The sequence below is a fragment of the Pseudomonas sp. genome, assembly GCF_051660785.1.
Taxonomy (GTDB): Bacteria; Pseudomonadota; Gammaproteobacteria; order Pseudomonadales; family Pseudomonadaceae; genus Aquipseudomonas.
Map to the genome: position 1 here is coordinate 1 of NZ_JBOFQE010000014.1, position 84,485 is coordinate 84,485.

General features: G+C 58.1%; 81 protein-coding genes. 48 read left to right on the forward strand and 33 right to left on the reverse strand.

Translation table 11 applies throughout. The features are described from left to right. Positions 1-138: integrase core domain-containing protein (locus tag ACRC4F_RS03750; protein ID WP_438658206.1), on the forward strand; the 138-nt coding region annotated here is incomplete at its 5' end. Between the two features lie 38 nt (positions 139-176). On the opposite strand, the gene ACRC4F_RS03755 is transcribed toward ACRC4F_RS03750, so the two are convergent. The 5 genes from ACRC4F_RS03755 to ACRC4F_RS03775 form a co-directional block, all read right to left on the reverse strand. Continuing rightward, positions 177-1,103, reverse strand: coding sequence for a GGDEF domain-containing protein (locus tag ACRC4F_RS03755; protein WP_438658147.1), 927 nt, complete (start codon positions 1,101-1,103; stop codon positions 177-179). Between the two features lie 373 nt (positions 1,104-1,476). Then, complete coding sequence (locus ACRC4F_RS03760) at positions 1,477-2,217, reverse strand: YciK family oxidoreductase (RefSeq protein ID WP_008031809.1); 741 nt, start codon at positions 2,215-2,217, stop codon at positions 1,477-1,479. A 170-nt stretch (positions 2,218-2,387) separates the two neighbouring features. After that, positions 2,388-3,059: an N-acetylmuramic acid 6-phosphate phosphatase MupP gene (gene mupP, locus ACRC4F_RS03765; RefSeq protein WP_438658148.1), complete on the reverse strand. Its 672-nt coding sequence runs from the start codon at positions 3,057-3,059 to the stop codon at positions 2,388-2,390. Positions 3,060-3,063: 4 nt separating this feature from the next. Continuing rightward, the gene (ubiG, locus tag ACRC4F_RS03770) at positions 3,064-3,762 is read right to left on the reverse strand and encodes a bifunctional 2-polyprenyl-6-hydroxyphenol methylase/3-demethylubiquinol 3-O-methyltransferase UbiG (protein WP_007899720.1); all 699 of its coding nucleotides are present in this window, start codon (positions 3,760-3,762) and stop codon (positions 3,064-3,066) included. Between the two features lie 61 nt (positions 3,763-3,823). Next, positions 3,824-5,155 carry a TRZ/ATZ family hydrolase gene (locus tag ACRC4F_RS03775; protein ID WP_438658149.1) on the reverse strand — a complete coding sequence of 444 codons (1,332 nt, stop codon included), beginning with the start codon at positions 5,153-5,155 and terminating at the stop codon, positions 3,824-3,826. A 108-nt stretch (positions 5,156-5,263) separates the two neighbouring features. Here ACRC4F_RS03775 and mtnA point away from each other — a divergent pair, with 108 nt between their 5' ends. From mtnA to ACRC4F_RS03860, 17 genes are all read left to right on the forward strand, one after another. Continuing rightward, positions 5,264-6,340, forward strand: coding sequence for an S-methyl-5-thioribose-1-phosphate isomerase (gene mtnA, locus ACRC4F_RS03780; protein ID WP_438658150.1), 1,077 nt, complete (start codon positions 5,264-5,266; stop codon positions 6,338-6,340). Positions 6,341-6,764: 424 nt separating this feature from the next. Then, entirely contained in the window at positions 6,765-9,419 is a 2,655-nt protein-coding gene (gyrA, locus tag ACRC4F_RS03785) for a DNA gyrase subunit A (RefSeq protein WP_438658151.1), read from the forward strand. Between the two features lie 252 nt (positions 9,420-9,671). Beyond that, positions 9,672-10,757: a 3-phosphoserine/phosphohydroxythreonine transaminase gene (gene serC / locus ACRC4F_RS03790; protein ID WP_438658152.1), complete on the forward strand. Its 1,086-nt coding sequence runs from the start codon at positions 9,672-9,674 to the stop codon at positions 10,755-10,757. Beyond that, positions 10,757-11,851, forward strand: a complete 1,095-nt coding sequence (gene pheA, locus ACRC4F_RS03795) for a prephenate dehydratase (RefSeq protein ID WP_016770924.1) — start codon at positions 10,757-10,759, stop codon at positions 11,849-11,851. Before serC ends, pheA begins: the two co-directional genes overlap by 1 nt. 10 nt (positions 11,852-11,861) lie before the next feature. Continuing rightward, positions 11,862-12,974, forward strand: a complete 1,113-nt coding sequence (gene hisC / locus ACRC4F_RS03800; RefSeq protein WP_438658153.1) for a histidinol-phosphate transaminase — start codon at positions 11,862-11,864, stop codon at positions 12,972-12,974. Between the two features lie 28 nt (positions 12,975-13,002). After that, positions 13,003-15,210, forward strand: a complete 2,208-nt coding sequence (locus ACRC4F_RS03805; RefSeq protein ID WP_438658154.1) for a bifunctional prephenate dehydrogenase/3-phosphoshikimate 1-carboxyvinyltransferase — start codon at positions 13,003-13,005, stop codon at positions 15,208-15,210. Beyond that, positions 15,207-15,896, forward strand: coding sequence for a (d)CMP kinase (gene cmk / locus ACRC4F_RS03810; RefSeq protein WP_218440141.1), 690 nt, complete (start codon positions 15,207-15,209; stop codon positions 15,894-15,896). The genes ACRC4F_RS03805 and cmk overlap by 4 nt, the downstream gene beginning before the upstream one ends. Before the next feature lie 119 nt (positions 15,897-16,015). Next, complete coding sequence (gene rpsA, locus ACRC4F_RS03815) at positions 16,016-17,710, forward strand: 30S ribosomal protein S1 (protein WP_007939922.1); 1,695 nt, start codon at positions 16,016-16,018, stop codon at positions 17,708-17,710. 218 nt (positions 17,711-17,928) lie between these two features. Next, a complete protein-coding gene (locus tag ACRC4F_RS03820; RefSeq protein ID WP_438658155.1) occupies positions 17,929-18,207 on the forward strand; it encodes a hypothetical protein in 279 nt (92 codons plus the stop codon). A gap of 152 nt (positions 18,208-18,359) precedes the next feature. Then, the gene (gene ihfB / locus ACRC4F_RS03825; protein ID WP_003369729.1) at positions 18,360-18,656 is read left to right on the forward strand and encodes an integration host factor subunit beta; all 297 of its coding nucleotides are present in this window, start codon (positions 18,360-18,362) and stop codon (positions 18,654-18,656) included. Positions 18,657-18,683: 27 nt separating this feature from the next. Beyond that, positions 18,684-18,923 (forward strand): LapA family protein, encoded by a 240-nt coding sequence (locus ACRC4F_RS03830; protein ID WP_438658156.1) that lies wholly within the window; start codon positions 18,684-18,686, stop codon positions 18,921-18,923. A 229-nt stretch (positions 18,924-19,152) separates the two neighbouring features. Further along, positions 19,153-20,229: a dTDP-glucose 4,6-dehydratase gene (gene rfbB / locus ACRC4F_RS03835; protein ID WP_438658157.1), complete on the forward strand. Its 1,077-nt coding sequence runs from the start codon at positions 19,153-19,155 to the stop codon at positions 20,227-20,229. Next, on the forward strand, positions 20,226-21,119 hold the full coding sequence (gene rfbD, locus ACRC4F_RS03840; RefSeq protein ID WP_438658158.1) for a dTDP-4-dehydrorhamnose reductase: 894 nt from the start codon (positions 20,226-20,228) through the stop codon (positions 21,117-21,119). The genes rfbB and rfbD overlap by 4 nt, the downstream gene beginning before the upstream one ends. Continuing rightward, entirely contained in the window at positions 21,116-22,006 is an 891-nt protein-coding gene (rfbA, locus tag ACRC4F_RS03845; protein ID WP_438658159.1) for a glucose-1-phosphate thymidylyltransferase RfbA, read from the forward strand. Before rfbD ends, rfbA begins: the two co-directional genes overlap by 4 nt. Positions 22,007-22,062: 56 nt before the next feature. Further along, entirely contained in the window at positions 22,063-22,986 is a 924-nt protein-coding gene (locus ACRC4F_RS03850; RefSeq protein WP_438658160.1) for a glycosyltransferase, read from the forward strand. Then, positions 22,983-23,945 carry a UDP-glucose 4-epimerase family protein gene (locus ACRC4F_RS03855; RefSeq protein WP_438658161.1) on the forward strand — a complete coding sequence of 321 codons (963 nt, stop codon included), beginning with the start codon at positions 22,983-22,985 and terminating at the stop codon, positions 23,943-23,945. Before ACRC4F_RS03850 ends, ACRC4F_RS03855 begins: the two co-directional genes overlap by 4 nt. Next, positions 23,942-24,961 carry an MraY family glycosyltransferase gene (locus tag ACRC4F_RS03860; RefSeq protein ID WP_438658162.1) on the forward strand — a complete coding sequence of 340 codons (1,020 nt, stop codon included), beginning with the start codon at positions 23,942-23,944 and terminating at the stop codon, positions 24,959-24,961. Before ACRC4F_RS03855 ends, ACRC4F_RS03860 begins: the two co-directional genes overlap by 4 nt. 75 nt (positions 24,962-25,036) lie before the next feature. Here ACRC4F_RS03860 and ACRC4F_RS03865 read toward each other — a convergent pair whose 3' ends face one another. The 12 genes from ACRC4F_RS03865 to ACRC4F_RS03920 form a co-directional block, all read right to left on the reverse strand. Further along, on the reverse strand, positions 25,037-26,482 hold the full coding sequence (locus ACRC4F_RS03865) for a hypothetical protein (protein ID WP_438658163.1): 1,446 nt from the start codon (positions 26,480-26,482) through the stop codon (positions 25,037-25,039). Between the two features lie 161 nt (positions 26,483-26,643). Continuing rightward, positions 26,644-27,747 carry a glycosyl transferase gene (locus tag ACRC4F_RS03870; protein ID WP_438658164.1) on the reverse strand — a complete coding sequence of 368 codons (1,104 nt, stop codon included), beginning with the start codon at positions 27,745-27,747 and terminating at the stop codon, positions 26,644-26,646. Beyond that, a complete protein-coding gene (gene wecB, locus ACRC4F_RS03875; RefSeq protein WP_438658165.1) occupies positions 27,747-28,841 on the reverse strand; it encodes a non-hydrolyzing UDP-N-acetylglucosamine 2-epimerase in 1,095 nt (364 codons plus the stop codon). The genes ACRC4F_RS03870 and wecB overlap by 1 nt, the downstream gene beginning before the upstream one ends. Before the next feature lie 42 nt (positions 28,842-28,883). Beyond that, the gene (locus ACRC4F_RS03880) at positions 28,884-29,261 is read right to left on the reverse strand and encodes a GtrA family protein (protein WP_438658166.1); all 378 of its coding nucleotides are present in this window, start codon (positions 29,259-29,261) and stop codon (positions 28,884-28,886) included. 4 nt (positions 29,262-29,265) lie between these two features. Then, positions 29,266-30,225: a WxcM-like domain-containing protein gene (locus ACRC4F_RS03885; protein ID WP_438658167.1), complete on the reverse strand. Its 960-nt coding sequence runs from the start codon at positions 30,223-30,225 to the stop codon at positions 29,266-29,268. Beyond that, positions 30,215-31,150 carry a glycosyltransferase family 2 protein gene (locus ACRC4F_RS03890; RefSeq protein WP_438658168.1) on the reverse strand — a complete coding sequence of 312 codons (936 nt, stop codon included), beginning with the start codon at positions 31,148-31,150 and terminating at the stop codon, positions 30,215-30,217. Before ACRC4F_RS03890 ends, ACRC4F_RS03885 begins: the two co-directional genes overlap by 11 nt. A gap of 13 nt (positions 31,151-31,163) precedes the next feature. Continuing rightward, the gene (locus ACRC4F_RS03895; RefSeq protein ID WP_438658169.1) at positions 31,164-32,255 is read right to left on the reverse strand and encodes a DegT/DnrJ/EryC1/StrS family aminotransferase; all 1,092 of its coding nucleotides are present in this window, start codon (positions 32,253-32,255) and stop codon (positions 31,164-31,166) included. Further along, positions 32,252-33,331, reverse strand: coding sequence for an acyltransferase family protein (locus tag ACRC4F_RS03900; protein ID WP_438658170.1), 1,080 nt, complete (start codon positions 33,329-33,331; stop codon positions 32,252-32,254). Before ACRC4F_RS03900 ends, ACRC4F_RS03895 begins: the two co-directional genes overlap by 4 nt. Continuing rightward, positions 33,331-34,776, reverse strand: a complete 1,446-nt coding sequence (locus tag ACRC4F_RS03905; protein ID WP_438658171.1) for a hypothetical protein — start codon at positions 34,774-34,776, stop codon at positions 33,331-33,333. The genes ACRC4F_RS03900 and ACRC4F_RS03905 overlap by 1 nt, the downstream gene beginning before the upstream one ends. A gap of 8 nt (positions 34,777-34,784) precedes the next feature. Beyond that, positions 34,785-37,871: a glycosyltransferase gene (locus tag ACRC4F_RS03910; protein WP_438658172.1), complete on the reverse strand. Its 3,087-nt coding sequence runs from the start codon at positions 37,869-37,871 to the stop codon at positions 34,785-34,787. Continuing rightward, positions 37,868-39,148, reverse strand: coding sequence for an ABC transporter ATP-binding protein (locus ACRC4F_RS03915; protein ID WP_438658173.1), 1,281 nt, complete (start codon positions 39,146-39,148; stop codon positions 37,868-37,870). Before ACRC4F_RS03915 ends, ACRC4F_RS03910 begins: the two co-directional genes overlap by 4 nt. Beyond that, positions 39,138-39,959, reverse strand: a complete 822-nt coding sequence (locus ACRC4F_RS03920) for an ABC transporter permease (RefSeq protein ID WP_438658174.1) — start codon at positions 39,957-39,959, stop codon at positions 39,138-39,140. Before ACRC4F_RS03920 ends, ACRC4F_RS03915 begins: the two co-directional genes overlap by 11 nt. A gap of 704 nt (positions 39,960-40,663) precedes the next feature. Between ACRC4F_RS03920 and ACRC4F_RS03925 the strand changes: the two genes are divergently transcribed. The 4 genes from ACRC4F_RS03925 (at position 40,664) to fabF (ending at position 45,406) form a co-directional block, all read left to right on the forward strand. Then, positions 40,664-42,658, forward strand: a complete 1,995-nt coding sequence (locus tag ACRC4F_RS03925) for a polysaccharide biosynthesis protein (protein ID WP_438658175.1) — start codon at positions 40,664-40,666, stop codon at positions 42,656-42,658. A gap of 112 nt (positions 42,659-42,770) precedes the next feature. After that, positions 42,771-43,106: a ComEA family DNA-binding protein gene (locus ACRC4F_RS03930; RefSeq protein ID WP_438658176.1), complete on the forward strand. Its 336-nt coding sequence runs from the start codon at positions 42,771-42,773 to the stop codon at positions 43,104-43,106. Positions 43,107-43,304: 198 nt separating this feature from the next. Then, complete coding sequence (locus ACRC4F_RS03935; protein ID WP_438658177.1) at positions 43,305-44,099, forward strand: SDR family NAD(P)-dependent oxidoreductase; 795 nt, start codon at positions 43,305-43,307, stop codon at positions 44,097-44,099. A 32-nt stretch (positions 44,100-44,131) separates the two neighbouring features. Beyond that, positions 44,132-45,406 (forward strand): beta-ketoacyl-ACP synthase II, encoded by a 1,275-nt coding sequence (gene fabF / locus ACRC4F_RS03940; RefSeq protein ID WP_438658178.1) that lies wholly within the window; start codon positions 44,132-44,134, stop codon positions 45,404-45,406. Here fabF and ACRC4F_RS03945 read toward each other — a convergent pair. After that, on the reverse strand, positions 45,403-45,960 hold the full coding sequence (locus ACRC4F_RS03945) for a TetR/AcrR family transcriptional regulator (protein ID WP_438658179.1): 558 nt from the start codon (positions 45,958-45,960) through the stop codon (positions 45,403-45,405). The two genes, fabF and ACRC4F_RS03945, sit on opposite strands and share 4 nt — an antisense overlap. A gap of 176 nt (positions 45,961-46,136) precedes the next feature. Here ACRC4F_RS03945 and ACRC4F_RS03950 point away from each other — a divergent pair, with 176 nt between their 5' ends. Beyond that, positions 46,137-46,790, forward strand: a complete 654-nt coding sequence (locus tag ACRC4F_RS03950; RefSeq protein WP_438658180.1) for a GntR family transcriptional regulator — start codon at positions 46,137-46,139, stop codon at positions 46,788-46,790. Positions 46,791-46,805: 15 nt separating this feature from the next. Further along, complete coding sequence (locus ACRC4F_RS03955) at positions 46,806-47,657, forward strand: urea carboxylase-associated family protein (protein WP_438658181.1); 852 nt, start codon at positions 46,806-46,808, stop codon at positions 47,655-47,657. Between the two features lie 45 nt (positions 47,658-47,702). Here the strand turns inward: ACRC4F_RS03955 and ACRC4F_RS03960 are convergent, their stop codons facing one another. The 3 genes from ACRC4F_RS03960 to rfbC form a co-directional block, all read right to left on the reverse strand. After that, a complete protein-coding gene (locus ACRC4F_RS03960) occupies positions 47,703-47,870 on the reverse strand; it encodes a DUF2897 family protein (RefSeq protein WP_010461642.1) in 168 nt (55 codons plus the stop codon). A 123-nt stretch (positions 47,871-47,993) separates the two neighbouring features. Beyond that, entirely contained in the window at positions 47,994-49,358 is a 1,365-nt protein-coding gene (gene eat / locus ACRC4F_RS03965) for an ethanolamine permease (RefSeq protein WP_438658182.1), read from the reverse strand. 252 nt (positions 49,359-49,610) lie between these two features. After that, complete coding sequence (rfbC, locus tag ACRC4F_RS03970) at positions 49,611-50,156, reverse strand: dTDP-4-dehydrorhamnose 3,5-epimerase (protein ID WP_438658207.1); 546 nt, start codon at positions 50,154-50,156, stop codon at positions 49,611-49,613. A gap of 349 nt (positions 50,157-50,505) precedes the next feature. Between rfbC and kdpF the strand changes: the two genes are divergently transcribed. From kdpF to ACRC4F_RS04005, 7 genes are all read left to right on the forward strand, one after another. Continuing rightward, the gene (gene kdpF / locus ACRC4F_RS03975; RefSeq protein ID WP_007899818.1) at positions 50,506-50,595 is read left to right on the forward strand and encodes a K(+)-transporting ATPase subunit F; all 90 of its coding nucleotides are present in this window, start codon (positions 50,506-50,508) and stop codon (positions 50,593-50,595) included. 8 nt (positions 50,596-50,603) lie between these two features. Continuing rightward, positions 50,604-52,298: a potassium-transporting ATPase subunit KdpA gene (kdpA, locus tag ACRC4F_RS03980; RefSeq protein WP_438658183.1), complete on the forward strand. Its 1,695-nt coding sequence runs from the start codon at positions 50,604-50,606 to the stop codon at positions 52,296-52,298. Positions 52,299-52,308: 10 nt separating this feature from the next. Beyond that, positions 52,309-54,366, forward strand: coding sequence for a potassium-transporting ATPase subunit KdpB (kdpB, locus tag ACRC4F_RS03985; RefSeq protein WP_438658184.1), 2,058 nt, complete (start codon positions 52,309-52,311; stop codon positions 54,364-54,366). A 221-nt stretch (positions 54,367-54,587) separates the two neighbouring features. Further along, on the forward strand, positions 54,588-55,133 hold the full coding sequence (kdpC, locus tag ACRC4F_RS03990; RefSeq protein WP_438658185.1) for a potassium-transporting ATPase subunit KdpC: 546 nt from the start codon (positions 54,588-54,590) through the stop codon (positions 55,131-55,133). Positions 55,134-55,274: 141 nt separating this feature from the next. Next, a complete protein-coding gene (locus ACRC4F_RS03995; protein ID WP_438658186.1) occupies positions 55,275-57,926 on the forward strand; it encodes a DUF4118 domain-containing protein in 2,652 nt (883 codons plus the stop codon). Between the two features lie 36 nt (positions 57,927-57,962). Beyond that, positions 57,963-58,700 carry a response regulator gene (locus ACRC4F_RS04000; RefSeq protein ID WP_438658208.1) on the forward strand — a complete coding sequence of 246 codons (738 nt, stop codon included), beginning with the start codon at positions 57,963-57,965 and terminating at the stop codon, positions 58,698-58,700. A 144-nt stretch (positions 58,701-58,844) separates the two neighbouring features. Continuing rightward, positions 58,845-59,435: an Ig-like domain-containing protein gene (locus ACRC4F_RS04005; RefSeq protein WP_438658187.1), complete on the forward strand. Its 591-nt coding sequence runs from the start codon at positions 58,845-58,847 to the stop codon at positions 59,433-59,435. Positions 59,436-59,542: 107 nt separating this feature from the next. Here ACRC4F_RS04005 and ACRC4F_RS04010 read toward each other — a convergent pair whose 3' ends face one another. Then, a complete protein-coding gene (locus tag ACRC4F_RS04010) occupies positions 59,543-60,580 on the reverse strand; it encodes a patatin-like phospholipase family protein (protein ID WP_438658188.1) in 1,038 nt (345 codons plus the stop codon). Positions 60,581-60,802: 222 nt separating this feature from the next. Here ACRC4F_RS04010 and ACRC4F_RS04015 point away from each other — a divergent pair, with 222 nt between their 5' ends. The 3 genes from ACRC4F_RS04015 (at position 60,803) to ACRC4F_RS04025 (ending at position 62,916) form a co-directional block, all read left to right on the forward strand. Beyond that, on the forward strand, positions 60,803-61,081 hold the full coding sequence (locus ACRC4F_RS04015) for a hypothetical protein (RefSeq protein ID WP_338585426.1): 279 nt from the start codon (positions 60,803-60,805) through the stop codon (positions 61,079-61,081). A 43-nt stretch (positions 61,082-61,124) separates the two neighbouring features. After that, positions 61,125-61,892: a CHAD domain-containing protein gene (locus ACRC4F_RS04020; RefSeq protein WP_438658189.1), complete on the forward strand. Its 768-nt coding sequence runs from the start codon at positions 61,125-61,127 to the stop codon at positions 61,890-61,892. 226 nt (positions 61,893-62,118) lie between these two features. Continuing rightward, the gene (locus ACRC4F_RS04025) at positions 62,119-62,916 is read left to right on the forward strand and encodes an acyl-CoA thioesterase (RefSeq protein ID WP_438658190.1); all 798 of its coding nucleotides are present in this window, start codon (positions 62,119-62,121) and stop codon (positions 62,914-62,916) included. Here the strand turns inward: ACRC4F_RS04025 and ACRC4F_RS04030 are convergent, their stop codons facing one another. The 3 genes from ACRC4F_RS04030 to ACRC4F_RS04040 form a co-directional block, all read right to left on the reverse strand. Further along, the gene (locus ACRC4F_RS04030; RefSeq protein ID WP_109633668.1) at positions 62,917-63,282 is read right to left on the reverse strand and encodes a terminase; all 366 of its coding nucleotides are present in this window, start codon (positions 63,280-63,282) and stop codon (positions 62,917-62,919) included. 244 nt (positions 63,283-63,526) lie between these two features. Then, positions 63,527-65,008, reverse strand: a complete 1,482-nt coding sequence (locus ACRC4F_RS04035; protein WP_438658191.1) for a methyl-accepting chemotaxis protein — start codon at positions 65,006-65,008, stop codon at positions 63,527-63,529. Positions 65,009-65,214: 206 nt separating this feature from the next. Further along, positions 65,215-66,024 carry a TatD family hydrolase gene (locus tag ACRC4F_RS04040; RefSeq protein ID WP_438658192.1) on the reverse strand — a complete coding sequence of 270 codons (810 nt, stop codon included), beginning with the start codon at positions 66,022-66,024 and terminating at the stop codon, positions 65,215-65,217. 235 nt (positions 66,025-66,259) lie between these two features. On the opposite strand from ACRC4F_RS04040, the gene ACRC4F_RS04045 reads away from it, so the two are divergent. The 3 genes from ACRC4F_RS04045 to ACRC4F_RS04055 all read left to right on the forward strand — a co-directional run bounded on the left by ACRC4F_RS04045 (position 66,260) and on the right by ACRC4F_RS04055 (position 68,776). Beyond that, positions 66,260-67,681, forward strand: coding sequence for a transglycosylase SLT domain-containing protein (locus tag ACRC4F_RS04045; protein ID WP_438658193.1), 1,422 nt, complete (start codon positions 66,260-66,262; stop codon positions 67,679-67,681). A gap of 103 nt (positions 67,682-67,784) precedes the next feature. Then, entirely contained in the window at positions 67,785-68,219 is a 435-nt protein-coding gene (locus ACRC4F_RS04050) for a DoxX family protein (protein ID WP_438658194.1), read from the forward strand. A 248-nt stretch (positions 68,220-68,467) separates the two neighbouring features. After that, entirely contained in the window at positions 68,468-68,776 is a 309-nt protein-coding gene (locus tag ACRC4F_RS04055; protein ID WP_438658195.1) for a class I SAM-dependent methyltransferase, read from the forward strand. Positions 68,777-68,779: 3 nt separating this feature from the next. Here the strand turns inward: ACRC4F_RS04055 and greB are convergent, their stop codons facing one another. Genes greB through ACRC4F_RS04070 form a run of 3 tightly spaced genes read right to left on the reverse strand, consistent with a single transcriptional unit; the run spans position 68,780 to position 72,499 of the window. Then, on the reverse strand, positions 68,780-69,277 hold the full coding sequence (gene greB / locus ACRC4F_RS04060) for a transcription elongation factor GreB (RefSeq protein ID WP_033057207.1): 498 nt from the start codon (positions 69,275-69,277) through the stop codon (positions 68,780-68,782). Positions 69,278-69,311: 34 nt separating this feature from the next. Further along, positions 69,312-71,816 (reverse strand): ABC transporter permease, encoded by a 2,505-nt coding sequence (locus tag ACRC4F_RS04065; RefSeq protein ID WP_438658196.1) that lies wholly within the window; start codon positions 71,814-71,816, stop codon positions 69,312-69,314. Next, positions 71,816-72,499 (reverse strand): ABC transporter ATP-binding protein, encoded by a 684-nt coding sequence (locus tag ACRC4F_RS04070; protein ID WP_438658197.1) that lies wholly within the window; start codon positions 72,497-72,499, stop codon positions 71,816-71,818. The genes ACRC4F_RS04065 and ACRC4F_RS04070 overlap by 1 nt, the downstream gene beginning before the upstream one ends. Positions 72,500-72,509: 10 nt before the next feature. On the opposite strand from ACRC4F_RS04070, the gene ACRC4F_RS04075 reads away from it, so the two are divergent. From ACRC4F_RS04075 to ACRC4F_RS04085, 3 genes are all read left to right on the forward strand, one after another. Beyond that, a complete protein-coding gene (locus tag ACRC4F_RS04075) occupies positions 72,510-73,115 on the forward strand; it encodes an arylesterase (protein ID WP_219095325.1) in 606 nt (201 codons plus the stop codon). A 56-nt stretch (positions 73,116-73,171) separates the two neighbouring features. Next, a complete protein-coding gene (locus ACRC4F_RS04080) occupies positions 73,172-73,465 on the forward strand; it encodes a hypothetical protein (RefSeq protein ID WP_003226812.1) in 294 nt (97 codons plus the stop codon). Between the two features lie 103 nt (positions 73,466-73,568). Next, positions 73,569-74,540, forward strand: coding sequence for a L,D-transpeptidase family protein (locus ACRC4F_RS04085; RefSeq protein WP_438658198.1), 972 nt, complete (start codon positions 73,569-73,571; stop codon positions 74,538-74,540). Positions 74,541-74,663: 123 nt separating this feature from the next. Here ACRC4F_RS04085 and oprI read toward each other — a convergent pair whose 3' ends face one another. Then, entirely contained in the window at positions 74,664-74,915 is a 252-nt protein-coding gene (gene oprI, locus ACRC4F_RS04090; RefSeq protein WP_003172710.1) for an outer membrane lipoprotei OprI, read from the reverse strand. A 642-nt stretch (positions 74,916-75,557) separates the two neighbouring features. Between oprI and ACRC4F_RS04095 the strand changes: the two genes are divergently transcribed. Next, the gene (locus ACRC4F_RS04095; protein ID WP_008057026.1) at positions 75,558-75,845 is read left to right on the forward strand and encodes a GNAT family N-acetyltransferase; all 288 of its coding nucleotides are present in this window, start codon (positions 75,558-75,560) and stop codon (positions 75,843-75,845) included. A 66-nt stretch (positions 75,846-75,911) separates the two neighbouring features. Here the strand turns inward: ACRC4F_RS04095 and ACRC4F_RS04100 are convergent, their stop codons facing one another. Next, on the reverse strand, positions 75,912-76,988 hold the full coding sequence (locus ACRC4F_RS04100; RefSeq protein ID WP_017339811.1) for a 3-deoxy-7-phosphoheptulonate synthase: 1,077 nt from the start codon (positions 76,986-76,988) through the stop codon (positions 75,912-75,914). Between the two features lie 162 nt (positions 76,989-77,150). Then, positions 77,151-77,594 (reverse strand): PilZ domain-containing protein, encoded by a 444-nt coding sequence (locus tag ACRC4F_RS04105; RefSeq protein WP_438658199.1) that lies wholly within the window; start codon positions 77,592-77,594, stop codon positions 77,151-77,153. Here ACRC4F_RS04105 and ACRC4F_RS04110 point away from each other — a divergent pair. From ACRC4F_RS04110 to cysB, 5 genes are all read left to right on the forward strand, one after another. Next, positions 77,593-77,979, forward strand: coding sequence for a thioredoxin family protein (locus tag ACRC4F_RS04110; RefSeq protein ID WP_438658200.1), 387 nt, complete (start codon positions 77,593-77,595; stop codon positions 77,977-77,979). The genes ACRC4F_RS04105 and ACRC4F_RS04110 overlap by 2 nt on opposite strands. Continuing rightward, a complete protein-coding gene (locus tag ACRC4F_RS04115) occupies positions 77,976-78,932 on the forward strand; it encodes a putative 2-dehydropantoate 2-reductase (protein ID WP_438658201.1) in 957 nt (318 codons plus the stop codon). The genes ACRC4F_RS04110 and ACRC4F_RS04115 overlap by 4 nt, the downstream gene beginning before the upstream one ends. Positions 78,933-78,957: 25 nt before the next feature. Beyond that, the gene (locus tag ACRC4F_RS04120) at positions 78,958-79,863 is read left to right on the forward strand and encodes a 5'-nucleotidase (RefSeq protein WP_109633637.1); all 906 of its coding nucleotides are present in this window, start codon (positions 78,958-78,960) and stop codon (positions 79,861-79,863) included. A 95-nt stretch (positions 79,864-79,958) separates the two neighbouring features. Then, a complete protein-coding gene (locus ACRC4F_RS04125; protein WP_438658202.1) occupies positions 79,959-80,462 on the forward strand; it encodes a universal stress protein in 504 nt (167 codons plus the stop codon). Positions 80,463-80,575: 113 nt separating this feature from the next. Next, entirely contained in the window at positions 80,576-81,550 is a 975-nt protein-coding gene (gene cysB / locus ACRC4F_RS04130) for an HTH-type transcriptional regulator CysB (RefSeq protein ID WP_008148549.1), read from the forward strand. A gap of 6 nt (positions 81,551-81,556) precedes the next feature. Here the strand turns inward: cysB and ACRC4F_RS04135 are convergent, their stop codons facing one another. Then, a complete protein-coding gene (locus ACRC4F_RS04135; protein WP_438658203.1) occupies positions 81,557-82,039 on the reverse strand; it encodes a GreA/GreB family elongation factor in 483 nt (160 codons plus the stop codon). Between the two features lie 2 nt (positions 82,040-82,041). Then, positions 82,042-82,452: a hypothetical protein gene (locus ACRC4F_RS04140; RefSeq protein WP_438658204.1), complete on the reverse strand. Its 411-nt coding sequence runs from the start codon at positions 82,450-82,452 to the stop codon at positions 82,042-82,044. Between the two features lie 124 nt (positions 82,453-82,576). Here ACRC4F_RS04140 and earP point away from each other — a divergent pair, with 124 nt between their 5' ends. Further along, positions 82,577-83,719 (forward strand): elongation factor P maturation arginine rhamnosyltransferase EarP, encoded by a 1,143-nt coding sequence (gene earP, locus ACRC4F_RS04145; RefSeq protein WP_438658205.1) that lies wholly within the window; start codon positions 82,577-82,579, stop codon positions 83,717-83,719. A gap of 48 nt (positions 83,720-83,767) precedes the next feature. Beyond that, positions 83,768-84,337 carry an elongation factor P gene (locus tag ACRC4F_RS04150; RefSeq protein ID WP_007943632.1) on the forward strand — a complete coding sequence of 190 codons (570 nt, stop codon included), beginning with the start codon at positions 83,768-83,770 and terminating at the stop codon, positions 84,335-84,337. The last annotated feature ends 148 nt before the right edge of the window (positions 84,338-84,485 follow it).

Here is an 84,485-nt window from a genome sequence, read left to right on the forward strand (position 1 = left end):
AGCTCAGACCAACGCGCGACCTACCTGACGTCGTGGTTGCACGAGTACAACTGGCATCGCCCGCATGCCAGCCTGAGTTATTTGCCACCGATTAGCCGAATAGCATCCGTGAACAACGTGGTGGGTTTACACAGCTAGCTAGCTCCCACATGTGTTTTACGGTGATGTTGCGGGTTTTACCCCGCCATGGCCAACCGGTTACGCCCTTCGCGTTTGGCGACATACAGCGCACTGTCGGCCCGGCGCAACAAGCTTTCGGCAGACTCGCCCGGTAGCAGAGTCGAGCAACCCAGGCTGACGGTCAGCTCGACCATATTGCCATCGGCCTTGTAGTTCTGCGCCTGCGCCGCAATCCGCAGCCGTTCACCGACCATGGCGGCCGCTTCCCGGCTGGTGTTGGACAGCAGGATCAGGAACTCTTCGCCACCAAATCTGAACACCATGTCCACATTGCGCAATTGGTTTTTGATCGAGGCTGCGACAGCCTTGAGCACGTCATCGCCTGCACTGTGGCCGTAATTATCGTTAACGTTTTTGAAGTGATCGATGTCGAGCATCAGCAGCGACAACGGCATCAAGTGGCGTCGCGACATCTCTATTTCACGTTCCAGAGTCTGATCCATGGCGATGCGGTTGCCAGTGCCGGTCAATGGATCGCGCAATGCACTTTGAGTCGCTGCCCGGTAGAGCAGGGCGTTACGCATCGGGAACAGGAGCGTGGACAGCAGCGACTCCAGATTGCCCTGTTCAGAATCACTGAATCGCTGATTGCGTCGGAATACCAGTTCCCCCAGGTTCTCGCCCTCATGGCTGAGGTTGTAGGTGACTGAGTGATGGCCGCGCTGACCGAGCTCCAGGCGCAGGTCGCTGGCCGGGTGCTGATAAGTCAGCGCATCCAGTGGCACAACCCGCTGAATCTCGCGAAAGAAAAGTCCCAGGATGCGCTGTGGCTCAAGGCTGGTTTGCAGCTGTTGGCCGAGTTGCTGGCGAGTTTGGGCGAGGCTGAATGGCCGCTCCAGGATGGGAGGTTGCCGACCAAAGCCCAGGCGCTGCAATTTGGCATTGTCAAAGACAATTGCGTTGGTCTGGGATGGTGATTTCATATGGCGTGAGCCCCTAAGCAGTAAGGCTGTCTTACAGGCTGGGTGAGAGCGGCTTTGGGCTGCGCGTCATACTGGTCCATCAGTCCCGTAGGACATTTGGCGCAAGTTTAGTCCGCTTTGCCGAATATTAGTAACCTATCGACTGAGGCGTCTGCCCGATTGCTTTCACACGGCGTGTCTGAGCAAATTTAGAGCGAAAGTCATGCCAATGAGTTCCTTCTAATAAAAATCCATAAAAATCAATGATCTGAAAGGTTTTTACGAATTTTTGAGCGGAGAGGCGACGGTCATTTGACTGTATCGGACATAGTTACAGGGCACTTTGAGTGCCGCGCCGGATATTGGACGCGACACAAAAAGCGACGTGCGGTTGTTACTGAGCGTTAAAAGCCTGGCCGTTGATGCCCGTGCTGTCCGGACCCATCAAGTACAGGTAGACCGGCATGATCTCCTCGGGCGTCGGGTTGTTCAGCGGATTTTCACCCGGATAAGCCTGGGCGCGCATGCTGGTGCGGGTAGCGCCCGGATTGATGCTGTTGGAACGCACCGGCGCCACGGTGTCGACTTCATCGGCCAGGGTCTGCATCAAGCCTTCTGTGGCGAACTTGGACACGCCATATGCGCCCCAATACGCCCGACCCTTGCGCCCGACGCTGCTGGAGGTGAACACCACCGAAGCGTCCTGGGACAGCTTGAGCAGCGGCAGCAAGGTGCTGGTCAGCATGAACATGGCGTTGACGTTGACTTGCATGACGCGCATGAAGTTTTCGCCCGACAGCTGTTCGATCGGCGTGCGCGGACCAATGATCGACGCGTTATGCAGCAAGCCATCGAGGTGGCCGAACTCGGTTTCGATCATCGCGGCCAGCTCATCGTATTGATGGGGCAGTGCGGTTTCCAGGTTGAACGGGATCACCGCAGGTTGTGGATGGCCAGCCGCTTCGATCTCGTCATAGACCTGGGTCAGATTGGCTTCGGTCTTGCCCAGCAACAGTACGGTTGCGCCATGGGCGGCGTAGGTTTTCGCAGCCGCAGCGCCAATGCCACGACCTGCGCCGGTGACCAGGATGACCCGGTCCTTGAGCAATTCAGGGCGGGCGGAATAATCAAACATAAAAAACCTCACAACAATTCAATAGGCAGGCATCGCACTTGTGGCGAGAGGGCTTTTGTGGCGAGGGGATTTATCCCCGTTGGGTTGCGGAGCGACCCCAAAAAAGGGACTGCTGCGCAGCCCAACGGGGATAAATCCCCTCGCCACAAAGCATTCAGCAGCCAATCAGGTCAGCAGCTACAAAGGGCGCTATCCAGAACCTTGCGCAACTCCAGCGGATGATCCACCACCGCATCCGCCCCCCAATGCCGAGGGTTGTCATCCGGATGAATGTACCCGTAGGTCACCGCCGCCGTTTTGGTGCCGGCATCGCGGCCGGACTCGATATCGCGCAGGTCATCACCCACAAACAGCACGCTGGCCGGGTCCAGGTCGAGCATCTTGCACGCCAGGATCAAAGGCTCCGGGTCCGGTTTGCTGTTCTTCACATGGTCCGGGCAGATCAGCAGCGCCGAGCGTTCAGCCAACCCCAGGCGTTGCATGATCGGCTCGGCGAAGCGCACAGGCTTGTTGGTCACCACACCCCAGATCAGATTGGCTTTCTCGATATCGGCCAGCAGTTCGCCCATGCCATCGAACAGCTTGCTGTGCACTGCACAGTCCTTTAGATAACGCTCGAGGAACTCCAGGCGCAGCTCTTCGAAACCCGGGGATTCGGGGTCCATGGAAAAGGTCACGGCGACCATCGCCTTGGCGCCGCCGGAAATCTCGTCGCGGATATGCTTGTCGTTCACCGGCGGCAAGCCGCGATCGGCACGCATCGCCTGGCAGATGGCAATGAAGTCCGGCGCGGTGTCGAGTAGCGTGCCGTCCATGTCGAAAAGGACTGCTCTGATACGCATCGGCTTATTCCTCGCGCAGGGTCTGGATCATGTAGTTGACGTCCACATCGGCCGCCAGTTTGTAGTGCTTGGTCAGCGGGTTGTACGTCAGCCCGATGATGTCCTTGACGGTCAGGCCGGCCATGCGGCTCCAGGCACCCAGCTCGGAAGGGCGGATGAATTTCTTGAAGTCGTGAGTGCCGCGTGGCAGCAGCTTCATGATGTATTCGGCGCCGACGATGGCAAACAGGTAAGCCTTCGGGTTGCGGTTGATGGTGGAGAAGAACACCTGGCCGCCCGGTTTGACCATTTTGAAGCAGGCGCGAATCACTGACGACGGATCCGGCACGTGCTCGAGCATCTCCAGGCAGGTAACCACGTCGAACTGCTCGGGCATTTCTTCTGCCAGCGCTTCGGCGGTGATCTGCCGGTATTCGACACTCACGCCGGATTCCAGCTGATGCAATTGCGCGACCGCCAGCGGCGCTTCGCCCATGTCGATGCCCATGACGGTAGCGCCGCGCTGGGCCATGGCTTCACTGAGGATGCCGCCGCCGCAGCCCACATCGAGGACTTTCTTGCCGGCCAGATGGACACGTTCGTCAATCCAGTTGACCCGCAGCGGGTTGATATCGTGCAGCGGTTTGAACTCACTTTCGCGGTCCCACCAGCGATGGGCCAGGGCTTCGAATTTAGCGATTTCGGCGTAGTCGACGTTGCTCATGGTTTAAGTCCTCTAAAACTTGAAAAATCCTGTTGCCCCGGCGTTCAGTCCGGGGTGCTTACTATTCGGTGTGGCCGCTGATGCGTTGGCCCCAGGCCTTGGCGGTGACGCAAAGCTGCTCCTCGTCCAGGCGGGTCAGCCGACGGTCGTCGAGCAGTTGTTTGCCGGCGACCCAAAGATGTTTTACGCAGTCCCGGCCGGTGGCATATATAAGCTGCGAAACCGGATCGTAGACCGGCTGCTGCGCCAGGCCCGACAGATCGAACGCCACGATGTCCGCGGCTTTGCCGACTTCCAGCGAACCGACTTGCGCCTCGATCCCCAGCGCACGGGCGCCGTTGAGCGTGGCCATGCGCAGCGCGCGATGGGCGTCCAGCGCGGTGGCCGAGCCGGCGACAGCCTTGGCCAGCAACGCGGCAGTGCGGGTTTCGCCGAGCAAGTCGAGGTCATTATTGCTGGCCGCGCCATCGGTGCCGATGGCGACATTGACGCCGGCCTGCCACAGGCGTTCGACCGGGCAGAAGCCGCTGGCCAGCTTGAGGTTGGATTCGGGGCAATGAATCACGGTGGTGTTGCTTTCTACCAGCAACACCAGGTCTTCATCGCTGATCTGGGTCATGTGCACGGCCTGGAAGCGTGGCCCGAGCAGGCCCAGGCGCCCGAGTCGAGCCAACGGGCGTTCGCCGCGCTGCTCGACCGATTGCTGTACTTCGAAAGCGGTTTCATGGACGTGCATGTGAATCGAGGCGTCCAGTTCTTCGGCGATCACCCGGATTTTTTCCAGGTTTTCGTCGCCCACCGTGTAAGGCGCATGGGGGCCGAATGTGACCTTGATGCGCTCGTGATGCTTGAGATCGCCGAACAATTCGACGCCCTGACGAATGGCCTCGTCCGCCGTGCTGGCCCCTGGAATCGGGAAGTCGAGGATCGGAATCGCGATTTGTGCACGAATGCCGCTGTTATGGACCCGTTCGCTGGCAACCTTCGGGAAGAAATACATGTCAGAGAAGCAGGTGATGCCACCTTTTATCTGCTCGGCGATCGCCAGGTCGGTGCCATCGCGTACAAAGTCTTCGTCGACCCACTTGGCCTCGGCGGGCCAGATGTGGTTTTCCAGCCAGGTCATCAGCGGTAGATCGTCCGCCAGGCCCCGGAACAGCGTCATCGCCGCATGCCCGTGGGCATTGATGAGGCCGGGGCTGAGCAACATGTCCGGCAACTCGCGCACTTCGGTTGCGTTAAGCTTCAGCGCAGCTGCCCGCGGGCCGATAAACACGATAAGCCCGTCGCGGATGCCGATGCCGTGCTCTTTGAGGACAACGCCAGCGGGTTCGACGGGTACCAGCCAGGTCGGCAGCAATAACAGGTCGAGCGCAGCGGCAGTGTTCGGCATCGAGGGTCGGTTCCAGTGCTTTTGTAAAGGATGGCGAAGTATACCCGAGCGTCTTCGCGGGGGGATCGCTATAATCGGCGGCTTTTGTTCATGAGTGCGGGGTGTGGGATGCGCGATCGACTGTTGGCTGCGGAGAAGGTGAAGGCCATCGATTGGCGTGATGGCGCCCTGTACCTGCTGGATCAGCGTATTTTGCCGTTCGAGGAAACGTGGATCGCCTACACCAGCGCCGCTGGCGTGGCCGAGGCCATTCGCTCGATGGTGGTGCGCGGCGCTCCGGCGATTGGCATCAGTGCCGCGTATGCCATGGTGCTGGCTGCCCGCGCCCGAATTCTCGAGGGCGGTGACTGGCAGGCCGCGTGGGAAGAGGATTACGCGTTGCTGGCCGATTCCCGTCCAACGGCGGTGAATCTGTTCTGGGCCTTGAGTCGCATGCGTGACCGCCTCGATCGTCTAAAGGGCGATGCCGACCCTTTGGCGGCGCTGGAAGCGGAGGCCATGGCCATTCACGAAAGTGATCGCGAAGCCAACCTGACCATGGCGCAGCTGGGAGTGGACCTGATCCGCAAGCACCAGGGCAATGCTCAGGCGATCCTGACTCATTGCAACACTGGCGCATTGGCCACTGGCGGCTTCGGCACCGCATTGGGGGTGATTCGCGGGGCGTTCATCGAAGGCATGGTCGAGCGCGTTTACGCCGACGAAACCCGCCCGTGGCTGCAAGGCTCGCGATTGACTGCGTGGGAGCTGGCCAACGAAGGCATCCCTGTGACGCTCAACGCCGACTCCGCCGCGGCCCACATCATGAAGACCAAAGGCATCACCTGGGTGATCGTCGGCGCGGACCGGATCACCGCCAATGGCGACGTGGCCAACAAGATCGGCACTTACCAATTGGCGGTCAACGCCATGCACCACGGCGTGCGCTTCATGGTGGTGGCGCCGAGTTCGACCATCGACATGAACCTGGCCAGTGGCGACGAGATTCCCATTGAAGAGCGTGACGGGCGTGAGTTGCTGGAAGTCGGCGGCAAGCGGGTCGGGGCGGATGTCGATGCGTTCAACCCGGTGTTCGACGTGACCCCGGCGGACCTGATCGATGCGATCGTCACCGAAAAAGGCATCGTCGAGCGTCCGGATACCGCGAAAATGGCGCAGTTGATGTGCCGTAAGCGTCTGCATTGATTGACCGTGGTGTTCGAAAGGACGCCATCGCCAGCAGGCTGGCTCCCACAGGTTTTGTGATCGACACCGATCCTGTGGGAGCCAGCCTGCTGGCGATGAGGCCTTAAAAGTCAATAAACATCCGTAATTCAGCTGCCAATTTTTCATTCGGAGGGGCTCTAAGCCTCTCTCGTCCCCGTTAAGCCTGCCACCAGTCAACTAACTACACTCCATGCGCATCTGGGGGATAGGTGCGTGGCGGCTCTTGTGATAACATCCGGCGTTTTCCGAGGCAGTCCCACGGGGTTGTCTTTACTGCGCAAATCCATGGTCAACTTGTTGATTTGTCGTAAGTCGGTGCATGGCACTCAGCCTGCAGCGGCGAGCTTCGTTCGTCCCATATGGATGTGACGAAGTTTCACCAGAAAAAGGAATCGAGCTTCTCATGGGCGAACTGGCCAAAGAAATCCTCCCGGTCAATATCGAAGACGAGCTGAAGCAGTCCTACCTCGACTACGCGATGAGCGTAATCGTCGGCCGGGCTCTGCCGGATGCGCGCGATGGCTTGAAGCCCGTGCACCGGCGTGTGCTGTTCGCGATGAGCGAGCTGGGCAACGACTTCAACAAGCCGTACAAGAAATCTGCCCGTGTTGTCGGTGACGTGATCGGTAAGTATCACCCGCACGGTGATACCGCGGTGTACGACACCATCGTCCGGATGGCGCAGCCATTCTCGCTGCGCTACCTGCTGGTAGACGGTCAGGGCAACTTCGGTTCCGTGGACGGCGACAACGCCGCCGCCATGCGATACACCGAAGTGCGCATGACCAAACTGGCGCACGAGCTGCTGGCCGACCTGCATAAAGAAACCGTGGACTGGGTGCCGAACTACGACGGCACCGAAATGATCCCGGCGGTCATGCCGACCCGTATTCCAAACCTGTTGGTCAACGGCTCCAGCGGTATCGCCGTGGGCATGGCGACCAACATTCCGCCGCACAACCTCGGTGAAGTCATCGACGGTTGCCTGGCCCTCATCGACAACCCTGAGTTGACCATCGATGAGCTGATGCAATACATCCCCGGTCCGGACTTCCCGACCGCCGCGATCATCAACGGTCGCGCCGGCATCATCGAAGCCTACCGTACCGGTCGCGGACGCATTTACATGCGTGCCCGCTCGATGATCGAAGACATCGACAAGGTCGGTGGCCGTCAGCAGATCGTCATCACCGAACTCCCTTACCAGCTGAACAAGGCCCGTCTGATCGAGAAGATCGCCGAGCTGGTAAAAGAGAAGAAACTCGAAGGCATCACCGAACTGCGCGACGAGTCCGACAAGGACGGTATGCGCGTCGTGATCGAACTGCGTCGCGGCGAAGTGCCCGAGGTGATCCTCAACAACCTCTACGCCCAGACCCAGCTGCAAGCCGTATTCGGTATCAACATTGTTGCGCTGATCGACGGCCGTCCGCGGATCCTGAACCTCAAGGACCTGCTGGAAGCCTTCGTTCGTCACCGCCGCGAAGTCGTAACCCGCCGTACCGTGTTCGAGCTGCGTAAAGCCCGCGAACGTGGCCACATCCTGGAAGGTCAAGCGGTTGCCCTGTCGAACATCGACCCGGTTATCGCCCTGATCAAGGCCTCGCCAACGCCGTCGGAAGCCAAGGAAGCGCTGATCAGCACTGCCTGGGAATCGTCTGCCGTGGTTGCGATGGTAGAGCGTGCCGGTGCCGACTCTTGCCGTCCAGAGACCCTGGACCCGCAATACGGTCTGCGCGAAGGCAAGTACTTCCTGTCGCCGGAACAGGCGCAAGCCATTCTGGAACTGCGTCTGCACCGTCTGACCGGCCTGGAGCACGAAAAGCTGCTGGCCGAGTATCAAGAGATCCTCAACCAGATCGGCGAACTGATCCGCATCCTCAGCAGTGCCACGCGCCTGATGGAAGTGATCCGCGAAGAACTGGAAGTGATCCGCGCCGAATACGGCGACGTGCGCCGCACCGAGATTCTCGATGCCCGTCTCGACCTGACCCTGGGTGACATGATCCCGGAAGAAGAGCGCGTCGTGACCATCTCCCACGGTGGCTATGCCAAGACCCAGCCTTTGGCTGCGTACCAGGCTCAGCGTCGTGGCGGTAAAGGCAAATCGGCGACCGGCGTCAAGGATGAGGACTACATCGCTCACCTGCTGGTCGCCAACAGCCACACCACGCTGCTGCTGTTCTCCAGCAAAGGCAAAGTGTACTGGCTGAAAACCTACGAAATTCCGGAAGCGTCCCGCGCGGCCCGTGGTCGTCCGTTGGTCAACCTGCTGCCGCTGGACAGTGATGAATACATCACCACCATGCTGCCGGTCGAGGAATACACCGAAGGTCACTTTATCTTCATGGCCACCGCCAAAGGCACCGTGAAGAAGACCCCGCTGGAATCCTTCAGCCGTCAACGCAGCGTCGGCCTGATCGCGCTGGAACTGGACGAAGGCGACGTGCTGATTTCAGCTTCCATTACAGATGGCAGCCGCGAAGTCATGCTGTTCTCCGACGGCGGCAAGGTCACCCGTTTCAAGGAAACCGACGTTCGCGCCATGGGCCGTACCGCTCGCGGCGTCCGCGGCATGCGTCTACCGGAAGGCCAGAAGCTGATTTCCATGCTGATCCCGGAAGAAGGCAGCCAGATCCTCACTGCTTCGGCCCGTGGTTTCGGCAAGCGCACGGCGATCACCGAGTTCCCTGAGTACAAACGTGGCGGCCAGGGCGTCATCGCCATGGTCAGCAACGACCGTAACGGCCGCCTGGTCGGCGCGGTCCAGGTGCTCGACGGCGAGGAGATCATGCTGATTTCCGACCAGGGCACCCTGGTTCGTACTCGTGTCGACGAAGTTTCCAGCCTGGGTCGTAACACCCAGGGCGTAACCCTGATCAAACTGGCCAGTGATGAAACGCTGGTCGGTCTGGAGCGGGTTCAGGAGCCGTCGGAAGTCGAAGGCGAAGAGATTGAAGGTGAAGAGGGTGCGGTGTTCGACGGCGAAGTCGTGATCGACGACGTGGTTGAAGACCAGCAACTCGACGCCGCTGCTGACGAAGAGCCACAAGAGTAAGTGGACAAACAGGGGGCGGATGAAAATTCGCCCCCTTGTTGTTTGTCCTGTATGAAAATATCGACACTCATGGAGAGCCCTTGTGGGAGCGAGCCTGCTCGCGATGCAGGCGCTGCGGTACCTCTGAAGCACCGCGGTGATGCATTCGCGAGCAGGCTCGCTCCCACAGGTTTTCTGCTTAGGCAGGGATCCTGTGTCGATTGATGTTGTGATTTATTGCGTGATTACCACCAAATCAGAGCGAGATTGGATGTGAGCAAGAGAGCCTATAACTTCTGTGCCGGTCCTGCGGCACTTCCCGAAGCTGTCCTGCAGCGCGCCCAGGGTGAACTCCTTGATTGGCACGGCAAGGGCCTGTCGGTCATGGAAATGAGCCATCGCAGTGATGAGTTCGTGTCCATCGCCACCAAGGCCGAGCAGGATCTGCGTGATCTGCTGAATATCCCCTCGAACTATAAAGTGCTGTTTCTGCAAGGTGGCGCGAGCCAGCAATTCGCCCAGATTCCTCTGAACCTGCTGCCGGAAAGCGGCACTGCCGACTACATCGACACCGGTATCTGGTCGCAGAAAGCTATCGAAGAAGCGTCGCGCTACGGCCACGTCAACGTTGCCGCTACCGCCAAGCCTTACGACTATTTCGCTATTCCCGGTCAGAACGAATGGAAGCTGTCTGCAGATGCGGCCTACGTTCACTACGCACCGAACGAAACCATCGGCGGCCTGGAATTCCAGTGGATTCCGCAAACCGGTGACGTTCCGCTGGTCGCTGACATGTCTTCGGACATCCTCTCGCGTCCAATCGATGTTTCGCGCTTCGGCATGATCTACGCCGGCGCCCAGAAAAACATCGGCCCGAGCGGCATCGTCGTCAACATCATTCGCGAAGACCTGTTGGGTCACGCCCGGTCCCTGTGCCCGACCATGCTCAACTACAAGGTCGCGGCCGATAACGGTTCGATGTACAACACCCCGCCAACGCTGGCCTGGTACCTGTCCGGTCTGGTATTCGAGTGGCTGAAAGAGCAGGGTGGTGTTGCCGCCATCGGCAAGCTCAACGAAGTGAAGCAGCGCACGCTGTATGACTTCATTGATGCCAGCGGCTTGTACAGCAACCCGATCAACAAGTCGGATCGCTCGTGGATGAACGTGCCGTTCCGTCTGGCTGACGATCGTCTCGACAAGCCATTCCTGGCCGGCGCCGACGAGCGTGGCCTGCTGAACCTCAAGGGTCACCGTTCCGTGGGCGGCATGCGTGCCTCCATCTATAACGCCGTCGACATCGTTGCGGTCAACGCACTGGTTTCGTACATGGCAGAGTTCGAGAAGGAACATGGCTAATGTCTGAGCAAGAACTCAAGGCACTGCGCGTTCGCATTGATGCTCTGGACACGAAAGTCCTGGAGCTGATCAGCGAGCGCGCACGCTGCGCCCAGGAAGTTGCGCGAGTAAAGATGGCCTCGCTGGCCGAAGGCGAAGTGCCGGTGTTCTATCGTCCTGAGCGTGAAGCTCAGGTGCTCAAGCGCGTGATGGAGCGCAACCAGGGGCCGCTGGGCAACGAAGAGATGGCGCGTTTGTTCCGCGAAATCATGTCCTCGTGCCTGGCCCTGGAACAGCCGCTGAAAGTGGCGTACCTCGGCCCTGAAGGCACCTTCACCCAGGCCGCAGCCATGAAGCACTTCGGTCACGCCGTGATCAGCAAGCCGATGGCGGCGATCGACGAAGTGTTCCGCGAAGTGGCGGCCGGTGCGGTGAACTTTGGCGTGGTTCCGGTGGAAAACTCCACCGAGGGCGCCGTCAACCACACTCTCGATAGCTTTCTCGAACACGACATGGTCATCTGTGGCGAAGTCGAGTTGCGGATTCACCACCACTTGCTGGTCGGTGAAAACACCAAGACCGACAGCATCAGCCGCATCTACTCCCACGCGCAGTCGCTGGCCCAGTGCCGTAAGTGGCTGGACGCACACTACCCGAATGTCGAGCGCGTGGCGGTTTCCAGCAACGCCGAAGCGGCCAAGCGGGTCAAGGGTGAGTGGAACTCGGCGGCGATTGCCGGCGACATGGCGGCAGGCTTGTACGGGCTGACCCGTCTGGCTGAAAAAATCGAGGATCGTCCGGACAACTCCACGCGCTTCCTGATGATCGGCAACCAGGAAGTGCCGCCGACCGGCGACGACAAGACCTCGATCATTGTCTCCATGAGCAACAAGCCCGGTGCGCTTCACGAGTTGCTGGTGCCGTTCCACGACAACGGCATCGACCTGACGCGAATCGAGACGCGTCCTTCGCGCAGCGGTAAATGGACCTACGTGTTCTTCATCGACTTCGTCGGCCACCACCGTGATCCGTTGATCAAAGGTGTATTGGAAAAGATCAGTCAGGAAGCAGTAGCACTCAAAGTGCTGGGTTCCTACCCGAAAGCAGTTCTCTAAGGGGTAGCAAATGAGTGGCAACTTCCTCGCTCTGGCACAGCCGGGCGTGCAACAACTTTCGCCTTACGTTCCGGGCAAACCCGTGGACGAACTGGCTCGCGAGCTGAACATCGATCCGGCCCGCATCGTCAAACTGGCGAGTAACGAAAACCCGTTGGGCGCCAGTCCTAAGGCGCTGGCCGCCATTCGCGATGAACTGGCCGAGCTGACCCGCTATCCGGACGGCAACGGTTTTGCGCTCAAGACCCTGCTGGCCGGGCAGTGCCGCGTCGAGTTGAATCAGGTGACGCTGGGCAACGGTTCCAACGACATTCTGGAGCTGGTTGCGCACGCTTATCTGGCCCCCGGCCTGAACGCGGTGTTCAGCGAGCATGCGTTCGCGGTCTATCCGATCGTCACGCAAGCCGTCGGTGCCGTTGCCAAAGTGATCCCGGCCAAAGACTGGGGTCATGATTTGTCGGCCATGCTGGCCGCGATCGATGCCGATACCCGTGTGGTGTTCATCGCCAACCCGAACAACCCGACCGGGACCTGGTTCGACGCCGAGGCGCTGGACGAATTCCTGCAGGATGTGCCTGAGCACGTGCTGGTGGTGCTGGACGAGGCGTACATCGAGTACGCCGAAGGCGGCGACCTGCCGGATGGCCTGGACTTCCTCGCGGCGTATCCGAACCTGCTGGTCTCGCGCACGTTTTCCAAGGCTTATGGCCTGGCGGCGTTGCGGGTCGGTTATGGCTTGTCCACTGCCGTGGTCGCTGATGTGCTGAACCGCGTGCGTCAGCCGTTCAACGTCAACAGCCTGGCCTTGGCCGCTGCGTGCGCTGCGCTGCAAGACACCGATTACCTGGCTGAAAGCCGTCGCCTGAACGAATCCGGCATGCAGCAACTGGAAGCGGGGTTCCGTGAACTGGGCTTGAGCTGGATTCCGTCGAAAGGCAACTTCATCTGCGTCGATATGGGGCAGGTGGCTGAACCGATCTTCCAGGGTTTGCTTCGCGAAGGCGTGATCGTGCGTCCGGTGGCCAACTACGGCATGCCGAACCACCTGCGCATCACCATTGGTTTGCCGGCTGAAAACAGCCGCTTCCTCGAGGCGCTGACCAAGGTCCTGGCTCGTGGTTGATGTCACTGCACGGCAATCTGCTGCCCCTATGATCGGTCGCCTGGTGGTGGTCGGTCTGGGGTTGATCGGCGGTTCGTTTGCCAAGGGTTTGCGTGAAAGTGGCCTGTGCCGCGAAGTGGTCGGGGTCGATCTCGACCCGCAATCGCGCAAGCTGGCGGTTGAGCTGGGCGTGGTGGATCGCTGCGAAGAAGACCTGGTGGCTGCTTGCCAGGGCGCGGACGTGATTCAGCTCGCCGTGCCGATCCTCGCCATGGAAAAAATGCTCGGCCGATTGGCCGGCATGGATCTGGGGCAAGCGATTCTGACCGACGTCGGCAGTGCCAAAGGCAATGTGGTGCGTGCCGCAACCGAAGCGTTTGGCGGCATGCCGTCGCGTTTCGTGCCGGGCCATCCGATTGCCGGTTCCGAGCAGAGCGGGGTGGAAGCCTCCAATGCCGAGCTGTTCCGTCGCCATAAAGTGATTTTGACGCCGCTGGATCAAACCGATCCGGCCGCGCTGGCCGTGGTCGACCGTTTGTGGCGCGAATTGGGTGCCGATGTCGAGCACATGCAGGTCGAGCGTCACGACGAAGTGTTGGCGGCGACCAGCCATTTGCCGCACTTGTTGGCGTTCGGTCTGGTCGATTCGCTGGCCAAGCGCAATGAAAACCTTGAGATCTTCCGTTACGCTGCCGGTGGCTTCCGCGATTTCACAAGAATTGCGGGTAGCGACCCGGTCATGTGGCATGACATCTTCCTCGCCAACCGCGAAGCTGTCCTGCGCACGCTCGATACATTTCGCAGCGACCTCGACGCCTTGCGCGACGCGGTCGATGCAGGGGATGGGCACCAATTGTTGGGCGTGTTCACTCGCGCCCGGGTTGCCCGCGAACATTTCAGTAAAATCCTGGCACGCCGGGCTTATGTGGACGCTATGAACTCCAACGACCTGATTTTCCTGGCACAACCTGGTGGCCGCCTGACTGGGCGGATTCGTGTACCGGGCGATAAATCGATTTCCCACCGCTCGATCATGCTCGGCTCCCTGGCCGAAGGCGTCACCGAAGTGGAAGGCTTCCTTGAGGGCGAAGACGCCCTGGCGACCTTGCAAGCCTTCCGCGACATGGGTGTAGTGATCGAAGGTCCGCACCACGGCCGCGTGACCATTCACGGCGTCGGCCTGCATGGCTTGAAGCCGGCACCGGGCCCGATCTATCTGGGCAACTCCGGCACCTCGATGCGTTTGCTGTCGGGCCTGCTGGCTGCGCAGAACTTCGACAGCACGCTGACGGGCGATGCTTCGCTGTCCAAGCGTCCGATGAATCGCGTGGCCAATCCGCTGCGTGAAATGGGCGCCGTGATCGAAACCGCCGCTGAAGGTCGTCCGCCGATGACCATTCGTGGTGGCAACACGCTCAAAGGCCTGACTTACACCATGCCGATGGCCAGTGCCCAGGTTAAATCCTGCCTGCTGCTGGCCGGCCTGTACGCCGAAGGCAAGACCACCGTCACCGAGCCGGCGCCGACTCGCGATCACACCGAGCGCATGCTGCGTGGCTTCGGCTACCCGGTCAGTGTCAATGGTGCAACCGCTTCGGTCGAGTCAGGGCACAAGCTGACTGCTACCCATATTGAAGTGCCGGGCGATATCTCCTCCTCGGCATTCTTCCTGGTCGCTGCGTCGATCGCCGAGGGTTCGGAGCTGGTGCTTGAGCATGTCGGCATCAACCCGACCCGTACCGGGGTCATCGATATCCTGCGTCTGATGGGGGCTGATATTACTCTGGAAAACCAGCGTGAAGTCGGCGGCGAGCCAGTGGCTGACCTGCGCGTGCGTGCAGCTAAACTCAAGGGTATCGAGATTCCGGAAGCGCTGGTGCCATTGGCCATCGACGAATTTCCTGTGCTGTTTGTCGCTGCAGCCTGCGCTGAAGGGCGTACCGTGTTGCGCGGCGCCGAAGAGCTGCGGGTCAAGGAATCGGACCGTATCCAGGTCATGGCTGATGGCTTGCTGGCGCTGGGCGTTAAATGTGAGCCGACGCCGGACGGGATCATCATTGATGGTGGTCTGATCGGTGGCGGTGAAGTGCACGGTCACGGCGATCACCGGATTGCCATGGCGTTCAGTGTTGCCTCGCTGCGTGCCACTGCGCCTATCCGTATCCATGATTGCGCCAACGTCGCGACGTCGTTCCCCAACTTCCTCGCGCTGTGCGCGCAGGTCGGTATCCGCGTTGCCCAAGAGGCTCAGTCGTGAACAGCATTGCACCGGTCATCACCATTGATGGGCCAAGCGGCTCCGGAAAAGGCACCGTCGCCGGGATACTGGCCAAGCGTCTTGGCTGGAATCTGCTGGATTCCGGTGCGCTTTACCGGTTGCTGGCGTTCGCCGCGCATAATCACGGCGTTGACCTGACCAATGAAGAGTTGCTGAAAAAACTGGCCGCTCATCTGGATGTTCAGTTCATTGCGGCGACCGACGGTCAGCTGCAACGCATCATTCTTGAGGGCGATGAAGTTAGCGACGTGATCCGTACGGAAAGCGTCGGTTCCGGCGCCTCCCAGGTGGCTGCATTGCCTGCGGTGCGTGAAGCGCTGCTTCAGCGCCAGCGCGCCTTTCAAGAGGCGCCGGGTCTGGTGGCTGATGGCCGCGACATGGGCACAGTGGTTTTTCCGGATGCGCCGCTGAAGATTTTCCTCACTGCCAGTGCCGAGGAGCGTGCGCGCCGTCGATACTTGCAGTTGAAGGGCAAAGTCGATGGTGTTAGTCTGTCGAGTCTGCTAGATGAGATCCGTGCACGCGATGAGCGTGACACCCAGCGAGCGGTAGCCCCGCTCAAGCCGGCGGCTGACGCCATACAGCTGGATTCCACGGAGTTGTCCATCGATCAGGTGCTGGAACGCATCATGAGCGAGATCGCCATTCGCGATATCGCCGGGTGACCAAGAAGGCCGCAGGGGACCAGTCATAGTCCTGTGGCGCTTCTTCTAAATGAAACTAACCCACACCGTCTGGGGTGTGGAGATGGGCGTATCCTTCGCCCTCATTCACAGGAATTAAAATGAGCGAAAGCTTTGCGGAACTCTTTGAAGAAAGCCTAAAAACCCTGAACCTTCAGGCAGGCTCCATCATCACCGGTGTTATCGTTGATATCGATTACCAAGCTCGCTGGGTAACCGTTCACGCTGGCCTGAAGTCTGAAGCACTCATCCCGCTTGAGCAGTTCTACAACGACGCTGGCGAACTGAACATCAACGTCGGTGACGAAGTTCACGTTGCTCTGGACTCGGTTGAAGACGGCTTTGGTGAAACCAAGCTGTCCCGTGAAAAAGCCAAGCGCGCTGAATGCTGGATTGTTCTGGAAGCAGCCTTCGCAGCCGAAGAAGTGGTCAAGGGCGTTATCAACGGTAAGGTTAAAGGCGGCTTCACTGTCGACGTTAACGGCATCCGTGCGTTCCTGCCAGGTTCTCTGGTTGACGTCCGTCCTGTGCGCGATACCACGCATCTGGAAGGCAAAGAGCTGGAATTCAAGGTCATCAAACTCGACCAGAAACGCAACAACGTTGTCGTTTCCCGTCGCAGCGTCCTCGAAGCCGAGAACTCCGCCGAGCGTGAAGCTCTGCTGGAATCCCTGCAGGAAGGCCAACAAGTCAAAGGTATCGTCAAGAACCTCACCGATTACGGCGCATTCGTCGATCTGGGTGGCGTCGATGGCCTGCTGCACATTACCGACATGGCTTGGAAGCGTATCAAGCATCCTTCCGAAATCGTCAACGTTGGCGACGAGATCGATGTCAAGGTTCTGAAATACGATCGCGAGCGCAATCGTGTTTCCCTGGGCCTCAAGCAACTGGGCGAAGATCCATGGGTTGCTATCAAAGCCCGTTACCCAGAAAGCACTCGCGTTACCGCTCGTGTAACCAACCTGACCGACTACGGCTGCTTCGCTGAGCTGGAAGAAGGCGTTGAAGGCCTGGTACACGTTTCCGAAATGGACTGGACCAACAAGAACATCCACCCTTCGAAAGTCGTACAAGTCGGCGACGAAGTGGAAGTTATGGTTCTGGACATCGACGAAGAGCGTCGTCGTATCTCCCTCGGCATCAAGCAGTGCAAATCTAACCCATGGGAAGATTTCTCTGGCCAGTTCAACAAGGGCGATAAAATCTCCGGCACCATCAAGTCGATCACCGATTTCGGTATCTTCATTGGTCTGGACGGCGGCATCGACGGTTTGGTTCACCTGTCCGACATCTCCTGGAACGAAGTGGGCGAAGAAGCCGTTCGCCGCTTCAAGAAGGGCGACGAGCTGGACACCGTTATCCTGTCGGTTGACCCAGAGCGCGAGCGCATCTCCCTGGGTATCAAGCAACTGGAAAGCGATCCGTTCTCCGAGTACGTTCAAGAGAACGACAAAGGCGCAATCGTTAAAGGCATCGTGAAAGAAGTTGACGCTAAAGGCGCCATCATCACTCTGGCCGACGATATCGAAGCGACTCTGAAAGCCTCCGAAATCAGCCGTGACCGCGTTGAAGACGCGCGCAACGTTCTGAAAGAAGGCGAAGAAGTAGAAGCCAAGATCATCAGCGTTGACCGCAAGAGCCGTGTAATCCAGCTCTCCATCAAGTCGAAAGACGTTGAAGAAGAGAAAGAAGCAATCCAGAGCCTGCGCGACAAGCCAGCTTCGGACACTGCTGCTCCTGGTCCTACCACTCTGGGCGACCTGTTGCGTGCACAAATGGAAAAACAGAACTAAGTTCTGTCAGACCATAGAAAAAGGGCGACTTCGGTCGCCCTTTTTTGTGCCTGGAATTTGGCAAGTCTGTTGATACGATTTCATTGCAATGACTGGCCATGAAACCAATCGCCCTGAAAGACTGTCTCTTTCTGTAATCGGATCAATCGTTTATTTGCAGCTAATCTTTAGCCTGAAACAAACGACAGTCGGGCAGGGCGCCCGGCATAAGGAAATGAATGAACAAGCTCATTGTCGCAATTGCCGTGCTGACATTGGCGGGCTGTACCACTAATGCCAAGACTCACGTCGTACGTGGCGTCAGTGGTATCGAGATTGACTGTTCGGGGTTGGGGTCGGGCTGGGAGAAATGTCGCAAGCGCGCGGACAGGGAATGCAAGGCGGCAGGATACAAGGTTGTGGCGAGGTCCGACGATGCCAAGGACGAAGACGAGTTCCCTTTTGGGTTCAACCCTGCCGGGTATCTGACGCGCACCATGCTCGTTATCTGTAGGTGAGTGGGCGTCGGGCAATCGGTGTTTCAAAGCCTGGGTGTCAGGCATCTCGTTACCTGCAAATATATGTGAAAACTCAGGCTGTTCAAATTCCTCCGGGCATGCTAAAACCTTTGAAGCGATTTTCCTAGCTGCTTGAAAAAGAAGGGAAAAATATGACGAAGTCGGAGTTGATCGAACGAATTGTCACCCATCAAGGGCTGCTCTCATCCAAGGATGTGGAGCTGGCCATCAAGACCATGCTCGAGCAAATGTCCCAATGTCTGGCCACCGGTGATCGTATCGAGATCCGTGGTTTTGGCAGCTTCTCTCTGCACTACCGCGCTCCGCGCGTAGGCCGCAATCCGAAAACCGGTCAGTCCGTCAGCCTCGATGGCAAGTTCGTCCCGCATTTCAAACCAGGTAAAGAACTGCGTGATCGTGTTAACGAGGATGAGGAGGAAGGGCTTTGACAGCCTCCGCAACTAAAGGAATAGCTCATGCGTAACCTCAAACGCGTACTTCTGGCAGTGTTTGTCCTGTTGCTGGTGTTGGCGATTCTGGCGTTTGTTCTCGAGAATCAGCAATCGGTATCCCTTCTGTTTCTTGGTTGGACGGGACCGCAGCTGCCGGTGTCGCTGATTACGGTCCTCGCATTGCTGATCGGTATGGTAATCGGCCCGATTCTTGGCTGGGTTCTGAGACGTACGTCCAGAGCCGCACGCAAGCGCTTGGTGTAATTGCGGCAAATGCATGACACACGTCGAATTTGCGCCACAGCTTGTCTATATCCATTAGTAAAACCTTCATTAAGCTGTAAAATGCTGCGCTTGTCCGATAGTGGCATATTCCCACATCGGTTCAGACTGACTCTGTCAGAAGCCTCAGCTAACTTGATGGCTTTTGCATTCATGGATTCGACAGTGCTCGGTTGGCGGCCCTGTCAGCAACTCAAGGGTATGGTTTCGCGTGAAAATTCTAGTTACCGGCGGTGCCGGGTTTATCGGCTCGGCAGTCATCCGTCATATCATTTCCAACACCACTGACGCTGTCGTTAACGTCGATAAGCTTACTTACGCCGGCAATCTTGAGTCGCTGGCCGAAGTCAGCCAAAACTCGCGTTATGTGTTCGAACGTGTCGATATCTGCGATCGCGATCAAATCGACCGCGTCCTGCGTGAACACCAACCGGATGCAATCATGCATTTGGCCGCAGAGTCTCATGTAGATCGTTCTATCTCCGGTCCGTCTGAGTTTATCCAGACCAACATCATTGGCACCTACACCCTGCTTGAAGCTGCACGCCACTATTGGGCGGCATTGGATGATGCGCGCAAAGCCAACTTTCGCTTCCATCACATTTCGACTGACGAAGTTTACGGAGACCTTGAAGGCCCGGAAGACCTCTTCACCGAAACAACGCCGTATCAGCCAAGCTCGCCGTACTCTGCGAGCAAAGCCAGTTCCGATCACCTGGTTCGTGCCTGGAGCCGCACCTACGGTCTGCCGACGCTGGTTACCAACTGCTCGAATAACTATGGCCCTTGCCACTTCCCCGAGAAGTTGATCCCGCTGATCATTCTCAATGCGCTGGAGGGCAAGCCGCTGCCGGTTTACGGCAAAGGTAATCAGGTTCGCGATTGGCTGTACGTAGAAGACCATGCCCGGGCGTTATACAAAGTCGTGACCGAAGGTGTAATCGGCGAGACGTATAACATTGGTGGTCACAACGAAAAGCAAAATATCGAAGTGGTAAATACCCTTTGTGCATTACTCGATGAACTGCGTCCGGACTCCGCTCATCGGCCGCATGCCAGCCTCATCACCTATGTTCAGGATCGCCCGGGCCATGACCAGCGTTATGCGATCGATGCCAGCAAAATCCACCGTGAGCTAGGCTGGACGCCGGAAGAAACGTTCGAGACCGGTATTCGCAAAACTGTCGAGTGGTACCTCAACAATACAGAGTGGGTGGCTCACGTGAAGAGCGGCAGCTATCAACAGTGGATTGACGAGAACTACAGCGATCGTCCAAGCAAGGCATGAAAATCCTACTGCTGGGTAAAAATGGCCAGGTGGGTTGGGAGCTGCAGCGTTCCCTTGCGCCGCTTGGCGAGTTGATTGCCCTTGATAGACATGCAGTTGATGGTTTGTGCGGTGACCTTTCCGATCTCGATGCCTTGCGTGCAACGATTCGCCAGGTCAAGCCCGACGTCATCGTCAACGCTGCTGCCTACACTGCTGTCGATAAAGCCGAGTCAGAGAACGAACTGGCAGACCGTGTGAACGGTCAGGCAACCCAGGTCATGGCTGACGAGGCCGTTTCCCTGGGCGCTTGGCTGGTCCACTATTCGACCGACTACGTCTTTTCAGGCCAAGGTTCGACGCCATGGCAAGAGACTGACGCCGTCGCTCCGGTCAATCACTATGGTGCAAGCAAATTGGCCGGCGAACAGGCAATTATCACGTCTGGCTGCAAGCATTTGATTTTCCGTACCAGCTGGGTCTACGGCGCTCGTGGCAATAACTTCGCCAAGACCATGTTGCGATTCGCCAGCGAGCGGGAAACGCTGAGTGTTATCGCCGACCAGATCGGTTCGCCAACAGGGGCCGATCTGATAGCCGACGTGACGGCGCTGGCCATTCAGCGGGTTCTGCAGCGTCCGGAGCTCTCGGGCTTGTATCACTTGGCTGCCCGCGGTGAAGTGTCCTGGCACGGTTACGCCAGCTTCGTGATTGAATTCGCCAAAGCCAATGGTGAGTTGCTCGCTGCAACGACAATCAACCCGATTGAAACGACCGCGTATCCAACGCCCGCGCGCCGCCCTTTGAATTCTCGTTTGAATACTCAAAAGCTGCGTGACAATTTTTCTCTACACTTGCCGGATTGGCAAAGTGGCGTAACTCGAATGCTTAGGGAAGTTCTGAACAAATGACCACGATAAATCGTAAAGGCATCATCCTCGCAGGCGGCTCCGGTACGCGTCTGCATCCGTTGACTCTCGGTGTGTCCAAACAGATGCTGCCGATCTACGACAAGCCGATGATTTTCTACCCGCTGTCTGTTCTTATGCTTGCGGGTATGCGTGAAATTCTGATTATCTCCACCCCGGAAGACTTGCCTTGTTTTCGCAAGTTGCTAGGCGACGGGAGCCTTTACGGTATCAAGTTGACCTATGCCGAACAGCCGAGTCCAGACGGCCTGGCACAAGCTTTCATTATCGGCGAAGAGTTTATTGGCAAGGACCCTTGCTGCCTCATCCTGGGCGACAATATCTTCTACGGTCAGCACTTCTCGGATAACTTGCGTTCCGCCAGTTCTCAACAGCACGGTGCTACCGTGTTCGGTTACCACGTTTCCGATCCGGAACGTTTCGGTGTGGTGGAATTCGATGAGACCGGACGTGCGCTAAGCATTGAAGAAAAACCGCTGAAGCCGAAGTCCAACTACGCGGTTACAGGCTTGTACTTCTACGACAACCAGGTTGTCGAGATTGCCAAGAACATCAAGCCGTCCGAGCGCGGTGAGCTGGAAATCACTGACGTCAACCGTGCGTACCTCGATCAGAAGACTCTTAATGTAGAAATGCTTGGTCGCGGCTTCGCCTGGCTGGACACAGGAACGCACGACTCGCTACTTGAGGCGAGCCACTTCGTACATACCATCGAGAAGCGCCAGGGTTTGAAAGTCGCCTGTCTTGAGGAGATCGCTTACAGCAATGGCTGGATCACGTCAGCGCAGCTGGGCGCTCAAGCCGATGCGTTGAAGAAAACCGGTTACGGCCAATACCTGCAAAAACTGCTGGACTCGCCTTCGGTCTGAGTCGGCAGATTTTTCCTTATGAACGGTCGCGTTCAATCGGTACAAGCAGGAATGGTATGCCAGTAAAACATCCCAATATTGCGGTTTTGCTGGCTGCCTACAATGGCATGCAGTGGATCGAGGAGCAGTTGGTTTCCATCCTCGACCAGGCAGGTGTCGATGTCACCATCTATATCAGTATTGATCCTTCAACTGATGGAACGGAAGCCTGGTGTGCGGCGTATTCGGCCGAACACCCCAACGTTGTCCTTCTTCCTGAGGCAGGCAAGTTTGGTGGCGCGTCGCGTAATTTCTTTCGACTGATCCGGGATGTCGATTTTAGTCATTATGACTTCATCGCTTTTGCTGATCAGGACGATAGTTGGCTGCCGGACAAGTTGCAGCGTGCGACTAGAGTAATACGCAGCAGACACTGCGATGCCTATTCCAGCAATGTCACGGCTTTTTGGTCTGATGGAAAAACCCGCTTGCTGGATAAGTCGCAGCGGCAGGTCGAATGGGATTTTCTGTTCGAAGCTGCGGGACCGGGTTGTACTTATGTATTGAGCAATCGCCTTGGACAATCGCTGAAAACCGCAGTGATCGCTCATTGGGAGGCTCTGCAGCAGGTCAGTCTGCACGACTGGTACTGTTACGCCTTTGCGCGCAGTCATGATTTTCACTGGTATATCGATCCAGTGCCTTCCATGGATTATCGGCAGCATGAACGGAATCAAGTAGGCGCCAACACTGGTTTTAGCCCCTTGATTGCACGTTATAAAACGATTCATGACGGCTGGTGGTTTGGTCAGGTCCAAATGATCGCGCGACTGGTAGGGTACAGTCAGGATCCGTTTGTTCAAAGTTGGTTACCGTTGCGACCTCGGCAACTCATGAAGTTGTCCTTCAGTGCATGGCAATGCAGACGCCGTCTACGCGACAAGATCTTCTTTTTCTTTATCTGTTGGGCGACCGCATTAGTAGGGAGTAAGGCTCAATGACAGCCCCACGGGTTTTGGTGACAGGGGCGAGTGGTTTGGTCGGAGAGGCACTGGTTCTCAGATTATTGCTGGACAGCAAGTTCCAACCTGTCGCCACTGCCAGGGGGGCAACGCGCCTACATGGCTTGTGCAAGGTCGTGCCCTTCGAGTTGACTGGCGATCAGAGGATGCCAGCGCTTGATAACATACAGGTTGTAGTTCACTCGGCCGCCCGGGTTCACGTCATGGATGAAGTCGCAACCGATGCTCTTGCCGAGTTTCGCAAGGTTAACGTAGAGGGCACGCTACGTTTGGCTCGACAGGCCGCCGAGGCGGGCGTCCAGCGATTCATTTTCATCAGTTCGATAAAGGTCAATGGCGAAAGCACGTCGCCGGGACAGCCTTTCACTGCGGATGATCGACCGGCCCCCGTCGACGCTTATGGCGTGTCGAAGTATGAAGCTGAAGAAGGACTTAAACAGATTGCCCTCAACAGCGGGATGGAAGTTGTCATCATTCGTCCACCGTTGGTTTATGGTCCAGGCGTCAAAGCCAACTTTCTTAGTCTGTTACGCTGGTTGAACAGGGGCGTGCCTCTGCCATTCGGTGCCATTCACAATCAACGCAGTCTGGTTTCTATCGCCAATCTTGTGGACTTGATTGTCACTTGCCTCAATCATCCGGCGGCAGCCAATCAGACATTTCTGGCCGGTGATGGCGAGGATCTGTCTACCACAGAGCTGTTGAAACGTCTTGGTGGAGCGCTGGGGAAAAAGCCACGCTTATTACCGATTCCCTCATGGTTGCTACACATGCTTGCGGCGTTGGTCGGCAAGCAGGCGGTTGCCAAGCGTATCTGTGGTTCGTTACAGGTCGACATCGGGAAAAATCGGGAACAGCTGGGATGGATTCCGCCCATCAGCATGGACAAGGCATTACGTCAGACGGCTGACGATTACCTGGAAAAGCAAACGAAATGAATTTCTGGTGGCTGTTACTGGCGATATTCGCCATTTCCTGGCTCTTGACGTCAGTGCTTCGACGGTACGCATTGGCCCGGAGTCTGATGGATGTGCCTAATGAGCGCAGTTCTCATTCGATACCTACGCCACGAGGGGGGGGTGTGGCGATTGTGCTTGCATTCGCACTGGCGTTGCCGCTGTTGTCCGGTCTGGACCTTATTGCGAACCAAGCGTTGTATGGCGTGTTGGGCGCGGGGTTGATTGTCGCCGTTATAGGCTTCGCCGATGATCATGGGCATATCGCAGCCAGGTGGCGTCTGCTGGGGCACTTTGTTGCGGCGGGTTGGGCACTGGTCTGGTTTCAGGGGATCGGTCCGATCAGGTTTTTTGATGCACCTGTTGATCTCGGTTTGTTTGGCAACATTCTGGCTGTCTTTTACCTCGTCTGGATGCTCAATCTTTATAACTTCATGGACGGTATCGACGGCTTGGCCAGTGTCGAAGCAATCAGCGTGTGCCTGGGCATTTGTTTGATTTACTGGCATTGCGGCACGTTGGAACTGGTTTGGCCTGCATTGTCTCTTGCCGCAGCGGTAGGAGGTTTTCTGTGCTGGAATTTCCCCCCGGCACGAATCTTCATGGGAGACGCTGGCAGCGGGTTCCTCGGGGTTGTGCTGGCGGCGTTGGCTATTCAAGCCTCGTGGACTTCAAGCCAGCTGCTATGGAGCTGGTTGATACTTCTGGGCGTCTTTATTGTTGATGCGACCTGGACATTGATGCGTCGATTGATACGCGGCGATAAGGTTTACCAGGCACATCGGTCCCACGCATACCAGTTTGCCTCCCGTCGGTTTGAAAGCCACCGGAAAGTTACATTGGCGGTACTTGCTATTAATGTCTGCTGGCTTTTGCCGCTGGCGTATGTGGCGGCGAGTGATCTGTTAAGTGGTCCGATTGCGCTGGTCATTGCCTATGCACCATTGGCCGTGTTGGCCTGCAAACTGCGAGCGGGAGCGCTGGAAGCTACCGTCTAAGCGGTAGCTTCAGATTCCCTGAGCCGTTTTACTGGCTCAGGAGTCAGGCCACTCGGAAGGCCGAACTGAAGTTGATTACCACATCCCTCTATAAAGATCCGAGTAGTCGTATTGCGGGCCGGACATGGTCGTCGTCGATATAGAGAAGAACAGCATTGCCGAGACAGCCAATGCCAGTCCGATCAGCAGCCAATGCCTGCGAAGCAATGTCTTGATTGAGCCAATATCGCTACTGAAAGCCAGCGCACAATAGATTGAAAGATGCAGGGCAAGGAAGAACCTTGTTTCAATGGCCCCTGGGATAATGGCCATGACCGGAAGCAAGGTCAGAAAGGTCCAAAATACGCCCTTGGTCGTTTGCGCGGCAGTTGCCCGCTGTGTTGCGATGGTCAGAACGATGACCAGCAAACCCGAGAATAGAATCAGAAAGTTAAAAGAGGCCAGTGCGTTTTTCTTCCACGGTTGGCCCATTGTATAAACTTCACCATCGCGCAGATCGAGCCCGTTGACGATGTGCCGTCCATAGATGCCAATGAAATCTACCGGGTTTTGAAGCGCCAGTTTCAAATAGGCGCGTAAGCCAAATGGTTCGCTACCGATTTTGTTGGCAGCAAAGAGGCGCTCACCCGCTTTGTCCAGATAGAACACCCCCGCACCGGGTGATGACTTGTCGATCGACGTCTCGTAGCGCTGCAGGGTGATACCCCAGAGCAACTGGCTTGCAAACAACGAACGATTATAAGGCGATGTCGTAATCACCATGGGAGACATTGAGTTCTGATTCTTCAGGTTGATGACAACCTGCGGGATGCTGGCGATAGCGGCACCCAGGAGAAACACCAGAGTGGCAAGCACCTTGGTCCGCGCACTGTGTTTGTTGTAAACAAAAAATGCCAGGGACAGCAGCAATACACCGGCGGGAAACAGGAAGATGGTTCGAGTGTTGTAGGCGCCGTAAGCGAGAATACCTGAGAGCGTCAGCATCGCGTAGCGTTTAACGTTCGAGTCAGCGTTAGTTGAATAAAGAGCAGAGGCTGATGCTCCAATCATCAGCGCCAGGGCGGGGAGGTCGCTCAAGGTGTGAATGATTACGCCAGGGAACAATATGGCAACCAACAGGGGGGTAATCATGCGACGTAGAAAAGTGACCGTGCCGCCGAAAACTTGCAGGTAAAAAGCAGGCACCAATATGGCAAAAAAGTAGCTATAAATCAGCGATGAAATAATGCGGTAGGGTAAGAGCCCCAGCACAGGAATCGAATCGGAAACAAACCGTGCCGGCGAAAGGAGTGCCGGATAAAAATAACCTCTGATTTCTTTCGGGAAATCAAAAAGCAGGTCGGCTGCACTGAGTTTCCAGTAACCACCCGCGTCCCAAGGGAACTCGGCCACACCTTTGATTTTGTGCAAAATCATGAAAACAAGCGCTGTCAGTAGAAACGCTGCCAATCGCTGGTGTTGATCCAGCAGGCGCATAAGGCCGTTTCGCTGGATCGTCAGGTTGTGTTCAATTGTTGTCATATAACACCGTGATGAAGTTAAACGGTGTCAAGAGCATCCTGCACACCGGGTTTACTACTTTGCCATGTTGGTTGGCATGCTGATGTTTCGCCAGAAAGCACCTGTAACCTCGTACCATCTGTGAACATTCTCGCATTAGCCTTTCTCGCTTGCGGCGCCAATCAACCAATCAATTCCGAGCTATTGAATCGGGCTTCCCAGCTGTTGGCTGATTTAAAGGTTTCGGAAAATTCAGCGGTAGTCTGGTAGTTCAATGCATTGTCGACCGCTTGAGCCATCTCTGCGTGGGTGTCGCATAGGTAAACCCCATCCTGTTCACCCCTGTAGAACATCTCACCGAAGCTGGTCGATATGACCGGCAAGCCTAATGCCCGGTATTCGTAATACTTGATGGGATCTACTGACGCGGTCAGTTCATTTTTTATAAAGGGAATGACCGCAACGTCGAAAGATAACATCCTCAGCAACGCATCTTTGTGACTGCAGGGCGGGAACAACTTTAAATTGGCCGGCAGTTTTGTGTTGTGTCGGTTAAAGATCGGACCGACAACATGAACCTGATCGTTGGGGCGAGTTTCGGCCAGATGAATCATCCAATTCCAATCGAACCACGCTCCCACAGTGCCAAGATAACCAAAGATCTTGGATGGCTCTGCTCCAGGCTGGGTCCTTGCGGGGGGGAGCAGCGTAGTATCGAGTCCGTTCGGTACGAACTTGATATTTGACTTGTGCTGTTCCCACTTCACCTTGAGCTTTGTCGAAGAGGTGAATATGAGACTCACCTTATTACCGATGGCGAGTTCCCGGCGAGCCATGGCGGCTCTGGACAGCCCGTTGTAGAACGTCGGAAAGTCATCCATGGCATCGTAGACGGACGTGCAACCTTCAAGCCGCTTGAGGACTTGCAACGCCAGCACGGTAGGTTTACCAATGACCAATAGCACTTCTTCATCATGCGAGAATTCCTCTACGGCGTTGAGGAGTTCGGACCAGTAAAGAAGGCCATTGATCAGGCCGGATGCCGGAAGTGGCTCGATGGGCAAGCCTTTCGGCTTCAAGACCGTCAGCCAGGACTCATGCTCGTCATTTTCGGTTTTGTCGCTGACACCGATTTTCTTGAAGTCATCGAGGCAAGGGAAGCGGCTGGGATAAGGCTCCAGCCACAACACATCACCGCCGGTTTTTTCATGGAACCAGCGAACGAACTTTTGTGGTCGTTGGGCAAAACTTGCCCACGGCACAGGTGACAAATAAACCAGACGCATTAAGCGCAGTACTCTTTTAGCACTGCCACGATGCGTTCTGCGCCCTTGCCATCGCCATAAGGAGAAACGCCTCTGGCCATTGCTTTATAAGCTGCAGGGCTGTCCAGCAGAGTCTGGGCTTCTGTGATGATCGGCTCGTAGTTCGGACCTACCAGTTTGACCACGCCCATGTCCACGGCTTCAGGCCGTTCGGTTTCATCACGCAGGACCAGGACAGGAATGCCCAAGGCTGGCGCTTCTTCCTGAACGCCGCCGGAATCACTGATGATCAGATAGGCTTTCTTCATCGCTGCAATGAACGGTGCGTAGTCGAGCGGCTCGCACAGAATGATGTTCGGGACATTGCCCAGAACTTCATAGGCGACGTCCTTGACGTTGGGGTTCGGGTGCACCGGATAAAGAATTTGCACGTCGCTGTTGCGCTCTGCCAGCGTCTTGAGCGCACGGCATATTTCCAGGAAAGGCGCACCGAAGTTTTCTCGGCGGTGCGAAGTGACCAGGATCAGGCGTTTGCTGTCGTCGAGTTCGATATCCAGGGTCAGGTCTTTGGCGGCTGTCATCAACAAAGCATCGATCACGGTGTTACCGGTCACGGTAATGTCTTGATCCGGGATGCCTTCGCGCAACAGATTGGCTTTCGAGCTTTCGGTCGGTGCGAAATGCCAGCGAGTCAGACGACCGGCCAGTACTCGGTTCGCTTCTTCCGGGAAAGGATTCTGCATGTCCCAGGTGCGTAGACCCGCTTCCACATGACCAAATGGAATGCGGCGGTAAAAGCAGGCGAGGGCCATTGCGAAAACCGTGGTGGTGTCACCTTGAGCCAGAACGACATCCGGTTTTTCGTCGAGCAGAACCTTGTCCAGTTCCAGCAAAAGGCGTGCGGTCAGCTCGGTCAGTGTCTGGTTGGGTTTCATGATGTTCAAATCGATATCGGGGACGATATCGAAGAAGGTCATGACCTGATCAAGCATGTGTCGATGCTGTGCGGTCGCCAGAACCCGGACATCTGCCCAGGGTTGTTCTTTGAGCGCCAGAATGACCGGAGCCATTTTGATGGCTTCTGGTCGTGTGCCAACAGTACACATGATTTTCATATTGAGTCTTTCCTTTGCAAATTTTAGCGTGGTGACGACGGTCTACGTTCGGCGCAGGAACCAGCGTGTCAGCACGAAAGTAACGGGGATGGTCACGACGATGACAACCAGCGGTGCGACGCTTTGGGGAATGCCTAACCGTTCGACGAAGACACTCAGCAGCACTGCCGACAGCAAGTACTGCACCAGATACACCAGGGGGAAGGCGAAGAAGCCTTTCCAGCTGATGGGCGTCTTGAATACGATCGTTGCATTGAACCAGTACGAAAACACGATGCCGGTGGCAAATGCCAGGGCGTAGGCCACCTGATAAGGCATGATGACTTGCAGGCCGAAATACAAGCCAAAGGTAAAGGCGGTGTTGATACCGCCGCCAATTACAAACTTGATCAGGTCGGCCAGTGACTTTCGCCTCGACATCCGGTTAAACCTGTTTTTGCGATTTGATCAGTTGTACAAACTCGCCATAGTCGCGGATGTAGTCATCTGAATCGTAGTAGTCGGATGCAAACACCAACAACATGGCGTCGGCAGAGTACTTGTACTGGATTCCCCAGGTCTTCGGCGGCAGGTACAGGCCCATGTTGGGACGATCCAGGGTGATCTCTTCGCGTGTTTCGCCGTCATCCACGACGACACGAATGCTGCCTCTGACGGCAATCAGGAACTGGTGGCACTTGTGGTGAGCATGTTCGCCACGCGTATCGGCAGTCGGTACGTCATAGACCAGAAAATAGCGTTTCGGGCTGAACGGGATCTCGCGCTCGAACTCGCCTACGGACAGGCTGCCACGCAGGTCGGGAACGGCCTTGAAGGTATGCAGCGTTACGCCGTTGACATTGGTACCGGTCACCGCAGGCTTGGACGAAGCAGAAACTTTCATGCTCTCGCTGGTGTTTCCAACCGCGTCGGCGTAGCCGATGATTTTTGCCGGGTTACCAACTACGATCGCAAAGGGCGGGACAGACCGAGTCACCACTGCGCCTGCGCCTACCATAGCGTTTTCACCGATGGTCAGGCCGGGCAGGATCGTCGCGTTAGCGCCGATCGTCGCTTTGGTTTTGACGATAGTGCGCAGGAATTCATCCGGGTATTGCTTGCTGCGCGGGAAGCGATCGTTGGTGAAGGTAGCGTTGGGGCCGATGAACACGTCGTCCATGATCTCGATGCCATCCCACACCTGAACCCCGCACTTGATCGTGACGCGGTCACCGATGACCACGTCGTTCTCAATAAAGACGTTGTCGCAGATATTGCATTCGGAACCGAGACGGGCTTCAGGCAAAACGTGCGCAAATGCCCAGATCTTGGTGTCTTTGCCGATATGAGGGGATTCGCAAAGCCCGTTAGGGTGAACGAAGTACTCCGCGTTTTCATTTTTCATGATTGAAACTCTCAGTCCTCATCGGGATGGCTAGTGGTCGGGCCTTGGTGTTCTCGTAGGTACGCCACGCGTATGAGCCCACGATTCCAAGGCCTAACAGATTTGCAGCCCCGAGAAAGACGATAACGTTGATGGTCATCGCGTAGCCCGAGACGGTGATCAGTCCCAGAAGACGCGCGATGGTAACGGCGATGCCGAAGCCGGCAGCCAGAACGGTGGTTACACCGCCCAGGCGCGTGAGCAGTCGGATGGGCAGGTCAGTAAAGGCAAAGATACTGTCCATCATGTAGTTCACCTTCTTGGAGAAGGTCCAGGCCGATGTGCCATGCTCACGTTTCAGGCGGGTATAGGAAATAGTCTTGCGACGATATCCGAGCCAGAAGATTTGTGCGATCAGCGAGCTGTGCCTTTCGTCGAGAGTCAGCAGTGTGTCGCGGAAGGCTTTGTTGCAACCGAAAACATCCACGCCGCCTTCCGGTATTTCGGACACCACGTATCGACGGTAAAGGTTCCAGAAGGTCTTGGAGGCAAGGCGCGACAGGAACGGGTCATCCCGCCCTTCGCGTACCCCGAGCACAACATCGTACTGATCGGTCAGCAGTTGCGTGTTCATCTCGAGCACGAGCTCCGGTGGCTCCTGCAAGTCCGCAGCCATGACCGCAAAACGATCGCCCCTGCCGGCCCCCAGCCCCACCCGGATTGCCGGGAACGAGCCGAAGTTACGCGAAAGCAACACGAGTTGTGATTCGAAGCGCTGTTTTGGCAGTTGCTCTCTCAAGATCTCGTAGCAACGATCCGGACTGCCGTCGATCACAAAAACCGCTTCGAAATCGCCTGCTAACTTGCTGTTCAGTCCATCGATGGCGATCAACAAATCTGGCAATGAGCCTTCGTTCTTGTAAACAGGAATGACTAACGTTAGCAAGCGATGTTGCTCCTTATTGTTCGAAGTATTTTTTGACAGCTGCGATGACAGTGTCGACCGCTTCATCGGTCATGCCAGGGAAACAAGGCAGGGTCACCAGGTTTTTGCACGAGCTGTCGGTGACTTCCATGGAGCCGGCTACGCGAGGCTGGGTGTAGGCTGCTTGCCGGTGATCCGGCACCGGGTAGTGAACGTCGGTGGCAACACCTTCGGTCTTCAGAAACTCGCGCAGTGCATCGCGGTTCTGAATGCGTGCGACGTACAGGTGCGCCGCGAATGAATCGTCTACCGAGGGCAGTGCATCAAAGCCCAGGCCGGCGAAGGCCTCATTGTAACGGGAAGCGATGTCGCGGCGAGCAGCATTCCAGGAATCGAGCAGCGGCAGTTTGATACGCAGAATGGCAGCCTGCATTTCATCCAGGCGGCTGTTTTTGCCACCGGCATGACCTACGTGATACTTGGACGACCAGCCGTATTGACGCAAGGTCTTGAGTCTGGCGGCCAGTTCGTCATTGTTGGTCACAACTGCTCCCCCGTCGCCCATGGCGCCAAGGTTCTTGGTTGGGTAAAAGCTGAAGCAGGCTGCATCGCCCCAACTGCCTGCCTGACGACCGTCGGTTTTTGCGCCGTGGGATTGCGCACAGTCTTCGATCAACATCACCCCGGCTGCATGGGCCAGGGCCAGCAACTCTTTGATGTCAGCCATCTGCCCGTAGAGGTGAGTGACGATCACGCACTTGGGTTTGAGTTTGAGGGCTTCAGCCAGGGCGTCTACCGACATGGTCATGCAGGAAGGGTTGATGTCGACGTAGAGCGGTGTAGCACCCACGGCGTGGATCGCGGTGCTGCTGTAGAAACCGGCGTTGGCCACGGTCACGACCAGGTCGCCGCGCTCGACGCCGACACTGCGCAAGGCGATTTCAATGGCATCGGTGCCATTGGCCATGGAGACGCAATGACCCACTCCGACATAGTCAGCGAATTCCGATTCGAAGCCGGTGACTTCTTCTCCCAGGACATACCAGTGGCGGTCGAGAACTTTCTTGACTGCACCAAGGAAGTCCAGGTTCTTGTTCATTGCCACGTCGGAAAAGAGGGGGATCATATCGATGCTCCTTGGGTGTTCAGTTCGGAGTTAAGTGCGGGTGTGCCGCTTTTCTTGAAAAAATGCTTTTTGAGGCGCAATGCTCGTTTCTCTATCAGATGCCATGAAGCAACACCACAGGCCAGCGCGATGGCCATGGATGTCACGCAGTTCTGCGCACCGGAAAAATGCGGGAATGCCCATGCAGTGAATTGTTGGGCTGGCCAGCCGTACAGGTAAACGCCGTAGGAGTAGTCGCCCCATTTGTCCATCCAGGCAAATTGCTTGAAGAAGCTCACCGAGCAGAAAAAAGTGACCATCAACAGGATGTAGCCAAATGGAAATCTGTCCGTGTTCAGCGTGATGCCCGCCAGAAACAGGGCGATCAACAAAAAGTACGGGCTGACAGGCACGCTTTCTCTGTTGAGGTACAAAAAAGAGCCTATGTAAAAGAACAGCGAAACATGCAGCAGCGTGGTCCCCTGAAGAGAGGTCGGAAGCCAGGTCTTGTCAGACCAGATAGCAACGATGACCACGAAAAAGAGGGTGTTGAAAAGCGCACGGCTGCGCATCAAGCCGATGAGATAGACGCCCAGGACCGCTATATAAAGCCAGACTTCGATGACCACTGACCAGATCGATCCATTGACTGCCTGGTTCGGATTCTGTGTGAACACCCCAGGCAAGAAAAAGCCGCCCTGATAGGTCAATGCCAATCCCTTGAAGTACTTCCAGGTATGGTCATCTACTAGGTACTCGGTCAACGGCAGGGTAGTCACGATGCCGCCAAGCACAAATGTGACCAGCACCAGATTCACCCAGAGCGCCGGGTAAATCCTCAGCACGCGCGATACAACGTAGTTCCTTACGCCGCTGTTCAGAATACTGGCAGTGACAAGGAAGCCGCTGATCAGGAAAAACAGGTCAACTGCCACGCCGCCAGCAAACGCGTACCCCGTCGTCACTACAATCCAGTCAGGCGTAGCGCCGGGCACGATAGCCGTGGTGTGACCGTAGATTACGGCCAGCGCTGCAAGCAGGCGAATAAAGGTCAGGTTGTTACTTTTACCAACAAAAACATCTGCAAGTGTACGCATCACTCGGTCCCTGCAATCGAAAGTTTCAGGCAGTTTGCAGTCGCTTCGGTGTCTATCAGCACGACTCGACCTTTGGAGGACACGGCGCCTTGTTGCAAACCTGGATAAAGCGGCGAGGTCTTGTCGATGACGATATTCCATACCGTATGCAGACCCATCACCGTGTCCAGATACTGTCCACTGTGCATATACCAGGGCGAGAACGCATTCGCCCCATACACACAAACAGAGGGTGCAGCATTGATGGCAGCCTTGTTTTCTTCAAGACGCTTGAAGACCTTGGCGTTGTCCGATCCCACTGCGTCATACCAATGAGCGACGCTGAGCCGTCCTGGTGTATCAACGACATACAGCGGAACGCAGAGTGCTGCCAGCAAGGCGCAAGCCAGATACGCGCGCAGAGCGGGTGTCGTGCTCGTTTTCATCACCTCTGCGAGCGCGACATACACCGAACCAATGATGAATGGCAGCCAAATCAGTTCGTAGTAAGCATTAACGTGGTTGGGCAGCACAGAATACGGGGCGATGAGCGTCAATGCCGCACCGATGACGTAAAGCGTTTTAGGCACTGTCCTGTCGCGCAGCATCACGATCAACGCCACGATGCTTGAAAAGATCATCGCCAACGCAATGATCTTGCCGTGAATCAGCATTGCCGGATGTCCGGCACCCGTCAGGTAACGCCAGACTGTTGTCGCGACGCCGGTCGGGGAGGTGTCGATGAAATAAGAGGATTGCGCGTCGCTGGCTCCCAGGAAGCTCGAAGCCGCCAGGAATTTCGCGCCCGCCACCATCAACAACGACACCGCCAGGCCGATCAGGCCCGTCAGGATCCGCTTTTTGATCGGTTTCCCGGACTTGAACAGGACGTAGGCAAAAGAAAATACGTAGAACAGGATGAAGTCTTCTTTCGCCAGTGTGGACAACAACAGAAACACCACGGACACGTAAAGCCAGGTGTCATTTTCTTCGCGATCGTCCTTGAACAGGAAGTAGACCGCAGCAAGCCCCAGGCAACCCGACATCATGTGGGTCACCATCCCTGTGTATCGGGCGTACTCGGCAACGATCGGGCTCGAGAGCGATGCGATCGCGAAAAGCAGAAGGGTTATCCAGTATTGGCGAGGCTGCATGACCTCAATCAGGATTTTCCAGCACAGGAACACGTACGTGGCGGTAAAAATCCTGACAGCCCAAATCAACCAATCCGGTCCCATCGAGGAAAACACGAAGATCAGCCAGGTCGACAATGGGCGGATCCACGACCACGCCAGTCCGCCGGCCGCGGATGAGTAATTAGTGTAATCGTCGTGGTGGACCGGAACGGAGCTCGGCAGGAAATCCGAAACGGAGTAATAAGCCATCAAATAGAAGACGGCTGAAATCAATGCAAATGAAAGGATATTCAGATGCCTTGAAAGCAAGGGGGTGGACATCGAGTTCATTGACTCACTCATTTCTTCTCTACGTTCTTGTAAGTGTGTGGAGTCCACGTGCCCCATTTGGCCTCATAGGTGGCTTTGTTTTGCTCGAACAGTGCCTGACGATCTGCGCTTCTGAGCTTGTTGAAAGAGGCGGACAAATGGTGGTGAATGAATACGTCTTCGGCACAGGCAATGCTCAGGCCAATCTGCTCGACCCGGCGGCAGTAATCGTCATCCTCAAAGAAACCACGGCCAAACGCTTCATCCAGCGGTCCGACGGTTTCATAGGTTTGACGGGAAAACATCACGCAGAAGAATGCCGCGGTCTGAATGTTCTGCAGTTTGCCGATATGGCTGTGTGTGTACTTCGCCGACTCCACCAGCATTTCATCCATGCTGTCGTAGCTGATCTGGATCTTGGCTTCGTTACCGATGTTGTTGGTGACAGGGCCGATGATGCCAATGGACTTGTTTCGCTCGAGATGGCGATAAAGGGTGCGGACCCAGCCGGGTGTAACAAAGGTGTCGTTATTGAGTAGAACCAGATACTCACCATCCGCGATGGCCAGACCCTGGTTGTTGCCGGCGGCGAAGCCCCGGTTATCCTCGTTAAGGATGATTTTGCGGTTGGTGCCCTGGCTGACCCACTCTTTGAGGAGCGCCGGAGAGCCATCGGCCGAGGCATTGTCGACGACAATGATCTCGAGGTTTTCGTGATTGGTGTGTTCGTCCAGGCTGGCCAGGCAAGCCTTGGTCAGCTCGATGTTGTTGTAGGTCACCACAATCACACTGACGCGAGGCACTGTTCGCTCGAGTTCGATGCGCTTGATCATTTGTTCGGCGCGATGACCCCAGGTCTGGTTTCTGGCGAACTGTTGGCGAGCGGGTACACGCTCCAGCGAGTCCACAGCGTTCAGCTCTTCTCTGATCGCGCTGATGAAGTCTTCGGTAGTGGGAGCGGCATGCACCAGGTTCTCGAACTGCTTGATTTCCGGCAGGTCGACGGAGACTACCGGTTTACCTGCGCTCAGGTACTCATAAACCTTGACCGGGTTCGTGGCCAGAGTCAGCGGGATGACCTGGAATGGCAGAAGGCAAACGTCGAATGCATGCAGGTACTTTGGCAACTCGCTGTACGGCATTTCACCGGTGAAGGTCACGTTGCTCAAGTGCGCCAGTTTCGCGCGAGCACCTACGGTGTCGGCACCAATCATCAGAATGCAGTGTTCCGGGAACGCCTTGGCGACATTTTCCAGAAGCGTCAGGTCGAACCATTCGGCGATGGCACCGTAGTAACCGATGATCTTGCGCTGCTGCGGATCGACGTAAACGTCGGCAGGACGAATCGCGAAGTGGTCGAACTCGCCAGCGTTGCGGATCAGTACCCGATTCTGCGTATGTTGCGAAACGATTTCATCCAGCCAGGTGGACGTCGTGATCGTGATGTCGGCATTGCGCATAAGCGCTCGCTCGATCGACAGCACTTCTTCGGAGACATTACCGAAACCTTCATGATGGTCCATGCAGTCGTACACCAGCTCGCTGTCTGGAAGCATGGCGGAGGTTTCATACCAGAATGGATGCTGGATAAGCGACACTATCTGGCGTGTATTGGCCCAGTCCAGTACTTGTCCGATCGAGCCTTTGAGTTGGTCGGCAATATCCACGCCCGGTGCCGTGGTATAGATCACCGGAGCACCTTTGGCGTACAGGTTTATCTGAAACAGACGGCCATGGGTGTCCAGTTGTTCAACGTTGAAGCCAGGGCGCGGGTCGTCCACCAGATTCACCGAAACATAAAACACCCGGCGACCCGCACCCGCCAGCGCCTGGGCCAGCTGCTGCGGCCGTTGGTGGCGGAAGTGCCAGTCAATGACGCCCCAGAAAATGTAATCGGCAAGACCCTTCTCCTGCGGTGCAGGGCGGAGCGCCGGTAGGTCGAACTGATTGCCGCTCAGTATTTGGCTCTTTACAGCGGAAATCGGCGCTTCAACGACGGTCGAATAGGACTGGCGCAAGGCTTTTTTCACGGCATCAGGCAGTGGCAACTTGTGATAGATGCTGCGGAGCCGGTTCTTCAGTGCGCGTTTGTCACCCGCCGTGAGGCCATGACGGGTCACGCGAACGGCCAGGCGCAGCGGTTTGGTGATCTTCCAGGAATGGCTGTCCACGACCTGCTTGTACTGTGCCTCGACGAACTTCAACTGGTCAAACGTCACCTTGTTGGCTTCCACGATCGCCTGATTCGCTTCCTGGCTTGCCGCCGTTGCGGCTTGGGCAGTGACCAGTGCCGCCTGGGCGGTAGCCAGTTCGGCCAGTTTACTGTCCATGTACGCGCGGACTTCCTTGAGTTCGCTGTTCTGTGTCTCGATGTGTTGGCGAAATGATGCCACTCGAGCCGTCATTTCTTCCGAGAGGGCGCCATCTTTCTCGATGTGGAAGTTCTTCAAAGACAACTGTGCACTTTGCTGGTTGGCCAGGTTTGCATAGACAAGGAGGATCTGCTCGCCGCGCCAGTAGTTCGGCTCGTCTTTCGAGGTGTCGACGATGCTGCTGTGCATCAGGGCCCAGTTGCCGAAGTGCGCGGGTACGTTGCCAAAGTCGAACGAGTAAAAGTGCTCGTCGATCAGGTCCTGCTCTCTGAATGGCAGAAGCAGCACGATGAATTTTTCAGCTTTGTGGGATATATGCTTCAGAACCTCCCAAGGTGACACGAAGTGCTCGAGCGTATTGGAGGAAAAAAGAATATCCCAGACCGCGCTGGAGCTTTCGGTGAAAAAGTCATCGCAGAGAAACCTGCATTCCGGATACGCAGCGCTGGCCTTGGCGATCGCTTCGGATGAAAAGTCCACGCCCACCAGATTCGGCAGGTTGAGGCGTTTTGCCAGGTTCTGGGTACCATCGCCCTGGGCGCAACCCCAATCACACATTGTCAGGTTCTGCTCACTGATCAACGAAGTGAGCCACGATGGAATGTTATTGGCCGCTACGTCGCTGAAAAAAATACTCTGCTCTCGGCCGAAATTCTCTTCCCAGTCGCTGGAGAAGCGATTGTCCCAGTAAGCTTTGGAGTTGACTTCACCAGTTTCAATTGCGTCGTCTGTAGGTTTTTTCATGGTGTAAGTGCTCCTTTACTCACTGCATTATTTTCAATGGCGATCGAGATTCTAGGCATGAACAGCCCTGAGGCATTGCTGATAAAAGAGGAAGAGAAGTACTGCGCGCCTTCCAGGTATTCGTAATAGTGAATCGACGCCGACGTTCTGTTTTCAATGGCTGCCACTAACAGATAGTCACCCGAGCACAGGTAGTTCTCGACCTCGAAGCAAACTTCCTGACCCTCACCGTTATCATCAGAAAAAGTCAGCTTTTCATTCCAGGTGCTACCGACAATAAGGTCGCTGCCCGAAAGGTTCTTGAGGGAAAACGACACCGAAAGCCCTTCGGTCGACTTCAACTGGTGCGTGTGAAATCTGATTTTTACAACCATTTTTTCATGGTCGGTGAACAGGTTTTTTCTGATGCCGCGCTCGTCGTAAATTCCGGCATCTTCGATGAGACCGATGTGCGAGCCCCAATGATTGATAGGCTGTTGGGCCTTGCGCGGTTCAGGTACTGCGTCTGGCAAGATGGCGTCGCTCACGTTCTCCGGCGAGCGATCGAACAGGTGCTCGGTGTATTGCGCGGTGATAGGAAACACCTCGCCAAGTGCGCGAACGATGCCTTTGTCCAGCCAGAGGGCCCGGTCGCACAAGGTGCGCACCGCCGCCACGTCGTGGGATACAAACAGAATACTGACGCCCGACTCTTTCATTTGCTTGATACGGTCCAGGCATTTGGCCTGGAAGCGCGCATCACCCACCGAAAGGGCTTCATCGACCACCAGAATGCTCGGCTTGGTATGCACTGCGACAGAAAACGCCAGGCGCACATACATGCCGGAGGAATACGTCTTGACGGGTTGATTGATGAACTCGCCAATTTCCGCAAATGCTTCGATGTCTGCGTACGTCGCATCAATCTCTTCCAGCGTCAGCCCCAGGATGGCGGCATTGAGGTAAACGTTTTCCTTGCCAGTGAATTCGGGATTGAAGCCCGCGCCCAATTCCAGCAGTGCTGCAACGCGGCCGCGCACCTTGATCTCGCCAGAACTTGGATTCAAGGTGCCGCACAGCATTTGCAGGAGGGTCGACTTTCCGGAGCCATTGCTCCCGATGATGCCGACGGTTTCACCCGCGTGAACTTCGAACGAAGCGCTTCTCAGCGCCCAGAACTCGCTGAAGTATTTACGCTTTCCACGGAACAGCATTTGCAGCAGACGCTTGTGCGGCTTGTCATAGACTTCGTAGCATTTGCTGAGGTTTTCGACACTGATGGCCGGTTCAGAGTACATCGGCGAACCCCTTGCGAGTCTTTTGGAACCATGCAAAGCCACACCACGCCACAATGGCGCCGGTGATAAACATGATGCACCAGACCTTGAGGTCAGGTACCTGACCGAAGATCAAGACATTGCGACTTTGCTCAATGATGTAAGCCAGCGGATTGATCCGGATCCAGAATTGATATTTTTCAGGCAGCGCGGTAATGGGGAAGAATACCGCGGACATGAACAGCATCACGGTTGTAAACATCACTGTTATCTGGCTGATATCACGCAGATAGACGCCCAGTGACGCGAACAACCAGCTCATACCCATAATGCCGAGAAACAACGGCAAGACGACGATGGGGAGCAACAGTGCAGTTAAAGGAATACTGTGGTTAATGATCAGTTGGGCAAGTAGTAATACGACCAGGCTGATGGCGGCATGGAACAGTGCGGAAGTAAATGCCACCCAAGGCAGCACCTCAAGCGGGAACACCACTTTCTTGACGTAGCTGACATTGGATGTAATCAGCCCCGGCGCTCTGTTGACGCATTCGGCGAACAAACCATGAATGAAAAGACCGACAAAAAGAATGATTGCGAAGTCGGTTTTGCTTTCGTCCGGTGAGGCCCCCCAGCGAGCCTTGAACACGACTGAAAAAACAAACGTGTAAATAATCAGCATTAATATGGGGTTGAAAAAAGACCACGACAAACCCAATGCAGAGCCGCGATAGCGCCCGAGTACTTCGCGTTTACTTAATTGCATTATTAAACGCTTGTTGCGCCAAAAGCTGCTTATCATTTCTATAGGGTGTGTAGAGTAATTTTGCATCAGTAGTTTGACTCGACTTCTTGTGCAGGTGGTCTATTTACGTTCGAACCCGGCAGCGCGGGGAGTGTCATTTGTCGGGCAAGATAGTAACCAGCCTGCAAATCCATGCTTGTACGAATCCATGCATTTTTCGCCTTGAAAGGGTTGATCGCCATGCTGCTCAACGGCTTGGCCTGACCCGTGAGCCCAACGTCTCAACCGCGCCGCGTATGGTATCGTATTGAGTGATGCTATTTCACCCTGTAATCACCGTTTTCCCGGCCTTTGCTCGCTTGCGCGCACGGCGGCGTCTATTGTCACCCTGACAGGGCGTTTTACCGCGATCCACAACCGGTCACGGTGCACAGGCGAGTTGCCCACCTGAACCACTAGTAAGTGCTCCGATTGCGTCTCGAACTGTTTCATTTATGAAACTGTAAGGGGCGATTACGGTTGCGATTCTCTTTATAGGTGTGGGGGAGAGTAATTTGAATGCGAATTTTTGCGCCGGTGGGGCAATCTTCATGAAGTTGCCGGCAACGTTGGCCCCGTTGAGTGGTCTGACAGAAGCATGGCTGCGGGGTGTTACCGTCCAGATGACAATCATTTGCAACACGCTGCCTTTGGCGTATTTCCCAAAATTTTGCATCGCCGAGCGTTTACATTTACGTACAATCACGCATCGGATTTGCAAGGGGGGCATTGTCGGGAACGACTAGATATTTATGGACAAATTTAGAGTTTTTTTACTGAGCCTGCCCCGTCGGCAGAAGAGGCTTCTGCAGGTGGCGACGGACTGCCTGCTGGTTTGGATCGCACTCTGGCTGGCGTTTATCGTTCGTCTGGGCATAGACGATATGTACAACCCTTTGCGGGTACATTTTTGGCTATTTGCCAGCGCTCCCCTTGTCGCTATTCCTCTCTTTATTCGTTTTGGCATGTATCGCGCTGTCATGCGATATTTCGGAAATGATGCCCTCATTGCCATCATCAAGGCCGTCAGTCTGTCCTCGCTGATCCTGGCAGTAGTCGTTTACTGGTACAGCAACCACGAAGCGGTCGTTCCTCGCTCGATCATTTTCAATTACTGGTGGTTGAGCCTCGTCATCATTGGTGGTTTGCGTCTTTGTATGCGCCAGTATTTCATGGGCGACTGGTTCACTGCCGCTCAGCACGTACCTTTTACCAGTCGCGACGACGGGTTGACCAAGGTGGCGGTGTACGGGGCGGGAGTGGCGGGCAATCAGCTGGTCGCGGCATTGCGCATGGGGCGGGTGATGCGGCCCGTGGCCTTTATCGATGATGATTCAAGCATTGCCGATCGCTCGATTTCCGGCTTGCAGGTTTACAAGCCAAAGCATATTCAGCAGATGATCGAAGTGACGGGGGCGCAGGAAATCCTGCTCGCACTCCCTTCCTCCACGCGTGCGCGGCGCCGGGAAATTCTCAATTTGCTCGAAAGCTTCCCGCTACATGTGCGCAGTGTCCCCAACTTTACCGACCTGGCCAGTGGCAGGGTGAAAGTCGAGGATATCCAGGAAGTCGACATTGCCGATTTGCTGGGGCGCGACGCAGTTCCGGCACAACCGGATCTGTTGGAGCGCTGTATCAAAGGAAAAACGGTCATGGTCACCGGCGCGGGTGGTTCCATCGGTTCAGAGCTCTGCCGGCAGATCTTCCTGCTGGGGCCCACCACGTTGTTATTGTTCGACCACAGTGAGTTCAACCTTTACAGCATTCTGTCGGAACTGGAGCAGCGCGCGTGTCGGGAATCGGTATCCGTGCATTTGTTGCCCATTCTCGGGTCCATCCGTCAGCAGGACAAGCTGCTCGCCGTCATGAAGGCTTGGCGCGTAGACACGGTTTATCACGCAGCAGCGTATAAACATGTGCCCATGGTCGAGCACAACATCGCTGAAGGCGTTCTTAATAACGTGATCGGGACACTCAACACTGCTCAGGCGGCACTTAAATCCGGTGTCGCCAACTTTGTGTTGATTTCCACTGACAAGGCGGTGCGTCCGACCAACGTCATGGGTAGCACCAAGCGTCTTGCCGAATTGACTCTTCAGGCCCTGAGCCGCGAAATTGCGCCCGTTCTGTTCGGCGACAAGGCCAACGTATCACGTGTCAACAAAACCCGATTCACGATGGTGCGTTTCGGCAATGTGCTGGGCTCGTCGGGTTCAGTCATCCCGCTGTTCCACAGTCAGATCAAATCCGGTGGGCCGTTGACGGTGACCCACCCGAAAATCACCCGATATTTCATGACCATCCCCGAAGCCGCGCAATTGGTAATTCAGGCGGGCTCTATGGGGCAGGGCGGCGATGTGTTTGTTCTGGACATGGGCGAGCCAGTGAAGATCGTCGAACTGGCAGAGAAAATGATCCATCTTTCCGGCTTGAGCATCCGTTCGGAAAAGAACCTGCAAGGAGATATCTCCATCGAGTTCACCGGCCTGCGCCCAGGCGAGAAGCTTTACGAAGAGTTGTTGATCGGTGACAACGTATCGGCCACTCAGCATCCGATGATCATGAGCGCCAACGAAGACCATCTGCCGTGGGATGTCCTCAAGGGACGTTTGACTGAGTTGCTGGTTGCCGTTGATCAGGACGATTACTCTCGCGTTCGCCAACTCCTGCGCGAAACCGTCAGCGGTTACACACCCGACGGCGACATCGTCGACTGGATTTACCAACAACGGCGCCTCGAACCCTGATTGTTTCACATCCTGCAACAGACACACTTTTGACAGTTCCACCACATCGCCTAAGTTTGGAGAGCAGCTTCGGAAAAGCTGCTTTCTCAACCGATGTTATGGAGCTTCATTTATGCGTACTGGTTATTTCTACTCTCTGGTTTTCGCCCTGCTGACTAGCGCCTCTATTGCTGCGATCGCCGCACCTGCGGCAAAACCGGAGGCTGGCAACGCACCCATGGTGCTGGAAATTGCGCCCATGGCGCAGTCAGGCAAAGTCGATCTCAATGGAGCGGATGCACCCACGCTGCAACGTGAGCTCTCCGGTATCGGGGAGGCCAAAGCCAAGGCTATTGTTGCTTATCGTGATAGTAATGGGCCGTTTTCGTCCGTTGACGAGTTGCTGGAAGTGAAAGGGATCGGCAAAGCGATCCTTGATAAGAACCGTGAGAAGCTGGAAGTGAACTAAGCTTTTAGATCAACGCCAAGAGGCCGGTCAGTGACCGGCCTTTTTTGCATTTGGCGTAAGGGGCAGTGTCGTGCCTTTTATCGGGTCATGAAAAATTACGGCTATCATATTGCCTTAAAATTATGCCTATAATAATTTCTGTATCCGCTGAAGCGCTTGTGCGCTCATCTTCCTGACGACCTTCCAAGGAGCACGCTCATGAATTCTGTCCAGACCCAAGGTACAGCCCTCGTCACCGGTGCTTCTTCCGGTATCGGGGCGATTTACGCCGAGCGGTTGGCGGCGCGTGGTTTTGATTTGTTGCTGGTTGCCCGGGACGAGGAACGGTTGCAGGCGGCGGCGAGCAAGTTGCGCGCCGAGCATGGCATCCAGGTGGAAGTGCTCAAGGCAGACCTGACGCAAAAAGATGATGTTCTAAAGATTGAGCAGCGCCTGCGCAGCGATTCAAGTATCAGTCTGCTGCTGAACAACGCCGGTGTCGCGGCGGATGGCCTGTTGGCAAATTCCGACATGGACCAGCTGGAAAAACTGATTCAACTGAACGTCACCACCGTCACTCGGCTGGCATCGGCAGCGGCCGCCAGTTTCGCCAAGGCGGGCCGGGGGTCGATCATCAATATCGCCTCGGTCGTGGCGTTGTTTCCCGAGCGATTCAACGCGACTTACAGCGCAAGCAAGGCTTATGTGTTAAGTCTGACTCAGTCGTTGAACGCAGAACTGGACGGAACCGGCGTCAAGGTCCAGGCCGTGTTGCCAGGCGTGACACGCACCGAAATCTGGGAACGCTCCGGTATCGATGCCTCCCAGATTCCCGCAGACATGGTGATGGAAGCGGGGGAGATGGTCGATGCGGCACTGTCGGGTCTGGACCAGGGTGAGCTGATCACCATTCCTTCGTTACCGAACGCCTCCGACTGGGACGACTTTGTGAAAGCCCGCCTGGTCATGGCCCCGAATCTTTCCAAAAGTACGGCCGCCGCGCGTTACAAGTGAGGCGCCTTTAATCGGCTTGAGGTAATTGCGGTATGAGTGATCGTCGAGTAGTTGTAACGGGCATGGGCCTGGTGTCTCCGCTGGGTAGCGGTGTCGAGGCGGTCTGGGCGCGTCTGCTGGCCGGACGCTCCGGGTTGCGTAATTTGCCTGATGAAGTGGTCGCTGACCTGCCGGCCAAGGTCGGTGGCGCAGTGCTCACTGTGGCGGAAGATCCCGAAGCGGGTTTTGACCCGGATCGGGCGACGCCGCCCAAAGAGCAGAAGAAGATGGACCGCTTCATTATGTTTGCCATGGAGGCCGCGCGTCAGGCGCTGGAGCAGGCAGGTTGGCAAGCGCTGGACGCCAAGACCCAAGAGCGCACCGCAACGATTATCGGCTCGGGCGTGGGTGGTTTCGGCGCGATTGCCGATGCGGTCCGGACCACCGACACTCGCGGTCCGCGACGCTTGTCGCCTTTCACCATTCCTTCGTTCCTGGTCAATCTCGCGGCGGGTCATGTGTCGATCCAGCATGGTTTCAAAGGCCCGTTGGGTGCTCCGGTGACGGCGTGCGCGGCCGGGGTTCAGGCGATTGGCGACGCGGCGCGGCTGATTCGTTGTGGTGAGGCGGACATCGCAGTGTGCGGTGGCGCAGAGGCTGCGATCGATCGGGTCAGTCTGGCCGGGTTCGCGGCGGCGCGTGCCTTGTCTAGTGGTTACAACGAGACCCCTGAGCGCGCTTCACGGCCATTCGACAGCGGCCGTGATGGCTTCGTGATGGGTGAGGGGGCTGGCCTTCTGGTGATCGAATCACTGGAACACGCCCTTGCCCGTGGCGCTCAACCGTTGGCCGAGCTGGTCGGTTACGGCACCAGTGCCGATGCCTATCACCTGACTGCCGGACCTGAAGATGGCAGTGGTGCGCGTCGGGCGATGTCGTTGGCGCTGGCTCAGGCGGGAATTTCTGCAGCGCAGGTACAGCATCTCAATGCCCACGCAACCTCGACCCCGGTTGGGGACCTTGGAGAGTTGGCCGCCATCAAGGCGTTGTTTGGTTCAGACAACAAGATCGCGGTGACCTCGACCAAATCCGCCACCGGGCATTTGCTGGGTGCGGCAGGCGGGATTGAGGCGATTTTCACGCTGTTGGCGATCCGCGATCAGGTCGTGCCGCCGACGCTCAATTTCGAAAACCCTGATCCAGCGGCGCAAGGTGTGGACATCGTCCACGGCCAGGCGCGGCCAATGGCTATCGAGTACGCCCTGTCCAATGGTTTCGGATTTGGTGGGGTCAATGCCAGCGTGCTGTTCAAGCGCTGGCAGGATTAGTCCTGGGGCTGCTTGAGATACTCGCGCGTCACGTCGAGGATCCGCTGGGCGAACTCTGGATTCTCGACACTGCGCGATAGCAGCAACGCCCCGACCAGGGCGGACATGATGAAGATGCTGCGGTCGGCGGCATCTTCGCCTTCAAGCGTGCCCTGTACTTGTTCGAGCCTAGAATTAAGCACCACGTCGGAGATCGGACTGGGCTGTCCACGCAAGCCCAGTTCCGATGACATGGTCGGCAGCGGGCAACCCTCATCGGGTGAAGTCTGGTGCCATTCGGACAGATAGGTATCGATGAACGTCTCAAGCGGGTGATTCTGAGCGAAAAGCTCGGCACAGATGGCGTCGCACTGTTCGCCGGCCGCCTGCAAAGCCTTTTCCACCAGCTCATCCTTGGACTTGAAATGCGAGTAGAAGCCGCCGTGGGTCAGCCCCAACGCTTTCATCAAGGGTTGCAGGCCGGTCGCGCCAATACCGTCACGGCGAAATCGCGCTGATGCTTCCTTGATTATGCGCTGATGGGTCTGGGCTTTATGGTCCTGCGAGTAACGCATCTGAAATCTCCGCAACAATGCGCCATCTTAACCAATGAAAATGGGATGGTGACTGTACTTCTACTTCTAAAAAGCATGCAGATGCGTCCAACTTCGTCCTGTCGCGTCAAATCAACTGGCATGAATAGTGATTACCCATTAGTTGACGATTGTTGAACAATCACGAGGCGACGAGCATGAACAGTGGACTGTCCCTGGCCGACCACATCACATTGGAAATTCGCGCAGACATCATAGGCGGTCGTCTATTGCCAGGCATGGCCTTGGTGGAGAACGAGCTGGTGTCTGCCTACAACGCGTCCCGCAACACTATTCGTGAAGCGTTGCACCGTCTTGGCCAGGATGGTCTGACCCGTTATGTGCGCAACAAGGGCGTAATGGTGCGCAGGCTGGGCGTTGATGACGTACGGGATCTGTTCAAGGTTCGGCGCACCCTGGAGTTGCAGGCCATCAGTCTCAGCCAGTCCTTGCGCAACGAACAGTCCATGCGGATGCTCGAGGCGCTTGAGGCCACCGAACTTGCCCGGGAGCGCGAGGACTGGCGCGCCGTCGGCACCCACAGCCTGGTGTTTCATCAACACATCGTCGGGTTACTGCACAGCCGATTGTTCGATGAGTTCTTCACCAACGTCGTTGCGCAACTGCGCCTCGCGTTCTGCACCGCTCCCGATGAGTCAAGTTTTCAGGCGCCCTGGCTGGCTCGCGACAGGCAGATCCATGACTTCCTCGTGGAGGGTGACAAGCGCGCCGCCGCAGACGCCATGAGCGTTTATCTCGATGACTCGGAACACCTTCTGTTGCAAATGCTTGCCCCAACCCCCCATCACTGATCGAGGATTTGTGCCATGTACAAAGACTATCCGGCGGCCTATAAAGTCAGCAAAGGCTCCGCCCTGCAGGTGGACAAAGCGTTCTACGAACGGATCCGCGACACCAAGGAGGGGCGAACGCTGATCGAGCAGTTCGAAGTGCCGATCCGTACCGGGCGGGCCTGGAACGTGCCAGCCGGGCATGTGTTTCGCGTCACCACTCCGGTCGGCCCGCAAGTCGGCGACTTCAACGTCTGGAATGCCAACGACCCGCGCGAGCGGCTGTGGGCGGCGCGGACCCGGCAGCTTCAGGGTGCCCATGTCAGCACCCATGACCGGCTCTGGTCGAACCTGCCTTTTCTACGGCCGCTGGTGACCATCACCGACGACAGCCTGGCCGATTACGGCATCGATGAACATGGCGGTCGTTTGCACGATTTGCTCGGCACTCGCTGCGATCCTTATGTGAACAAAATGCTCACCGGCGAGGATTTCCATCATCACTGCCACTCCAACCTGACGCGCGCCGTGCTGCCCCATGGCCTGACCGAGTTCGACGTGCACGACGTGCTGAACATTTTCCAGTGCACCGGCCTGAACCACGACGACATGTATTTCATGAAGGCCTGTCCGGCGCAGAAGGGCGATTACCTGGAGTTTTTTGCCGAGATCGATTTGCTGTGCGCGCTGTCGACCTGCCCTGGAGGGGATCTGTCGCTGGCCATGTGGGGGCCGGATGCGCAGGATCCGCTCAGCGTCTGTCGCCCGCTGGGGGTGGAGATTTATCGGCTGGAAGAGTCGCTGCTCGAGGGCTGGAGCCAACCGGAACGTGCGGCGTACAAGGGGCTGCATGGCCTTCACATTGCCAAGGCCGACTGGGAAAAGTAGAAGCGCAAAGCCCTGTCATTCGATCAGAATGACAGGGCTATTGGTTCAGCGGTCCTGCGCGTCCTTGGCGTCCGCTTCCGCGTTGCGTTCAGCGACGCGTTTACGTTGCTCTTCGGTGAGCTCGACCTTGTTGGCGGTGTCACGCAGCATCATCAAACCGCCGACGATCGAGCCGATTGCAACGACCAGAATCAACCAGGCATACCAGGGCATAGGGCTCTCCTTGAGGGCAGGCCGAGTGGCGGATTTCGCCAATCGATCGTGCATACCACTTTGAGCGATTTCATTTCGCAGTGGTTCAATTCTATGCCTGATATGACAGCCGCACTCGGCTGATTACAGGCCGGTCAACATCGCATCCGCCGGCGCATCCGCGCGCAACTGCGCGGTGAGCATGAAGTACACGAAACCCACCGCCATGAAACCGAGGAAGATCAACCCGATCAAGGTGTTGAACCAGGCCATCGCCACCAGGCAGATCACCGCCAGCACCAGCGCAATGAACGGCACCAGCGGATAGCACGGCGCGCGAAAGGTGCGCTCCAGATTCGGTTCGGTTTTGCGCAGTTTGAACAGGCTGAGCATGCTCATGATGTACATCACGATCGCGCCGAACACCGCCATGGTGATCATCGCCGCCGTCAGCGTCATGCCGCCCAGGTTGATCAAACCATCGCTGTAAATCGCTGCAATGCCGATCACGCCCCCGGCGATGATTGCCCGGTGCGGCGTCTGAAAACGTGACAACTTTGCCAGGGACGCCGGCAGGTAACCGGCCCGGGCGAGGGCGAAGAACTGTCGCGAGTAGCCGAGGATGATCCCGTGGAAACTCGCCACCAGGCCGAACAGACCGATCCACACCAGCATGTGCAACCAGCCCGAGCTTTCGCCGACCACGGTTTTCATCGCTTGCGGCAGCGGGTCGTTGATGTTCGACAGGGTGCGCCAGTCGCCGACGCCGCCGGCAAAGAACATCACGCCCATGGCCAGCAATACCAGGGTCAGAATGCCGCTGATGTAGGCTTTGGGAATCGTGCGTTTGGGGTCTTTGGCCTCTTCGGCGGCCATGGCGGCGCCTTCGATGGCGAGAAAGAACCAGATGGCAAAAGGAATCGCCGCGAACATCCCGGCAATCGCCGGCGCCCCGAACACGTCGGAACCGGCCCAGCCATTGAGTGCGAAGTGGCTGAAGCTGAACGCCGGCGCGACCACGCCCATGAACACCAGCAGTTCCGCCACGGCCAATACGCAGACAATCAACTCGAAGGTTGCAGCGAATTTCACGCCGAGAATGTTCAGGCCCATGAACACGATGTAAGCGCCGACTGCTGCGTGTTTCGGGTCGAGGGCCGGGAATTGCACATTCAGATAAGCACCGATAGCCAAGGCAATCGCCGGTGGCGCGAAGACGAATTCGATCAGCGTCGCCAGCCCGGCGATCAATCCTCCTTTCTCGCCAAAGGCGCGGCGGCTGTAGGCAAAGGGGCCGCCGGCGTGGGGAATTGCCGTCGTCAACTCGGTGAAACTGAAGATAAAGCAGGTGTACATCGTGGCGACCATGAACGACGTCACCAGGAAGCCGAGTGTTCCCGCGACACCCCAGCCGTAACTCCAGCCGAAGTATTCACCGGAAATCACCAGCCCGACCGCAATGCCCCACAAGTGCAACGTGCCCAGCGTGGGTTTGAGTTGTGTGTTCATGCGTTTGCTCCCTGAACGGTTTGGACAGCTTCGGGGAGGGCGTTTGCAGTGGGCGTGCCAGCGTTGTGACGGCAGTCGTTATGGAGGTAAAGCCGTCGCATTGGGGATGGTTGTTGCTGAATGTGTCTCAGTTGTGCGCCAGTTAGGGGCGTTATTGCCTGTCTTGCTGCCTTCGCGAGCAGGCTCGCTCCCACAGGGGATTGGTGTCATTCGGGCTGGCGCTTTCCAGCTGAGGGAGCAAGGTTCCGAGATTCAGGAAAAAACCTCGGCATCCTTGAAGAATTCTGCTGCCTGATCTTTCCCGGACAGCAGCGGAGCCTCGTCCAGTTGCCAATCGATGGCCAGATCCGGGTCATCCCAGCGGATGCTGCGCTCGGCAGACGGGGTGTAGTAATCAGTCGTCTTGTAGAGAAACTCGGCAAATTCGCTCAACACCATAAAACCATGCGCGAAACCTTCCGGCACCCAAAGCTGGCGATGATTCTCGGCGGACAAGCGCACCGCGACCCATTTGCCGAAATGCGGCGAGCTGCGACGGATGTCTACGGCAACGTCGAGCACTTCGCCCGCGGTCACGCGAACCAGTTTGCCTTGTGTATTTTCCAACTGGTAATGCAGCCCGCGTAACACGCCTTTTTGAGAGCGCGAATGATTGTCCTGGACGAATCGGGTATCCAGACCAGTCGCGAGTTGAAAGGCCTTGGCATTGAAACTCTCGTAAAAAAAGCCTCGATCGTCACCAAAAACCTTCGGTTCGATAATCAGAACACCGGGTAAATCGGTGGTGACAATATTCATGGTTTCTCCTGCAAAGGATTCGGGGGCCGACATTCTTGCTCAAACTGCAACTGGATGCGAGCAGCAGAGGTGGTTAGTTGGTCGGGCAACTGACGCCGCCAGTCGATGGTCCCCATCGTGGGCAAGCCTTGCTCTTCTAGTCAGGCCGGGCGCCCAAGCACCCCAAAAAATCCGCGAGAGGAAGTCTTGCCCGCGAAGCAGCTTGTGCAACCACCGCTGTAACAAAGCCATAAACCCACTCTTTACGCTTTCTTTATGCCCAGCCAACCCCCTCGCTCTCGTTCCTTTACAGCCTCCCTGCCGACAATGACTCCACACGCGGCAATACGCCGTAACACGGAGAACTTCCATGAGCGTTCTGGACGGGGTGTCACTGCTATTGGCAGTGGGGCTGTTCATTTATCTGTTGGTTGCGCTGTTGCGCGCGGACCGGAACTAGGAGCGGCTATGCACAGTTATGACTATTGGCTGATCCTGGCCTTCTTTGCCTTGGTGCTGATCCCTGCACCGTTTCTTGGGCGGTTCTACTACAAGGTAATGGAAGGTCAGCGCACCTGGCTGACACCGATCCTGGGACCTGTGGAACGTGGCTGTTATCGGGTGGCCGGCGTTGATCCGCAGGCCGAACAGAGCTGGCAGAAATACACCCTGGCCTTGCTCGCCTTCAATCTCGCGGGCTTCTTGCTGCTGTTCGTGATCCTGTTGTTCCAGGACCACTTGCCATTGAACCCGCAAAACCTGCCGGGGCAGGAGTGGACGCTGGCGTTCAACACCGCCATCAGCTTCATGACCAACACCAACTGGCAGGCCTACAGCGGTGAAGCTTCCCTGAGTTACCTGAGCCAGATGGTCGGCCTCACCGTGCAGAACTTCGTCAGTGCCGCCACCGGCCTCGCCGTGTTGGTTGCCCTGTGTCGCGGTATTGGTCGCAAGTCGACCAAAACTCTCGGCAACTTCTGGGTCGACATGACCCGCGCGACGCTCTACGGCCTGTTGCCGCTGTGCCTGCTGCTGGCGCTGTATCTGGTCTGGCAGGGCGTGCCGCAAACCTTCGCGCAGTACGTGAATGCCGTGACGATGCAAGGCGTCGACCAGGTGATCCCGCTCGGCCCGGCCGCCAGCCAGATTGCGATCAAGCAACTGGGCACCAACGGTGGTGGCTTCTTCGGCGTCAACTCGGCGCACCCGTTCGAGAACCCGACGGCGTGGAGCAACCTGTTCGAGATGACCTCGATCATCCTGATCCCGGTCGCCCTGGTGTTCACCTTCGGCCACTACGTGAAAGACCTGCGTCAGAGCCGCGCGATTATCGCCTGCATGCTGGCGCTGTTCCTGATCGGCGGCGCGACTTCGCTGTGGGCCGAGTACCAACCGAACCCGACGCTGAACAACGTTGCCGTCGAACAGACCGCGCCGCTGGAAGGCAAGGAAGCGCGCTTCGGCACTACCGCTACGGTGCTGTGGTCGGTGACCACCACGGCGGCGTCCAACGGTTCGGTCAACGGCATGCACGACAGCCTTAATCCGCTCAGCGGCATGGTTGCACTGGTCAACATGATGGTCGGCGAAGTGATCTTCGGCGGCGTCGGTGCCGGGCTCTACGGCATGTTGCTCAACGTGTTGATCGCGGTGTTCCTCGCCGGCCTGATGATCGGCCGCACACCGGAATACCTCGGCAAGAAACTGCAGGCCAAGGAAGTGCAACTGCTGGTGGTTACCTTGCTGGTGATGCCGGTCGGCGTGCTGGTGCTTGGCGCGATTGCCGCAAGCCTGCCGGGTCCTGTTGCGGCGGTGAGTAACCCCGGCGCCCACGGTTTCAGCCAATTGCTTTATGCCTACACCTCGGCCAGTGCCAACAACGGTTCGGCGTTCGGTGGCTTCGGTGCCAACACGGCGTTCCACAACCTGATGCTCGGTCTTGGCATGTTGATCGGTCGCTTCGGTTACATCCTCCCGGTACTGGCATTGGCCGGCAGCCTGGCGATGAAAAAAACCGCACCGATCGGCCAGAACAGCTTCCCGACCCACGGCCCGCTGTTCGTGACCTTGCTGACCGTGACCATTTTGCTGGTGGGTGGTTTGACCTTCTTGCCAACGCTGGCATTGGGCCCGATTGCTGAACACTTGAGCATGGGCTTCTGAGGATCTGATGATGAATATGCCCGTAGTTAAACCGGTTGCCGCCAAAGCGCCGGAACAACCGAAAACCGCGATCTCGGCCCTCTGGCGTCCGGCGCTGGTGCAAGCCTTCGTCAAGCTCGACCCTCGGCAATTGCAGCGTGCGCCGGTGATGCTGGTGGTCGAACTGACCGCTGTCCTGACCACCGTGCTGTGCTTCATTCCCGACAGCGCCGTGCCGACCTTTGTTGCTGCACAAATCGCACTGTGGTTGTGGTTCACCGTGCTCTTCGCCAACTTTGCCGAAGCCTTGGCCGAAGGTCGCGGCAAGGCCCGCGCCGACAGCCTCAAGGCTGGCAGCGAAGGCTTGAGCGCCCGCCGTAAAACCAGCAACGGCACCTTTCAAGTGGTGCCGGCCACCAGCCTGCGCAAAGGCGATGTGGTGCGCGTTGAAGCCGGGGAAATGATCCCCGGCGACGGCGAGGTCATCGAAGGTATCGCAGCCGTCAACGAAGCGGCGATTACCGGTGAATCCGCACCGGTGATCCGTGAGTCCGGTGGCGACCGTTCGGCCGTGACCGGTAACACCCGCCTGGTCTCCGACTGGCTGTTGGTGCGCATCACCGCCAACCCCGGTGAGTCGACCCTGGACCGCATGATCGCCTTGGTCGAAGGCGCCAAACGGCAGAAAACCCCGAACGAAGTGGCGCTCGACATCCTGCTGATCGGCCTGACCCTGATCTTCCTGCTGGTGGTCGTGACCCTGCAACCGTTCGCCCACTTCGCCAACGGCAGCCTGCCGCTGGTGTTTCTGGTGGCGTTATTGGTCACGCTGATTCCGACCACCATTGGCGGTTTGTTATCGGCCATCGGTATCGCCGGGATGGACCGTCTGGTGCGCCTGAACGTGATCGCCAAATCCGGTCGCGCCGTGGAAGCGGCGGGGGACGTCCATGTCCTGCTGCTGGACAAGACCGGCACCATCACCTTCGGTAACCGTCGCTGCACCGCTGTTTATGCAGCGCCCGGCGTGACCGCGAAAGAGCTGGCCGAAGGTGCGTTGTTCGCTTCGCTGGCCGATGACACCGCTGAAGGCAAGTCGATCGTCGAATACCTGCGCGGAACTCAGCCGCAACCTGAGCCCTCCGCTGACGTGTTGACCGCTGTGCCGTTCAGCGCCGAAACCCGCTTGTCCGGTGTCGACTATCAAGGCCGCGTGTATCGCAAAGGTGCGGTGGATTCGCTGCTGGCTTTCGTCGGCCTGAAACGTGCTGATCTGGCCCCGGCCCTGTCCCGGGAAATCGACAAGATCGCCCAGAGCGGCGGCACACCGCTGCTGGTCTGCGCCGAGGGTAAATTGCTCGGTGCGATCCACCTCAAGGACGTGGTCAAGCCTGGCATCCGCGAGCGGTTTGCCGAGCTGCGCAAACTGGGGATCCGCACGGTCATGGTGACCGGCGACAACCCGCTGACCGCCGCAGCCATTGCCGCCGAAGCGGGCGTCGATGATGTGCTTGCCGAAGCCACACCAGAGAAAAAACTGGCGCGCATTCGCCACGAACAGAACGACGGTCGCCTGGTCGCCATGTGCGGCGACGGCGCCAACGACGCCCCGGCCCTGGCCCAGGCAGACGTGGGCATGGCGATGAACGACGGCACGCAAGCCGCGCGCGAGGCGGCGAACATGGTCGACCTCGACAGCGACCCGACCAAGCTGCTGGACGTGGTGCAAATCGGTAAGGAATTGCTGGTGACCCGCGGTGCGCTGACGACGTTTTCCATCGCCAACGACGTGGCCAAGTACTTCGCCATCCTGCCGGCGTTGTTTGCCTCGATCTACCCGCAACTGGGCGTGCTGAACGTCATGCACTTGAGCAGTCCGCAGAGCGCGATTCTCTCGGCGATTGTGTTCAACGCCTTGATCATTGTGGTGCTGATTCCGCTGGCCTTGCGGGGTGTGCGCGTGCAGGCGGCCAGTGCGGCGGCGTTGTTGCGACGCAATCTGTTGATCTACGGGGTGGGCGGGATTCTGGTGCCGTTTGTGGGGATCAAGGCGATCGACATGCTGTTGACGGCGTTTCATCTGGTTTGAGGCTGAAATCCACCCCCTCACCCTAGCCCTCTCCCAGGGGGAGAGGGGACTGATCTCGGATGTCTTGCGAAATTTAGCGACCTGAAAGACCGAGGCGAATTCAGATTTTGAACAGCACAAAGATCGGCTCCCTTTCCCCTCTCCCCCGTGGGGAGAGGGCTGGAGTGAGGGGCTGGATTTCCCTGACACCCCACAACTTCCCCAAATTCGAGGATTCTGAAATGTCCACAATGATACGCCCGGCCCTGAGCCTGCTCGTGCTGATGACCCTGATTACCGGCGTCGCTTATCCGCTGGTCGTCACCGGCGTCGCTCAGGTCGCATTCCCGGATCAAGCCAATGGCAGCCTGGTGCGCGACGCCGCCGGCAAGGTCCGTGGCTCGTCGCTGATTGCCCAGGATTTTGTTGGCGATGCCTGGTTCCACCCACGGCCGTCGGCCGGTGCGTTTGCCACCGTGTCGAGCAGCGCCTCCAACCTTTCGCCGAGCAATCCGGCACTCGCGACTCGCGTGATTGACGATGCCAATAAACTGCTGGTGCCGGGGCAGGGACCCGTGCCCTTGGCGATGCTGACCACCTCCGGCAGCGGGCTTGATCCGCACTTGCCACCGGCCGCGATTGCCTATCAACTGGCGCGTGTTGCGGCGGCGCGTAATCTGCCGGTGGCGACCCTCCAGCAATTGATGGATGCGCACATCGAGCAGCCATTGGTGGGGCCGCCGGTGGTTAATGTGTTGGCGCTGAATGCGGCGTTGGAAAACCTGTAGATCGGTGGTGCTGCCAATCGCCAGCAGGCTAGCTCCCACAGGGGATCTTCGGTGTCCACAAATCTAATGTGGGAGCTAGCCTGCTAGCGATGGCGACAGAACACTCACCCCATCAACATCTGAATAAAGTGAGCTTCAAGCATGAGCGATTCCGGCCGCGCCGACGCGCTGTTAGCAGACCTGCCCCGCGATGGCCGTGGCCGGCTCAAGGTTTTCCTCGGCGCCGCGCCCGGTGTCGGCAAGACCTACGCCATGCTGCAAGCGGCCCACACCCAATTGCGCCAGGGCGTGAAAGTCATCGCCGGCGTGGTCGAAACCCACGGCCGCGCCGAGACCGAAGCGCTGCTCGGCGGCTTGCCGCAACAGCCATTGGTGCGCTCGGAATACCGTGGCGTGATGCTCGAAGAAATGGACCTCGACGGTCTGCTCGCCGCCAAGCCGAAACTGGTGCTGGTGGACGAACTGGCCCACAGCAATGCCCCCGGCAGTCGCCACGCCAAGCGCTGGCAAGACATCCAGGAACTGCTCGCCGCCGGCATCGACGTGTTCACCACGGTCAACGTCCAGCACCTCGAAAGCCTCAACGATCAAGTGCGCGGCATCACCGGCGTGCAGGTCCGCGAAACCCTGCCGGACTGGGTGCTGCAAGAAGCTTACGAACTGTTGCTGATCGACCTGCCACCGCGCGAACTGCTGGAGCGTCTGCGCGACGGCAAGGTCTACGTGCCGGAGCAGGCGCGGGCAGCCATCGATGCCTTCTTTACCCAGACCAACCTAACGGCCCTGCGCGAATTGGCGATGCAAACCGCTGCGGCTCAAGTCGACAATGACCTGGCCCAGGGTTATCGCCAGCTCGGTCAAGCCGCGCCAGCGGTGCGCGGTCGATTGTTGGTCGGCGTCGATGGCGATGCGCAGGCTGAGCGGCTGGTGCGTCATGCCAGTCGTGTTGCCCAGCGGCGGCATCTGCCATGGAGTCTGGTGCACGTAGACAACGGCAGCGTGCGCGACGAGCAATCGCGCCTGCGTCTGCAAAGTGCTCAGCAACTGGCAGAACGCCTCGGTGGCGAAGTGGTTTTGCTGCGCGCCGGCGAAGTGGCCAAGACCCTGATTCAGCACGCCGCCGAACGCCGTGCCAGTCTGGTGCTGGTTGGTCAGTCACGCCAGCGCCTGCGTCGGCGGTTGTTCGGCGGTGGTCTGGCGTCACGCTTGCTGCGCGATGCGCGCGGGCTGGAAATCAACGTCCTCGACAGCGATCACGAACAGGATCAGCCACGCCAGCGTTCGGCGCAGTCGCTGGTGTGGTTCGACTACGCGCTGGCGGTTGTGGCTACGATTTTGGCCAGTGCCTTGGCCTGGGCAGTGGCGAGTGTTTTGCCGCTGCCGAATATCTCGCTGGTGTTCCTCGCCGCCGTGTTGCTGGTGGCGGTGCGCAGCAGCCTCGGCCCGGCGCTGGCCTGTGCGGCGCTGTCGTTTCTGACCTATGACTTTCTGTTCATCCCGCCGAATTTTTCTTTCAGCATCCAGCGCGAAGAAGACGTACTGACCTTGCTGTTCTTCCTGCTGATGGCCGCCCTCACCGGTAACCTCGCGGCGCGGCAACGGCGGCAATTGCAGGCGTTGCGCGACACCCAGGAAGAGACCACCGAACTGCTCGACCTGTCACGCAAACTCACCGCCGCCACCGACCGTCAGGCCGTGGTCAGCGCCGCGGCCCAGCACCTCAATGGCTGGAGCGATCTGCAGTTGTGCCTGCTCAACCACGACGGCCAGGGCGGCTGGAAAGTCGAGACCGGTGGCCCGCTGGAGTTTTCCGAAGCCGAGCGCGCCGCCGCCGATTGGGCCTGGCAACACGATCAACCGGCGGGCGCGGGCACTGGCACGCTGCCATTCGGGCGCTGGTGGTGGTGGCCGCTTTCAGTAGAGGACGGACGCTTGGCGCTGCTCGGCGTGTGTGCCAAGGAAGGCCAGACTCTGAGCGGCCAGCGTCGACGTTTGTTGACGGCGTTGAGTCAGCCGCTGGCTCAGGCATTGGCGCGTGCGCAACTGGCCGAAGACCTGGAAGCGGCGCGCTTGCACGGCGAAACCGAGCAGTTGCGCAGCGCCTTGCTGGCATCCGTGTCCCACGATTTGCGCACGCCGCTGACTTCCATGCGCGGCAGCATCGACAGCCTGCTGGCCCTCGGTGACGCCATCCCGCAGGAGGATCGTCTTGAACTGCTCGAAGGCACCCGCGATGAAGCCGAGCGCCTCGACCGCTACATTCAAAACCTGCTGGACATGACCCGCCTTGGTCACGGCGCCTTGAAGCTGGCGCGGGACTGGGTGTCGCCGGCCGACATCGTCGGCAGCTCACTCAATCGTCTGCGCGCTGTTCTTGCACCTTTGCAGGTCAGCACTGAAGTGCCGGCGGAATTACCACTGCTTTACGTGCACGCCGCGTTGATCGAACAGGCGCTGGTCAACGTGCTGGAAAACGCCGCGCGTTTTTCACCGGCTCACGGACGATTGCAGTTACGCGCCGGAGCCGATGACAACGAGCTGTTTTTCTCGGTCAGCGATGAAGGACCGGGGATTCCGGCGGACGAGCGGGCGAAGATCTTCGATATGTTCTACACCGCTGCGCGTGGTGATCGGGGCGGGCAGGGCACGGGGTTGGGGCTGGCGATCTGTCAGGGCATGGTCGGCGCGCATGGCGGTCGGATCAGCGTTGCTGACGGTATTGAGGGGCGCGGCACCTGCATCACGCTGCACTTGCCCTTGCAGGAACAACCGGGCTTTGAAAGTGAAGCCTGATACCCTTTGGACATCTCCATGCCGCGACCGGAAACCATGAGCCAGACCGCGACCATTTTGGTCATCGACGACGAACCGCAGATCCGCAAGTTCCTGCGCATCAGCCTCGCTTCCCAGGGCTACAAAGTGCTGGAAGCCGGCACCGGCAACGAAGGCCTGGCCCAGGCGGCGTTGAATAAACCCGATTTGCTGGTACTCGACCTCGGCCTGCCGGACATGGACGGCCAACAAGTGCTGCGCGAGTTTCGCGAATGGTCGACGGTGCCGGTGCTGGTGCTCTCGGTGCGTGCCAGCGAAGGGCAGAAGGTCGAAGCGCTCGATGGCGGTGCCAACGACTACGTGACCAAGCCGTTCGGCATTCAGGAGTTCCTTGCCCGGGTGCGGGCCTTGTTGCGTCAGGCGCCCGTTGGCGAGGCTCAACAAGCGGCGCTGACCTTCGGCCCGTTGACCGTGGATCTGGCCTATCGTCGGGTGCTGCTCGACGGCACCGAAGTCGCGTTGACCCGCAAGGAGTACGCGGTGCTGGCGCAACTGGCGCGGCATCCCGGGCGGGTGATCACGCAGCAGCAATTGCTCAAAGATATCTGGGGGCCGACCCATACCGAAGACAGTCATTATTTGCGGATTGTGGTGGGGCATTTGCGGCAAAAGCTGGCGGATGATCCGACTCAGCCGCGGTTTATCGTCACCGAGGCTGGGGTTGGGTATCGGTTGTTGAGTGGAGAGGATTCTTTCGGTCAGGTTCCGCGTGCAAGTCCTAAAGGTAGTTCTTGATACTTGCCGTTCGTCGGGACTGTCATTTATGTCAGGTATGAAGAAGTGATGGGGAGTCGTATCTTCCCTTTACGACGTCACTGACACTGCGAGCAAAGGTGGCTTCGGTCAAAAACTCAATCGGTTTATTGAATTGGAGCAGGTATGAAAGACCACAAACCTTTGGTAATGGATGAGTCGGAAGCGTTTATACCGGGAATGGTTCATTCACTGCAGTTATTCCCGGATTTGGAGCCGGATTCAACGCCTGATACCACTTTTCGACGTCAGCCTACAGGCGGCAAGAAACCGTATTTTTACAAGGTGGATAATGCGCACATCGCTCATGTCAATCAGGAGGGTGTTGTCAGCGCATTACGCTCGGGCAAGGTCACCGTGGAGGTCACTGACGCGACGGGTCAGTCCAAATGTTACATCGTGAATATCCCGAACGGGAAAGCCTTTTTCCATTTTGGCACTGCAAGACTGCGTTCTTTAATGGAAGATGCCAATAGAGAACGAGTGCAACTTTCAAATATCAATGATTTGAGGGTTCTTTATCAACGCTTTGGCAATCGGTGGCCTTTGGAGGGTGGGCAGTTTTGGTCGACGACGGGTTCATCGGAAAAACCAGAGCCACCACCGTCGGACCCGATAGGGACAGGACTCAATTACTACACGAAGGACATGAAAAGCGGTATTGAACAGACAAACGACGGTGGTCATGTCTTTATTGCATTGGGCAGGAATTTGTAAAAAAAGCATCCTTAAAATCATCTAGGGGAGCTGGAAGACAACTCCCTTCGATGTGTCTTGGGCACAGTGATGCAGCAAACACTTCGGCTCATTGAACGTCACTATTTTCAGTCCCGCTCATTCTCATACCGATCCAGCGTATCCCGAGCAATCTCGCGCCCCAGCGCGATCAACTCCGGCGCCTTGTAAAACTCGAAAAACCGGCACACCCGTTTCGGCACGTTGATCAGGATGTCCGGCGGATACCCGGCGATCTTGTACTGCGCCAATGACGTCTGCATCACCTCGAAACTCTGGTTGATCAGGTCGAGCAAGGACGCCGGCCCGACGTTGTCGATGATGAACGAGCCTGTGGCGGACTTCGGTGCGCCTTCGCGTTCAGGGGCGGCCGCCGGTTGCTGGGCTTCGGGTTCGGCGGATTCGATCCAGGGGTTGATATCGGCCGCTTCGGCCATCAACGCTTCCTTTTCCAGCAGCAGCAATTGTTCCGCCTGTTTGCGCCGGAACGGCAATTTTGAACCCAGGGAATTGATCAGGCTGTCGAACCGGGTCTTGAACGCGGCCGGGCGCTGGATCACCGGCAGTTGATAGTGGCGCTGGTTGGTGGAGTTGAGGTTGACCGCGATGATCAGGTCGCAATGGCTCGACACCACGGGCACGATCGGTAAAGGGTTGAGGATGCCGCCGTCCACCAGCATGCGATTGCCCTGCATTACTGGCGTGAACAAACTGGGAATTGCCGCCGACGCACGCATGGCCTGGTGCAGGCAGCCTTCCTGGAACCAGATTTCCTGCTGGTTGGTCAGGTCAGTCGCCACTGCCGTATAGGGGATGCGCAGGTCTTCGATGTTGATCTCGCCGACGATCTTGCGGATCTGCCCGAACACCTTCTCCCCGCGAATTGCGCCCAGGCGAAAACTGACGTCCACCAGACGCAATACATCGAGGTAGTCCAGGCTTTCGATCCAGTCGCGATAATCGTCGAGTTTGCCGGCGGCGTAGATCCCGCCGACCACGGCGCCCATTGAGCATCCGGCGATGCAGGCGATGTCGTAGCCGCGCCGTTCGATTTCTTCAATGACACCGATATGGGCATAGCCCCGGGCTCCACCCGAGCCCAACACCAGCGCGACACGCTTTTTCATGAATCGCCCTCGTCTGACAAGGTTCAACAATGCACCCTTCGAGGGGCGCGCTTCAATCGCTAAGGTCGCTCGATGGGCTGAGGGCGTCGTTTTTTCGACACTCCGTGGCGGCGCACGGATATTCTTGCGACCGCTTCAGTTTCCGCGGCGGGGCCAAGGCACTTTTCACGTGCCAGACCGTCTTACCTGCACGACTGTTTACCTATTTTTGAGGTGTGAGTGATGAAAGCCTGGATCTGCGTGCCTTTGATTGCCCTGGCACTTGCCGGTTGTGCTGGCAAAACTGCTTATCGTGACAGCTGCGGTAGCAACCTCGATGCGGCGTGGCATGAACTGGATTTGGCCAAGGCCGAGGGTTTCGCCGGCAACGTCAGCTACTCCAAGGCCTTGTCGCTGTTGACGGCGGCCAAGACCCAACAGCAATTTGAAGGTTTCGAAGGCTGCACCAAGAAGGCCGAGAAGGCGCGTTTCTATATTCGTGAGTCTCGCGCCGGTCGTTGAGGCATAAGCTAGGCTTGGGGAAATTCGCTTCAGGGAGCAAACGATGTCTGCCTTGGTTGATCGGTTGGTGGCTCACGTTCTGGGTCTGGAAGTTCGCCTGCTGGCCTGCCAGGCACGCCTGAGTGCGCGCACTGACCCGGAAGCGTTGCACGATCTGCGCACCACGGTTCGCCGTTTGCGCAGCCTGTTGCGGCCATTGCGCGGGCTTCCCGGGGTCGAGCAGCTGGAAGCGGCTGCGTCCAGTGTCGGGGATTTGACCACGCCCATGCGTGATCGCGAGGTGCTGGCGGCTTATTTGCTCAAGCACGATCAACCCGAGGCGGCGCACCGGCGCATGGCGCAGATGGCCGAGGCGTATCCGGCGGTGGCGATCAGTCCCGAGGTGACGCAGTTGTTGATGATCGTCGACGCCTTTCCGCGTTTTATCCGCGCTTCCCAGCGCCAGGGTTTGCTCAAGGGCTTGCGCGAACGCATCGATAAACGCTTGGCCAAACAATGGAAGAAGCTCGATCATGCCTTGCACGATCCTGCCCACGATCGCCATCGCTTGCGCCTGTTGATCAAGCGCGTGCGCTACGGCATTGAGGCCTATCCCGAACTGGATCGCTTGCCCAAGGCGGCGATGCCGCGTTTGAAGTCGGCGCAAGGTGCCTTGGGCGACTGGCACGACTGCTGGCAATGGCTGGCCAGGGCTGAGGAGGAAGCTGATTTGCAGCCTTGCGTCGCGGTCTGGAAAACCACCATGGCCAAGGCCGAAGAACGCGCCGACCGCGTCCTCGACAAACTCAGCGCTGCCTGCTTCAAATCCTGAATCCCCAATCAACTGTAGGAGCGAGCCTGCTCGCGATAGCGGTCTGTCAGCCAGCCCTGATGCCGACTGATGCACCGCCATCGCGAGCAGGCTCGCTCCTACAGTGGTTTGGTATTGCGCCTGAGCCCAGCGGCTCATCTGTCAGTGCTTTTGGCCGGAATGAGCGCTGTGCCGGGCTCCCTGGCTCGTTAAGATCCCTACATCCTTTTTCCGCACCGAGGTTTCCATGCGCTTTTCCGATTTGCTCGACGCCGTCCGCAGCCATCCGCTGGAGCTGTCTATCCCGGCCGAATGGGCGCAGGGGCGTGCGAGTTTCGGTGGCCTGGTGGCCGCGTTGCAATACGAAGCCATGCGCGCAAAAGTCCCGGCGGATCGGCCAGTGCGTTCGTTGGCGATCACCTTTGTCGGACCGGTCGAGCCCGAAGTGCCGGTCAGCTTTGAAGTCGATGTCTTGCGCGAAGGCAAAGCCGTCAGCCAGGTGCTGGGTCGGGCGATGCAGAAGGGGCAAGTCGTGACGTTGATCCAGGGCAGCTTCGGTGCCTCGCGGCCTTCCGAAGTCGCAGTCGCGGCCGAGCCTGCACCTGAAATGAAGCACTGGGACGAGTGTCAGGAACTGCCGTACATCAAAGGCGTACTTCCGGAGTTCATGCAGCATCTGGCGATGCGCTGGAGTGTCGGCGGTCTGCCATTCACCGGCAATAAGTCCCGCGAGATGGGCGGCTGGGTGCGTTTGCGTGGGGATGTGAAAGTAGAAGCGGTCACCGAGTCGCATATTCTGGCGCTGGTGGACGCCTGGCCACCGGCCCTGTTGCCGCACCTGAGCAAACCGGCGATGGGCAGCACGCTGACCTGGACCATCGAATTCGTCCAGCCGCTGCTGGAGTTGAGCACGCTGGACTGGTGCAAATACCTGGTTGAAATCGAGCATGGCGCCGATGGCTACGGTCATGCGGCGGCGAAGCTGTGGGGCGCGGACGGTCAGTTGATTGCCATGAGCCGGCAGACGGTAACGATTTTCGCCTGATCAGTGACGACGGTGGCGCTCACGCCAAGCGCGCCACCAGCCGCCACTGAGGAAGAACCGTGGAAAGGTCAGGAACTGTTCGACCAGCAAACGCGATAACGCATCTTTACGATCACTGAACGGCTCGGAGGCTTGCGCCTCCAGGCTGTGGCCGTGGCGCTGCAAGCCCAGCGCGGCGATCACGCCAATGACACCAATGGCGAAGTTCGCGAAGTTCAGGCCGAACACCCCGGAAACAATCAAAAGAAATGCCACGATGAACAGCGGCACGGCGATCAGGTGCAACACCAGATTGGTCGGGTGCTGGTGATTGCCGGGGTAGGCGCGCCATTGCCAGGCGGGCAGGTTGGGGTGTCGTTTGCCCATGATGCTAATCCTCGATCCATGTTGAACACATGATTGAAGAATAGGCTTGGCGAATGCGGGCGGCGAATCGAGGTTGGCTATCGAAGTGATAGCGGTCATGGTCAGGATTGATGTTGCCCGGTCTGACGCTATCGCAAGCAGGCTCGCTCCCACAGTGGATCTGAGTCGATCCCGAATTTGAAATTCACTGCCGATCCCCTGTGGGAGCGAGCCGGCTCCGGGCGGCGTTCCGACGATGGGGCCCTCAAAGCTTGAGTTGCCCGATCGCCTTGTTCAGTTCCCCCGCCAACGCCGCCAACTCATTACTGGTCGTCGCCGAATCCACCGTCTGCTGCACGGTGTTCTCGGTCACATCGCGAATACTCACCACCGCCCGGTTCATCTCTTCCGCGACCTGACTCTGCTGCTCGGCCGCCACCGCAATCTGCGTATTGCTTTCGCGCATCTGCGCCACCGCGCTGGTGATTTGCGCCAATGCGACGCCAGCCTCTTGGGCCTGTTGCACGCAGTCATCGGCCTTGAACGAGCTTTCCTGCATGAAGTCCACCGCGTCCCGAGTCCCGGCCTGCAGCGCGGACACCATAATGGTGATCTCGTCAGTCGAGGTTTGTACGCGCTTGGCCAGGTTGCGCACTTCATCGGCGACCACTGCAAAACCGCGGCCCATTTCGCCGGCCCGCGCCGCTTCAATCGCGGCATTCAGCGCCAGCAGATTGGTCTGCTCGGCAATGCTGTGAATCACGCCGACCACGCCGTTGATTTTCTGGCTGTCCTCGGCGAGGCGCTGGATCATCTCGGCTGTCTGCTGCACCCCGCTGGACAATCCGGCGATGGATTTCTGCACCCGACTGACCACTTCCTGCCCGCTGCCGGCCAACATGTCAGCAGTTTGCGAGAGGTCGCGGGTGGCGCCGGCGTGCTGGGCGATGTGGTAGACGGTGGCGGTCATTTCGTTGATCGCCGTGGCGGCCTGATCGGTTTCGCTTTGCTGGCCGAGCATGCCGTGACGCACCTCGTTCATGCTCGAGGCCAGTCGCGCCGCGCCGACATCCAGATGCCGGGCGGTGCTGGCGACGGTGTTGACCACTCGCTGGTATCCGGCCTGCATCGCGTTGAAGGCATGGGCCATCTGCCCGACTTCGTCCTTGCCGGCCAGCGGCACACGGGATGACAGGTCGCCGGTTTTCTCGACGTGAAGCATCACGTCTTTCAAGGTGTTGAGCTGACTCAGCAGGAAGCGGATCAACAGTTGCGACGCACCGAGCATCGCCAGCATCAGGATGAACACCGCCACCGCGTAGTTGGCGAAACGTTCACTGAACACCTGGCTCAGGCTCGGGCCATAAGCGATGACCGCGATCTGATGACCGTCAGGACGAGACAACACTTCGGCGCCCATCAATGGGTTGTCGCCGAACAGCGGCATGGCGTTGATCTCGACCCAGCCATGGGCATCGGCCAGTTCCAGCACCGGCTGCTGGTTCAGCAACGGCGCCTGCCCGCGACTGAAGGTCAGCAGGTTTTCGGAGTTGGGCAACGGTTGCCCGGCAGGCCAGGCATTGAGCAAGCGTGCCTGCGCCTGAGCCGCTGCTTGAGAGGCATGGTTGCGGGCCTGTTGTTCGAGCTGCACGGCGTACAACACAAGCAGGAGGGTGGTGAAAAAGGCGACCGCATTGACCGCCCAGAATTTGTATTTCAGCGAGATGTTGCTAAGCCAGGCACCCATGGAGGTCTTCTCTGATAGCGGAAACAGCATTGGCAAGGTGCCAGCATTGTGCCGCTATGCAGGGATTCCGGACTTGATGTGGATCAATCATCATCACAATCCCCTGTGGGAGCGAGCCTGCTCGCGATAGCGTCGGCACATCCAACATTGAGGTGACTGACAGGGCGCTATCGCGAGCAGGCTCGCTCCTACAGGAGGATTTGTGGTTATTGGGGGATGGAGGGCAGGGCGTAGAACGCCCGAGCGCAGGCGGTGGTGTGGGCGGCCAGATCTTCTTCCGTTTCACTCCGATGCAACGCCACTTCGCGCAGCACTTCCGTCAAATACGCCGGTTCATTGCGACCGTTTTTCGGCTTGGGTCGCAAGCTGCGCGGCAGCAGGTAGGGCGCATCGCTCTCCAGCATCAAACGCCCGCGCTTGATCTCTTTCACCAGCGGATGCAGGTGCGTGCCCCGGCGCTCGTCGCAGATCCAGCCGGTGATGCCAATGTGCAAATCCAGGTCCAGGTAACTGAACAGCGCCTTCTTTTCCCCGGTGAAGCAATGCACCACCGCGGCCGGCAGCTGATCACGGTAATCACGGAGGATTTCCAGCAGTCGCTGACTGGCATCGCGCTCGTGGAGGAACACCGGCAATTGCAGGTCGACGGCTAACGCCAGGTGTTCTTCGAGGACTTTTTCCTGCTGTGGGCGCGGGGAGAAATCGCGATTGAAATCCAGCCCGCATTCACCCACCGCCACCACGTTGGGCTCCTTGAGCAAACTGCGCAGTTGCCGGGCGCTGTCGGCGTTCCAGTCGCTGGCCGAGTGCGGGTGAATGCCCGCGGTGGCGAACAACCGCTGGGCTGTTTCGTCCAGCTGCCGGCACAGCTCCAGCGCCTGCTCGCTGCCTTCGACACTGGTGCCGGTCAGGACCAATTGGCAGACCCCCGCGGCATACGCGCGATCGAGTACGGCCTGGTGCTTATCACCAAAACTGGGGTTGGTCAGGTTGACGCCGATATCGATGAGTTGCATGGTGCTACCTCGGACCAAAGGCCGGAAAGCATATCAGAGCTGTAGATTTATAAGAAAAGCCAAGAACTACAACGAGTTAAAGCTGTCTCTTGATGCCGCGAGACACGCCGGGGTGGCCAGGGTGCCATCACTGTGCCAGTCTTTCGCACTTTGTCAGCGCTCAAGGCGCTCTGTTTCTGTCGTTCGATTTCACGAAAATTCTTGAGATCGACCCAGTATTCTTTCCGGAGAGTGGATGATACGTCCCTCGATGTTGCTACTGCTGTGTTGTTCGTTACTGCTGCCGATGCCGGCGGTTGCGCGTCTGGCCGGCCCGCTGCAAGCCGTGCCGGCGGCCAAGGTCCGTGATCTGGCAGAGATTCGCAGCAGTCGCGTGTTGCGGGTGCTGGTCAACCAGAGCCGCAACAGCTCCGGCGAAGTCCAGGGCCAGGCCATCGGCGTCGAATACCACCGCCTGCGTGCCTTCGAGCAATACCTGAACGGTCACGCCCGTGACGGTCAGGAAATCACCCTCAAGATCATTCCCAAAGCCAAGGACCAACTGCTCGGTGCCTTGCAGCGCGGGGAGGGTGACCTGGTCGCGCCGGGTGAGCTGCTCGACTTGCAACCGGGCCACGCGGTCAGCAGCAGCGAACCGATTGCCAGCAACATTCCGTTGGTGCTGGTGGGCATCAAAGGTGAGCGCCGTTACACCCGGGTCGAACAACTTTCGGGCAAAACCCTGGCGCTGCCCACCGGCAGTGCCGCCGGGGACGCGGTCAGTCAGATCAATTCGAAGCTCGCCCTGCACAAACTGGCGCCAGTGAAAATTGAATGGGTCGACCCCAGTCTGGCGGTCGAAGATGTGCTGGAAATGGTCCAGGGCGGGATCTTTCACCTGACTATTGTCGAACAACCGATTGCCGAGCGCTGGGGCAAGATCCTGCCCAAGTTGCGCTTCGACAAGCAGGTGCCGATCAGCGACCCGGGCGAAGAGTTCTGGTTTGTGCGCCGCGACGCCTCGATGTTGCGCGCGAGCATCGATCGCTTCCTGACCACCTACAAGAAACCATCGGACCAGGACGTTGCGTTCCTGCGAATCTATCGACGCCTGTATCAAGTGCACTATCCATTGGCCAAGGCTGATCGCCAGCGTCTGGAAAAACTTCGCCCGGTGCTGCAAAAGCACGCGGATGCCCAAGGCATGGACTGGCTGAACCTGGCGGCGCTGGCGTTCAAGGAATCGGCTCTGCAACCCAACGCCCGCAGCGGCAGCGGCCCCACCGGCTTGATGCAGATCACCCCGTCTGCCGCCCAGCGGGTCGGGGTCAACAACATTCAGAACCTCGACGCCAATGTGCAGGCCGGGGCCAAATACCTGGCGATGATCCGTCGCAAATTCTTCGCCAGCCCCAAGCTCAACGAACGCGAGCGCATGGCGTTCGTGCTGGCGGCCTACAACATGGGGCCGGAGCGGGTGCAGGGCATGCGCGCCGAAGCCCGGCGGCGCGGTTTGAACCCCAATCAGTGGTTCTTCCAGGTCGAGCGCATAGCCATGGAGCAGGTGGGAATGGGCGCCGTCAGCTATGTTAATAGCGTGAACAAGTACTACCTGGCGTTCGATCGTGAAAGGGAATCGTTGGAGCCCCAGGGGCAGAAAGTTGCCTCACGGAAATGATCGACTAAACTGATTGTTATGCCGCAAAAATTGCGCTTTTATCATTGGTTTTATCGATTAATATAGCGGCCAACCAACACACAATCACAATGGATGACACAGCATGAGCTCACTGATCAACAAGGTACTGTTTACCCGCGCTGGCTACGGCTTGACCGTTCTGCGGATTTTCGTCGGCATCATCTTCGCCGCTCACGGCGCGCAGAAACTGTTTGGAATGTTCGGTGGCTACGGCATTGCCGGCACTGCGCAGTACATGGAAAGCCTGGGTCTGGCACCGGGTCACCTGATGGCGATTCTGTCCGGTGGTACCGAGTTCTTCGGCGGCCTGGCCCTGATCATCGGCCTGCTGGTACGCCCGGCAGCACTGGGACTGACCTTTCTTTCGCTGGTCGCCATTTTCACCGTGCACATCAGCCACGGCCTGTTCATGTCCAACAACGGTTATGAATTCGCCCTGGCTTTGCTCGGCGGCAGCATCGCGGTTTTGATCGAAGGTGCCGGCAAGCTGTCGGTAGACCGCGCCATCGCCGACTGACCGCTCTGGCTCAACGAAAAGGCCCGCATTGCGCGGGCCTTTTTTGTTGCGCGTCATTCTTGACACTGTCCGGTCAGCTTCTCTAGGATGCTGCTCATGCGCCGATTTAAACAGCTACTTGCGGGGCGCCAGGTGACTCATCCAGTTGCCGATAGAAGCTTGAAACAGGCTTCGAAATACCGCTAAAGCGCTGGTTCGGTGTTGCCTCTCACCTGCCATGCAGACTTTTGAGGCAGAGACACGACCCAATGAATGCACTAAGCCCCGTTGTACGCCCCGCGCCGATCACGGCACATCTCACCCAGCGCAATCCAAAAATCCTGCTTGGCGGCAAACATCAGCCGACGCTCCTGCGTTATCTCGATGGCTGGCCACGTCGTACCGGCGGCCCTGCAGCGTTCCTGATCCAGTTTGTCGAAGACGGTGAATCGCTGGCGCGATTTGCCAGCGACAGTTTTGATCTGGCGGTAATTCAATCGCCCAGTGTTGAAGACGCGCCGGAAGTGATCAGGCAACTGACCCGGGTTGCCCGGCAAGGTTTGATTACCCGTCGCTGAGGCTTAGAGATACTCGATCGCCACGATGTAAACGCATTGCTCACCGGTCGGTGTCTGGACCCGAACCTCGGCGTCCAGCGCCTTGCCAATGAGCGCGCGGGCGAGCGGCGAATCGATGCTGATCAGGCCCAGTTTCAAATCCAGCTCATCCGGGCCGACGATGCGGTAGCGTGATTCTTTGCCGTCCTCATCTTCGATGGTGACCCAGGCGCCGAAGTAGACCTTGTTCGGGTCGCTGGGCTTTTCGCTGACCACCTTCAGCGCTTCGAGCCGCTTGGTGAGAAAGCGCACACGGCTGTCGATCTCGCGCAGCATCTTTTTGCCATAGGTGTACTCGGCGTTTTCCGAGCGATCACCCTGTGCCGCCGCCTCGCTGACCGATTGCGTCACCTGAGGCCGACGGACATGCCAGAGCTCATGGAACTCGGCCCGCATCCGCGCTTCACCTTCGGGGGTGATCAGCGCGGTGCCAGCGGTGCGGGGAGGGCGATAACGGCTCATGGCAACTTCTTGTGAGGGGAAGGCCTTGAGTCTATCAACCCTCGCGCAACACTGTCAGGGGGCTGGCGTTCAGCGCGCGACGGGTACCGAACACGCCGGCACCGCCGATCAGCACCGCGCCAATCAACGGCAATACCAACAGCCAAGGATGCGGATGCCACGGCAGGTCGAAGGCGTAGCGGTAAAGCACCAGGCTCACCAGTTCCGAACCGAGTGCCGCCAACAATCCGCTGACCGCGCCGAGCAAACCGAACTCGATCCGCCGGGCCTTGACCAGCAATTGCCGTTCAGCCCCCAGCGCTCGCAGCAGCGCGCCTTGACGAATGCGTTCATCGAGGGTCGCTTGCAAGCCCGAGAACAACACCGCCATCCCCGCTGCCAATACAAACAGCAGCACGTACTCCACCGCCAGGGTGACCTGGGCGAGGATGCTGCGCAGCTGCGCCAGCAAGGCTTCGACTTGCAGGATAGTCACCGCCGGGAAGGACCGGGACAGGTCGACAATCTGCTGATCGTGACCCGCCGCCAGATAGAAACTGGTCAGGTAGGTCGCCGGCAGGTCCTTCAAGGTCCCTGGCTGGAAAATCATGAAGAAGTTCGGCTGGAAGTTATCCCAATTGATCTCCCGCAGGCTGGTGACCTTCGCTTCGCGATTGGCCCCGCCGACGGTAAAGACCATGTGATCGCCGAGCTTGAGCTTCAGGCTTTCGGCAACTTTGCCTTCCACCGACACGCCAGGAATCTCATCGGCTGGTTGCTCGCTCCACCAGTTGCCCGCCGTGAGCTTGTTGCCCGCCGGCAGGTCCGCTGCCCAGGTCAGGCTCAGATCGCGCTGGATGGCGCGATCGCCCGCCGAATCCTTGCTGACGATTTCCTGCACCGGCTCGCCGTTGATGCTGATCAGACGGCCGGGCACCACCGGGTACAGCGGCGCCGATTGGGCTGACAGTTCGATCAGGCGATCGGTGAAGGCTTGTTTGTCGGCAGGCAGGATGTTCAGGGCGAAATAGTTCGGCGCGTTTTTTGGCAACTGATTTTGCCAGGTATCCAGTAACTCACCGCGCAGCAAGGCGATCAGCGCCATGGACAACAGGATCAGACCGAAGGCAAGGGCTTGTCCCGCTGCCGCCAGAGGATGGCGCAGCAATTGGCCCAGCCCGAGGCGCCAGGGCAGCGAAGCGCGTGCCAGCATTCGGCGCAGGCTTTTGAGCAGCAGCAACAGCAGGCCGCCGAGTATCACCGCTGCGATCACGCCGCCACCGAGCAGGGCGAAGGTCAGCAGCAGGTCGAGGCTCAGGCGCCACATGATCAAGCCGAGGGCGCCCAAGGCGGCGCCGTAGACCATCCAGGTGCTGGAAGGAATCGGCAGCATGTCCCGGCGCAGAACCCGCAGCGGTGGCACTCGACCGAGAGCGGCCAGCGGCGGCAGGGCGAAACCGGCCAAGGCCACCAAGCCTGTGCCGATCCCGGCGATGGCGGGAAACAGGCCGCCCGGTGGCACATCGGTCGGCAACAAATCATGCAGCAACGCGAACAATCCAAGCTGTGCGAGCCAGCCGAGGAGGGCGCCGCCAAGGCTGGCGAGCAGGCCGAGTACCGTCAGCTGCAAACTGAACAGCACCATGGTTTCCCGGCGCGACAGGCCCAGACAACGCAGCAAGGCGCTGGCATCGAAGCGGCGGGTGGCGAAGCGCGTCGCCGACAGCGCCACGGCAACGCCAGACAGCAGAACCGCCACCAGACTGGCCATGTTCAAGTAACGCTCGGCCTTGCCCAGCGCGCCGCCGATCTGCCGGTTGCCGTCGCGGGCATCCTGGATGCGCTGGTTGGCGGCGAGGCCGGGTTTGATCAGTTGACGGTAGGTTTCCAGCGCCTCGGCTTTACCACGCCAGAGTTCGCGGTAACTGACCCGGCTGCCGGGTTGCACCACGCCGGTCGCGGCGAGGTCGTTGAGGTTGATCAGTACGCGTGGTGTGAGGCTGTAGAAATTGCCGGCACGGTCCGGTTCGTAGGTCAGGACTCGCGCCAGTTTCAGGGTGCGCAGGCCGACATCGATGCTGTCGCCGATCTTCAAATCCAGTGCGGTCAACAGTCGCGCTTCGACCCAGGCTTCACCGGGTTTCGGTCCGCCACCGGCTTCTTCCGGGGCGAAGGGCGCCGGGGCGCTTTTCAGTTCGCCTCGCAGCGGATAAACCTCGTCGGCGGCCTTGATGCTGGACAGCTGAATGCCGTTGTCAGTGGCGATGACACTGGAGAACTCCACCACTTGAGCGTGTTCGAGCCCCAGGTCCGTGCCGCTTTTGATCTGTTCGGTTCGCGCGGGAGAGCTGCCCTCAAGCAACAGGTCGGCGCCGAGGAACTCAGTGGCGCGCAGCATCATGGCGCCGTTCAGGCGGGCACCGAAGTAGCCGATGGCGGTACTCGCCGCCACGGCGACCACCAGGGCGAAGAACAACACGCGCAATTCGCCGGCACGGGCATCGCGCAGGAGTTGGCGGATGGCAAGGCTGAACAGGCGCAACAGCGGCAGGCGTGCCATCAAGGCTCCAGAGGGGCGACCAGCAGGCCGGCTTCAAGGCGGATCAGGCGCCGGCAGCGATGTGCCAGGCGTTCGTCGTGGGTCACCAGCACCAGGGTCGTGCCGCTTTCCTGGTTGAGTTCGAACAACAGGTCACTGATGCGTTCACCGGTGTGGCTGTCGAGGTTGCCGGTGGGTTCGTCGGCGAACAGCACATCGGGTTCGGCGGCAAACGCACGGGCAATCGCCACGCGCTGCTGTTCGCCACCAGAGAGCTGGCGTGGTGAATGGGTCAGGCGCTGGCCCAGGCCTACCCGCTGGAGCAATTCAGTGGCGCGTTCACGGGCGTCCTTGCGGCCATCGAGTTCCAGCGGCAGCATGACGTTTTCCAAAGCGTTGAGACTGTCCAGCAGTTGAAAGGACTGAAACACAAACCCGACATGTTCCGCCCGAATACGCGCGCGCTGGTCTTCATCGAGAGTGCTCAGGCCCTGGCCGGCAAGGGTGACTTCACCGCTGCTCGGCAGGTCGAGGCCGGCAAGCAGACCGAGGAGGGTGGATTTGCCGGAGCCGGAGGCGCCGACGATGGCCAGGCTGTCACCCTTGTTCAGTTCCAGGCTGAGTTCGTGCAGGATAGTCAGTTCACCTTCCGCGCTGGGAACCACTTTGCTGAGGTTCTTCGCGGTGAGAATGCTTGCGCCCATGGAGAATCCGATGCGAGTGTGGTTTTTGAGTGCTGGCCTGGCCTTGATGTGCATGGCCCAGAACGCAGCGGCGGGTACAGTCCTGATCGTTGGCGATAGTATCAGCGCCGGTTTCGGCCTGGATACCCGCTTGGGGTGGGTCTCGTTGCTTGAGCAACGGCTCAAGCGCGAAGGTTTCGACGATAAAGTGGTCAACGCCTCCATCAGCGGCGACACCAGCGCCGGAGGCCAGGCGCGGCTGCCCGCGCTGCTTGCAGAGCATAAGCCTGAGCTGGTGATCCTCGAGTTGGGCGGCAACGACGGACTGCGCGGAATGCCCCCGGCTAATTTGCAACAAAACCTTGCGTCGATGATCGACAGCTCCAGGGACAGCGGCGCCAAGGTGCTTTTGCTCGGCATGCAGTTGCCACCCAACTACGGCGTTCGTTACACCGAGGCCTTTGCGAAGGTTTACAGCGCGCTGGCCGAGGAGAAAAAAATCCCTCTGGTGCCGTTTTTTCTCGACGGCGTGGGCGGCCATCCAGACTTGATGCAGGCCGACGGATTGCACCCGGCTGCGGGCGCTCAGGACAAGTTGCTGGAAAATGTCTGGCCGACACTGAAACCGCTGCTTTGACGCTTTTCTAGCGGCGGTGTTTCGGCTAAGGTGGCGCCCCCGATTTGGAGCCCCCGATGCCGCGTCCTGCCTGGTCCCTTTTTGCCTACCAACTGATCGAGCCTGACGAACAGCTGGATCTGTTCGCCTGCCAGGAAGTGCGAGTGCATCTGGTGACCCGTCAGCTGGAGCTGGGCGGCTCGGCCGATCGAACCTTGTGTGGCAGCCTGCTGCCCGCGCAACCGCGCTGGTCGAGTGTCGATCGTCGTGTGTTCCAGGACCAGCGCCTGTGTTCGCTGTGCCGGGCCATCCTCGAATCGCAGAAGCGCGGTACCTCACCGATCTGGCCAGAGTTGCGATTCGAGCTGTAAAGCGGCAAAGATAGCTTGCTATCGGCCAACTCCCCGAAATTCCGGATGCCGGTGTACAATCGCGTTTTTATACCCTTAGTCGATCATGCGAAGGATTTTCCGGATGTTGCCGCGTTTTCCTGCCGTTACCCGCTGCCTGTCTCTTGCCGCCCTTTGTGTGGCGGGCCCCGTAGCCGCATTGGAGCTGCCCCTGCCACCACCCGGTGAAGACATCGTCGGCCAGGTGCAAGTGATCAAGGCCAAGTACGAAGACACCTTCGCCGACCTTGGCACCACTTACGATCTGGGCTACTCGGAAATGGTTGCGGCCAACCCGGGCGTTGATCCATGGTTGCCGGGTGCAGGCACCGAGATCGTCCTGCCAACGCGCTTCATCCTGCCGCCGGGCCCGCGTGAAGGCATCGTCATCAACCTGGCCGAATACCGCCTCTACTACTTCCCAAAAGGCCGCAACGTGGTCTACACGTTCCCGCTGGGTATCGGTCGTGAAGGCTGGGGCTCGCCAATCGCCCATACGAGCATCATCGCCAAGACGCCGAATCCGACCTGGACCCCTCCAGCGTCGATCAAGGCCGAGCACGCCGCTGATGGCGATCCGCTGCCGAACGTGGTGCCGGCCGGTCCGGATAACCCGCTGGGCCCGTTCAAATTCACCCTGGGCACGCCGGGCTACCTGATCCACGGTTCGAACAAGAAGTTCGGCATCGGCATGCGCACCAGCCACGGCTGCTTCCGCATGTTCAACAACAACGTGCTGGAGATGGCGGGCATGGTGCCGGTCGGCACGTCGGTACGCATCCTCAGCGATCCGTACAAATTCGGCGTCAGTGGCGGCAAGGTTTATCTGGAAGCGCACACACCACTGGATGACGCGGGCAATCCTTCTGTGGTCGACAAGCACACGGCGGTGATCAACGCGATGCTCAAGCGTGAGGACATTACCAATAACCTGCGCATGAACTGGGATGTGGTCCGTGACGTGGTTGCCGCTGAAGACGGCTTGCCGGTTGAAATCGGAGTGCCGAACTCCTCGGCGCCGATGGTGACGAGTACACCGGTCGACCCGATGCAGTAACGTTTGAAAAGAACCCGCCGACGCAGGCCGCGTCGGCGGGTTTTTTATTGCCGGCAAGAAATATCAGGCAATAAAAAAGCCGACCCATAAATGGGTCGGCTTGATAACAATCCCGAAGGACTATTACTTGCGGCTAGCTTTTTCCAGCATGCGCAGAGCACGCTCGTTAGCTTCGTCAGCAGTCTGTTGTGCTTTTTGAGCAGCAGCCAGAGCTTCATCAGCTTTACGGTAAGCTTCGTCTGCACGAGCCTGGGAGCGAGCTGCTGCGTCTTCAGTAGCAGTCAGACGTGCTTCGGTTTCTTTCGATACGCTGCTGCAACCGGTAGCCAGAACTGCGGCCAGAGCCAGAGCAGAGAATTTCAGAACGTTGTTCATCGTGTTCCCCTTCAAGGACTTTCTATTAAGTAGCTGTCTCCTCAGAGTGAGGAAATAGCCGGCGTACATACTACCCATTACTTCTAGTAAGTAAACTGACGTGTAGCAAGAAGCAAAAAAAATTGTAGGCGTTGATTCTTTTTCGAGCAACTTTTAACTGCATTGTTTAAAAAATATCCAGCTGGGAGGCCCGCGCTGAGCGATGCGGCGAAAAAAAGTTCCGTGCACTCACAGCTGTTTTTCTCAATCTTGGCTAAAGTCTGTCTATATGGATTCGTCCATACTTTTGTTCGGATTTTGCGTCGTGGCTCTCATAATCTTTATCCATCTTGATGGTGACTTTAAGAGCTCGCGTTCGTCTTAAGTCTCAACATCCGGCAATGTTCAGGCTATCGATCCGCGGATATCTCCGGTCGAGCCGTCCCTGCGTAACCCGGAGCAGCACCCGCCCCCTGAGCGCGATGACGAGCGTACCTTGAGCATTTCTGCCATTGGTGCCTACTATTTGATACGTGCCCGGTTGCGCGAGATCGGTGCGGCTCTTCTCGGTGTCCATTCAGGCACGGGGTGGCGTAGATGTTCCTTCGCCGGAAAAACATCGGTAAGGTAGGGGTCAGAATTCAAGACCCGCGAGGAGTAGTGATGAGCGAGGCGTTGTCCATCCACCATGACCAGGCTGGTCATCAGTTCGAGACCAATGTGGACGGTCATCGTGCCTACCTGACCTATATGGACCTGGGAAAGCAGACCCTGGATATCTATCGGACCTTCGTGCCCAACGCGTTGCGTGGTCGCGGCATCGCGGCAGCCTTGACCGAGAAGGCGCTGGAGTACGCCGAGGAAATGGGCTACACCGTCATTCCATCGTGTTCCTATGTGGAACGCTACATGGAGCGTCACCAGCGGCATGCCGCCAAGCTGAGCCAGTAACCGCAAAATACGAATACAAAAAAACGCCGGGTTTAGCCCGGCGTTTTTGTGTGCGGCGAAACGTGATCAGGTGCGAGCGCGTTTGGGCAGCACATCCTTGAGCTTGGCGTGCATGCTGCGCAAGGTGTTTTCAGTTGCAGACCAATCGATGCAGGCATCGGTGATCGACACGCCGTATTGCAGGTCGGCGAGGTCTTTCGGGATGGCCTGGCAGCCCCAGTTCAGGTGACTTTCGACCATCAGGCCGATGATCGACTGGTTGCCTTCGAGGATCTGGTTGGCGACGTTCTCCATCACCAGCGGTTGCAGGGCCGGGTCCTTGTTGGAGTTGGCGTGGCTGCAATCGACCATGATGTTCGGCTTGATCTTCGCCTTGTTCAGCGCTTGCTCGCAGAGCGCGACGCTGACCGAATCGTAGTTCGGCTTGCCGTTGCCGCCGCGCAGTACGACGTGGCCGTAGGCATTGCCCTTGGTGGTGACGATCGACACGCCACCTTCCTGGTTGATACCCAGGAAGCGGTGCGGACTGGACACCGACTGCAGGGCGTTGATCGCTACCGTCAGGCCGCCATCGGTGCCGTTCTTGAAGCCGACAGCCGAGGACAGGCCGGAAGCCATTTCACGGTGAGTCTGGGATTCGGTGGTGCGCGCGCCGATGGCCGACCAGCTGATCAGGTCCTGCAAGTATTGCGGGGAGATCGGATCAAGGGCTTCAGTGGCGGTCGGCAGGCCCATCTCGGCCAGGTCCAGCAGCAACTGACGACCGATGTGCAGACCGTCCTGAATCTTGAAGGAGTCATCCAGGTACGGGTCGTTGATCAAGCCTTTCCAGCCGACGGTGGTGCGAGGCTTCTCGAAATACACGCGCATGACCAGATACAACGTATCGGAGACTTCCGCGGCGAGCACTTTCAGGCGCTCGGCGTATTCGTGGGCAGCCTTGATGTCGTGGATCGAGCAAGGCCCGATGACGACGAACAGGCGGTGATCGGTGCCATCAAGAATGTTGCGAATGACTTCGCGGCCCTTGGTGACGGTGCGCAAGGCGGCGTCGCTCAGAGGGATATCACGCTTGAGCTGATCGGGAGTGATCAGGGTCTCGTTGGAGGCGACGTTTAGGTCGTTGATCGGTAAATCAGCCATCGTTTACTCGTCAGGTCACGGGTGCCGGCCGCCAGCGAACCCGCGCGGCGGAGCACAGCAAATTAAGCGCGTCGGGGAGCCGAACCTTAGCGCGTTACACCGTGGCTCGACAATGGGCAGACAGCGGTTTTAGGGGCATTCGCAACGAATTGATAACCTCCCTTAATCCAGCACAGCCTGGGCAAATGCCTTGCGAACCGTGTCGTGGGAGAACTCGTCGGCATGTTGCTGGACCCATTCGAGGGCCAGCGCCTGGGTTTCCTGCAGATCGTCGTGGGCGTCATGCAGGCGACAATAACGTTCGATCTGGCACACCTGCTCGCCCATCCGGGCACTGAACATCATCTGCTCGTCAACAAAGGCAATGCCCACCAGGTAACCGCGTTTGCGCCGCAGGCACCAGGCCACATAGCCCAGAAAACGCAAATCGGGGTTCAAGGTCGGCATGCGCACTTCCAGCGCCGTACCGTGACGCCAGGCGCGGTGGTAATTGCAAGCCATGCCCCCGAGACTGATAGTGTGCAGCTGTTGTCGTGAAATACACTCAGGTTTCAGCAACGTTAATTCGACGGGCACATCATCAGGATGAGGAATAAAACGTCCCATGAGCACGGACTCCATGTGTCGGCCATTTGACATTGTTTCCCCCAGTATAGTGGTCGAATTGGAACTGACCGATTTCGACGCCGACCAACGGCTGCTGGCGATGAGCGGTGTGTCGCTTGTGATTTTCACCAGTGTCGGCTGCGCCGGTTGCCGATTTGCCCGCGAGCAATTGCCAAGACTCGATCTGGCAATCGACCGGCTGTGCTGGATTGATGCCGGGGACAATGGCGGGGTGGTCGAGCGTTATCAGGTTTTTCATTTGCCGGCGCTGTTTGTGGTGCGCGACGGCGAGTTCTTCGGGCCAGTACAGTCGCGCCTGACCAGCACCGGGCTCAATGAAGCCGTGCGGCAGGCGCTCAGTCGAGATGCAGAGGAGTTGCCATGATGGGGGCAGTTGCCAAACCGACAATCGGTATTATCGGAACCGGCGCGATCGGCGGGTTCTACGGGGTGATGCTGGCGCGTGCCGGTTTCGATGTGCATTTCTTGCTGCGCAGTGAATTTGCAGCGGTCGCCGAGCGCGGGCTGCAAGTCGACAGTGCGGTGCACGGCGCGCTGACATTGAACCCGGTCCAGGCCTATTCATCGGCCGAAGACATGCCGGCTTGCGACTGGTTGCTGGTCGGTGCAAAGACCACCAGCAACGCTGACCTGGCGCCCGCCATCATTCAGGCCGCCGCGCCGAATGCCAAAGTCTTGCTGTTGCAAAATGGCCTGGACGTCGAAGACAGCTTGCGCGAGTTGCTTCCCGATTCCCTGCACTTGCTCGGCGGACTGTGTTTCATCTGCGTCCATCGTGAAGGGCCTGGCGTTATCACCCATCAAGCGCTCGGCGCAGTGAATGTCGGTTACCACAGCGGTCTCGCCGCCGATGAGCCGGCGCGAATGACAATTGTCGAGGAGGGCGCCGGACTGTTCCGCGCGGCCGGCATCGACTCTCAGGCGATGCCGAACCTGCACCAGGCACGCTGGCAAAAACTGGTCTGGAATATCCCTTACAACGGCCTGTCGGTTCTGCTTGGGGCCAGCACCACGCCTTTGATGGCCGATGCCGACTGCCGGGAGCTGATTCAGGCGCTGATGGCCGAAGTGGTCCAGGGGGCAATCGCCTGCGGTCACGACATCCCGGCCGGGTATGCCGACCATTTGTTCAAGGTGACAGAGAAAATGCCCGACTATTGGCCGAGCATGTACCACGATTTTCTGCATAAACGACCGCTGGAACTGCAGGCCATTTATGCGCGACCTCTGGCGGCGGCCAAAGCGGCGGGCTGTGAATTGCCGCGAATCGAAGCCTTGTATCGCAGCTTGAGTTTTATCGATCGACGCAACACGTAAGTCGATCAACCGGAGGGGGAAGGGCATGGCAAAGACGATTGACGACAAACTGGTGCTGGCGATTTCGTCGCGAGCGCTGTTCGACTTGAGCGAAAGTCACAAGGTCTATTTGTCGAGCGGCGTCGAGGCCTACCGGCAATATCAGATTGAACACGAAGACGAAATCCTCGAGCCCGGTGATGCGTTTCCGTTGGTGCAGAAACTCTTGAACCTGAACGCCAGCCTTGGTCGTGCGCGGGTCGAAGTGATCCTGGTGTCGCGCAACAGCGCCGACACCGGCCTGCGGGTATTCAACTCGATTGATCATTATGGCCTGGCGATTTCCCGTGCGGCGTTTGTCGGCGGGCGCAGTCCTTATCCGTACCTCAAGGCCTTTGGCTGCGACCTGTTTCTCTCCACCCATGCCGAAGACGTGCGCAGTGCGCTGGATGCCGGGTTCGCCGCGGCGACCATTTTGTCGGGCGGTGCCAGCCGCGCGGCCAGCGATGAACTGCGTATTGCCTTCGACGGTGACGCCGTGCTGTTTTCCGACGAGTCCGAGCGGATCTATCAGTCTGGTGGCCTGGAAGCGTTTCAGGCCAGCGAACGTGAATCGGCCCGCGAACCCTTGCGAGGTGGGCCGTTCAAAGGCTTCCTCGCCGCCCTCAATCTGTTGCAGCGCGAGTTTCCCGATGATGCCTGTCCGATCCGCACTGCCCTGGTGACGGCGCGTTCGGCACCGGCGCATGAACGGGTGATCCGCACGTTGCGCGAGTGGGACATTCGTCTGGACGAGTCGCTGTTTCTGGGTGGCCTGACCAAGTCGGCGTTCCTCGAAGCGTTTGCCGCCGATGTGTTTTTCGATGATCAGGCCGGCCATTGCGAGTTGGCTCGTGAAGTGGTCGCCACCGGCCACGTACCCCACGGCATAAGCAACGAGCAAAAAGTTTAAGCCCGCCGTTCAACGCGTTACGCCGAGCGTCGTACTCGCCAAGGCACTGCTAAGCTGAATCAAATCTCCGCCATGTTGGCTCGCGAGGAGGTCATATGATTCGTTCGATGCTGTATGCCACTGACCTCGGTCTGTATGCACCGTTGGTGATGCAGCATGCCTTGGCGTTGGCGCGGACATTCAATGCCGACTTGTATGTGGTGCACGCGGTTGAGCCCATGGGGTTGTTTGCTGAATCGGTGCTGCAGAGTTACCTCGATGAGCAAGCCTTGAACGAGTTTCACAGTCAGGGCCTGAGCACGGTGATTGCCAACATCGAGCAGCGGGTGCTCGACAGCTTTCGTGAAGAGTTGGGGGATGAAGGGGAGCTGGACCTGGAGCGGATTCAAGCGGTGCGGGTGCTGCAGGGCGACCCGTCGCAGGTGATTCTCGACCAGGCGCAGAAACTCTCTGTGGATTTGTTGATCGTAGGTAGTCATAGCCATGGTGCTGGCGCGGAAACGCCTTTGGGCCGGACCGCTGCGCGGGTGTTGCAGTTGGCGCGGGTCCCGGTCTATCTGGTGCCGCTGGTTGAACGTCGTCGTCAGGGCGATCGCTAGAACACGAATAGTGGCAATTTGACAAAAAAGTTCTAGATTTATTCTTCAAACCATTAATATAGTTATATACCGTCGCTGATGCCCGTGGCGTCTACCTGCTTTGAGGGATTCATATGAAGCTTCAACAACTGCGCTACATCTGGGAAGTGGCGCACCACGACCTCAACGTTTCCGCAACAGCCCAAAGCTTGTACACCTCGCAACCGGGTATCAGTAAGCAAATCCGTCTGCTGGAAGACGAACTCGGCGTCGAGGTTTTTGCGCGCAGCGGCAAGCACCTGACCCGCGTCACCCCGGCCGGCGAGCGCATCATCACCACCGCCGGCGAGATCCTGCGCAAGGTTGAAAGCATCAAGCAGATCGCCCAGGAATTCTCCAACGAGAAGAAAGGCACCCTGTCGATCGCCACCACGCACACTCAGGCCCGTTATGCATTGCCGCCGGTGATCAGCAATTTCATCAAGCAATATCCGGACGTTGCCCTGCACATGCACCAGGGTTCGCCGATGCAGATCGCCGAAATGGCCGCTGACGGCACCGTGGATTTCGCCATTGCCACCGAAGCGCTGGAACTGTTCGGTGATCTGGTGATGATGCCGTGCTACCGCTGGAACCGTTGCGTGGTCGTGCCACAGGGCCACCCGCTGACCAAGCTGTCGAAGCTGACCCTCGAAGCCCTGGCCGAATACCCGATCGTGACGTACGTGTTCGGTTTCACCGGCCGTTCGAAACTCGATGAAGCCTTCAGCCATCGCGGCCTGACGCCAAAAGTGGTGTTCACTGCCGCCGACGCCGACGTGATCAAGACTTACGTTCGCCTTGGGCTGGGTGTGGGCATCGTGGCGAAAATGGCCGTCGACGCGAAACTCGACAGCGACCTGGTCATGCTCGATGCCAGCGACCTGTTCGAATCCAGCATCACCAAAATCGGTTTCCGTCGTGGCACCTTCCTGCGTGGTTTCATGTGCGACTTCATCGAGAAGTTCGCGCCGCACCTGACCCGCGAAGTCATGGCCAAGGCCATCCAGTGCCACAACAAACAGGAACTGGAAGAGCTGTTCGACGGCGTCGAACTGCCTGTTCACTGATCCTGTTCAGATCACCTCGGTGACAGCAAACTGTTGCCGAGCACCCGCTACCTGAATCTCCACCTCGTCCCCTTCAAACTTGCCCAGCAGGCTTTTGCCCAGTGGTGAGCGAGGGGTGATGACGGTGATCATCTGCCCCACCATGTCGACTTTCAGGCCTGCCGCGTCAGGGGCCAGAAACAGCCATTGCTCACGACCCTTTTCGTCTTCCAGGCCGAGCAGGGCGCCGACTTCGATGCCGCGTTGTTCGTCGTAAGGGCGCAAGGTCAGGTTCTGGCAGAGTGTGAGTGACTGCCTGATTTCTTCCACCCGTCTGGCCTGGCCGGCCGCCAGATAAGACGCCTCAAGGCCCAGAGTGTCGTACTTGTTTTCGGCGATGTTTTCTTCGTGGGTCGCGGTTTCGTACGCGGTTTGCGCGGCACGCTCGGCGATGTCGAGATCGATCCGAAGCTTGTCGATAATCAACTGGTGGACAGATTGCTTATTCATGGTCAGTCGCAGAATTGCAGGACGTTGGCGCGGCTTTTTTCGCTCGGCGCGGTCTTGTCCTGTTGCAGCCAGAACTGGCATTTCGGATTGGACAGATTGCGCCCGCTGCTACGGGCCTGATCCATGCGTTGCTGCTGCTCGTTCTTGCGCAGGTTCTCTTCGTACTGTTCGAACAGCGGACTTTGCGGCGGGATGTCCGGCACCGGTTGCACCACCACCGGCGGCTTGGCCAGTTGCTCTACCGCGGCGGCGACGGGTGCGAGTTGCTCGCTGAACAGCAGCCGCGAGGCGACCCAGCAAGTCAGCGCGATCGCGAGAAATCCAAGCCACAGACCGAGGGCAATGCTGCCGGTCAATTGCAGCGCACTGAGCTGAATCGGCAACGGGCGGCGCGGGTTGGGACGGTAGGGCATGGCTGCCTCCTGGCGGGTGGTCGCGGGCGAGTGGCGATTGTCGCACGAAGATTAATCGCCGTCGGCTCTTCTGCGCGAGGTAATTTATGCGGACAATCGGCGCCTTTGCCAACGGGAGCCTGGAATGCCTGAATTGAAAACCCGCTGGGATATTTTTTGCACCGTGGTCGACAACTTTGGCGACATCGGCGTGACCTGGCGACTGGCCCGACAGCTGGTGGCCGAGCATGCTGTGGCGGTGCGGTTGTGGGTCGATGACCTGCGCGCCTTCGAACGCATCTGTCCTGAAATCGACATCCATACCGGGCAGCAGTGGCAGCAAGGTGTGGAAGTACGTCAGTGGCCAATCGAATGGCAACCCGCTGAAGCCGCCGATGTAGTGATCGCCGCGTTCGCCTGCCAGTTGCCGAGCGCCTACATGGAGGCCATGGCCTCGCGGGAAAAGCCGCCGCTGTGGATGAACCTCGACTACCTGAGCGCTGAAGACTGGGTGATCGGCTGTCACGGTTTGCCGTCGGTAAAGTACAAGAGCGTACAGAAGTACTTCTTCTTTCCTGGATTCCAGAAAGGCACGGGGGGGCTGCTGCGTGAGAACGGTTTGCTTGAACGTCGCAGCGCATTTCAGCAAAACCCCGAGGCACAGCGAGAATTCCTGCAAGGCCTGGGGATTGATCGCGCACCGAATGCACAGCTGATCTCACTGTTTGCCTACGAAAATGCCGGATTGGCCAGCTGGCTGGACGCGATGGCCTTCGATTCGATACCCACGCATCTGCTGGTGCCCGAAGGGCGGATTCTCGGGGATGTCGAACGCTGGCTGGGCGTCGATCGACTGGCGGCTGGCGCGGTGCACGTGCGCGGCGAATTGACCGTGCAAATCCTGCCGTTCGTCCGACAGGATCAATACGATCACTTGCTCTGGTGTTGCGATTTCAACGCCGTACGTGGCGAAGATTCCTTTGTCCGCGCGCAATGGGCAGGGCGGCCGCTGCTCTGGCACATCTATCAGCAGGACGAAGATATCCATCTGGACAAGCTCGACGCCTTCCTGACTCTTTACACAAAAGGCCTGTCCGGGCCCGCCAGCGAGGCGATCAGCGGTATTTGGCGAGCGTGGAATGCAGGTCATGATGTGTCCGACCACTGGCGAACGACTTGTAAACACTGGCCAGAGCTGCAAAAACACGCCGAGATGTGGTGTCTGGAACAGGCCTTGCAGGCGGATCTTGCCGCGGCGCTGGTACAGTTTTATGTAAATTGGATATGATACGCGGCCTAGATTTTTGTAAATCCCATCCAAATTCGGATATTCGCAATGAAAACTGGTAAAGAACTGAAACCCGGTACCGTGATCCGTCTCGAAAACGATCCTTGGCTGGTTCAGAAAGCTGAATTCACCAAATCCGGTCGTAACAGCGCGATCATGAAGACCAAGCTGAAAAACCTGCTGACCGGTTACAAGACCGAGATCGTTTACAGCGCCGACGACAAACTGGACGACGTAATCCTCGACCGCAAAGAAGCGACCCTGTCCTTCATCAGCGGCGACACCTACACGTTCATGGACACCACCGACTACACCATGTACGAGCTGAACGCTGAAGACATCGAAGCCGTTCTGCCTTTCGTTGAAGAAGGCATGACCGATGTTTGCGAAGCGATCTTCTTCGAAGAGCGTCTGGTTTCCGTAGAGCTGCCGACCACCATCGTGCGTCAGGTTGACTACACCGAAGGTTCCGCTCGCGGTGACACTTCCGGCAAGGTAATGAAGCCTGCCAAACTGAAGAACGGTACCGAGCTGTCGGTTGCTGACTTCATCGAAATCGGCGACATGATCGAGATCGATACCCGCGAAGGCGGTTCCTACAAAGGCCGTGCTAAATAAGCACTGCTTCAGGAATGAAAAAGCCCGACCATTGAGTCGGGCTTTTTTGTGCCTGTCAGAAATACGCTGACTGGGAAAACGCCGCAAAACCTGTAGGAGCCGGCTTGCTGGCGATGGCGTCTTCAAAATCGCCATCGCCAGCAAGCCG

Bases quoted from the DNA above. Each gene is read 5' to 3' on its own strand.
- rfbC (WP_438658207.1), bottom strand. From the start codon at position 50,156: ATGAATATTGTCACCACCGATTTACCCGGTGTTCTGATTATCGAACCG.
- ACRC4F_RS04010 (WP_438658188.1), bottom strand. From the start codon at position 60,580: ATGAAAAAGCGTGTCGCGCTGGTGTTGGGCTCGGGTGGAGCCCGGGGC.
- ACRC4F_RS03925 (WP_438658175.1), top strand. From the start codon at position 40,664: ATGGACAAATTTAGAGTTTTTTTACTGAGCCTGCCCCGTCGGCAGAAG.
- ACRC4F_RS04150 (WP_007943632.1), top strand. From the start codon at position 83,768: ATGAAAACTGGTAAAGAACTGAAACCCGGTACCGTGATCCGTCTCGAA.
- ACRC4F_RS03805 (WP_438658154.1), top strand. From the start codon at position 13,003: ATGATCGGTCGCCTGGTGGTGGTCGGTCTGGGGTTGATCGGCGGTTCG.
- ACRC4F_RS03880 (WP_438658166.1), bottom strand. From the start codon at position 29,261: ATGTCGAGGCGAAAGTCACTGGCCGACCTGATCAAGTTTGTAATTGGC.
- ACRC4F_RS04005 (WP_438658187.1), top strand. From the start codon at position 58,845: ATGAAAGACCACAAACCTTTGGTAATGGATGAGTCGGAAGCGTTTATA.
- ACRC4F_RS04110 (WP_438658200.1), top strand. From the start codon at position 77,593: ATGAGCACGGACTCCATGTGTCGGCCATTTGACATTGTTTCCCCCAGT.
- ACRC4F_RS04035 (WP_438658191.1), bottom strand. From the start codon at position 65,008: ATGGGTGCCTGGCTTAGCAACATCTCGCTGAAATACAAATTCTGGGCG.
- kdpA (WP_438658183.1), top strand. From the start codon at position 50,604: ATGCACAGTTATGACTATTGGCTGATCCTGGCCTTCTTTGCCTTGGTG.
- ACRC4F_RS04085 (WP_438658198.1), top strand. From the start codon at position 73,569: ATGTTGCCGCGTTTTCCTGCCGTTACCCGCTGCCTGTCTCTTGCCGCC.
- ihfB (WP_003369729.1), top strand. From the start codon at position 18,360: ATGACGAAGTCGGAGTTGATCGAACGAATTGTCACCCATCAAGGGCTG.
- eat (WP_438658182.1), bottom strand. From the start codon at position 49,358: ATGAACACACAACTCAAACCCACGCTGGGCACGTTGCACTTGTGGGGC.
- ACRC4F_RS04075 (WP_219095325.1), top strand. From the start codon at position 72,510: ATGCGAGTGTGGTTTTTGAGTGCTGGCCTGGCCTTGATGTGCATGGCC.
- mupP (WP_438658148.1), bottom strand. From the start codon at position 3,059: ATGCGTATCAGAGCAGTCCTTTTCGACATGGACGGCACGCTACTCGAC.
- ACRC4F_RS04020 (WP_438658189.1), top strand. From the start codon at position 61,125: ATGTCTGCCTTGGTTGATCGGTTGGTGGCTCACGTTCTGGGTCTGGAA.
- ACRC4F_RS04055 (WP_438658195.1), top strand. From the start codon at position 68,468: ATGAATGCACTAAGCCCCGTTGTACGCCCCGCGCCGATCACGGCACAT.
- fabF (WP_438658178.1), top strand. From the start codon at position 44,132: ATGAGTGATCGTCGAGTAGTTGTAACGGGCATGGGCCTGGTGTCTCCG.
- ACRC4F_RS03935 (WP_438658177.1), top strand. From the start codon at position 43,305: ATGAATTCTGTCCAGACCCAAGGTACAGCCCTCGTCACCGGTGCTTCT.
- ACRC4F_RS03850 (WP_438658160.1), top strand. From the start codon at position 22,063: ATGCCAGTAAAACATCCCAATATTGCGGTTTTGCTGGCTGCCTACAAT.
- ACRC4F_RS03855 (WP_438658161.1), top strand. From the start codon at position 22,983: ATGACAGCCCCACGGGTTTTGGTGACAGGGGCGAGTGGTTTGGTCGGA.
- ACRC4F_RS03905 (WP_438658171.1), bottom strand. From the start codon at position 34,776: ATGAACTCGATGTCCACCCCCTTGCTTTCAAGGCATCTGAATATCCTT.
- ACRC4F_RS03830 (WP_438658156.1), top strand. From the start codon at position 18,684: ATGCGTAACCTCAAACGCGTACTTCTGGCAGTGTTTGTCCTGTTGCTG.
- kdpC (WP_438658185.1), top strand. From the start codon at position 54,588: ATGTCCACAATGATACGCCCGGCCCTGAGCCTGCTCGTGCTGATGACC.
- ACRC4F_RS03955 (WP_438658181.1), top strand. From the start codon at position 46,806: ATGTACAAAGACTATCCGGCGGCCTATAAAGTCAGCAAAGGCTCCGCC.
- ACRC4F_RS04125 (WP_438658202.1), top strand. From the start codon at position 79,959: ATGATTCGTTCGATGCTGTATGCCACTGACCTCGGTCTGTATGCACCG.
- mtnA (WP_438658150.1), top strand. From the start codon at position 5,264: ATGCGCGATCGACTGTTGGCTGCGGAGAAGGTGAAGGCCATCGATTGG.
- earP (WP_438658205.1), top strand. From the start codon at position 82,577: ATGCCTGAATTGAAAACCCGCTGGGATATTTTTTGCACCGTGGTCGAC.
- rfbD (WP_438658158.1), top strand. From the start codon at position 20,226: ATGAAAATCCTACTGCTGGGTAAAAATGGCCAGGTGGGTTGGGAGCTG.
- ACRC4F_RS04040 (WP_438658192.1), bottom strand. From the start codon at position 66,024: ATGCAACTCATCGATATCGGCGTCAACCTGACCAACCCCAGTTTTGGT.
- ACRC4F_RS04100 (WP_017339811.1), bottom strand. From the start codon at position 76,988: ATGGCTGATTTACCGATCAACGACCTAAACGTCGCCTCCAACGAGACC.
- ACRC4F_RS03930 (WP_438658176.1), top strand. From the start codon at position 42,771: ATGCGTACTGGTTATTTCTACTCTCTGGTTTTCGCCCTGCTGACTAGC.
- ACRC4F_RS04115 (WP_438658201.1), top strand. From the start codon at position 77,976: ATGATGGGGGCAGTTGCCAAACCGACAATCGGTATTATCGGAACCGGC.
- ACRC4F_RS03950 (WP_438658180.1), top strand. From the start codon at position 46,137: ATGAACAGTGGACTGTCCCTGGCCGACCACATCACATTGGAAATTCGC.
- ACRC4F_RS04065 (WP_438658196.1), bottom strand. From the start codon at position 71,816: ATGGCACGCCTGCCGCTGTTGCGCCTGTTCAGCCTTGCCATCCGCCAA.
- ACRC4F_RS04000 (WP_438658208.1), top strand. From the start codon at position 57,963: ATGAGCCAGACCGCGACCATTTTGGTCATCGACGACGAACCGCAGATC.
- ACRC4F_RS03945 (WP_438658179.1), bottom strand. From the start codon at position 45,960: ATGCGTTACTCGCAGGACCATAAAGCCCAGACCCATCAGCGCATAATC.
- ACRC4F_RS03900 (WP_438658170.1), bottom strand. From the start codon at position 33,331: ATGCGTACACTTGCAGATGTTTTTGTTGGTAAAAGTAACAACCTGACC.
- gyrA (WP_438658151.1), top strand. From the start codon at position 6,765: ATGGGCGAACTGGCCAAAGAAATCCTCCCGGTCAATATCGAAGACGAG.
- ACRC4F_RS03870 (WP_438658164.1), bottom strand. From the start codon at position 27,747: ATGCGTCTGGTTTATTTGTCACCTGTGCCGTGGGCAAGTTTTGCCCAA.
- ACRC4F_RS04015 (WP_338585426.1), top strand. From the start codon at position 60,803: ATGAAAGCCTGGATCTGCGTGCCTTTGATTGCCCTGGCACTTGCCGGT.
- cysB (WP_008148549.1), top strand. From the start codon at position 80,576: ATGAAGCTTCAACAACTGCGCTACATCTGGGAAGTGGCGCACCACGAC.
- ACRC4F_RS04105 (WP_438658199.1), bottom strand. From the start codon at position 77,594: ATGGGACGTTTTATTCCTCATCCTGATGATGTGCCCGTCGAATTAACG.
- wecB (WP_438658165.1), bottom strand. From the start codon at position 28,841: ATGAAAATCATGTGTACTGTTGGCACACGACCAGAAGCCATCAAAATG.
- ACRC4F_RS04135 (WP_438658203.1), bottom strand. From the start codon at position 82,039: ATGAATAAGCAATCTGTCCACCAGTTGATTATCGACAAGCTTCGGATC.
- ACRC4F_RS04070 (WP_438658197.1), bottom strand. From the start codon at position 72,499: ATGGGCGCAAGCATTCTCACCGCGAAGAACCTCAGCAAAGTGGTTCCC.
- oprI (WP_003172710.1), bottom strand. From the start codon at position 74,915: ATGAACAACGTTCTGAAATTCTCTGCTCTGGCTCTGGCCGCAGTTCTG.
- kdpF (WP_007899818.1), top strand. From the start codon at position 50,506: ATGAGCGTTCTGGACGGGGTGTCACTGCTATTGGCAGTGGGGCTGTTC.
- ACRC4F_RS03920 (WP_438658174.1), bottom strand. From the start codon at position 39,959: ATGCAAAATTACTCTACACACCCTATAGAAATGATAAGCAGCTTTTGG.
- ACRC4F_RS03865 (WP_438658163.1), bottom strand. From the start codon at position 26,482: ATGACAACAATTGAACACAACCTGACGATCCAGCGAAACGGCCTTATG.
- ACRC4F_RS03885 (WP_438658167.1), bottom strand. From the start codon at position 30,225: ATGAAAAATGAAAACGCGGAGTACTTCGTTCACCCTAACGGGCTTTGC.
- ACRC4F_RS03995 (WP_438658186.1), top strand. From the start codon at position 55,275: ATGAGCGATTCCGGCCGCGCCGACGCGCTGTTAGCAGACCTGCCCCGC.
- ACRC4F_RS03910 (WP_438658172.1), bottom strand. From the start codon at position 37,871: ATGAAAAAACCTACAGACGACGCAATTGAAACTGGTGAAGTCAACTCC.
- ACRC4F_RS04095 (WP_008057026.1), top strand. From the start codon at position 75,558: ATGAGCGAGGCGTTGTCCATCCACCATGACCAGGCTGGTCATCAGTTC.
- ACRC4F_RS04140 (WP_438658204.1), bottom strand. From the start codon at position 82,452: ATGCCCTACCGTCCCAACCCGCGCCGCCCGTTGCCGATTCAGCTCAGT.
- ACRC4F_RS03820 (WP_438658155.1), top strand. From the start codon at position 17,929: ATGAACAAGCTCATTGTCGCAATTGCCGTGCTGACATTGGCGGGCTGT.
- ubiG (WP_007899720.1), bottom strand. From the start codon at position 3,762: ATGAGCAACGTCGACTACGCCGAAATCGCTAAATTCGAAGCCCTGGCC.
- ACRC4F_RS03895 (WP_438658169.1), bottom strand. From the start codon at position 32,255: ATGATCCCCCTCTTTTCCGACGTGGCAATGAACAAGAACCTGGACTTC.
- greB (WP_033057207.1), bottom strand. From the start codon at position 69,277: ATGAGCCGTTATCGCCCTCCCCGCACCGCTGGCACCGCGCTGATCACC.
- ACRC4F_RS03755 (WP_438658147.1), bottom strand. From the start codon at position 1,103: ATGAAATCACCATCCCAGACCAACGCAATTGTCTTTGACAATGCCAAA.
- ACRC4F_RS04025 (WP_438658190.1), top strand. From the start codon at position 62,119: ATGCGCTTTTCCGATTTGCTCGACGCCGTCCGCAGCCATCCGCTGGAG.
- hisC (WP_438658153.1), top strand. From the start codon at position 11,862: ATGAGTGGCAACTTCCTCGCTCTGGCACAGCCGGGCGTGCAACAACTT.
- ACRC4F_RS03860 (WP_438658162.1), top strand. From the start codon at position 23,942: ATGAATTTCTGGTGGCTGTTACTGGCGATATTCGCCATTTCCTGGCTC.
- ACRC4F_RS03915 (WP_438658173.1), bottom strand. From the start codon at position 39,148: ATGTACTCTGAACCGGCCATCAGTGTCGAAAACCTCAGCAAATGCTAC.
- ACRC4F_RS04045 (WP_438658193.1), top strand. From the start codon at position 66,260: ATGATACGTCCCTCGATGTTGCTACTGCTGTGTTGTTCGTTACTGCTG.
- kdpB (WP_438658184.1), top strand. From the start codon at position 52,309: ATGAATATGCCCGTAGTTAAACCGGTTGCCGCCAAAGCGCCGGAACAA.
- rpsA (WP_007939922.1), top strand. From the start codon at position 16,016: ATGAGCGAAAGCTTTGCGGAACTCTTTGAAGAAAGCCTAAAAACCCTG.
- ACRC4F_RS03960 (WP_010461642.1), bottom strand. From the start codon at position 47,870: ATGCCCTGGTATGCCTGGTTGATTCTGGTCGTTGCAATCGGCTCGATC.
- ACRC4F_RS03760 (WP_008031809.1), bottom strand. From the start codon at position 2,217: ATGTTTGATTATTCCGCCCGCCCTGAATTGCTCAAGGACCGGGTCATC.
- ACRC4F_RS04080 (WP_003226812.1), top strand. From the start codon at position 73,172: ATGCCGCGTCCTGCCTGGTCCCTTTTTGCCTACCAACTGATCGAGCCT.
- rfbA (WP_438658159.1), top strand. From the start codon at position 21,116: ATGACCACGATAAATCGTAAAGGCATCATCCTCGCAGGCGGCTCCGGT.
- pheA (WP_016770924.1), top strand. From the start codon at position 10,757: ATGTCTGAGCAAGAACTCAAGGCACTGCGCGTTCGCATTGATGCTCTG.
- ACRC4F_RS04030 (WP_109633668.1), bottom strand. From the start codon at position 63,282: ATGGGCAAACGACACCCCAACCTGCCCGCCTGGCAATGGCGCGCCTAC.
- ACRC4F_RS03775 (WP_438658149.1), bottom strand. From the start codon at position 5,155: ATGCCGAACACTGCCGCTGCGCTCGACCTGTTATTGCTGCCGACCTGG.
- ACRC4F_RS04050 (WP_438658194.1), top strand. From the start codon at position 67,785: ATGAGCTCACTGATCAACAAGGTACTGTTTACCCGCGCTGGCTACGGC.
- ACRC4F_RS04120 (WP_109633637.1), top strand. From the start codon at position 78,958: ATGGCAAAGACGATTGACGACAAACTGGTGCTGGCGATTTCGTCGCGA.